The sequence below is a fragment of the Embleya sp. NPDC050493 genome, from assembly GCF_044458105.1.
Taxonomy (GTDB): domain Bacteria; phylum Actinomycetota; class Actinomycetes; order Streptomycetales; family Streptomycetaceae; genus Embleya.
Window position 1 is genome coordinate 275,045 of sequence record NZ_JBITHP010000003.1, and the last position, 115,343, is coordinate 390,387.

The 115,343-nt window shown below is 71.5% G+C and carries 92 protein-coding genes and 1 riboswitch (2 of these 93 running past the window's edge); of the genes, 51 read left to right on the forward strand and 41 right to left on the reverse strand.

The window, feature by feature from the left end; genetic code table 11:
- On the forward strand, positions 1-325 hold the end of the coding sequence (locus ACIBM5_RS08040) for an RNA polymerase subunit sigma-70 (protein ID WP_396005978.1). Its footprint begins 734 nt before the window's first position; only the last 325 of its 1,059 coding nucleotides appear in the window; its start codon lies beyond the left edge, outside the window; its stop codon occupies positions 323-325.
- Between the two features lie 565 nt (positions 326-890).
- Positions 891-1,850 (forward strand): hypothetical protein, encoded by a 960-nt coding sequence (locus tag ACIBM5_RS08045; protein ID WP_396005979.1) that lies wholly within the window; start codon positions 891-893, stop codon positions 1,848-1,850.
- 356 nt (positions 1,851-2,206) lie between these two features.
- On the opposite strand, the gene ACIBM5_RS08050 is transcribed toward ACIBM5_RS08045, so the two are convergent.
- The 7 genes from ACIBM5_RS08050 to ACIBM5_RS08080 all read right to left on the reverse strand — a co-directional run bounded on the left by ACIBM5_RS08050 (position 2,207) and on the right by ACIBM5_RS08080 (position 10,244).
- Complete coding sequence (locus ACIBM5_RS08050) at positions 2,207-3,244, reverse strand: NADP-dependent oxidoreductase (RefSeq protein ID WP_396005980.1); 1,038 nt, start codon at positions 3,242-3,244, stop codon at positions 2,207-2,209.
- Complete coding sequence (locus tag ACIBM5_RS08055) at positions 3,241-4,782, reverse strand: long-chain fatty acid--CoA ligase (RefSeq protein ID WP_396005981.1); 1,542 nt, start codon at positions 4,780-4,782, stop codon at positions 3,241-3,243. The genes ACIBM5_RS08050 and ACIBM5_RS08055 overlap by 4 nt, the downstream gene beginning before the upstream one ends.
- Positions 4,783-4,929: 147 nt before the next feature.
- Positions 4,930-5,382 (reverse strand): MaoC family dehydratase, encoded by a 453-nt coding sequence (locus ACIBM5_RS08060; protein ID WP_391584180.1) that lies wholly within the window; start codon positions 5,380-5,382, stop codon positions 4,930-4,932.
- A 61-nt stretch (positions 5,383-5,443) separates the two neighbouring features.
- Positions 5,444-6,553: an acyl-CoA dehydrogenase family protein gene (locus ACIBM5_RS08065; RefSeq protein WP_396005982.1), complete on the reverse strand. Its 1,110-nt coding sequence runs from the start codon at positions 6,551-6,553 to the stop codon at positions 5,444-5,446.
- Entirely contained in the window at positions 6,550-7,728 is a 1,179-nt protein-coding gene (locus ACIBM5_RS08070) for an acyl-CoA dehydrogenase family protein (RefSeq protein ID WP_396005983.1), read from the reverse strand. The genes ACIBM5_RS08065 and ACIBM5_RS08070 overlap by 4 nt, the downstream gene beginning before the upstream one ends.
- Complete coding sequence (locus ACIBM5_RS08075; protein WP_396005984.1) at positions 7,722-8,507, reverse strand: SDR family oxidoreductase; 786 nt, start codon at positions 8,505-8,507, stop codon at positions 7,722-7,724. Before ACIBM5_RS08075 ends, ACIBM5_RS08070 begins: the two co-directional genes overlap by 7 nt.
- A 558-nt stretch (positions 8,508-9,065) precedes the next feature.
- Positions 9,066-10,244, reverse strand: coding sequence for a PP2C family protein-serine/threonine phosphatase (locus tag ACIBM5_RS08080; RefSeq protein WP_396005985.1), 1,179 nt, complete (start codon positions 10,242-10,244; stop codon positions 9,066-9,068).
- Between the two features lie 480 nt (positions 10,245-10,724).
- Here ACIBM5_RS08080 and ACIBM5_RS08085 point away from each other — a divergent pair, with 480 nt between their 5' ends.
- The 3 genes from ACIBM5_RS08085 (at position 10,725) to ACIBM5_RS08095 (ending at position 13,150) form a co-directional block, all read left to right on the forward strand.
- Positions 10,725-11,621 (forward strand): esterase/lipase family protein, encoded by an 897-nt coding sequence (locus tag ACIBM5_RS08085; RefSeq protein WP_391584175.1) that lies wholly within the window; start codon positions 10,725-10,727, stop codon positions 11,619-11,621.
- Positions 11,622-11,879: 258 nt separating this feature from the next.
- Complete coding sequence (locus tag ACIBM5_RS08090) at positions 11,880-12,788, forward strand: zinc-binding dehydrogenase (protein ID WP_396005986.1); 909 nt, start codon at positions 11,880-11,882, stop codon at positions 12,786-12,788.
- A 47-nt stretch (positions 12,789-12,835) separates the two neighbouring features.
- Positions 12,836-13,150 (forward strand): hypothetical protein, encoded by a 315-nt coding sequence (locus ACIBM5_RS08095; protein WP_396005987.1) that lies wholly within the window; start codon positions 12,836-12,838, stop codon positions 13,148-13,150.
- Positions 13,151-13,436: 286 nt separating this feature from the next.
- On the opposite strand, the gene ACIBM5_RS08100 is transcribed toward ACIBM5_RS08095, so the two are convergent.
- From ACIBM5_RS08100 to ACIBM5_RS08120, 5 genes are all read right to left on the reverse strand, one after another.
- Positions 13,437-14,618 (reverse strand): ROK family protein, encoded by a 1,182-nt coding sequence (locus tag ACIBM5_RS08100; protein ID WP_396005988.1) that lies wholly within the window; start codon positions 14,616-14,618, stop codon positions 13,437-13,439.
- Positions 14,619-14,674: 56 nt separating this feature from the next.
- Complete coding sequence (locus ACIBM5_RS08105) at positions 14,675-15,937, reverse strand: sugar ABC transporter permease (RefSeq protein WP_396005989.1); 1,263 nt, start codon at positions 15,935-15,937, stop codon at positions 14,675-14,677.
- Positions 15,934-16,743, reverse strand: a complete 810-nt coding sequence (locus ACIBM5_RS08110) for an ATP-binding cassette domain-containing protein (protein ID WP_360321792.1) — start codon at positions 16,741-16,743, stop codon at positions 15,934-15,936. Before ACIBM5_RS08110 ends, ACIBM5_RS08105 begins: the two co-directional genes overlap by 4 nt.
- 203 nt (positions 16,744-16,946) lie before the next feature.
- Entirely contained in the window at positions 16,947-18,053 is a 1,107-nt protein-coding gene (locus tag ACIBM5_RS08115; RefSeq protein ID WP_391584169.1) for a sugar ABC transporter substrate-binding protein, read from the reverse strand.
- A gap of 2,738 nt (positions 18,054-20,791) precedes the next feature.
- Positions 20,792-21,139 carry a hypothetical protein gene (locus ACIBM5_RS08120; protein WP_396005990.1) on the reverse strand — a complete coding sequence of 116 codons (348 nt, stop codon included), beginning with the start codon at positions 21,137-21,139 and terminating at the stop codon, positions 20,792-20,794.
- A 153-nt stretch (positions 21,140-21,292) separates the two neighbouring features.
- Here ACIBM5_RS08120 and ACIBM5_RS08125 point away from each other — a divergent pair, with 153 nt between their 5' ends.
- Positions 21,293-21,763 carry a DUF6069 family protein gene (locus ACIBM5_RS08125; RefSeq protein ID WP_396005991.1) on the forward strand — a complete coding sequence of 157 codons (471 nt, stop codon included), beginning with the start codon at positions 21,293-21,295 and terminating at the stop codon, positions 21,761-21,763.
- Positions 21,764-22,188: 425 nt separating this feature from the next.
- Here ACIBM5_RS08125 and ACIBM5_RS08130 read toward each other — a convergent pair whose 3' ends face one another.
- On the reverse strand, positions 22,189-23,094 hold the full coding sequence (locus ACIBM5_RS08130) for an NAD(P)-dependent oxidoreductase (RefSeq protein WP_396005992.1): 906 nt from the start codon (positions 23,092-23,094) through the stop codon (positions 22,189-22,191).
- A 104-nt stretch (positions 23,095-23,198) separates the two neighbouring features.
- On the opposite strand from ACIBM5_RS08130, the gene ACIBM5_RS08135 reads away from it, so the two are divergent.
- From ACIBM5_RS08135 to ACIBM5_RS08145, 3 genes are all read left to right on the forward strand, one after another.
- Positions 23,199-23,591: an ArsR/SmtB family transcription factor gene (locus ACIBM5_RS08135; protein WP_396005993.1), complete on the forward strand. Its 393-nt coding sequence runs from the start codon at positions 23,199-23,201 to the stop codon at positions 23,589-23,591.
- A gap of 710 nt (positions 23,592-24,301) precedes the next feature.
- Positions 24,302-24,853, forward strand: a complete 552-nt coding sequence (locus tag ACIBM5_RS08140) for a GNAT family N-acetyltransferase (RefSeq protein WP_396005994.1) — start codon at positions 24,302-24,304, stop codon at positions 24,851-24,853.
- Between the two features lie 469 nt (positions 24,854-25,322).
- On the forward strand, positions 25,323-25,679 hold the full coding sequence (locus ACIBM5_RS08145; RefSeq protein ID WP_396005995.1) for a hypothetical protein: 357 nt from the start codon (positions 25,323-25,325) through the stop codon (positions 25,677-25,679).
- A 583-nt stretch (positions 25,680-26,262) separates the two neighbouring features.
- On the opposite strand, the gene ACIBM5_RS08150 is transcribed toward ACIBM5_RS08145, so the two are convergent.
- A complete protein-coding gene (locus ACIBM5_RS08150; RefSeq protein WP_396005996.1) occupies positions 26,263-26,664 on the reverse strand; it encodes a RidA family protein in 402 nt (133 codons plus the stop codon).
- A 97-nt stretch (positions 26,665-26,761) separates the two neighbouring features.
- Between ACIBM5_RS08150 and ACIBM5_RS08155 the strand changes: the two genes are divergently transcribed.
- The 3 genes from ACIBM5_RS08155 (at position 26,762) to ACIBM5_RS08165 (ending at position 30,075) form a co-directional block, all read left to right on the forward strand.
- Complete coding sequence (locus ACIBM5_RS08155) at positions 26,762-27,736, forward strand: helix-turn-helix transcriptional regulator (RefSeq protein WP_396005997.1); 975 nt, start codon at positions 26,762-26,764, stop codon at positions 27,734-27,736.
- A 456-nt stretch (positions 27,737-28,192) separates the two neighbouring features.
- Entirely contained in the window at positions 28,193-28,885 is a 693-nt protein-coding gene (locus ACIBM5_RS08160) for an alpha/beta fold hydrolase (RefSeq protein WP_396005998.1), read from the forward strand.
- Positions 28,886-29,346: 461 nt separating this feature from the next.
- Complete coding sequence (locus tag ACIBM5_RS08165; RefSeq protein WP_391584159.1) at positions 29,347-30,075, forward strand: alpha/beta fold hydrolase; 729 nt, start codon at positions 29,347-29,349, stop codon at positions 30,073-30,075.
- Positions 30,076-30,155: 80 nt separating this feature from the next.
- Here ACIBM5_RS08165 and ACIBM5_RS08170 read toward each other — a convergent pair whose 3' ends face one another.
- Positions 30,156-30,644: an SRPBCC family protein gene (locus ACIBM5_RS08170; protein WP_396005999.1), complete on the reverse strand. Its 489-nt coding sequence runs from the start codon at positions 30,642-30,644 to the stop codon at positions 30,156-30,158.
- 205 nt (positions 30,645-30,849) lie between these two features.
- On the reverse strand, positions 30,850-31,596 hold the full coding sequence (locus ACIBM5_RS08175; protein WP_396006000.1) for a GNAT family N-acetyltransferase: 747 nt from the start codon (positions 31,594-31,596) through the stop codon (positions 30,850-30,852).
- Positions 31,597-31,865: 269 nt separating this feature from the next.
- On the opposite strand from ACIBM5_RS08175, the gene ACIBM5_RS08180 reads away from it, so the two are divergent.
- Entirely contained in the window at positions 31,866-33,110 is a 1,245-nt protein-coding gene (locus ACIBM5_RS08180) for an alpha/beta hydrolase family protein (protein WP_396006001.1), read from the forward strand.
- 286 nt (positions 33,111-33,396) lie between these two features.
- Positions 33,397-33,536: riboswitch (TPP riboswitch) on the reverse strand.
- A gap of 371 nt (positions 33,537-33,907) precedes the next feature.
- On the opposite strand, the gene ACIBM5_RS08185 is transcribed toward ACIBM5_RS08180, so the two are convergent.
- On the reverse strand, positions 33,908-35,581 hold the full coding sequence (locus ACIBM5_RS08185) for a cellulose binding domain-containing protein (protein ID WP_396006002.1): 1,674 nt from the start codon (positions 35,579-35,581) through the stop codon (positions 33,908-33,910).
- A 961-nt stretch (positions 35,582-36,542) separates the two neighbouring features.
- On the opposite strand from ACIBM5_RS08185, the gene ACIBM5_RS08190 reads away from it, so the two are divergent.
- From ACIBM5_RS08190 to ACIBM5_RS08205, 4 genes are all read left to right on the forward strand, one after another.
- Positions 36,543-37,448 carry a lytic polysaccharide monooxygenase gene (locus ACIBM5_RS08190; RefSeq protein WP_391584154.1) on the forward strand — a complete coding sequence of 302 codons (906 nt, stop codon included), beginning with the start codon at positions 36,543-36,545 and terminating at the stop codon, positions 37,446-37,448.
- A gap of 377 nt (positions 37,449-37,825) precedes the next feature.
- Positions 37,826-39,925, forward strand: a complete 2,100-nt coding sequence (locus tag ACIBM5_RS08195; RefSeq protein WP_396006003.1) for a glycosyl hydrolase family 18 protein — start codon at positions 37,826-37,828, stop codon at positions 39,923-39,925.
- Positions 39,926-40,496: 571 nt separating this feature from the next.
- Positions 40,497-41,435, forward strand: coding sequence for an AraC family transcriptional regulator (locus tag ACIBM5_RS08200; protein WP_391584152.1), 939 nt, complete (start codon positions 40,497-40,499; stop codon positions 41,433-41,435).
- A gap of 78 nt (positions 41,436-41,513) precedes the next feature.
- Positions 41,514-42,365: a carbohydrate-binding protein gene (locus ACIBM5_RS08205; protein ID WP_396006004.1), complete on the forward strand. Its 852-nt coding sequence runs from the start codon at positions 41,514-41,516 to the stop codon at positions 42,363-42,365.
- A 309-nt stretch (positions 42,366-42,674) separates the two neighbouring features.
- On the opposite strand, the gene ACIBM5_RS08210 is transcribed toward ACIBM5_RS08205, so the two are convergent.
- Positions 42,675-43,256, reverse strand: a complete 582-nt coding sequence (locus tag ACIBM5_RS08210; protein ID WP_396006005.1) for a TetR/AcrR family transcriptional regulator — start codon at positions 43,254-43,256, stop codon at positions 42,675-42,677.
- A gap of 364 nt (positions 43,257-43,620) precedes the next feature.
- Here ACIBM5_RS08210 and ACIBM5_RS08215 point away from each other — a divergent pair, with 364 nt between their 5' ends.
- The 5 genes from ACIBM5_RS08215 to ACIBM5_RS08235 all read left to right on the forward strand — a co-directional run bounded on the left by ACIBM5_RS08215 (position 43,621) and on the right by ACIBM5_RS08235 (position 49,239).
- The gene (locus tag ACIBM5_RS08215) at positions 43,621-44,226 is read left to right on the forward strand and encodes a hypothetical protein (protein ID WP_396006006.1); all 606 of its coding nucleotides are present in this window, start codon (positions 43,621-43,623) and stop codon (positions 44,224-44,226) included.
- A 110-nt stretch (positions 44,227-44,336) separates the two neighbouring features.
- Positions 44,337-45,290: a metal-dependent hydrolase gene (locus tag ACIBM5_RS08220; RefSeq protein ID WP_396006007.1), complete on the forward strand. Its 954-nt coding sequence runs from the start codon at positions 44,337-44,339 to the stop codon at positions 45,288-45,290.
- A 55-nt stretch (positions 45,291-45,345) separates the two neighbouring features.
- Positions 45,346-46,470, forward strand: a complete 1,125-nt coding sequence (locus ACIBM5_RS08225; RefSeq protein ID WP_396006008.1) for a PDR/VanB family oxidoreductase — start codon at positions 45,346-45,348, stop codon at positions 46,468-46,470.
- Positions 46,471-46,558: 88 nt separating this feature from the next.
- Entirely contained in the window at positions 46,559-47,434 is an 876-nt protein-coding gene (locus tag ACIBM5_RS08230; protein ID WP_396006009.1) for a M24 family metallopeptidase, read from the forward strand.
- Positions 47,431-49,239 carry an SDR family oxidoreductase gene (locus tag ACIBM5_RS08235; protein WP_396006010.1) on the forward strand — a complete coding sequence of 603 codons (1,809 nt, stop codon included), beginning with the start codon at positions 47,431-47,433 and terminating at the stop codon, positions 49,237-49,239. Before ACIBM5_RS08230 ends, ACIBM5_RS08235 begins: the two co-directional genes overlap by 4 nt.
- 155 nt (positions 49,240-49,394) lie before the next feature.
- Here ACIBM5_RS08235 and ACIBM5_RS08240 read toward each other — a convergent pair whose 3' ends face one another.
- On the reverse strand, positions 49,395-50,666 hold the full coding sequence (locus ACIBM5_RS08240) for a Cmx/CmrA family chloramphenicol efflux MFS transporter (RefSeq protein WP_396006011.1): 1,272 nt from the start codon (positions 50,664-50,666) through the stop codon (positions 49,395-49,397).
- A 431-nt stretch (positions 50,667-51,097) separates the two neighbouring features.
- Between ACIBM5_RS08240 and argF the strand changes: the two genes are divergently transcribed.
- The 5 genes from argF (at position 51,098) to ACIBM5_RS08265 (ending at position 56,054) form a co-directional block, all read left to right on the forward strand.
- Complete coding sequence (argF, locus tag ACIBM5_RS08245) at positions 51,098-52,081, forward strand: ornithine carbamoyltransferase (protein WP_396006012.1); 984 nt, start codon at positions 51,098-51,100, stop codon at positions 52,079-52,081.
- A 263-nt stretch (positions 52,082-52,344) separates the two neighbouring features.
- Positions 52,345-53,331, forward strand: a complete 987-nt coding sequence (locus ACIBM5_RS08250; protein ID WP_396006013.1) for an ABC transporter ATP-binding protein — start codon at positions 52,345-52,347, stop codon at positions 53,329-53,331.
- Positions 53,331-54,176 carry an ABC transporter permease gene (locus ACIBM5_RS08255; protein ID WP_396006014.1) on the forward strand — a complete coding sequence of 282 codons (846 nt, stop codon included), beginning with the start codon at positions 53,331-53,333 and terminating at the stop codon, positions 54,174-54,176. Before ACIBM5_RS08250 ends, ACIBM5_RS08255 begins: the two co-directional genes overlap by 1 nt.
- Positions 54,173-55,384, forward strand: coding sequence for a sensor histidine kinase (locus tag ACIBM5_RS08260; protein ID WP_396006015.1), 1,212 nt, complete (start codon positions 54,173-54,175; stop codon positions 55,382-55,384). Before ACIBM5_RS08255 ends, ACIBM5_RS08260 begins: the two co-directional genes overlap by 4 nt.
- A gap of 1 nt (position 55,385) precedes the next feature.
- A complete protein-coding gene (locus tag ACIBM5_RS08265) occupies positions 55,386-56,054 on the forward strand; it encodes a response regulator (RefSeq protein WP_396006016.1) in 669 nt (222 codons plus the stop codon).
- 174 nt (positions 56,055-56,228) lie between these two features.
- Here the strand turns inward: ACIBM5_RS08265 and ACIBM5_RS08270 are convergent, their stop codons facing one another.
- Positions 56,229-57,854 (reverse strand): MFS transporter, encoded by a 1,626-nt coding sequence (locus ACIBM5_RS08270; protein ID WP_396006017.1) that lies wholly within the window; start codon positions 57,852-57,854, stop codon positions 56,229-56,231.
- A 583-nt stretch (positions 57,855-58,437) separates the two neighbouring features.
- Between ACIBM5_RS08270 and ACIBM5_RS08275 the strand changes: the two genes are divergently transcribed.
- The gene (locus ACIBM5_RS08275) at positions 58,438-59,130 is read left to right on the forward strand and encodes an RraA family protein (protein ID WP_396006018.1); all 693 of its coding nucleotides are present in this window, start codon (positions 58,438-58,440) and stop codon (positions 59,128-59,130) included.
- A gap of 105 nt (positions 59,131-59,235) precedes the next feature.
- Here the strand turns inward: ACIBM5_RS08275 and ACIBM5_RS08280 are convergent, their stop codons facing one another.
- The 5 genes from ACIBM5_RS08280 to ACIBM5_RS08300 all read right to left on the reverse strand — a co-directional run bounded on the left by ACIBM5_RS08280 (position 59,236) and on the right by ACIBM5_RS08300 (position 62,931).
- Entirely contained in the window at positions 59,236-60,369 is a 1,134-nt protein-coding gene (locus ACIBM5_RS08280; RefSeq protein WP_396006019.1) for a PP2C family protein-serine/threonine phosphatase, read from the reverse strand.
- Positions 60,370-60,573: 204 nt separating this feature from the next.
- Positions 60,574-61,353, reverse strand: coding sequence for a VOC family protein (locus tag ACIBM5_RS08285; protein ID WP_396006020.1), 780 nt, complete (start codon positions 61,351-61,353; stop codon positions 60,574-60,576).
- A 182-nt stretch (positions 61,354-61,535) separates the two neighbouring features.
- Positions 61,536-61,997, reverse strand: a complete 462-nt coding sequence (locus tag ACIBM5_RS08290) for a universal stress protein (protein ID WP_396006021.1) — start codon at positions 61,995-61,997, stop codon at positions 61,536-61,538.
- Positions 61,998-62,039: 42 nt separating this feature from the next.
- Complete coding sequence (locus tag ACIBM5_RS08295; RefSeq protein ID WP_396006022.1) at positions 62,040-62,240, reverse strand: DUF1918 domain-containing protein; 201 nt, start codon at positions 62,238-62,240, stop codon at positions 62,040-62,042.
- A gap of 238 nt (positions 62,241-62,478) precedes the next feature.
- The gene (locus tag ACIBM5_RS08300) at positions 62,479-62,931 is read right to left on the reverse strand and encodes a DUF4267 domain-containing protein (protein ID WP_396006023.1); all 453 of its coding nucleotides are present in this window, start codon (positions 62,929-62,931) and stop codon (positions 62,479-62,481) included.
- A gap of 209 nt (positions 62,932-63,140) precedes the next feature.
- On the opposite strand from ACIBM5_RS08300, the gene ACIBM5_RS08305 reads away from it, so the two are divergent.
- From ACIBM5_RS08305 to ACIBM5_RS08315, 3 genes are all read left to right on the forward strand, one after another.
- On the forward strand, positions 63,141-63,662 hold the full coding sequence (locus ACIBM5_RS08305) for a MarR family winged helix-turn-helix transcriptional regulator (protein WP_396006024.1): 522 nt from the start codon (positions 63,141-63,143) through the stop codon (positions 63,660-63,662).
- 107 nt (positions 63,663-63,769) lie between these two features.
- Complete coding sequence (locus ACIBM5_RS08310) at positions 63,770-64,261, forward strand: hypothetical protein (protein WP_396006025.1); 492 nt, start codon at positions 63,770-63,772, stop codon at positions 64,259-64,261.
- Positions 64,262-64,341: 80 nt separating this feature from the next.
- On the forward strand, positions 64,342-65,208 hold the full coding sequence (locus ACIBM5_RS08315) for an NmrA family NAD(P)-binding protein (protein WP_396006026.1): 867 nt from the start codon (positions 64,342-64,344) through the stop codon (positions 65,206-65,208).
- A 76-nt stretch (positions 65,209-65,284) separates the two neighbouring features.
- On the opposite strand, the gene ACIBM5_RS08320 is transcribed toward ACIBM5_RS08315, so the two are convergent.
- From ACIBM5_RS08320 to ACIBM5_RS08355, 8 genes are all read right to left on the reverse strand, one after another.
- Entirely contained in the window at positions 65,285-66,193 is a 909-nt protein-coding gene (locus tag ACIBM5_RS08320) for a PhzF family phenazine biosynthesis protein (RefSeq protein WP_396006027.1), read from the reverse strand.
- Positions 66,194-66,259: 66 nt separating this feature from the next.
- Positions 66,260-66,454 carry a ferredoxin gene (locus tag ACIBM5_RS08325; RefSeq protein ID WP_391584129.1) on the reverse strand — a complete coding sequence of 65 codons (195 nt, stop codon included), beginning with the start codon at positions 66,452-66,454 and terminating at the stop codon, positions 66,260-66,262.
- Between the two features lie 29 nt (positions 66,455-66,483).
- The gene (locus ACIBM5_RS08330) at positions 66,484-67,374 is read right to left on the reverse strand and encodes a pyridoxamine 5'-phosphate oxidase family protein (protein ID WP_396006028.1); all 891 of its coding nucleotides are present in this window, start codon (positions 67,372-67,374) and stop codon (positions 66,484-66,486) included.
- Between the two features lie 168 nt (positions 67,375-67,542).
- The gene (locus ACIBM5_RS08335; RefSeq protein WP_396006029.1) at positions 67,543-67,998 is read right to left on the reverse strand and encodes a VOC family protein; all 456 of its coding nucleotides are present in this window, start codon (positions 67,996-67,998) and stop codon (positions 67,543-67,545) included.
- A 234-nt stretch (positions 67,999-68,232) separates the two neighbouring features.
- Complete coding sequence (locus ACIBM5_RS08340; protein WP_396006030.1) at positions 68,233-69,015, reverse strand: hypothetical protein; 783 nt, start codon at positions 69,013-69,015, stop codon at positions 68,233-68,235.
- A gap of 171 nt (positions 69,016-69,186) precedes the next feature.
- Positions 69,187-69,705, reverse strand: coding sequence for a GNAT family N-acetyltransferase (locus ACIBM5_RS08345; RefSeq protein ID WP_396006031.1), 519 nt, complete (start codon positions 69,703-69,705; stop codon positions 69,187-69,189).
- An 11-nt stretch (positions 69,706-69,716) separates the two neighbouring features.
- Complete coding sequence (locus ACIBM5_RS08350; protein WP_396006032.1) at positions 69,717-70,340, reverse strand: helix-turn-helix domain-containing protein; 624 nt, start codon at positions 70,338-70,340, stop codon at positions 69,717-69,719.
- A 99-nt stretch (positions 70,341-70,439) separates the two neighbouring features.
- Positions 70,440-71,945, reverse strand: a complete 1,506-nt coding sequence (locus ACIBM5_RS08355) for a YibE/F family protein (protein WP_396006033.1) — start codon at positions 71,943-71,945, stop codon at positions 70,440-70,442.
- 232 nt (positions 71,946-72,177) lie between these two features.
- On the opposite strand from ACIBM5_RS08355, the gene ACIBM5_RS08360 reads away from it, so the two are divergent.
- Together ACIBM5_RS08360 and ACIBM5_RS08365 are read left to right on the forward strand one after the other, a co-directional pair.
- A complete protein-coding gene (locus ACIBM5_RS08360) occupies positions 72,178-72,618 on the forward strand; it encodes an Lrp/AsnC family transcriptional regulator (RefSeq protein WP_391584123.1) in 441 nt (146 codons plus the stop codon).
- A gap of 83 nt (positions 72,619-72,701) precedes the next feature.
- The gene (locus ACIBM5_RS08365) at positions 72,702-73,055 is read left to right on the forward strand and encodes a DUF6204 family protein (protein WP_391584122.1); all 354 of its coding nucleotides are present in this window, start codon (positions 72,702-72,704) and stop codon (positions 73,053-73,055) included.
- Positions 73,056-73,107: 52 nt separating this feature from the next.
- On the opposite strand, the gene ACIBM5_RS08370 is transcribed toward ACIBM5_RS08365, so the two are convergent.
- Positions 73,108-73,680 (reverse strand): 2'-5' RNA ligase family protein, encoded by a 573-nt coding sequence (locus ACIBM5_RS08370; RefSeq protein WP_396006034.1) that lies wholly within the window; start codon positions 73,678-73,680, stop codon positions 73,108-73,110.
- 133 nt (positions 73,681-73,813) lie between these two features.
- Here ACIBM5_RS08370 and ACIBM5_RS08375 point away from each other — a divergent pair, with 133 nt between their 5' ends.
- Complete coding sequence (locus ACIBM5_RS08375; protein WP_396006035.1) at positions 73,814-74,350, forward strand: DoxX family protein; 537 nt, start codon at positions 73,814-73,816, stop codon at positions 74,348-74,350.
- A gap of 195 nt (positions 74,351-74,545) precedes the next feature.
- Complete coding sequence (locus tag ACIBM5_RS08380; RefSeq protein WP_396006037.1) at positions 74,546-75,379, forward strand: hypothetical protein; 834 nt, start codon at positions 74,546-74,548, stop codon at positions 75,377-75,379.
- Positions 75,380-75,550: 171 nt separating this feature from the next.
- Here ACIBM5_RS08380 and ACIBM5_RS08385 read toward each other — a convergent pair whose 3' ends face one another.
- Positions 75,551-77,482: a glycerophosphodiester phosphodiesterase gene (locus ACIBM5_RS08385; RefSeq protein WP_396006038.1), complete on the reverse strand. Its 1,932-nt coding sequence runs from the start codon at positions 77,480-77,482 to the stop codon at positions 75,551-75,553.
- A gap of 669 nt (positions 77,483-78,151) precedes the next feature.
- Here ACIBM5_RS08385 and ACIBM5_RS08390 point away from each other — a divergent pair.
- Positions 78,152-83,173, forward strand: coding sequence for an amino acid adenylation domain-containing protein (locus ACIBM5_RS08390; protein WP_396006039.1), 5,022 nt, complete (start codon positions 78,152-78,154; stop codon positions 83,171-83,173).
- Positions 83,170-88,719, forward strand: a complete 5,550-nt coding sequence (locus ACIBM5_RS08395; protein ID WP_396006040.1) for an amino acid adenylation domain-containing protein — start codon at positions 83,170-83,172, stop codon at positions 88,717-88,719. Before ACIBM5_RS08390 ends, ACIBM5_RS08395 begins: the two co-directional genes overlap by 4 nt.
- Positions 88,720-89,060: 341 nt before the next feature.
- Here the strand turns inward: ACIBM5_RS08395 and ACIBM5_RS08400 are convergent, their stop codons facing one another.
- The gene (locus ACIBM5_RS08400; protein ID WP_396006041.1) at positions 89,061-91,664 is read right to left on the reverse strand and encodes a beta-glucosidase; all 2,604 of its coding nucleotides are present in this window, start codon (positions 91,662-91,664) and stop codon (positions 89,061-89,063) included.
- 61 nt (positions 91,665-91,725) lie between these two features.
- Between ACIBM5_RS08400 and ACIBM5_RS08405 the strand changes: the two genes are divergently transcribed.
- The gene (locus ACIBM5_RS08405; protein WP_391584114.1) at positions 91,726-92,367 is read left to right on the forward strand and encodes a TetR family transcriptional regulator; all 642 of its coding nucleotides are present in this window, start codon (positions 91,726-91,728) and stop codon (positions 92,365-92,367) included.
- A gap of 48 nt (positions 92,368-92,415) precedes the next feature.
- Here ACIBM5_RS08405 and ACIBM5_RS08410 read toward each other — a convergent pair whose 3' ends face one another.
- Positions 92,416-94,740, reverse strand: coding sequence for a hypothetical protein (locus ACIBM5_RS08410; RefSeq protein WP_396006042.1), 2,325 nt, complete (start codon positions 94,738-94,740; stop codon positions 92,416-92,418).
- A gap of 130 nt (positions 94,741-94,870) precedes the next feature.
- Positions 94,871-95,773, reverse strand: coding sequence for an alpha/beta fold hydrolase (locus tag ACIBM5_RS08415; protein ID WP_396006043.1), 903 nt, complete (start codon positions 95,771-95,773; stop codon positions 94,871-94,873).
- Positions 95,774-96,007: 234 nt separating this feature from the next.
- Here ACIBM5_RS08415 and ACIBM5_RS08420 point away from each other — a divergent pair, with 234 nt between their 5' ends.
- The 4 genes from ACIBM5_RS08420 (at position 96,008) to ACIBM5_RS08435 (ending at position 103,803) form a co-directional block, all read left to right on the forward strand.
- Positions 96,008-97,336, forward strand: coding sequence for an ABC transporter substrate-binding protein (locus ACIBM5_RS08420; protein WP_396006044.1), 1,329 nt, complete (start codon positions 96,008-96,010; stop codon positions 97,334-97,336).
- 133 nt (positions 97,337-97,469) lie between these two features.
- Positions 97,470-99,815 (forward strand): ATP-binding protein, encoded by a 2,346-nt coding sequence (locus tag ACIBM5_RS08425; protein ID WP_396006046.1) that lies wholly within the window; start codon positions 97,470-97,472, stop codon positions 99,813-99,815.
- Positions 99,808-102,846, forward strand: coding sequence for an ATP-binding cassette domain-containing protein (locus ACIBM5_RS08430; protein WP_396006047.1), 3,039 nt, complete (start codon positions 99,808-99,810; stop codon positions 102,844-102,846). Before ACIBM5_RS08425 ends, ACIBM5_RS08430 begins: the two co-directional genes overlap by 8 nt.
- 3 nt (positions 102,847-102,849) lie before the next feature.
- On the forward strand, positions 102,850-103,803 hold the full coding sequence (locus ACIBM5_RS08435; RefSeq protein WP_396006048.1) for an alpha/beta hydrolase: 954 nt from the start codon (positions 102,850-102,852) through the stop codon (positions 103,801-103,803).
- A gap of 141 nt (positions 103,804-103,944) precedes the next feature.
- On the opposite strand, the gene ACIBM5_RS08440 is transcribed toward ACIBM5_RS08435, so the two are convergent.
- Positions 103,945-104,148 carry a hypothetical protein gene (locus tag ACIBM5_RS08440; protein ID WP_396006049.1) on the reverse strand — a complete coding sequence of 68 codons (204 nt, stop codon included), beginning with the start codon at positions 104,146-104,148 and terminating at the stop codon, positions 103,945-103,947.
- 189 nt (positions 104,149-104,337) lie between these two features.
- Here ACIBM5_RS08440 and ACIBM5_RS08445 point away from each other — a divergent pair, with 189 nt between their 5' ends.
- Positions 104,338-106,272: a CocE/NonD family hydrolase gene (locus tag ACIBM5_RS08445; RefSeq protein WP_396006050.1), complete on the forward strand. Its 1,935-nt coding sequence runs from the start codon at positions 104,338-104,340 to the stop codon at positions 106,270-106,272.
- A gap of 298 nt (positions 106,273-106,570) precedes the next feature.
- Here ACIBM5_RS08445 and ACIBM5_RS08450 read toward each other — a convergent pair whose 3' ends face one another.
- Positions 106,571-107,356, reverse strand: a complete 786-nt coding sequence (locus tag ACIBM5_RS08450; RefSeq protein ID WP_396006051.1) for a hypothetical protein — start codon at positions 107,354-107,356, stop codon at positions 106,571-106,573.
- 238 nt (positions 107,357-107,594) lie between these two features.
- Complete coding sequence (locus tag ACIBM5_RS08455) at positions 107,595-108,179, reverse strand: ATP-binding protein (RefSeq protein WP_396006052.1); 585 nt, start codon at positions 108,177-108,179, stop codon at positions 107,595-107,597.
- An 84-nt stretch (positions 108,180-108,263) separates the two neighbouring features.
- Here ACIBM5_RS08455 and ACIBM5_RS08460 point away from each other — a divergent pair, with 84 nt between their 5' ends.
- The 8 genes from ACIBM5_RS08460 to ACIBM5_RS08495 form a co-directional block, all read left to right on the forward strand.
- Positions 108,264-109,124 carry a helix-turn-helix domain-containing protein gene (locus ACIBM5_RS08460; protein ID WP_396006053.1) on the forward strand — a complete coding sequence of 287 codons (861 nt, stop codon included), beginning with the start codon at positions 108,264-108,266 and terminating at the stop codon, positions 109,122-109,124.
- Positions 109,121-109,303, forward strand: coding sequence for a DUF397 domain-containing protein (locus tag ACIBM5_RS08465; protein WP_396006054.1), 183 nt, complete (start codon positions 109,121-109,123; stop codon positions 109,301-109,303). Before ACIBM5_RS08460 ends, ACIBM5_RS08465 begins: the two co-directional genes overlap by 4 nt.
- A 200-nt stretch (positions 109,304-109,503) precedes the next feature.
- Complete coding sequence (locus tag ACIBM5_RS08470; RefSeq protein WP_396006055.1) at positions 109,504-109,692, forward strand: DUF397 domain-containing protein; 189 nt, start codon at positions 109,504-109,506, stop codon at positions 109,690-109,692.
- 264 nt (positions 109,693-109,956) lie between these two features.
- Positions 109,957-110,139 (forward strand): DUF397 domain-containing protein, encoded by a 183-nt coding sequence (locus ACIBM5_RS08475; protein ID WP_396006056.1) that lies wholly within the window; start codon positions 109,957-109,959, stop codon positions 110,137-110,139.
- A 332-nt stretch (positions 110,140-110,471) separates the two neighbouring features.
- Positions 110,472-110,609, forward strand: a complete 138-nt coding sequence (locus ACIBM5_RS08480) for a hypothetical protein (RefSeq protein WP_396006057.1) — start codon at positions 110,472-110,474, stop codon at positions 110,607-110,609.
- Positions 110,606-111,793, forward strand: a complete 1,188-nt coding sequence (locus ACIBM5_RS08485) for a methyltransferase domain-containing protein (protein WP_396006058.1) — start codon at positions 110,606-110,608, stop codon at positions 111,791-111,793. The genes ACIBM5_RS08480 and ACIBM5_RS08485 overlap by 4 nt, the downstream gene beginning before the upstream one ends.
- Positions 111,794-112,048: 255 nt before the next feature.
- The gene (locus tag ACIBM5_RS08490; RefSeq protein WP_396006059.1) at positions 112,049-113,209 is read left to right on the forward strand and encodes a methyltransferase domain-containing protein; all 1,161 of its coding nucleotides are present in this window, start codon (positions 112,049-112,051) and stop codon (positions 113,207-113,209) included.
- A gap of 413 nt (positions 113,210-113,622) precedes the next feature.
- On the forward strand, positions 113,623-115,343 hold the 5' end (the start) of the coding sequence (locus ACIBM5_RS08495) for a BTAD domain-containing putative transcriptional regulator (protein WP_396006060.1). The gene runs 1,786 nt beyond the window's last position; 1,721 of the gene's 3,507 nt are visible here — the first part of the coding sequence; it begins with the start codon at positions 113,623-113,625; the stop codon falls past the right edge of the window.

The window sequence follows — 115,343 nt, forward strand, 5'->3', positions numbered from 1 at the left end:
GCTCGCCGCGGACGCGCGCCTCACCATGGCGCCGTTGCCCGCGTGGTTCGACGGGCGCGAGGATGTCGGCCGGTTCTTCGCCGAGCGGGTGTTCGCCGCCGGGTGGCGGCTGAAGCCGTTCCCGGCGAACGGACAGCCCGGGTACGCCTGTTACACCCGCGAGCCGGGTGCCCGCTCGTTTCGGCTCGCCGCGGTCAACGTACTGACCCTCAGGGGCGGCCGGATCGCCGAGATCACCGGTTTCCTCGACCCCGACCTGCACCGGCGCCTGGGCCTGGCGACGCACTGGCCGGAAGACGAGGACGGCTCCGCCGCGCGGAATTGATTCGGCACTCGCGGCGAGGCGGGGGATATCCCACTCGGCCTCGACTCGGCGTGAAGTCGGATGGTGATCGATCCCGCCACGCGGCGCGCCCGAGTCGTACAGCCGGCACCCGCCCACCATCGAATCCGGGAGACGCCGAGGTGCCGCGGCGCCGTCGGCGGGTGCTGTCGGGCCCGGCGTACGGTGTGGCCGGTTTGTCGGTGTGGTCGGTGGGTGTCGCCGGGCCCGGTGCACGGCGTGGTCGGTGTTGTCGGTGGGGCGGGTGCGGGGGCGCAGGGTGCGAGGGGAGGGGGCGGGCATGGCGGTATGCCTTTCCCCCGGGTGTGCCGCGTGTGGGCGTCGATTTCTCCGGCGTGGCGCCGGCCCGGCGGCCGTGCGCCTCGGGGGTGGTGGCGGGCACAATGGTGATATGTCCAACCTTGCGCAGGATGAGATCTCTTGGCTCGTGGCGGGCGATATCGGTGACGTCGCTGACGTCCGCGCCGACGACGGTGCAGCGACGGAGCCGGTGCCGGCGGAGCACCGTGCCGGGCGCGAACTCCCATTGCGGTGGCGGTTGGACTGGGTGACCGGACCCTGGGCGGCGGCCGACCGTTCGGCGGCGCCGGGCGGTGCCTCCTCGCCTGCCGGTGGTGCGGACGCCTGCTCCCCTGCCGGTGGCGCGGATGTCGGTGCCCCGGAGGCCGCGCCGGAGGTCCGCGCGCTGGTTCCCGAGCGGCCCATCGGCGAGCCGCTGATCGGGCACGACGGACGTGTGGACGCGGTGACCACGGCACTGGTCGGCGGCCGTCCGGTCGTGGTCGCGGGTACCGCCGGGTGGGGTGCGACGGTGCGGGTGTTCGATCTCGATGGTGGGCACCAGCTGTGCCGGCCCCTGGTCGGCCGGACCGCCTGGGTGGGCGCGGCACGGGCCGTCGTGGCCGGCCGTCCGGTCGCGGTGACCGGCGACGCGGCCGGCGTACGGGTATGGGATCCGGCCACCGGCCTGCCGGTGGGCGAACCGCTGAGCGCCGCGGTGTGGGCGGTGGCGACGGCCGTGCTGGACGGGCGTCCGGTCGTCGTGGCCGGTGCCGAGTCCGGCCCCGACGCCGGATGCGAGAACGCGGTACGAGTCTTCGACCTGGCCACCGGGGCCGAGTTCGGCGCACCCCTGGCCGGGCACGCGTGCGTGGTCACGGGCGTGGCCACGGCCGTCGTCCGGGGCCGCCCGGTCGCCGTGACCGGCAGCTGGGATGCGGCACGGGTATGGGACCTGACCACGCGCGAGCCGATCGGCGAACCCCTGGCCGAGCACGTGTCGGCCGTGGCCACCGGATTGCTCGACGGCCGGCCGGTCGCGGCGATCGGCGGCTCCACCGGCGCCCCCGACGAGCGCGGCACGGTTCGCGTATGGGACCTGACCACCCGCACCCCAGTCGGCCCCTGCCTGCTCTTCCCGCTGCCCGTACACGCCCTGGCCGTGGCCCCGGGCAACCGCCTGGTGGTCGCCTTCGGCCCCGAACTGGCCACCCTGCACCACACCTGAGCCCCCACCCGTGCGCGTCACGGCCGTGGCCCCGGGTCAGTCGCCCGGTGGCCGCCTTCGGCCACGAGCCGGCCACCTTGCTGAACGGGCCGCGCACGCGACACCGGACCTGCCCTGCCCTGCCCCGCGCGATGCAGGCGGGGCGGGGCGGGTCCGGCGGGTGGCGTCGGGACGGCGGCTACTCGCCTCGCCCTGTCGGCGTGCGTTCGTCCGCGAAGGGGCGGGCGCCCGCCGGCGTGTCGGCCCAGCGGAACGCCGGGGCGCCGGCCGCGCGCCGGAAGGCGGGACCGTCCCGATCGTGCCAACCGATCGCTCGGAGGGGGAGCCGGCGGCCACACTGGTCGATGCCCCGGTGCTCACCGGATCCGCAGCACCAGCTTCCCGGTGTTGGCGCCGGAGAACAACCGCAGCAGCGTCTGCGGAAACGCCGTCACGTCGCCCTCGACCACGTCCTCGCGCGAGCGCAACCGCCCGTCCGCGAGCCACCCGGCCAACTCGGCGCTCGCCTCGGCGTAACGATCGGCGTAGTCGAATACCACCATGCCGGTCATCGAAGCCCGATTCACCAGCAGCGACAGGTAGTTCGCCGGTCCCGGACCCGGTTCGGTGTTGTTGTACTGCGAGATCGCGCCGCAGATCACCACGCGGGCACCCCGAGCCAGCCGGGTCAGCGCGGCGTCCAGGATCTCGCCGCCGACATTGTCGAAGTACACGTGCACGCCGTCCGGGCAGTGTTTGCGCAGCGCGGCCGTGACGTCCTCGTTCTTGTAGTCGACGGCCGCGTCGAAGCCGAACTCCTCGACCAGGAGCCGGCACTTGTCCGGGCCGCCCGCGATGCCGACGGTTCGACAACCCTTGAGCCGGGCGAGTTGCCCGACCACGCTGCCCACCGCGCCGGCCGCGCCGGAGACCAGCACGGTCTGTCCCGGTTGTGGGTCGCCGATGTCGAACAGCCCGAAGTACGCGGTCAGTCCGGTGATCCCGAGCGCGCCCAGATAGGTCGACAACGGCGCCGCGGCCGGATCCACCCGGTGCACACCGGTCCCGTCCGAGTCGGCGTACTCCTGCACGCCGAACGGGCCGTACACGTGCTCGCCGACCGCGAAGTCCGGGTGCCGGGACGCGATCACCCGGCCGATCCCGCCGGCGCGCATCACCTCGCCGATCCGCACCGGCGGGATGTACGAGCGCACGTCGTTCATCCAGCCGCGCATCGCCGGATCGAGCGAGATGTGCGAGACCTCCACCAGCAGTCGGCCGTCCGCCGGTTCGTGCACGGGTTCGTCGACCAGGTCCCAGTCGGTGGGCTTGGGCAGACCGAACGGGCGTGCGGCCAGTCGGATCTGCCGGTTGGTGCGGTCGGCGGGCAGGGTCCCGTCGGCGGGCGTGGTCATACGCAACGCAACTCCTTCTTCATGATCTTGCCGGAGGGGCCCTTGGGCAGTTCGTCCAGTATCCGCACGACACGCGGGTACTTGTACGCGGCCATGCGTTCCCTGCAGAACGCGATGATCTCGTCCGGGTCGGCCGCCTCGCCGGAGCGCAGCGCCACCACCGCGACGACCTCCTCGCCGAGCCGCTCGTCCGGTCTGCCGACCACGGCTGCCTCGGCGATCGCCGGGTGGGTGTACAGCACTTCCTCCACCTCGCGGGGGTAGACGTTGTAGCCGCCCCGGATCACCAGGTCCTTCTTGCGGTCCACCACGAACAGGAAGCCGTCCTCGTCCAGGTAGCCGAGGTCGCCGGTGTGGAACCAGCCGTTGCGGAACGCCTCGGCGGTGGCGTCGGGGGCGTTGCGGTAGCGGGTGATGATGTTGTGCCCGCGCAGCAGGATTTCGCCCACGTGCTCGGCGCCGGGCGGCAGCGGCACGTCGTCCGGGTCCGCGACGCGCAGTTCCACGCCCCAGATCGGCTTGCCCACGGACAACACCCGCCGGTCGTCGGCGCTGCGGTTGAACGTCGCGGTGCTCGCGCTCTCGGAGAGGCCGTAGCCTTCCAGGATCACTATGCCGAACGCCTTCTCGAATTCGCGGATCACCTCGCCGGGCATCGACGCCCCGCCCGAACTGCCCACCCGCAGCCGGGACAGGTCGCGCCCGGTGCGGTCGGCGGCCAGCAGCGCGACGTACATCGTGGGCACGCCCACGATCACGCTCACCCGGTCCCGGACCATCTGGTCGAGCACGCTCTGCGCCTCGAACCGCAGCACCAGGGACACGGTTCCGCCGTAGCGCACGCTCACGTTCAGCACACTGGACAGGCCGTAGACGTGGAACAGCGGCAGCGCGCCGAGCGAGACGTCGCCGGGCAGCACGTCGAACAGGTCGCCCGAGGTGGTGCAGTTCAAGTACAGCTGGAAGTGCGTGAGTTCGGCGCCTTTGGGACGGCCGGTGGTGCCGCTGGTGTACAGCAGGACCGCGGTGTCGTCGCCCGACGTCGGCTCGATGTCGCCGCGGATCAACTCGGCCCGATCCGGCGGGCCTTCCGGCAGCAACAGGGCGAAGGCGAGGGTGCCCTGCGGCACCGGGCCGTCCTCGGCCAGGGTGACCACGTACACCGTCGTGCCGGATACGGCCGCCGCGGCGCCGAGCGCCTCGGCGGCGAACACGTCGAAGGCGATCAGCGTGCGGGCGCCGGAGTCGGCGAGGTGGTACGCGATCTCGGTCGCCTTGAGCAGCGGACTCAGCGGCATCAGCGTGACGCCCGCCTTGAGCGCGCCGAAGTAGGCCACCACGAATTCGGGCACGTTGGGCAGGCATATCGCCAGCACGTCGTCCCGGCCGAGTCCCTTCGCCCGCAGCCCGCGGGCGAACCGGCTGCTGAGGTCGTCGAGTTCGCGATAGGTGATCGACCTGCCCTGATAGATCAGACATGCCGTGTCGGGGGTCGCGAGGCGGGACTCGCGCAGCATGACGGCGAGGTTGAAGCTCACTCGTGATCCTTACCTGTCAAGGTGCCGGAGGCGGCCGGGCGTCGGGGCACGACCGGCCGGGGTGCTCGGGCCTGTCCGCAATCCCGTCTCGCGGTGCTCGGCGGGGATCGAAGACAGGCCCTACGGGACGAGCAGGGAGCCGGGGTGCTACGGGACGAGCAGAGAGAGGGTGTCCGCGACGCATGCGGGCTTGGCGACGCCCTCGATCTCGACGGTGTGCCGCACCGTCAGCCGTACGCCCTGCGCGGTCTCGACCGCGTCGATCAGGACGGCGTGGTTGCGCACCCGGGCGCCGGCCGGGACCGGGGCGGGGAAGCGCACCTTGTCCGAGCCGTAGTTGACCCCCATTCGCACGCCGCGCACGGTGAACAGGTCGGCGGCCAGCGCCGGGATCAGCGACAGGGTCAGATAGCCGTGCGCGATGGTGCCGCCGAACGGCCCGGCCTTGGCCCGCTCGACGTCCACGTGGATCCACTGGTGGTCGCCGGTGGCCCGGGCGAACGTGTCGATCCGTTCCTGATCGACGATCAACCAATCGCTGGTGCCGAGCGGTTCGCCCCGGGCGGCGAACACCTCGGGGATGTTCTCGAAGACGCGCATGGTGCTCCTTCGTGGTGGCGCCGGCGGGATCCGGGGGCGGGTGTGCCGCCCCCGGGCCGGGTCAGGCGGGCAGGTCGACCAGCCGCGCGAGGATCGCGCGGTGCCGGTCGGGAGTGCCGAACGCGAGCGCGTCGGCCTTGGCGCGCTTGAGGTACAGGTGCGGGTGGTGTTCCCAGGTGAAACCGATGCCGCCGTGCAGTTGCACGCATTCCTCCGCGGCGCGCACCGCGATCTCCGAGCAGTGCGCCTGCGCGAGGGCGACCGCGACCGCGGTGTCCGGGTCGTCGGCGGCCACGCAGGCGGCGGCGTGGCGGGCCACCGCCCGGGCCTGGGCGATCGACACCCACAGCGCGGCGAGGCGGTGCTTGGGCCCCTGGAACGAGCCCACCGGACGGCCGAATTGGTGGCGGGTCTTCATGTAGGCGACGGTGCTCTCCAGGCAGTACTCGGCGACGCCGAGCTGCTCGGACGCCAACAGCGCCGCCCCGGTGGCGAGCGCGGTCGCCACCGCCGCCTCGGCCTGCTCGCCGCGGGCCAGCACGGTGCCGATCGCACCGGTGAGCACGAGGTCGGTCAGCGGCCGGGTCAGGTCGAGCGAGACCACCGGGCGTCGGTCGACGGCGTGTTGCCCGGCGTCGACCGCGTAGAGCACGGGCCCGTCCGCGGTGTCGGCGGGCACGACGAGCACGTCGGCGGTGCCGGCGTCCACGACCGAGGTCACCGTGCCGGTCAGCACGTCGCCGTCGGCGCGCACCGGGTACGGCACCAGCACGCCGGGAACGGAGGCGAAGGAGAGTGCCAGGGTCGCGCTGCGCCGGCCGCCGGCCAGATCGGCGAGCAGCGCGCCGGCCCGCACCGTCCGCAAGGCCGCGGTCGCGAGCACCGCGCTGCCCAGGAACGGGGTCGGCGCGACCGCGCGGCCCAACTCCTCCATGACCACGGCCGTTTCGCGCCAGGAGGCGCCGCTGCCGCCGTGGGCGTCGTCGATTGCGAGCCCGGCCGCGCCGATCTGCTCGGTCAGCACGCGCCACAACTTCGGGTCGTACGGCTCGTTCGTCTCGATCCGCGCGAGCAGCCCGGCCAGGGGCACCCGTTCGGTGAGCAGGTTCCGAACGCCGGACCGCAGTTCGCTCTCGTCCTCGGTGTAGAGGAGGTGCTCGGTGACGCTCATCGAGGCAGGTCCTTCCACGCGGCGTCCTTGTCCACCCGAGGCTCCGCGGGCAGGCCCAGGACGCGCTCGGCGATCACGTTGAGCAGGATCTCCGAGGTGCCGCCCTCGATCGAGTTGCCCTTGGCGCGCAGGTAGCGGTAGCCGGGGGAGCGGGTGGTGAAGTCCACCGACGCCGGGCGGCGCATGGTCCATTCGTCGTGCCGCAGGCCCTGTTCGGCCAGCAGGTCCAGTTCCAGACCGGAGATCTCCTGGTTGAGCCGGGCGAACGCGAGCTTGGCCGCCGATCCCTCGGGGCCGGGTTCGCCCGCCGCCGATTGCAGGCGCAGCCGTGCCGAGGTCAGCCGGGCCGCCTCGGCCTCCACCCACAGTCGCATCAGCCGGTCGTGCAGCCCGGCGGTGCGCAGTTCCGGGCGCCTGCGCCAGGTGTCGGCGACGATGCCGATCATGCCGCCCTCGCGCGGCCCGGTGCCGCCGCCGATGGCGACGCGTTCGTTCATCAAGGTGGTGCGGGCCACGCTCCACCCGTCACCGACCGCGCCCAGGCGGTGGGCGTCGGGGATGCGCACGCCGGTGAGGAAGACCTCGTTGAACTCGGCCTCGCCGGTGGCCTGGCGCAGCGGTCGCACCTCGACGCCGGGCGCGCTCATGTCGCAGACGAAGTAGGTCATCCCGCGGTGCTTGGGCAGTTCGGGGTGGGTGCGGGTGACCAGGATGGCCCAGCGCGCCTCGTGCGCCATCGACGTCCAGACCTTCTGGCCGTCCACAACCCACTCGTCTCCGTCGCGCACGGCGCGGGTGCCCAGCGCGGCGAGGTCGGAGCCCGCGCCGGGTTCGCTGAACAACTGGCACCACACCTCCTCACCGGTCCACAACGGCCGCAGCCAGCGCGCGCGTTGCTCCGCGGTGCCGTACGCGAGCACGGTCGGCGCGGCCATGCCCAGCCCGATGCCGATCCGACCCGGGTCGTTGGACGGCGCACCGGCGGCGGCGAACCGCGCGTCCACGGCTGGCTGGAGCGCGCGCGGCGCACCGAGCCCGCCCAGGCCCACCGGGTGGTGCACCCAGGCCAGTCCGGCGTCGAATCGCGCCCGCAGGTAGCCGAGCGCGTCGTCGGTGTCCGGATGGGCCGCGATGAACTCGTCCACCCTGTCGTCGAGTTCGGCCGTGGTCAGCACAGCGGGCCGCCGGCGACGTAGATCACCTGGCCGGACACGAAGCCCGCGCCCTCGCTCGCCAGGAACGCGATGGTGTTCGCGACGTCCTCGGGCCGGCCGACCCGGCGGACCGGGATCTGCTCGGCGGCGGCCTGCTGGAAGGCCTCGAACTCCATGCCGACTCGGGCCGCGGTGGCGGCCGTCATGTCGGTGACGATGAACCCCGGTGCCACCGCGTTCGCGGTCACGCCGAACTTGCCCAGCTCGAACGCCAGCGTCTTGGTGAAGCCCTGCAGGCCGGCCTTGGCCGCCGAGTAGTTCGCCTGGCCGCGGTTGCCCAACGCGGACGAGCTGGAGAGGTTGACGATCCGGCCGTAGCCCGCCGCGGTCATGTGCGCCTGGACCGCGCGGCTCATCAGGAACGCGCCGCGCAGGTGCACGTCGATCACCGTGTCCCAGTCGCCGTCGGACATCTTGAACAGCAGGTTGTCGCGGATCACGCCCGCGTTGTTGACGAGCACGGTCGGCGCACCGAGCGTGTCGGCCACGCGCGCGACGGCGGCGTCGACCTGCTCGCCCACGGTGACGTCCGCGCCGACGGCCAGCGCGCTGCCGCCGGCCGCGACGATGGCGGCCACGGTGTCGGCGCAGGCGGCCTCGTCCAGGTCGAGTACGGCCACGGCCATGCCCTCGGCGGCGAGCCGGCGCGCGGTGGCGGCACCGATGCCGCGGGCGGCGCCGGTCACGATCGCCACGCGCGCCGTGGTCGCGGTCGCGGTCGCGGGAGTGTTCTCGGTCATGGGTGCTGGATCCTCCGGGTCGTCACTGGTCACGAGGTCGGCCTGGCGAATACCGCGGCCCGCCGTCCGAGCCCCGGCGCTCGGGGATGGGACCCGCGCGTCCGGTCGATGAGGTGCCGACCGGTCGGTATGCACGTGCGTCGGAAGCGGCGGAGCGGGATTCGTACTGCGCCTGTCACGGTACCGACCGGTCGGTATCAAGGCTAGACCGCAACACGAACTCGTTCGGGTGGTCGCCGCGAGTACGCCCCGCCGAACCGTCGCGGAACGCCGCGAGACGGCTTCCCGCCGCTGTGGATCGGCTCGGCGATGCCGCACGATGGCCGGGGGCGTGGTCGAGCGGTCGAGCGGGATCGGCTCCGCCATGCCGCGCGGTGGCCGGGGGCGTGGTCGGGCGGACGCCAGGAGTCGTGGTCGAGCGGATCGGTTGCCCGATGCCGCGCGCCGGCCGGGAATGTGGTCGAGCGGACTCCGGAGGTCGTGGTCGAGCGGATCGGTTCCGGGCTGCCGCACGGCGGTCGGGACTCGCCCTTGCTCCCGCCCTCGGCCGAGCCGGCGCTACCCCGGCGACCCGTCGGTCGGGGCCACCGTCTCCCGGGCCAGCACCATCAGCGCCGCATCGTCGGTGAGCCGGCCGCCGCCGTGCGTCAACAACGCACGTTGCAGCCGGCCCAGCAGATCGATCGCGGACAGGCCCGGCTCGACGTGCCGGGCGACCCACTCGCGCAGCGGAAAGAACCGACCCTGGGCGTCCCGGGCCTCGGTGGTGCCGTCCGTGTACAGCAGCAGCAACTCGTCCGGCGCCATCCGGAACCGGTAGGCGGGCGACCGCTCCGCGGCGGAGAGCAACCCGGCCAGCCCGAGCGGCAACTCGGGCGGCACATCGATCCAGCGCACACCGGACGGCCCGATCAGGGCCGGCGCCTCGTGGCCGTGGTTGACCAGCTCGACCAGGTCGTCCGGGCCGAACCGGGCGATCAGCGCGGTGGCGAACCAGTCCGTGTCCGGCTCGCCGAGCAGCACCTGGTTGCGGCCGAACCGCTCCAGGGCCTCGCCCATGCGATCCCCGACCCGACGCAGGTCCGGCTCGGTGAACGCGGCCTCGCCGAAGGTGCCGACCAGCGCCGCACTCGCGCCCACCGCGGTCAGCCCCTTGCCCTGCACGTCGGCGATGAACGCGCGCGTCCCGTACGGCGTGGCCACCACGTCGTACACGTCCCCGCCCACCTCCGCGTCGCGTTCGGCCGCCAGATAGCTGCGGGTGACCCGAACCCCGCCCACCACCGGCGGCGCCGGCGGCAACAGCGCGCGCTGCACGTGTTCGACCACGTTGCCCAGGCGCGACACCCGCTCCTGCAATCGGGTCCGCAGCAGGACCGTGGCCACCGCGATCGCGCCGCCGAGCACCACCACCACGAACCCGGCCCAGTCGTGCCGGTAGCCGGTCGGCGCCAGCCACGGATCCAGGAGCAGGAACGTCCACGTCGCGAGCACCGCGTAGACCGCCGTCGCGCGCACCGTGGTCAGGCTCGACGCGGACATCGGCACCAGACACAACATCGTGTCGGTCCGGAACTCGTCGGGTGTGCCGAAGTCGACCGCCACGATCACGACATACAGCAGGGCCGGCAACAGCGGGATCAACCGCCGCATCGGCCGGCCGCCACCCGCGTCGACCGCCGGGGTCTCGCTCATCGGGAAGGCACCGTCCTGGTTCACCCGCAGTGGGCCGGTCATCGGTCATCGGTCCTCCCCGCCCTTTCCCGATCCGGTCCGCATCCAGCTACGCCACACGGTTGATCGGCCGCGCGGGCGGTTCGACGGGCGGCTCGACCCGCGTCGGGGTGGGGCCGGGTCGGGGTGGGGCCGGGTCGGTGGCGGCGAGCACCGGCGTCCGGCCGGCCGGACGGGGCGGATCCGGACGACAACGGGGCCCGTCCGCCCGATCCCGAAACGTCGTCCGGCCGATCCCAAGCATCGTCCGCCCGATCGCGAAACGTCGTCCGCCCGATCCCGAAGCGTCGTGAATGGCACGGTCGAGCCCAACCGCGACGTCTCGTTGTAACCCGCACGGACCGCCGATAACCTCGCGCCCCCGCACCGCCACGAAGCTCCCGCGATCACTTGGAGGCGCAGATGCTCGGCTCCGAACGCGTGACAGGATCCCTCCCCGAGCCGCCCCGCCGCGCCCGCACCCGAGCGCGCACCCGATGGGGCATGTTGGGTCTGGCCGTGACCATGGCACTGACCTGGGCACTGCCCACCCCGGCCGCGGCGGCGGCCCGGCTGCCGGTCCCGTACAGCTTCGCCGCCGGCATCACCGCGCAACTCCTGACGCCGAACAGCTCGCCGCCCGGTGCCAACGACTTCGACTGCCGGCCGAGCAGCGCGCATCCGCGCCCGGTGGTGCTGTTGCACGGGACGCTCGGCAACATGACGGACAGCTGGCAGGCACTGTCCCCGCTGCTCAAGAACAACGGCTACTGCGTCTTCGCGTTGAACTACGGCGGCGAACCCGGCGGGCTGTTCCAGGGCTACGGTGACATACCCACCAGCGCGGCCCAACTGGGCGCCTTCGTCGATCGAGTCCGCGCGGCCACCGGCGTGGACCGGGTGGACCTGGTCGGACACTCACAGGGCGGTGGCGCGCTGCCGCGGTACTACCTCCAAGTGCTCGGCGGCGCGGCCAAGGTGCACGACCTGGTCGGTCTGGCCCCCGGCAGTCACGGCGCGTCCCTGGAGGGCATCCTGAACCTGCTCGACGCCTTCCCCGGCGGCCGGGACGCCTTCGAGCACCTGTGCCCGGCCTGCGCCCAGCAGGACATCGACTCACCGTTCATGCGGGCGCTCAACGCCCTCCCGGACACCGTGCCGGGCGTGCGCTACACGATGATCGCCAGCCGCTACGACGAGGTGATCGTGCCCTACACGCTCGGCTTCCTGACCGGCCCGGACGTGCGCAACGTCACCGTCCAGGACCACTGCGGCCTGGACTTCTCCGACCACCTGGCGATCATCTACGACCGGGTCGCCCTGAACGAGGTGCTCCGCGCGCTCGACCCCGGCCGCACCGACCGAGTCTGCGCACTGTCCCTGCCGGTGCTCGGCGGCTGACCCTCGATTACCCCGGTACTCCCGTATTTCGTTGCTCGGCGGCTGACCCTCGATTACCCCGGTACTCCCGTATTCCGTTGCTCGGGGGCTGACCCTCGATTACCCCGGTACTCCCGTATTCCGTATCCCGTTCCCCGTACTTCCGGTTGCACCGTCCCGCCGCGCCGCCGCACACGTTCGGCGGCGCGGCGGAATGCGTTCGCCCTCGCGGGAGTTGCGGTTCCCCGGAAGCCGAACTCGAACCTGGGGGTAACCCTGATGCGCGCTCTCGTCGTCGACCACGCCGTACCCGGTCGACTCAGGATCGACACCGTGCCCGATCCGGTTCCCGAACCCGATCAGGTCCTGGTGCGGATCGCCGCGATCTCGCTGAACTTCGGCGAGTTGCCCAGGGTCGACGGCGACACCCCGAACGGCACGATTCCCGGCTGGGACGCGGCGGGCGTGGTCGAGCGGCCGGCCGCCTCCGGACGCGGCCCGCGGGTGGGCGAACGGGTGGTCACCTTCGACTGGCGCGGCGGCTGGGCCGAACTGCGCGCCGTAGACGTGAACGAACTGGCCGTCCTGCCCGACGAGGTCACCTTCGAACAGGCCGCGACGCTCCCGGTCGCGGCGGTCACCGCGCTGCGGGCGCTGCGCCGGGCCGAGGTCGTGCCGGGCACCCGGGTCGGGGTCACCGGCGCGGCGGGCGGGGTGGGCACGTTCGCGGTGCAACTCGCCCACCTCGCAGGCGCGCACGTGAGCGCGTTCGTCGGCAGCCCGGAGCGCGGCGAGGGCCTGTCCGGCTACGGCGCGGACCGGGTGCTCACCGACCCGGCCGAGGCGGACGCGCCGCTGGACGTCGTCCTGGACAACGTCGGCGGCCCACTCCTGACCGACCTGCTGGGTCGGCTCGCACCGGGCGGACGGGTGATCGCGATCGGCGCCGCGTCCGGCGAGCGGGCGGACTTCTCCTCGTACAGCCTGATCGGACCCGAGACCTCGATCATCGGCTTCAAGCGCGGCGGCGACTCGGCGGCGGATCTGGCGTACGTGGCCCGCCTGGTCGCGGACGGACTGCTGCACGCGCCCGTCGACTGGCAGGCCGACTGGACCAGGGTCGACGAGGCCATCACCCTCCTGCTCGGCCGCCGGATCCGGGGCAAGGCGGTCCTGACTGTGAGCTGAAGTCCTGGGCGGGCTAGGGGAGTTCGATGCCGGGGCTTCGGTGGGTGATGGCTGGTTCGGTCGGGACCGGTAGTTTCGGATCCCTGGAACTGGACCTGGACCTGGACCCGGTCCTGGCCCTGGCCCCGGTCCTGGCCCTGGCCCCGGTCCTGGCCCTGGCCCCGGTCCTGGACCTGGACCCGGTCCTGGCCCTGGCCCCGGTCCTGGACCTGGCCCCGCTCCTGGCCTTGGACCCGGTCCTGGCCCCGGCCCCGGACCCGACCCCGGACCTCGGCCGGGTGGCGCCCAGGTCGGCCGTGTCCTCGATGGCGCCCGGCCGGGCGTATCGCGGGCGCGCCGCGAGCGGGTGCTGCGCCCGCTGACGTAGGCGGGCGCGCGGGGGCCGCGCGGAGCCGGGCGCGTGGGGCCGCGCGGAGCCGGGCTGGGATCTCGCGGGCGGCGCCTCGTGGTTGCCCGCCTCGGAGTCGGGCGCCCGGCCGCCGCCCGGCATCGCAGCCGCCGGCCCGGTTGCCGGGCGCCTGTCCGACCGACCGCCGGTCGGGCCGCGTTCGTGGCCCGTGGGCTCGTTGCCCCGTGGGCTCGTTGCCTCTTGCCTCGTTGCGCCGTTGCCCCGTCGGTCCGTCGGGCCCGGCTTCGCTTCGGGGGCCGTCAGGCCGTTGTTTCCGATCCCGGTTCCAGTGGGTTGTCCAGCAGGCGGGCGAAGGCCAACTCGGCGGCGCCGTACAGCGGGGCGTCGTCGCCGAGCGCGGCCGTGCGCAGCTTGAGGTGTTCGCGGGTGACCGCCAGCGAGGTCCGGTTGAGCCGACTGCGCACCTGCGCCGCGGTGGCCAGGTACACCTCGCGCAGCGTCCCGCCGAACACCACCATCTGCGGATTGAGGATGTTGACCAGATTGGCCACGCCGAGCCCGAGCCAGTCGCCGACCCGGCGCAGCCCCTCCTCCGCGTCCTGATCACCGCGGGCCGCCGAGTCGGCCAGCCCGCCGATCGCGTGCTTGGCGGTACCGCGGGTGAGCGCGAACTCGCCGATCTCGGTCTCCCAGCACCCGCGCGACCCGCACCGACACGGCCGGCCGTCCGGGTTGACCACCATGTGCCCGACCTCGCCCGCGTATCCGTCGCCGCCGGTCACCGGCCGACCGGCGGACAGGATGCCGCCGCCGATGCACACGTCGCCGTGCAGGTAGATCACGTCGTCACAGCCCACCGCCGCACCCCGGGTGTGCTCGGCGACCACGCCCAGGTCGGCGTCGTTGCCGACCATGACCACCGTGCCGATCGCCGTCGACAGCCGCTCGCCCAGCGGCTCGTCGCGCCAATCCGGGGTGTGCCCCTCGGGAATCGTGCCGTCCGAACCGCGCACCATCGCACACACCGCGACCCCGGCACCCACACACACGCCGTCGCGCGGCGCACTCAGCCGCATCTGCGCGACGAACCCGCCGAGCGCCTCGGCCACCTCCTTGGGCGAGAACCCGCTTCCCGGACGCTGTATTTCCCGGCGATCCAGGATCACCCCACCGAGCCCGACCCGGGCCGCGACCACCCGGTCCACGCCGATCGTGAACGCGTACACGTACACCCGCTGCGACTGCGCCCGCACCACGAGCGAGGGCCGGCCGCGCCCACCGCCGGAGGTGTCCCGCGGGGCCTCCTCCACGACCAGGCCCGCCGCCGCCAAGTCGGCGGTGAGCGCGCCGATGGTGCTGCGGTTGAGCCCCATGCCCGCGGTCAACTGGGCGCGTGAGGTGGGGCCGAGCACGTGCACGTGGCGAAGCAGCGCCCCCAGGTTCTGCCTGCGGATGTCCTCCTGGGTGGGCGCTGCGCGCATCGGGCTGCGGACCCTGCCTTTCTCATCCGTGGCGTCGATCGAGGGGGAGGGCGGCGTCACCGCAGCCCGGCGGCTTCGGCCCGCCGCCGTGACAGGGCGTCGACCCCGGCGGCGAGGAGCAGCACGACGCCGGTCACAACGTACTTGACGCCGGCGCTGTACCCCATGAGCCCCATGCCGTTGTCGATCACCGCGACCACGGCGCCGCCCAGCACGGCGTCCAACACCCGGCCCTTGCCGCCGAACAGGCTGGTGCCACCGATCACCGCGGCGCCCACGGCGTACAACAGCACGTTGCTGCCACCGGTGTTGGAGTCCACCGAGTTGGCCCGCGAGGCGGCGATGATGCCGCCGATGGCGGCCATCGTGGAACAGATCACGAACGCCGAGATCCGCACCCGGTCAACGTTGATCCCGGCCCGCCGGGCGGCCTCGCGGTTGCCGCCGACCGCGTACAGGCTCAGCCCGTACGGCGTGCGGCGCAGCACGAACGTGCCGATCAGGAGCAGCACCACCAGAACCGGTACCACGATCGGCACGCCGCGCAGCGAGGAGATCACCACGTTGCGGCTGCGCTCCTGGTTGAGCACGTACACCGCGACGCCGACCAGGACCGCCAGCGCGCCCACCCGGATTCCGGTGATCGCGATCGGTTCGGCGCTCAGCCCGCGGCGCATGCGGTTGCGATTGCGGCGCAGTTGCAGCGCCGCGTAGCCGCCCACCGTGGCGGCGGCCAGCAGCCAGCCGACGATCGGCGCGAGGTTGCGGTTGGAGATCGCCAGGATGGTGGAGTCGCGCACCGGCACGTTGGTGCCGCCCTTGACCAGGAGCAGCGATACGCCCTGGAAGGCCAGGAACGCGCCCAGCGTGACCACGAAGGAGGGGATGCCGACCTTGGCCACCAGTACGCCGAGCACCAGGCCGATCACCGCGCCGACGACCAGGGCGGCGAGTACGCCCGCATACCAGGGCCAGCCGTGTTCGGTCAGCAGCACGGCGAGCACGGCGGCACACACGCCGCTGGCGAAGCCCGCGGACAGGTCGATCTCGCCGAGTACCAGAACGAAGATCAATCCCATCGCGATCACGGTGACCGCGGCGCCCTGGGTGAACAGGTTGGCGAAGTTGCCCGCGCTCAGGAACCGCGGACGCATGATCGCGAAGACCGTGCACAGCACCACCAGACCGAGCACGGCGGGCATCGCGCCGGTGTCGCCGCCGCGCAGGCGCGCGACGTAGTCCTTGATGTGCGTGACCACCGGCGACTCCGGCGTATCGGAGTCGCTCTTGTCGGCGAGAGGCAGGACGCTGCTCGTCATCGGTTGACTCCGTTTCGACCCGCGCCGGGACCGAGTGCCTCGGTCTGCCCCGACGTGATGAGTTCGACGATCTGGGAATGGGTGATCTCGCTGGTGCTGACCTGCGCGGCGGTGCGGCCCAGGTAGAGCACCGCGATCCGGTCGGCGACCGCGAACACGTCGTTCATGTTGTGCGAGATGAGGACGACGGCCAGCCCGTTGTCGGCCAGGCGGCGCACCAGTTCGAGCACCTGAGCGGTCTGCGAGACGCCCAGCGCGGCGGTGGGTTCGTCCAGGACGACGACCTTGCTGTTCCACAGCACGGCCTTGGCGATCGCCACGGTCTGGCGCTGGCCGCCGGAGAGGCTGGAGACGCGCTGGCGGATCGAGGAGACGGTGCGTACGGACAGGCCGGCCAGGGTCTCCTCGGCGATCTGTTCCATGCTGTCCTCGTCCAGCACCCAGCCGCGCCGGCGCTCGCGGCCGAGGAACATGTTCTGCACGATGTCGAGGTTGTCGCACAGGGCGAGGTCCTGGTAGACGATCTCGACGCCCAGATCGGACGCGTCGCGGGGGCTGTTGACGGTGACCGGCGCACCGTCGAAGAAGTACTCGCCGGAGTCGGCGGTGTGGATGCCGCCGATGCACTTGACCAGGGTCGACTTGCCTGCGCCGTTGTCGCCGACGAGCGCGGTCACCTGGCCCTCGTACACGGACAGGTCCACGTCGCGCAGGACGTGTACGGCACCGAAGCTCTTGTTGATGCCACGCAGTTCGAGCACGGGATCGGACGCGGGCGGCGGGGCGGGGGTGGGGGACAGGGCCACTGTGCGGGCTCCTCGCGTGGGGTGGCGGCAGGGTACGCGCCGGCCGGAACCGACGCTCGTGGGTGTCGAGCGTCGGCTCCGGCGCAACTGCGCGGTCCGGGTGGCTGGTTCCGGGTGGGTGGTTACGGAAGGCCGGTTCCGGGAGGCCTGTTCAGGGAGGCCGGTTCCGGAAGTTCGGTTTCGGCAGGCCGGTTCTCGGGTGGCTAGTTGATGCCGAACTCGGTGCACTTGGCGGCGTAGGCGCCGGTGCACAGGGTGTCCTTGGTGACGTAGCCATCGGTGACCACGTCCTTGACGTTCTCCTTGTAGATGGCCACGGGCTCCAGCAGCACGGAGGGCACGTCGCGCTTGCCCTCGGGATCGCGGACGGTGGCGGGCACGGCCGGCTTCTGGCCCTTGGCGAGCGCGACGGCCAGCCCGGAGACCGCGTCGGCCTCCTTCTTGATCGCCTTGTAGACGGTCATGCACTGGTCGCCGACCAGGATGTTCTGCAGCGCGGTGGTCTCCGCGTCCTGCCCGGTGACCGGGACCTTACCGTTGAGCTTCTGCTTCTTCAGGATCGAGATCGCGGCGTTGCCCAGGCCGTCGTTGGCCGCCACGACGCCGGATATGTTCGGCGACTGGGTGAGCATCTGCTCGAACATGTTGGCGCCCTCGGTGTTGTTCCAGTCCGGGACGGCCTGGTCCGGGCCCTTGACGTACTCGCCCGAGTCGAACTTCGGCTTGAGCACCGCGTCGTAGCCCTGCTTGAGCAGCGTCGCGTTGTTGTCGGTGGCCGAGCCGTTGAGCATCGCGACGGTGGGCTTCTGCGCGTTCGCGGCGGACAGGCACTTCTCGAGGCCCTGCCCCATCAGGGTGCCGACCTTCACGTTGTCGAAGCTGACGTAGTACTGCGCGCTGCCGCCGAGGGTCAGCCGGTCGTAGTCGATGGTCGCGACACCCTGGGACTTGGCCTTGTCCAGAACGGCCTTTCCGGTGCCGCTGTCCAGGTTGACGATGATCAGGACGGTCGCGCCGTTGGTGATCATCTGGTCGGCCAGCGTCTGGAACTGGGACTTGTCCCCCTGCGCGTTCTGGATGTCGTAGTCGACACCGGCGGCCTTGAACGCGTCGGTGAGGTACTTGCGGTCGTTGGTCTCCCACCGGCCCGACGTCTTGCTGTCGGGCAGGATCACGCCGATCTTCGCCTTCTTGCCACCGCCGTTGGTGGAGCCGGACGATCCGGTGCCGGAATCGTCCGAGCAGGCGGAGAGGGTGCCGGCGGCCAGTACGGCGCAGGCGGAGACGGACACGAGGAACCTCTTGCGCATGGTGGATCCCTTCGGGCACGCGCCGGTGGAGCCGGCGGGGGACGTGGAGACGTGCAGACGTCGTCGTCGTGGGGGTGGTGCGGCGTCGGGGGCGGCGGGGTGTGGCGTTGGGGTGTGGCGGTTGGGGTGTGGCTGGGCTGTGCGGGGTGCGGGGTGCGGGGTGCGGCGTGCGGCACGGGGTGCGGGGTGCGCGGGCGGGGCGGGGGTGCGGACAGGGGGATCTGCAACAAGTGAAGGCGGTGTCGCCTTAAATGTTGTGGGCGACAACGTAATAGCCCGAGAGGGTGTCCGCCAGACCCCGGAAGCCCTGAGAAATGCCGGCTTCGGTAACGGTTGGGAAACGCAGGTGAACCAAAAACCGGTTGTTAGCCATGAAGATCTTCAAGAATCAACACCAAGCGGCCAAGGTGGCGCCGAACGGCTTCGGATCGCGAACCCGGGTGGGTGGGGTGGGGTTGCAGATTAAGTTCCGAGCCGCAACTTAGGTGGTTCGCGGGAGGGTTGGGGTGAGCCGGGCGGACGGCATGGGCGTCGGCGGCAACCTTTTCGCACGCGGGCGGCTTGCTCGGGCGGTGGCGTTCGTGCCGCGGTGTTCGCGTTCGAGAGCACCACTCTCGTTTCGGCCGGGCGCTCTTGCCTCAACCCTGCGCTCCGGCCGTGAGCGGCGGGTGCTCGTGTCTCGGAGCGGTGCTCTCGCTCTGGTGGAGACGTCTTGCTTCGGGTGCGCGGACGCGGGCGCGGACGCAGACGCGGGGGCGGGCAGGGCGCGGACGGGCCACGGTCGTGTCCCGGTCCAGTGGTATTCGTGGTCGTGGTCGTGGTCGTGGCCGTGGTCGTGGTCGTGGTTTCGGTCTCGTGCTCTGGTTTTGGCCAGGTGTTCGCATCGTGGAGCAGTGCTCTCGTTACGGTGGAGGCGCCCGTTGCCCTGATGCCTGCGTCGGGCCAGTGTCCGCGTTTCGGAGCAGTGCTCTCGTTTCAGGGCAGTGCTCTCGCTTCGGCCAGGGGGTCTCGCCTCGGTCTCGCGGTTCCCGCCTTTGGGCAGGCGCTCGCGTCCCGGAGCGGCGCTCTCGTTTCGGCCGCGTGCTCTCGTCCCGAGGCTCCTGCCCTGGCATTGGCCTGGCGCTCACGTTTCGGAGCGGTGCTCTCGTGTTGTAGAGGGTCGCCTCGCTCCTCGCGCGGATGACCTTGGCGAGGCTCGCGTCCCGCGAGCGGTGCTCTCGTTTGCGTCAAGGGCCTTGTTTCGCCCTCGCTCAGGCGTTGGCCGGGTGTTCGCGTCGTGGAGCGGTGCTCTCGTTTCGGCCGCTTGCTCCCATCCCGGAGTTGCGCTCTGGCTTTGGTCTGATGCTCACGCTTCGGAGCGGTGCTCTCGTTTCGTTGAGGGTCGCCTCACTCCTCGCGCGGATGACCTTGGCGAGGTGCTCGCGTCCCGCGATCGGTGTTCTCGTATCCGTCGAGGGCCTTGTTTCGCCCTCGTTCAGGCGTTGGCCGGGTGTTCCTTCGTGGAGCGGTGCTCTCGTTTCGGGCGCATGCTCTTGTCCCGGAGCTGTGTCCTGGCTTTGGTCTGGTGCTCACGCTTCGGAGCGGTGCTCCCGTTTCGTTGAGGGTCGCTTCGCTCTCGCGTGGATGACCTTGGCGAGGTACTCGCGACCCGGGGAGCGGTGCTTTCGCTCTTATCGAGGGCCTTGTTTCGCCCTCGTGTTCAGACGTTGCCCCGGGGTGTCGCTTCGTGGAGCGGTGCTCTCGTTTCGGCCGCTTGCTCTCGTCCCGGAGTTGTGCTCTGGCTCTGGTCTGCTGCTCGCGCTTCGGAGCGGTGCTCTCGTTTCGTTGAGGGTCGCCTCGCTCCTCGCGCGGATGGCCATGGCGAGGTGCTCGCGTCCCGCGAGCGGTGCTCCCGTTTCCCTTGAGGGCCTTGTTTCCCTCGTGCAGGCGTTGGCCGGGTGTTCGCGTCTCGGAGCGGTGCTCTCGTTTCGGCCGCGTGCTCTTGTCCCGGAGGCGTGTCCTGGCTTTGGTCTGGTGCTCACGCTTCGGAGCGGTGCTCTCGTTTCGTAGAGGGTCGCCTCGCCCCTCACGTGGCTGGCCATGGCGAGGCGCCTCGCGGCCCAGAGCGGTGCTCTCGTTCTCATTCGGGGCTCGTTTCGCCCTTGTGTCCCGGCCTGGTCGGGCACGCCGCGCTTTCGGAGCAGTGCTCTCGTTTCGGTCGGGCGGTCTCGTCTCAAGGCTCGTGCTTTGGCCTTGGGCCGAGGCACTCGCGTCCTGGAGCGGTGCTCTCGTTCGGCGCCCGAGTGGTAGCCCAGGGTCGCCGTGGGCGACCTGGGCGATCACGACAGCAGCGCGGTCGAGCGCTCCTGTCCCGGTGCTGTGTTCTGGTGTTGGTTGGGTGCTCACGCTTTGGAGCGGTGCTCTCGTTTCGGTGGGAGTTCTTTCGCCCTAGCGTGGTTTGGCTTTGGCGAGGTGCTCGCGTTCCAGAGCGGTGCTCTCGTTCTGGCTGAGCGGTCTCGGCTTGCGCCCGTGTTCTGGCTTTGGGCAGGTGCTCGCGTTCCGGAGCAGGTGCTCGCGTTCCGGAGCGGTGCTCGCGTTCCAGGTGGGTGCTCTTGGCCGTTGATTCCGTGTCTTCACCGTTGGGGTGGGGTCGAGGAACGTGGTCCCGACCGTTGGCGCGTCGACGTCGATCCATTGCCGTCTGCCGAACGCCTCGACCCAGTTCCGCCGAAGATCTGTGGCGGGTCCCCGAGGGGTGGTCAGCGCGGTGGGCGGCGGCGAAGGAGGCGGGGGAAGAGGCGGGGGCGGGGCGGCCGGCGGTTGTGACTCCGGCGGTCCGGGGCGCTCGGATGGGCCGGTTCGTCGTGATGCGGACGCCACGGGTCGTCGGGGGATCGCATCGGCACCTTGCGCTGCGCCTGGACCTGGATCTCGATGTGGGCGTCGTTCGCGGTGCCGTGCAGTGCCTCGTCGTAGGACGCCATGGCCGCGCGGATGGCCGCGCCGGCGACACCTCGACGGCGCACATGGGCGGCCATCCACGCACAACAGCCCAGTGTCGTGGCGAGGCAACCGGCGACCAGCAGGAATCCCAGGAATCCACCCATGGCGTCGAGACTACGTGCGTCGGCGTCCCGCCTGCGGTGCCGCCGCCGGTGGTGAAGTCGATCGGTATGGATGTCGGCGGTGATGTCGAGAGGCGGGGTTCGGCTCCGACCGTCGGGCAACGGGAACCGCCCGAATGTCAAAGGAGAACACCGATGGACACCACGATGCACTCGACCTCGGCCGATCGTATGGCTGCCGCTTGGGAATCGCGGGCGGTGTGGATGGTGAGTGTGGCTGCGGGGGTGGCCGCCGCGATCGGAACGGAGGTGTACGGGTTGCTCGCACGGGGCCTCGGCGTGCCGATGCGGGCCGGCAACATCGGGGCGGAGACAGCGGACCCGATCACCGTCGGGATGTTCGCGATGGGCACGGCCGTGAGCCTGTCCATCGGGACGGTACTGGCCGTACTCGTCGCCCGTTTCGCGGCCCGCCCGGCGCGGACGTACCTGGTGGCCACGGTTGTGTTGACCGCGCTGTCCATGGCCGGCCCGCTGTTGGCCGGCGACACGCCCGCCTCGACCAAGGCGATGTTGTGTGGTGCGCACCTGGTGGCCGCGGCGATCGTCGTTCCGGTGGTGACGCGCAGGCTCGCGAGCGCCCCGGGGCGTGGTGCTCGCGGCTGACCGCGCCGGGGAGGGGCGGCCATGGTGCCGGTGGCGACGGACGAGATGGCGGGGGCGAGATGGCGGGGAGGCGATGGCGTCGGTCGGATCGGGATCGTCGGCGAGTGCGCGGATCCCGATTCGGAGGGCCGTCGTCGATGCGAAAGTGCTTTGCGGGCACCGGGAACCGGAGGGGCTTTCCGGGGCCGCTACGCCGCGGGCGGGCCGGTCGTGACAGTCGGATCCTTCGTGACGCTCGTGGCCCGGCAGCGATGTGCTTTGCGGGCGACGGGAGTTCGGTACCCATGGCCGGGGACGGCCCGCCGCGGCGCGCCCCGCACCGCCCCGCGCCCCGCTACGCCCCGCCTGGTTGGCTGGGCGGGTGTTTGTGTGTGTCGTGCGTTGTGCGCGGATTCGTGGTCGAACTTGCTTTGGTGTGTGGGCGGTTACTTGTCGAAGCCGGCGAAGTAGCCGGCCGCCATGTCCTTGTCGCCGTGGCCCTGTGCGGAGGCGCGGCGGAAGCGCTCTGCGCCGGCGGCGACGACGTCCATGTGGATGCCCGCGTGGTCGGCGGCCTGAAGCACCAGTCGGGCGTCCTTCTCCGCGTTGTCCACCGAGAAGCTGGTGGTGTAGTCGTCGGAGAGGATGGCGGCGGACTTGAGTTGGAAGTACGCGTTGTCCATCGGGCCGCCGCCGACCACTTCGAGGAACAGTTGCGGGTCCACGTCCAGCCCCTTGGCGAGGGCCAGGGCCTCGCCGACACCGTGGGTCAGCGCCAGGACCCAGGTGTTGAGGACGAGCTTGAGGCGGGTGGCCGCGCCGGAGGTTCCGTCCTCGCCGACCCACAGGGTGCGCCGACCGATCGTGTCGAACAGCGGCTGGACGACCTCGCGGCTCGCCGGCGCGCCCGCCGCCAGTACGACCAACTGTCCCTGTTCGGCGGGCCCTCGGGTGCCCTGCACCGGGGCGTCCACGAGAAGCAACTCGTGTTCGCGGGCGAACGCGGACAGTTCGTCCAGGGCGTCGACGCCGACCGTGCTGATCTGTACCCATACCGCGCCGGCGCGCAGCCCCGGCACCGCGGCCCGCATCGCGTCCAGTACCCGAGGGCCGTCGTTGAGCACGGTGACCACGATGTCCGCACCGGAGACCGCGTCGGCCGGTGTGTCGGCTGCGGTCACGCCGTCGGCGGTCAGGGCGGCGGCCTTGGCGGGCGTCCGGTTCCAGGCCCGCACCGTGAAGTCGTTCCGGGACAGGTTGCGGGCGATGGCGGCGCCGATGATGCCGGTGCCCAGCACGGCGACGGTGGGGCGCACCGGGTTCGGCTGGGCGGTGGGCGGGGTGTTCGTCATGGTGCACTCTCCGTCGAGTGGTTCGAAAATCTTCGTACCCAGGTACCGTAGACACCCACGGCATGCGCCGGCAACCGTGGATCGAGGGAAGGAGCGGATGCGGGATGCCCGTCCAGATGCACCACCCGTCGCTCGACGAGGTGTCGCTGAGCGCGGTCTTCGCCGCGCTGTCCGACGACCACCGGCGCGGCGTGGTCGTCGCGCTGGCCGCGGACCCGACCCGCGAGCAGCCGTGTTCGATGTTCCCGGTGCCCGGCACCAAGTCCACGCGCTCATACCACTGGAAGGTGCTGCGCGAGGCGGGCCTGATCATCCAACGCAACACCGGCACCGGCATGATGCTGCGCCTTCGCGAACCCGAGTTCGAACAACGCTTCCCCGGCTTCCTCGCCAACCTCCTTCACCTTGAGGCCCGTCCACGATCCCGCGCGGACGGCACGAACGAGAACGAGAAGGGGAGCGAGGACGAGAACGAGGACGGCCTGCCCGACCGCTGATGCGTGAGGCGCCCGCGGGCTGAGGTCCGATGCCCTACTCGACTCTCCGCCTCCCCGATTCGACCCTCGCTTACACGACTGCGGCGCCGCCGGCTCACCATGCCCACGCCACGCCGGCGGCCGGCGCCCGCCCCGGTACGTCTCTCCGTACTCACCCCACCACGCACTGCGCAATTCACCCTCTACGCTCCACGCTCGATGCCACGCGTCCCGCGCCGACCCCCGCCGGCGCCTGGCGCCGCCCCTTCCGAACCCCACGCCGTCCGTCCTCTCTGCACCCCACCCACGCGCACCCGGTCCCGGCTCCCTGCACCACCCGTCATGCACGCCGCCGCCCCGTCGTTGCCCCGCCACCCCCCGCCCCGTCCCACCCACCAGGTGCCGAGCCCTGCCCAGGTCCCGACTCCGGCCTGCCGGCTTGGTTGGTGGGTGATCAGCGGGTGGTGTCGCGGACGAGGACGGGTTCGGTACCCATCCGGCATCGAGCAGCGAGCAGCGAGCAGCGCCGGCGCGGATCGGTCGGAGGTGAGTGAGGCCGTCGCGAGATGGGCTCGGTGTAGACATCGTGCGGCCGGGAAATGGGTCTCGGCGTAGGCATCGCGGCGTCCGTGGTGCCCTTCACGTGTCACGGCCCGACCGGGACGACGGTCGTGTTCGTCGAGGTCGTAAAGCGGTGGACAACCTTCCGGTACTGGGCGAGCATCTCCGCGGTGAGCACCGAACTTCTCTCCTCCCCCAAGCGCGTCCGCTTCGTCGAGCTCGGCGCCAAGGCGCTGCGGGCGCTCGCCGACGGTGACCTCGCCGGCGGCAGCGCCGAGGCCGGGGTCGCCCTCGACGAACATTTCGTCTGCGACCGGGCCCGCTGGATCTTCGGTTATCGCGCCGACCAGCTCGCGAAGGACCCGTCTGCCGCGCCCTGGATCACGCGGGCCGCGGTGTCCGAGCCGGACGGGGTCGTCGTGGGCGATGCCGGGTTCCACGGGCCGCCGGACGAGGCCGGCGTGGTCGAGGTCGGCTACACCGTGGTACCGGGGTACCGCCGCCAGGGCTATGCCCGCGCCATGCTGGCGGCGCTGCTCGACAGGGCCGCCGCCGAACCCGGTGTCACGACCGTGCGGGCCACGATCGGCGCCGACAACAGCGCATCCCTGGCCACCATCGCAGGCTTCGGCTTCACGCGCGTCGGCGAGAAGGGGAACGAGCGCGACGGAGTCGCGTTCGTCTTCGAGGTCCCGGCAGACGCGAATCGTCCAGCGGAGTAGCCAAGGAGTCATGTAGCCGAGGGGGCCGAGCAGTTGAGGAGTCGAGCAGTTGAGGAGTCGAGTGGCTGAGGTGTCGAGTGGCTGAGGAAACCGATATCCGAGGAGTCGAGTAGCCGAGGAGCCAGGGAACCCGAGGAGCCAGGGAACCGGTGAGCCAAGGAAGCCGGGGAGCCGAAAAGCTCTCCCGCCTCAGCGGACATGGTGATCGTCCCGGTCGGGCCGCGACGGGCGAAGGGCCGCTCGGGTGGGGTGAGTTGTGAATGCACTCAAGGCCGCTGCAGCCTCTTGGATTCCCGCACGGGATGCTTCGGTGACCCCGTGTGGGCGAAGAGGAGAGGGCGCGAGGACGATCACGACGATTCTGTGACTGGTCGAGATGGTTGTCACTTGGTCGAGATATCTGTCACCGGCGCCAGTTCGACAGCCTGCCATCTGTGATCCGGCTACCCGACCACACCATCATGCTGAGATGGCCCAAGACAAAGTGTTCTTCCTCGCTCCCGACGACGAGACTGCCGCTGCGACGCACCCGACCGGACCCGGACGGGCCTTCGAGGCCGTGACCTGCCGATTCATTGAGCCGGACAGTGCCATAGCCGAGTGGGACATGTACTTCTCGGAGCCCTCCGCGAACCTCCCGGCGCCCGAACTCCTCCACGGGTGGTGGCCGGAGTGGGTCACCGGCCCCTCCAACGACGGCGTCGAGGTGTTCGCTCTGCCGCAACGGTTGATCAGGGCGTTGGCCGACGCCGACTCCACCATGTTGGCGGAACTGGCGGATCGCTGGCGGCTGCGAGACTCAGGGCGGCTGATGGGGACGATATGACCGACGATGATCTGCCGGCGGTCCTGCGTGGAGTCGCCCGGCTCGCGGCGGCTGCGGTGGGCACGGGTGGTGGCGTCTACAGCTGGAGCTTCTGACCGTCCGGTGGAACCTCTTCGGGCAGTGAAATCGCCGTCTGCTGGGCCGGCAGGCCGGCTGACGGGTCGGAGCAGGTGACAACAAGACCGACGACCATCGAGTGACGAGTAGCGTGACCACCGAGCCGCTGAAGCCGAGGTCAGCCGCTGAACTGGTGACGTCTGTCTCGACCGGTCACAGATTCGCACCCGCTCGACACCCCAATACCGCGCGCGACGACCCGAGTTCGGCGGAATCCGTCGACGCATCGTTCGGCGGAAGCCCTCGACGTCGCCCGGAGGCGGAATCCCTCGACGTCGCCCAGTGGTGGAAGGCAATGCCCCGTAGGCGAGCGGCGTGCGCTCGCCTACGAGGCGGTCCCTCACCGGGGCGACGTGTGGTCCGGATCGGCGTATCCGATCGGCCGTTCACCTTGCTACGCCACCACCCGGCCGCCGAACCACCACCCGTGTCGGGGCGGGACAGCCCGGGTGCGGGCGGCGGCGAGTCAGGGTCGGGCGGCGAGGGCCTCGACCTCGAACAGCACGTCGGGCGTGGCCAGGCTCGCGACGCCGATGAGGGTTTGCGTGGGCGGTTTCGTGCCCCAGCCCTCCTGTACGGCCCCGGCGATCGGCCCCAGCTTGCTGACGTCGTGGTTCACCACATACGTCCTGAGCTGGACGACGTGACCGAGGTCGAGCCCATGGGCGGCGAGAGCGGTGCCGATGTTGCGGAACGTCTGCTTCACCTGCTCGGCGAAGTCGGTCGAGACGACCGCACCATCCGGGCCCGATCCGTACTGACCCGCGACAAGCACCAGTTCGGTACCTGCGGGGACGGTAGCGGTGTGGCTGTAACCGAACGGGACCGGGTCGTGCAGACCGTCCGGGTTGACGATGGCGTGTGCCATGTGGATCACCTCTCGTGTGCGATGGGGCTTTGTCGCGCTGGTAAGCCTCGCAACGAATCACGACATCCTGTGTCGTGTATTCCCGTAGAGTTTTCGGATGCGCGCCGATCGGTTGGTATCGCTGGTACTGCTGCTGCGGCAGCACGGTCGGCTGTCCGCGGCCGAGCTGGCCCGTGAGTTGGAGGTATCCACCCGCACCGTGCTGCGCGACGTGGAGGCGCTGTCCGCAGCCGGTGTTCCGGTCTACGCCGAACGCGGTCGGCACGGTGGTTTTGTTTTGCTGCCCGGTTTCCGGACCGAACTCACCGGACTGAACCACGACGAGGCACTTGCCCTGCTGGTCGCCGGATCGCGGCGCGGCGCGCAGGCATTCGGACTCGGTACGGCGCTCGCTTCGGCCATGCGCAAGGTGGTCGACGCGCTACCCGAGAGCTATCGGGCCACCGCGGCCGGCGCGGCTCAGCGACTGCTCATCGACCCGGAGATCGACCTCCTCGCGCGTCGGCCGGTTGTCGAGGAGGTGCCCGACGCCATAGTGGCCGAGGTCCGGCGCGCGGTGTTCGCCGGACACAAGCTGCGCATTCGCTATGCCGCTGTGGACCAGGCCCCGAAGTGGCGCACGGTGGACCCGATCGGCCTGGTGACCGTACGCGACCAGGGATACTTGCTGGCCACCCGATCCGGCGCGGACCGCACCTACCGGCTGTCCCGGGTCTTGGCCGCCGAGGAACTCGCCGTACCGGCACAGCGACCGGACCGGGTCGATCTGGACCGGGCCTGGCAGGAACGCAGCACGCGGTTTCGGACCGGCGGCGACCAAGTCACCGTGCTGGTACGGGTGGACCCGGCGCGGCGGCAGGACCTGGTGGGCACCGCGCTGGCCATCCGCACCGAAGAAGCCGACGCGGACGGGCGGTTGCGGCTGGAGGTGACCTTCCAAGACCCGAGACACGCCGAATGGGCGCTGTGGCATCTCGCCACGAGCGCGGAGGCCCTGGCCCCGGAGTGGTTGCGCGACTCCCTGCGCAACCGCGCCGCTGCGATGGCCACTTGCTACGGAGAGTCCCCCTGACATGCCTTCTGCCGAACCTCGCGCCCACGGCGGTCCTCGGGACCGGGACGCCGGATGCATCGACCGATTCAACCGATTCAACCGATTCGATCGGTTCGATCGGGCGGTGCTCCACATCGCCGCCCGCCGGAAGGGCAACCCGAACGACCGGGCCGCTTCGGCGCTGCCTGTCCCCGGAAAGCGGTTACACCTGATGAGACATCCGGCGGCCCACCGGGGGCCGTGGGAGCCCCAGTGACCCCGCGCGTGGTACCGCGCGGCCCCGCGTGACCCCGCGCGGCCCCGCGTCGGGTTGCGTGTTCGGGGTGAGCCGGCCTTCGGGGTTTGGTGAGTGGGGTCTCTGGTCTCCGGTGGATGGCGGGGGTAGCATCACAGAGACAGGTGCTTAATCGTGTCAGCAGAACACGCGACAGAACAGACAACAACCAGACGGATCGTGATTGAAGGGTGGCTTCCGTGAAGCTTCATGTGCACGAGCGTGGGGTCGGGGACAAGGTTGCGGTGCTTGTCCATGGGGGGATGTCGGACCACGGGACGTGGCACGCGCTGACGGACGTGTTGGTCGAGCGTGGCTATCGGGTGTACGCGCCGGACCTGCGTGGGCACGGGCTGAGCGAACGTGCCGAGTACAGCCCGGAGTCGATGGCCGACGACCTCGTGGAGAACCTGCCGGTCGGTGCCGATGTGGCGATCGGGCATTCGCTCGGTGCGCTCGCGTTGTCGCTTGCGGTCGAGCGGTTGCGGCCGGCGAAGGCGGTGTACTCGGACCCCGGATTCCGGATGGGTGCGGTGCCCGCCGGTGCCTTCGAGGGGATGCGGGCGATGGTGGCCAATGCCTCCCTGGAGAGCATTCGTGCGATGAATCCGCGATGGTCCGCGGCGGATGTACAGGCCGAGCTCGACGGCTTCCGGAGGTTCGACCAGGGCCTCCTGGCCCGGCTGGGCGACTTCGACCAGGACTACGTTCCGGCCTCGCCCGTGGTGCCGAGTCTGGTCCAGTCAGCGGCGGACAGCTTCATCATGACGCCCGCGCTGAACGAGGAACTGCGCGGGAACGGCTTCGAGGTACGGGTGGTGGACAACGTCGGCCACTGCATCCACCGCGACGACTTCGACGCGTTCCTGAAGTCTCTCGACGGCTGGATCTGACGCACCGTCGGTTCTGATCCCTCACCGCCCCTCGCCGCCCCTCGCCGACCCCTGCCGCCCCCCGCTGTCCCCTGCCGTCCCTCGCACTACCTTGTCGTCCCTCGCACTCCCTTGCCGTCTCTCGTTGTCCCCTGCGGGAGGGACGCCGTGGAACCGGAGTAGCCCGTCGCCCGATGCGCTGCGTGTCGGAGCGGATTGCCGTGCGGTACGCCGCGGCCTCTCGGAGCACCTTCCCGCGCGGTACGCCGCCGTTTCGGGGCACCCTCCCGCGCGGTACGCCCCCTGCTGGATCGTCCCGAGCAGGCGCGGCGCGCTGCGCTCCGAGCGGGCGGGAGGCGCCCAGAGGCATGTACAGCGTCGCGCGAGCAGCCGTAGCGCGCGGGATTCGGAACCGTGTCGGTCCATTCGGCCCGGAGCGAACGGCGTTCCGTCGATGTCCGTCGCACGGATATGGTCCGAATATGGGTGAATCGAGTGGTGCATCGAGCACGGTCGAGATCGACGGGGTCCGCCTGGCGTACGACGTGTGGGGTGTGCCGCAGGCCCCGCCCCTGGTGCTGCTGCACGCACTTGGCGAGGGCGCCGCGCACTGGGCGCGGATAGCCGAGTCGCTGGCCGAGGAGTGGCGGGTGTACGCGGTCGATCTGCGTGGGCACGGGCGCAGCGATTGGCCCGGCGACTACTCCGTCGAACTGATGCGGGACGACCTGGTCGGCTTCCTCGACGCACTCGGCCTCGATCGGGTCGACCTGATCGGGCACTCGCTGGGTGGCATGGTGGCGTACGTGTTCGCGCAGGAACATCCGGATCGGGTGGGCCGGTTGGTGCTCGAGGACGTCTCCGTCCCGTTGCCGCGCGACCCGAACCCGCCGACCAGGCCCGAGGGCGAACTCGGCTTCGACTGGGACATGGTCGTGGCACTGCGCAAGCAGGTCGACACCCCCGATCCCGTGTGGTGGGAGCGTCTGGCCCGGATCACCGCCCCCACCCTCGTCGTTGCCGGCGGCTCGGCGAGCCATATTCCGCAGGACCGCGTCACCGAATGGACCCGCCGCCTTCCCGACGCCCGGGTGGTCACCATCCCGGCCGGCCACCTGATCCACGCCGCCGAGCCCCAAGCCTTCACCGAGGTGACCCGGGCCTTCCTGCGCACACCCGCCGGCCCCACCCGCCACCACTCTCCACGCTGATCGGCACGCCGGGGCGCAGGCGACGGGCGGGCGTGGCGATGCCGGTACTTGCCGCGAAGGCGCGTTGCGATCTCGGCTTGTTACGCGCCGAAGCGTAGGGTTTCGCCGGTTTCCAGCACCGTCTTGAGGTTGGACAGGATCATCGGCCAGCCCTCGCGGATGCTCTTGAGCATTTCGGAATCCGGTGCGAAGCCGTCGTGCAGGACACGCAGCGCGACCACCTCGCCCAGCGGCACCAGGTCGAAGGAGACCCGCGAGATCGGCTCACGGCGGTGTTCGGCGAGTTCTTCCGAGCTCCAGCCGAACATCTCGCCGATCTCGGGCTCGTAGTTGTGCCACGTGTAGGCCAGTCGACGCGGCGGTTCGGCCGCCAGGACCACCTGACCGGCGTCCCGTGGCGCCGTCCGCGGTGACATCGACCAGCGGACCGGCGAGCCGACCTGCCAATCCGATTCCGGTCCCCAGCCGTCGAAGTAGCGGGTGATCTCGGTCCGTTCGGTCAGCGCGCGCCACAACTCCTCGGGGGTGGTGCGGATGTAGGTGACATAGGTGAACTGCGTGTCGGACACAGGGTTTCTCCCAAGAGGGGCGGCATGGGACGCGGGCGCGACCGATGCCCGGGATCGCCTTCGTTTCACTATCCGCCGGCTCGGCCCGACAGTCCGGCACCGCGCGCACGCCACGCCGAAGGTCCGCACGGAACCACGGCGGACGTGGTCCGATCGGCCGATCGCACAACCGTCGGCAGGATGGGACCCGTTCCGCCGCATACCCCTACGGCCAATCGGAACGATCCGTACCCGGTACCGGGCCCGGGGAGACCTCCTCCGCTTCCTTCCCCATCGGGTCGAGCGCCGGTGCCGAGGCCGAGGCCGGTCCCGCCGCCGGTGCTGATGCCGATGCCGATGTCGGTGCGGCCCCCGGCGCCGGCCCGGGCTTCGCCACCCGTTCCGGCATGCGTTCCGGCACCGGTTCCGGCACCAGTTCCAGGGCCATCGACACCGAGTCCACGTAGCGGCCGTCGAGCAGGAACTCGCCCCGGGCGATGCCCTCGACGATGTATCCGCCCTTCTCGTACAGCCGCCAGGCGTGCGAGTTGGTCCCCAGTACGTGCAGCGTGATCCGGCGTGCGTTGCGGCGGACGGCCTCGGCGCGGGCGGCGGACAGCAGCAGGGTGCCGATGCCGCGGCCCTGGTGGTCGGGATCCACCGCGAAGCCGTTGATGTATTGGACATGCCCGCTGGCGGCCATCCGCGATGGGCGTATTTTGACGAAGCCGCGTACCTCCGACCCCTCGTGCGCCACCAGCACGTTCGCCGGCGGGGTGTCGGGGTCGAAGAACGGGCGCGCCGGCGGCTGGGGTGGTGTCGGGGTGACCTGCGGACTCCAGGTGTCGCGGTCGATCCTGGCCAGCGCGGGTTCGTCCGCCGGTACGGCGACGCGTATCCCGATGTCGGTGCCGGTGCCGGTGCCGGGCCGGTGCCGGGATGCGTCGTCGGTGTCCCGGGTGTCTCGATGCATGCGCCCAGGGTGATCGGCGTGCGCTCGCCCCGGCAAGGCCTTTCTCGGGTCCGGACCACGTGGCGCCCGCGAATCGCCCCGCCTCCGCCCCGGCCCGGCCCCGCCCCGGCCCCGCACCGCCCGCCGAGGAAGCCGGGCCCGTCCCCCCGCCGGCCCCGGATCCATCGGCCACGAGGGGGCCGTATGCCTCCGGGGAGGTATGCCGAGCCCGGGGCGCGGTGCGACCGATGGCCGATGTGCGGCACCGGACGCGGAGCCAGGATCGGGACATGACCCGATCCTCCCCGACCTCGAAGGTCGCGCTGTCCGCGTTCGTTCTCGCCCTCGCCCTCGTATCGGGCCTGCCGACCGCCGTGGCACCCCCTGCCGCCGCGGCTTCCGCCCCCGCAGCCTCCATCGACTTCATTCCGGCCGAGGCCGACGCCCCAACGCCCGCCGGCCGGACCTCGCTGCCTCACCCCACCGGCTCGTTCGCCGTCGGTCGGGAGTCCCTGCATCTCGTCGACCGGGCCCGACGGGACCCGTGGGTTCCGGAGGCCGGAGCACGCGAGCTGATGGTCGGCATGTACTACCCCGCCCAGCCCGGCAGCGGCACGGGTACGCCCGCGCCGTATGCCACCGTCGAGGAGGCCCGCCTGCTGCTCGCGGACCGGGGGTTGGGCGACCTCTTCCCCGCCGAGACGCTCGCCGCCACCGGAACCGACGTCAAGGTCGGTGCCCGACCCGCGCGTGGCCGGTTTCCGCTCGTGCTGCTGTCCCCGGGATTCGGCGTCTCCGCGTACACGCTCACCGGTCTGGCCGAGGAACTCGCAAGCCGCGGCTACGTGGTGGCCGCCGTCGACCACGCGTACGAGTCGGTGGGAACCGCCTTTCCGGGCGGCCGGATGCTCACCTGTGTCGCGTGCGAAAAGGTCCGGACCGAGGAGGACCTGGCCGCGGTCACCGCGGGGCGGGCCGAGGACGCGTCCTTCGTGCTGGATCGGCTCACCGGATCGCGGCCGACCTGGCGGCACGCCGTGGCCCTGATCGATCGGAGCCGAATCGCCATGGCCGGCCACTCGATCGGCGGCGCGAGCGCTGCGGCGGCGATGGCGGCCGACCCCCGAATCCGGGCGGGCGTCGACATCGACGGTGCGTTCCACTCCGCGGTGCCCGAAACCGGCCTGCGCGGACGCCCGTTCATGATGCTCGGCACCGACGACGACACCCACCGGCCGGGAGGCGCGGATCGCAGTTGGGACGAGGCGTGGGGTCGTCTCGACGGCTGGAAAAGGTGGTTGACGGTGGTCGGCGCAAATCACTACAGCTTCACCGACGTCCCGGTCTTCCTCGACCAACTCGGCCTACCCGGGGGCGGGTTGCCGGCCACGCTCACGGGACGCCGCGGATTGCACCTGACCCGCGCCTACGTCGGAGCGTTCCTCGACCTCCACCTGAAATGCATCCCTCAGCCCCTGCTGACCGGTGTGACACCGGCCAACCCGGAGGTCAGGTTCAACAATCCGGTTCGGTGACCGCCGCGGCCCTACTGCGTACCGACAGTGATCACAGCGGAAGCGAGCGAGGCGAGCAGGGAAAACAAGGCGAGCAGGGAAAGCAAGGCGAGCAACGCAGGCAGGCAGGGCAGCAACGCAGGCAAGCAGGGTAAGCCACGGAGGCCTGCAAACGGAGGAAGCCTGCAAACGGAGGCAGGCGATGGAGGCCTGCAAACGAAGACAGACACACGACAACAGACATACCGAGACACACAAAAGCGCGCCCGTCAGCCCCGGTAACCAAGCCGACGTACGACGCGCATCAAGACCTACGAGGTGGGCTCCCTGCGCCGGCATTGTCCGGATCAGGTGCTAGGGGTCGCGTTCCGGTCCGACCTCGACCTTCACGCCTCTCAGCCCGACCGCCCGACCTTGGCTTGAGCCGAAGCTCCCTTCTCCAAGACCAACCACCGGTAGTCGAACTCCCTCGCTCGCCCCGTAGGCCACTAACCACCATACTCCGGTGCAAAAGCCCCGGCAAGGGTCGGCATGGTAGGTGGCAAGGGTCGGCATGGTAGGTGAAAGGCGGTTGGCGTCCCGAGGCTGGTGGGCTTCGGGACGCCAATTGTGGTCAGTGGGCCGCGTGATGGCTGCGTACGAGTTCGGGCAGCGGGGCGGGCCCTGCCGTCCACGAGGGTGGCCCGGCGGCGTCGCGTGGCCGCCGCCGGGCTCGGGAGGCACCGGCCGAAAGGGGGTCGACCGATGCCGGCAGGTGGGTTCAGCCGGTGCTTCTCAGTGGTTCGGTGGTTGCCTCGGCCGTTGCCTCGGCACCTCGCTCAACCCGTGAAGTTCTTGAAGAGATTGGTGAATTCGTACGGGGCCTGGCTGATGCTGCTGCACGTCGGTGAGACGCCGCCGCCCGGGCAGGAGCCGTTGTCCCGGCCCACCGACCAGAACGCCAGCCGGCCGATGTGGTTGGTGTTCGCCCACGTGACCAGCTTGCTCGCGTCCGACTGGACGAAGATCTTGCCGTTGTAGTTGCGGCCGATCATCGGGGTCACCGCGAGCATGCTCTTGAGTTCGGCGTCCGACTTGGCGGGCCAGATCTCCTTCATCTGACGCAGCGTCGATTCGGCGGCGGTGATCACCGCGTCACCCCACACCGGGCGCGAGGTGCCGAACTCCATCGCCATCGGATTGACGATGTCGACCCGCACGCCGTTGTCCCGGGCGTTCTTGAGCAGGTCCACACCCAGGGACGGGGTCAGCCCGTAGTCGTCGCCCTGCACCATCAGGGTGAAGCTGACGGTGGTGGCGGGTCGGTCCCGTTGCACCTTGGCCAACGCCTTGTTCATGGTGTCGATCGGGATGGACGCCTCGATGTCGATGTCGAGGTGTTTGACGCCGAGGGTGTCGATCACCTTGGTGTACGCGCCGGCGAGTGCGGTGACACTGCCGCAGGACGCCTCCAGGTACGGGCCCGCCGCGCCGCCGAAGGCGACCACGACATCACCGCCCTGGGCGCGAAGTGCGTTGATCTGGTTGACGATGCGCGGTTCGTCGAGCGCGATCGTACCGCCCCACTTGGGGTCGCAGCCGCTGTTGCTGCCCAGGACGAAGGCTAGTGTGAACAACTTCTGGCCGGTGGCCGCGGCGACATCGGTCAGGGTCGGGGTGGGTGCGGTGATGTCGATGTACGGGACGCTACGCACCGATCCCGGCGGGGGATTGCCGCCGCCGGTCGTGGTGGTGGCGATCAGTTCCGGAGTGAACGGGGACACGTTGCCCGCCGGGTCTTTCGCGCGCACCTTGACCGGGTAGCCGGTGCCGGGGGTGAGTCCGGACAGTGTCACGCTCGGGCCCGCACTGGTCGCGGAGGGTACGCCGTTCACGTAGACGTCGTAGCCCGCGACCCGGTCGTCGTCCGTGGACGCCGTCCAGGACAGGGTCAGCGCGGTCGGGCCGGCGTTGGCCACGCGCAGGTCGGTGGGCGCGCTGGGCGCGGTCGTGTCGGGGCCGGCCGGTCCGACACACGGGTTGCCGTTGAGCTTGCAGTTGCCGGGAGTTCCGGCACCTGCGCCGAGGAAGCCGAAGGTGGCCGAGGCGCCGGGGGCGAGGGTGCCGTTGTACTCGCGGTTGGTGAAGACGTAGTGGCCGCCGCTCGATCCGGTCTGTAGGGCATCCCAGTACGAGCCGACGGTGGTTTTGGCGGGCAGGTCGAACTCGACCCGCCATGCGGTGAGCGTGGTGGTGCCCTGGTTGCGGATCGTGTACTGACCGGTGAAGCCGGAACCCCAGTCGGACGCCTTGGCGAACGTCGCCTCGGGGGTCGCGGCGTGCGCGGAGCCGGCGGGCAGGACGACCAGTGCGAGCGGTGCGATGACGGTCGCGGCCAGGACGCGGGCGAGTGCGCGCAGCGGCCGACGGGTGGGTCGGGGCGCGGCGCTTGGGGAGGAACGGCGGTCGGGGGGAGGCGAGTTGCGGCGAAGTGCAGGGAACGCAGAGATCATCGAGCCGGCTCCTGGACACGTCTGGGACACGAGTCGGGGGACGAGAGTGGTGCTGGAATGCCGTGCGCACGCCGCCGGTTGGCGTGCACCACCGCTCGCGGCCGGGCGGTGGGGCAGTCGGTGCGGGGGTGCCCGGTGCCGGTGCCGGCGGCGTCGGGCGGTGGGGCGCTTGGGGCTCGGGTGGTTCTCGGTGGCGTTGGTTCGGCGGTGCTCAGTGGTTCTCGGTGGCGTTTGATCCGGCGGTGCTCAGTGGCTCTCGGTGGCGTTGGTTCGGCAGGGTTCGGGTGGTTCTCGGTGGCGCCCATCTTCCGGTGTTCGGGGTGGGTCACGTCGGCGCCGATTTTCCTGGCGCCGATCTTCGAATCGCCGGACGATCGCCGTCCGCATCGCGCCGACGAGCGTCCTTGCACGGACAATGGTCTATACCAACTGTGTTCCCGTCCATAGTGTGCGAGCACTTTTCGGGGTCGCCCGGCAAGTATTGGCAAGGCGGCCTCCGATCGCGGAAAATTTTTCCGCGCCACAATGACGACACAACTGACGGCCAGTCAGAAACAGAGTCGCGCAGGCCATCCCGACTTTTCGGCGTCGTTCGCGACGCGTCGGTTGGGGAGTAATGACGGTCCAACCGCGCGATGCAATCGGAAAGACCGGCTCCGCGCTCTTGCGCGACCGGACGAGCGCGGCGACTCTGAGTACCGCCGCAGCCATTGGTCTATACCTGTCCCCCCGGACCGCAGGCGGCGGTACCCGTACGCCGGAACACCCGGATCCGTCGCGGCCATCGCGGATCCCCGTCCCACCCGTGCCGACTCACCCCAGCCGTGCCGACTCACCCCGTCCGCGCCGACCGTCCCATCCGCGCCGATCCGCCCCATCCGGAGGCTCCCCGTACGGGGAGCTGCCGCACGAGGCCCCCGCACGTCCCCGATATCGGCAATTCCCTTACCCGGAGGGCTTCATGAAGTCTCGCCGCAAGGTCGCGGCGTTCGCCGCGGCCTGCTGTCTGACGCCCCTGACGATCGCCGCGCTCGCCACCGGAACGGCGCAGGCGCACGGCACCTTGAGCAATCCGCTCAGCCGCACCGGCACGTGTCGCGCCGAGAATCCGGAGAACCCCACGTCCGCCGCGTGCAAGGCGGCTGTCGCGATCGGCGGCACGCAGCCCGTGTACGACTGGAACGAGGTCAACCTCGCAGACGTTGCCGGCCGGCATCGTCAAGTGATCCCGGACGGCAAGTTGTGCAGTGCCGGGCGGGACAAGTACAAGGGCTTCGACCAGGCGCGCGCCGACTGGCCGGCGACCGCGGTCTCCGCGGGCAGCACCTTCAACTTCCTGTTCCGGGCCACCTCGCCGCACCGCGGCACGTTCGAGTTCTACGTGACCCGGGACGGATACGACCCCACGGTACCGCTGAAGTGGTCGGATCTGGAGCCCACGCCGTTCCTGACCCAGACCGACCCGCCGTTGGACAACGGGTCGTTCGTGATGAACGGGCGGATGCCCGCCGGCAAGACCGGTCGGCACCTGATCTACGTCGTCTACCAACGCACCGACAGCCCCGAGGCGTTCTACTCGTGCTCGGACGTGGTCTTCGGCGCCGCCGCCGCGCCCGCCGCCGCGCGGGTGAACCCGGCCACCGCGCCGCTGGCACACGAGACCGGCGCGCCGTACATCGAACCCGCCGGGCGCAACCACGAGACCATCAACGAGGCGCCGGCCGCGGCAGCCGTACCGGACACCGGCCCCGCCGGCGTCCCGCGCGCGGCGACCATCGGCGCGGCGGGCGCGGGTGCGCTGATCATCCTCGGCGGCGGCGCCGTGATGTCGACCAACCGGCGCCGAGAGGCCCGTGCCCGGCGCTGATCACGCGCCCGGCACCCCATAGATGCCACCTCCGGTCCGGACGAAGCCGACGGGCCCGACCAACCCGACGACCGCCGCCGGGCCGGAGGTGGGCCATTCCCAGCCAGACCGCTCCGCCGCTTTCCCTCTCACCGCTTCCCCTCTCACCGCCTCATCGTCTCGCCGCCTCGCCGCCTTACCGCAGTTCCAAGGCGCGGCCCGAGTCGCCGCGAAGCGGCGGGCACACACCCCGTCCCGCACACCCGTCCCGCACCCCCGTCCCGCACCCCCGTCCCGCACCCCCGTCCCGCACCCCCGTCCCGCACCCCCGTCCCGCACCCCCGTCCCGCACCCCCGTCCCGCACCGCCTTCCCGTCCCACCGAATGCGGGAGTACCCATGCGACGACCAAATCCGCTCCGTACCCTGGCGACCGTGCTGACCACCGCGGCCGCGTCGTTGGGGCTCGTGTTGTCCGCCGGCGGCGCGGCGCAGGCCGCCCCGCAGGCCGCCCCGCAGGCCACGCTCACGCAGGCCGCGGCCACTCCGATGCCGGCCCACGTGTTCGCGCCGTACTTCGAGGCGTGGACCGGAGAGAGCCCGGCGACGTTGTCCGCGCAGTCCGGCGCGAAGTACCTGACCATGGCCTTCATCCAGACCCCGAGCAAGGGGTCCTGCACGCCGTACTGGTCCGGGGACACCGGGATGCCGATCTCCCAGTCCACGTTCGGGGCGGACATCGCCACGATCCGTGCGGCCGGCGGCGATGTGATCCCGTCGTTCGGCGGCTATACCGCGGACAACACCGGTACCGAGATCGCGGACAGCTGCACCAACGTCAACTCGATCGCCGCCGCGATCCAGAACGTCGTCTCGACCTACGACGTCAGCCGGATCGACCTCGACATCGAGGACAACTCGCTCACCAACCCGGCCGGTATCGACCGCCGCAACAAGGCGATCAAGCAGGTACAGGCATGGGCGGCGAGCACCGGCCGGCCACTGCAGATCCAGTACACGCTGCCGACCACGACGCAGGGCCTGGCCCAGAGCGGCCTGGCCGTGCTGCAGAACGCGGTCTCCAACGGGACCAGGGTCGACGTGGTCAACATCATGACGTTCGACTACTACGACAACCAGCCGCACCAGATGGCCAACGACACCAAGACGGCCGCGACCGGCCTGAAGAACCAGCTCGCGCAGCTGTATCCGAACAAGACCCAGGCCGAACTGTGGGCCATGGTCGGGGTCACCGAGATGCCCGGCGTGGACGACTTCGGTCCGGCCGAGACGTTCACCACCGCCGACGCGGTCACCGTCTACAACTGGGCCAAGACGCAAGGCATCGGCACCCTGTCGATGTGGGCCCTCCAGCGCGACAACGGCTCCTGCCCGGGCGGCGGGGCGGCCGACAACTGCTCCGGAATCCCGCAGGACACCTGGTACTTCACGCACACCTTCGCGCCGTTCACCAGCGGTGGAGGACCGGTCACCAACGACTTCTCACTCGCGTTGAACCCCGGGTCCGGGTCCGTTGCCAAGGGCGCCGCCACCTCGGCGACGATCAACACCGCCGTCACGGCGGGTACCGCGCAGAACGTCGCATTGACGGTGACCGGTGCGCCCGGCGGGGTGGCCGCCACGGTCAGCCCGACGTCGGTGACCGCGGGCGGATCGGCGACCCTGAACATCGCCGCCTCCGCGTCCGCGACACCGGGCACCTACCCACTGACCATTACCGGTACCGGCCCGTCCGCCACGCACACCGCGACCTACACGCTCACCGTCACCTCCGGACCGGTCACCGACGACTTCTCCATCCAGGTCGTTCCGGCGTCGGGCACCATCGCCCAGGGCGGCAGCGCGTCGGCGCAGGTCGGCACCGCCGTCACCGCGGGCGCGACCCAGAACGTCGTCTTGACGGTGACCGGTGCGCCCAACGGGGTGGCCGCCACGGTCAGCCCGACCTCGGTGAACGCGGGCGCGTCGGCGACGCTCACCGTCAGCGCCTCCGCGACCGCCACGCCCGGCACGTACACGCTCACCGTCGCCGGCGTCGGTCCGTCGGCGTCGCACAGCGCGGTGTACAACCTCACCGTGACCGGCGGGCCCGGTGGCGGCCTGCTCAACGCCGACCTGGAGAGCGGCGCACTGAGCCCGTGGACCTGCCAGCCGGGCGGTGCGGTGGTCACCTCCGTCGCGCACGGCGGCACCCACGCCATCGAGGCCGCGGTCGGCGCGGCGCAGACCGGCGAATGCCGGCAGACCCTGCAACTGGCTCCGAACTCCTCCCACACGCTCACCGGTTGGGTCCGCGGCAACTACGCCTACCTGGGCGTCAGCGGCGGCGCCACCGCGAGCACGTGGGCCTCGCCCGGGGCCGCGTGGACCAAGCTGACCATCCCGTTCACGGTAGGCGCCTCCGGCTCGGTGACGGTCTACCTGCACGGCTGGTACGCGCAAGGCTCGGTCTTCGGGGACGACTTCGCGATCAGCTGAGACCGGGCGGCCGGGGCGGGCCGCGCGGATCCCACCGGATCCCACCGGATCCACGCCGCCCGCCCCGAATGCTCCGCCGATCGCCCAGGAACGCCGGACGTCGGCTCGTGACCCCACCGCGAGCCGGCGGCCGGTTGCCCACGTGCGCACGCCGTGCCGCCCGCCGCGGAGCGAACCGATCGGCCTTCGTCACCACCGCCCGCCGGTCGGTTGCCGGCGGGCGCCAAGCCGTGCGCAGCCGACGCCTCGCTGAGCCGCGAACTCGGCCGCGAGGTAACGGTTGCCGAGCCGAAGCAGCCGCCGTGGGCGCGGGAGACGGGGGAGCCACGGTGGCCGGACGGGCTGCGCCTGTCGGGCTGCGGGGGCGGAGTTCGGGTGTACGGAGCACCTTGGTTTGCCAGTTCGTGACGGAGTGTGCGAAGTCGCCGACGGCGGGTATCGAACGGTTTAGCGTGACCGCTGATCGAGCGCCGGCCGCATCGTCCGAGAACCGCCAGGGGGCCGACATGGCACGGGATTTCCGCAGGAACAGCAGGCCGGGCAGGCCCGACGGACCAGTCGGGAGGGGCCGATGAGCTCACCCACCCAGCTTCGACCGGCGGTCCCGCTGCATCGATTGGACGTCCCCGCGCCGAGCATTCTGCCGTTCGCGATCGGGTCGTTCGACACGATCGGACCGATGTCCCGGGCCGACTTCCCCCATCGGCACACCTTCTACGAGATCGTCTTCGTGACCGGTGGGCGCGGTACGCACGTGGTCGATCTGGCGCCGAGAACGGTCAATCCGCCGCACCTGTTCTTCGTCGTGCCGGGCCAGGTGCACTTCTGGCACCGCATGCAGGGACTGACCGGCTGGGTCGTCCTGTTCAACGACGACTTCCTGTTCACCCACCCCGAGGACCGGGACACGATCCGCGAACTGGCCGGGTATCCGCGGCTGCGGCCCACTCCGGACGCGGCGCCGGGACTGGCCGGGGTGGTGGCGGAGATGCGCCGCGAATACGCCGAGCAGGGCGAGGGGTTCATTCCGATCCTGCAGGCATACCTGCATGTGCTGATCCTGCGTGCGGCCCGACTCGCGGCCCAGGACGGCCCGGACGCCGAGCCGGAACCGGACCCGGGTCCCACCGCCGTCATCGCGCAGCGCTTCGCCCGGCTCCTGGACGGGCCGGTGGACCTGGATCCCCTGGAGCGTACGGTCGGTGCGTACGCCGCCCAACTGGGCGTCTCGGTGGGTCATCTCAACCACGCGGTGAAGAGCGCCACCGGCCGTACGCCCGGCCAGATCATCCGCCAGACCCAGGTGGTCGAGGCCAAACGGCTGCTCGCGGGCAGTGATCTGACGGTGCGTCAGGTGGCTGATCGGGTGGGTTTCGCGGACCCCGCGTACTTCTGCCGGTTCTTCCGCCGGGAGACCGGAAGCACCCCCGGCGAGTACCGCCGGGAGATCAACGCGAAGCACCACGAGAGCCTTGCTTTGTCCATCGACGCGCCCGATCGCCGCGCATAGGTTCAGACCAATCGCGAGTGGGCCGGATCGATTCGCCTCGACCCGGCCCACCCGTCCCCTCGCCGAGAAGAGGTCGCTGTGGACACCGACAACACCGATCAGGACGAGCCCGTCCGGCGCGGCATCACCCGCAAGAGCCTGCTCAAGGCGGCCCTGGTGGCCGCACCTCTACCGCTGCTCATCGGCGGTGTGCCCGCGTTGGCCCGGGCGCAGCGCGACCAGGGTCACACCCTGGAACCGACGCCGTTCTGCCACGACGGCGACGAGCCGACGATCGACCAGACCGAGGGCCCGTACTTCAAGCCCAACTCGCCCGAGCGCTCGGTGCTCACCGGCGCGGGCACGCTGCTCACCGTGTCGGGGTACGTGTTCGGTCGTCAGTGTCAGCCGCTGGCCAACGTGCTGCTCGACTTCTGGCAGGCGGACACCAACGGCAACTACGACAACGTCGGATACACCTTCCGGGGCCACCAGTACACCAACGCCCAGGGCGCCTACAAGCTCACCACGGTCGTGCCCGGCCTGTACCCGGGCCGCACCCGGCACCTGCACATGAAGGTCCAGGCGCCCAACCGCGGCATCCTCACCACGCAGACGTACTTCCCGGGTGAACCGCGCAACAACACCGACACCATCTTCGACCCCCGGCTGCTGATGACGGTTCGCACCGTGGGCAACGGCAAGGAGGCGTCCTTCGACTTCGTGCTGAACGTCAACGGCGTACCGCCGACGACCACGCCGCCGACGAGCAACCCGCCGACGAGCGAGCCTCCCACCAATCCGCCGGGCGGCACCTGGCGTGCCGGCACCAACTACGCGGCCGGGGCCACGGCGAGCTACGGCGGCCAGAACTACCGCTGCCTGCAGGGCCACACGGCACAACCGGGCTGGGAGCCGCCCAACGTGCCGGCTCTGTGGCAGCGGGTCTGATCGACCAACCTCGGGGGGAGGCGAGTCGATCACGGGCCCCGGCGGCGCCACCCGCCGGGGCCCGACGCATGCACACGGCCGGCCACCGGCGCCGGCCGATCCCGGGGTGCCGGCGGCGGATGCGGCCACGGCCCGGCATGCCGAGCGGGGTCGCCGGAGAGACGGCCGTTGCATGCCGAATCTCCGGTCGGCCTGGGCCCGTACGCGGCCACGTTCGCGCGTTCCCGCGTTCCCGTGTTCCCGCGTTCCCCCGGTGCCCGTGTTCCGGTGCCGGCTGTTGCGTGCGCGTTCGCCGATTCGGCGCCCCGGCTATTCCGGGTGTGCGCCGGCGCGATGCAGGGCCAGGGCTGCTTCGGGGGGTTGCCAGGCCGGGTCCAGGCGGGCGATGGTGACGAATGTGTCCAGGAGCAGCATCACCAGCAGGTGGTGCACCTCCTCGCGCCCCAGTTCCCGGCGGACGAGCCAGTCCAGGGTGACCCCCTCGACGCAGTACAGCCAACCGACCAGCGCGGCACGGGCGATCGGCGACAGGTCGGCGCGGCCGTAGGCGCCTTCGGCGAGTGAGGTGAGCATCTCCTCGCGGACGCGTTCGCGGATGGTGAGCACGTCGGTGTCGAAGCCGACCCCGCCGCTGACCACCGTGCGGTAGGCGGCCTGGTTGCCCTGCGCGAAGCGCAGATAGCCGTCGAGCACGTTGCGCAGCCGGTCGGCGGCCGGTTGGTCCGCGTCGCTGCGGGCCCGGGCGACCAGGTCGGCGACCGAGTCCTCGATCACCGCGAGGTAGAAACCGCGCTTGTTCCGGAAGTAGTAGTAGAGCAGGCCCTTGGCGACGTTCGCCCGGGCAGCGATCTCGTCCACGGACAACGCGTCGTAGGACGTGTCGGCGAACAATTGTCGTCCGATGGTTACGAGTTCGGCTCGGCGCGCCTGCGAGCGTTCGGACTCGGGCGGGGTCCGGCGGCCCTCCCGGCGGGATCGTTGACTTTGATTCAAATCGACGCCTAGTCTCGGTCGCGGCAAGGTACGTGCACGGTTGGCAGCAACGTGGCGGGGGCATCGCGCCCCGCGTGCCACGTCCACGGCAAGAGTACCGGCGCAGCCCTCGGGCGGATCGGGGATCTCCATCCCGGTCGCCCGCTTCGAGACGAGACGCCTGCATCGTGGTGCCTTGTGCTCCACGGCACCCGCATCGTCGTCGGTCTCGCTCCACGGCATCTCCATCAGCGCGACCGATTCCGACGAGGACGGACTCGACATGGATTTTGGATCGTGGCCGGACCGGGCCTCGCCTTCCGCTTTCCTGGCGGCGGCGCTTCCGATATTGATCGCGGTATCCGTACTCGGCGGCCCGAGCGCCGAGCGGGCGCGCGCCGAGCGAGCCGGCGCCGAACAAGCCCGCACCGAGCGGGTCCGCGCCACGTCGGCGGGGGCGGTGGCCGCTGCGCCGGCGCCGGGTGCGCGGGCCAACGCGAAGCCCGTGGAGATCACCGCGAGCGTGTTCGCGCCGAACGGCTTCGCGCTGGCGGGGGTGACCACCATCGACACCGCCGCCGGTCCGCGCAAGGTGCTGGTCCTGACCATGAACTCGGCGCACCTGAAGAACTATTCCTTCACCACCGCGGACGCCGCCGGCAATGTGCGGTTGACCACCCGCAGTCTGGATCTGGTGGGCAACGTGCGGATCTACCTGACCCGGCTGCACGGCTGCATCGAGGGCCTGCTCTGCCTCGACTTCGCCCCCGATGCGCTGCCGCTGCCGCCGATCATCCCGCCGTTCGTGTTCATGACCGACGTGCGTGCCCAACAGGCCTTCGTACACGCGGACAAGCTGACCACCGACATCGTGCTCAAGCCGTTCTGACCGCCGTTCCGGCAGAGCGGACGCGGGAGACGAACGATCGGAGTATTGACTTTTATTCAACACTCCCTACTGTGGGGTAACAAGAGTCCTTCCGATGAAGGAGCACCGCCATGTCCTCGGCTCCCCCCGCCGCAGCGGTCCCCCGGATCGTTCGGCGCTCGACCCGAACTCCTGTCAACGGCCCGGCAGTTCGTGCCGCCGAGCACCGCGACTTGGCGCTCGACCCGCGCGACGTGCGATTCGACTGGTCGCGCCTGCCGATGTACTGGGTGCCGGGGGAGCCGATGGCCACGCACACCATGAACGTGTTGCACCTGCTGCTGCCCGAGGGCGAGCGCTGGTTCGTGCGCACGTTCCAGGAGGCGTTGCCGCTGATCACCGACGAGCGGCTGCGCGAGGACGTGATCGGCTTCATCGGCCAGGAGTCCGTGCACGCCGAGGCCCACCAGGGCGTGGTGGACCTGCTGCTCGCCAAGGGCCTGGACCCGGCGCCCTTCGTGCGCCAGGTCGAGTGGCTCTTCCGTCGTGTGCTCGGCGCCCGGGCCGAACTCTCCGGCGCGGCCGGCCGCGAGCACCTGATCGAGCGGGTCGCGATCATCGCCGCGATCGAGCACTTCACCGCGTTCCTGGGCGACTGGGTGCTCAACGCACCCGGCCTGGACCGGGCCGAGGTGGATCCGGTGATGCTGGACCTGCTGCGCTGGCACGGCGCCGAGGAGGTGGAACACCGCAGCGTCGCCTACGACCTGCTCGTGCACCTGGACCCCGGCTACCTGCGCCGGATGCGCACGATGGCGGTCACCGGGCCGGTGCTGACCTGGCTGTGGGTGCGCGGGGTGCGCTTCCTGATGCTCGCCGACCCCGAGGCGACGGACCGGAGCAAGCCGACCTGGCGGGCGTACGTACAGGCGTCGCGGCGCGGTCTGTTGCCCGGGCCGACCGGAGCCGTCCGGTCCGCCGCGCGCTACGTCAAGCCGCGCTACCACCCCACCCAGGAGGGTTCCACGAGCCAGGCCGTCGCATACCTGGCCCGTTCGCCCGCTGCCCGAGCCGCGGCCCGGTGAGCCCACCACCGGCCGCCGCCATCCGCACCGGACGCCGAGGATGCCGAGGATGCCCATGAGCCCGTCCACGCCGCCGACTTCCGCGATATCGCCGACCACCGCGCCGCCGGATCTGTACGGCCGCGAGCGCAGCGACCGGATGATGCGCGCGCTGACCGTGCTCGGCCGGCTGCACACCGAGGCGGTGGCCCATCGGGGACGACGTCGAGCCCGCTCCGCCGGGCCGCTCGACCCCACCCCCGGGCCGCTCGAACTCGTGGTCCGCGAACGGGTCGTCGAGGCCGAGGACGTGCTCTCGCTGCGGTTGAGCGCACCGGCCGGCGGCCGACTGCCCGGCTGGCAACCCGGTGCCCACCTGCTCCTGGAACTGCCCTCCGGACGCCGCCGACACTACTCGCTGTGCGGCGACCCGCAGGACCGCTACACCTACCGGATCGCGGTCCGCCGACTGGCCGCGGGCGGCGGCGGATCGGTGGAGATGCACGACGCCCTGCCGGTCGGCGCGACGTTGCGCACGGCGGGACCGCGCAACGCCTTCCCGTTCGCCGCCGAACCGGCCGTGCTGTTCCTGGCCGGCGGCATCGGCATCACCCCGATTCTGCCGATGGTGCGCCAGGCCGCCCGATCCGGCCTGGACTGGCGGCTGATCCACCTCGGGCGCACCCGCGCGTCGCTGCCGTTCGGCCTCGAACTCGACGAACTGGGCGGTTCGGAAGGTCGGTTCGAGGTGCGCGCGGACGACGAGGAAGGGCCGCCCGATGGCGCCGAGCTGCTCGGGCGAGCACCTGCCGGGGCCGCGGTGTACTGCTGCGGACCCACGCCGATGTTGGCCGGGATCCGGGCGGCGATCGACGCGAGTCCGGCCGACGGGCTGCACTTCGAGCGGTTCGCGCCGGCGCCCGTGCTCGACGGGCACGCCTTCGAACTGCGGTTGGGCCGCAGCGGGATCGACCTTTCGGTGCCCGCCGATCGATCCGCCCTCGACGTGCTGCGCGAAGCCCGGCCGGATACCGCCTACTCGTGCCGGCAGGGGTTCTGCGGGGTGTGCCGGGTCCGGGTGTCGGCCGGTGCCGTCGAGCATCGTGATCTGCGCCTGACCGACCACGAGCGGGCGGCGGGGGCGATGTTGGTGTGCGTGTCGCGGGCCGCGGCGGGCGAGCGGCTCGTGCTGGATCTCTGACCGGCCGGGCGCGGCCGCGAACGGCCGCCGCCCACCCACTCGGCGTCGTCCGACTCGGCGTCAACCAATCTTCACGAAGGCGGAGTTGATGAGCACACGGCTACAGGTTCCGGCGGTGCGGCCGCCCCGGGGGATCCCGGTATTCGCCTTCGACGAGGTGGACCTGGATCGTTTCCGCGACGTGCAACGGTTGGCGTACCGGTGCGCCGAACGCGTCGCAGCCTGGATCGAACCGGGCGTGACGGAGCGTCAGGCCGCCGCACGACTGCGCCGGGAACTGGTGGCGGAGGGTGTCCAGGACTTCTTCCACATCCCGTTCGCGTGGTTCGGCGACCGCACCGCGTTCCGCAAATTCCGCACCCCGCTCCAGTTCTTCGCCACCGGCCGGGTACTCACCGAGGGCATGCCGTACGTGCTGGACTGCGCGCCGATCGTGGACGGGTACACCGCCGACATCGGCTACGCCGGCAAGGTCGGCGAGAACGCGGTGTGGGATCGCCTCGTCGGCGACCTCGGCGCCTACCGCGACCTGATCCTGCGCGAGGTCAAGGCGCGCAGACCGCTCGACGAGGTGTACCGCACGGTGGACGAGCTGATCGTCGAACACGGCTACGACAACCGACATCGGGTCTACCCCGGCCGGGTGATCGGCCATCGGGTCACCCGGGTGACGCTGCGCGGGCCGGTCGGGGTGAATGTCCTGGGCTTCGGCGTGCGCACGCTGCGCACCCTGGGTCGGGAGCTGATCGGTGCGCGACTGCACGGGCGTTCGCCGCTGTGGGCGGACGGCCGAGCCTCGCGGCACGCGCCGACGCCGGGGTTGTGGGCGGTCGAGCCGCATATCGCCCTGCGCGGAGTGGGCGCCAAATTCGAGGAGTTGCTGGTGGTCACCGACGACGACGCGTACTGGCTGGACGACGACGTGCCGCATGTGCGCCGCGCGCGTGCGGCGGCCGGCCGATGACGGCGCCGGCCGCGATGCCCGCCAAGCGCGTCGTGGACGTGGTCGAGGGGCTGCCCACCCGTACGGTGGTCTCCGGCGGGGTCTCCCTCGCGGTGTACGAACAGGGCCCGGAAGGGGGTCCGTTGGTGCTGCTGGTGCACGGCTATCCGGACACCCATCACGTGTGGGACGAGGTGGCCGCGGACCTGGAGCGCGATCATCGGGTGGTTCGCTACGACGTCCGCGGCGCGGGGGCTTCGGGCGCGCCCGGGAACCGGTACGGCTACCGGCTCGAACAGCTGGCCGCCGACCTGTTCGCGGTGTTGGCCGCGGTCGCCCCGGATCGGGCCGCACACGTGCTGGCCCACGACTGGGGCTCGATCCAGGCCTGGGAGGCGGTCACCGACCGGGCCGGTCCGCGCCGCATCGCCTCGTACACCTCGATCTCCGGACCGTGCCTGGACCACGTCGGACACTGGGCCCGCAGCCGGTTCGCCCGGCCCACCCCCCGACACGTGCGTCAACTCGCGGCGCAGTCCGTGCGCTCGTGGTACATCACCGCGTTCCACCTGCCGGTGCTGGCGCCGGCGGCCTGGAAGCTGGGCCTGGCCGCGAACTGGGGCCGGGTGCTGGCGCGGGCGGAGGGGATCCGGCCGCGCGCCGGCCATCCGCGGCCCACCCTCGGCGACGACGCGGTGCGCGGAATCGCGCTCTACCGGGCCAACATGCTGCCCCGGATGTTGCTGCCGGGCCGACGCGAAACCACCGTGCCGGTACAACTGATCACCCTCACCGGCGACCGCTACGTCGGCGCGGCGCTGTCCGAGGGCCTGGAGCGCTGGGTACCCCGACTCTGGCGGCGATCCATCGCCGCCGGCCACTGGTCCGCCCTGCTGGAGAAGGGACCGACCGTGGCCGGGATGACCCGCGAGTTCGTCGAGCACATCGAGCACGGCACCACGACACCGGCCCTGGACCTGGCTCGGCAACCCGAACGCCCGCTCGACAAGGGCCCGTTCGTGGGCCGGCTGGCGCTGATCACCGGCGCGGGCGGCGGGATCGGGCGAGCCACCGCGGTCGCGTTCGCCGAGCAGGGCGCGGACCTGGTGCTGTGCGACGTGAACCTCACCGCCGTCGAGCGCACGGCCGAACTGGCCCGACTGTACGGGCGAACGGCGCACGCGTATCGCATGGACGTGGCCGACGGCGCGGCCATGGACGCCTTCGCGGCGGAGGTCGCCCAGGCCCACGGTGTCCCGGACATCGTGGTCAACAACGCGGGCGTCGGCCACTCGGGCACGTTCCTGGCCACGACCGCCGCCGAGTGGAAGCGGGTACTGGACGTCAACCTGTGGGGGGTGATCCACGGCTGCCGCGCGTTCGGCACGTTGATGGCCGAGCGTGGCACCGGCGGTCACATCGTCAACCTGGCCTCGGCGGCGGCCTACACGCCGTCCAAACAACTGGCCGCCTATGCGACGAGCAAGGCCGCGGTGGCGATGTTGTCCGACTGCCTGCGCGCCGAACTCGCCGGGTCCGGCGTCCGGGTGAGCACGATCTGTCCGGGCATCGTGAACACCGGCATCACCCGCACCACCACCTTCTCCGACACGGACGACACCGAGCAGAACGCCCGCCGCGAGCGCTTCTCCCGACTCTACGCAAGGCGCAACTACCCCCCGGAAAAGGTCGCCGACCACATCGTCGACGCCATCCGCCGACACCGCCCGGTGGTCCCGGTCACGCCCGAGGCGAAGCTGGGCCGACTGCTCAGCCGCCTGTCTCCCGCAACCATGCGAGCCCTGGCCCGGATCGGGACGGGCTGACCTGTGCCGCCTCCGCCGGCTCGACGCGAACCTTGCGCCGTCCGACGGTTGCGTGCGGGAGCGGCGGCGGTGGCCGGGGACGACCACCGCCGCCGGAGCCCGAGAGGCCCGGGTACTGCTTCTGCTTCGGGGCGTTCGGGTGGTGGGGTCGGGGGTCAGGTGCGCTGGTGTGCCCCGGGAAGCTCGGGCGCCGCCGAAGCATGGGTGGTTCGGCTGTCGGGCAGCAGGGTCGTGGCCAAGGCCGCGAACATCAGGGCTGTGCTCACCCATAGGGGCGCGCGGTAGCCGAGGCCGGCGTCGATGGCCAGGCCGCCGAACCAGGGGCCGAGGGCGGCGCCTACGTTGAAGGCGGCTGTGGCGGCCGCGCCGGCCAGTGCGGAGGTGGGCGGGGCGAGGCGAAGTACTCGGGCGATCAGGGCCGTTCCGGTGCCGAACGCCAGCATTCCCTGGATCGGGACGAGCACGAGCAGGACGGCCGGGCGGTCGGCGGTCAGGGCGAGTGCGGCCCATCCCGTGGCCAGGGCCGCCGATCCGACGGTGATCAGTGTGTTCGGGCGGGCGTCGACGATCCGGCCCGCGATGGTGACGCCGACGAACGAGCCCACCCCGAACAGCGCGAGGGTGAGCGGGACCCAGCCGTCATCGAGGCCGCCGACCTCGGTGACGATGGGTTCGAGGTAGGCGAAGGAACCGAAGGTGGCGCCTTGCACGAGGGCGCTCAGCAGCAGCGTGCGCAGCAGGGACGGCGTGGCGAGGGACCGCAGTTCCCGACCCGCGCTCATGCCGCCGGTCACTCCGCCCGTGCCGTCGTGGCCGGTCGCGTTGCCCGCCCGGTCCGACCCGGTCGCCGCGCCCGTGCCGCCCGCCTCGGTCGACTCGGTTGCCCGGTTCGGCACCGTCCGGGCGATCGCGAAGACGGCCGGCAGCGACACCAGGGCCACCGCCCAGAACGCCGCCCGCCATCCCCACCAACCGCCGAGCACGGCACCCGCAGGCACACCCACCACGCACGCGAGGGTGACGCCACCGACCACCACGGAGGTGGCCCGGGCCCGTCGTTCGGGCCCGACCAGGTCGATCGCGGTGACCAGGGCGACCGCCCAGAACCCGGCGTTGGCCAGGGCGCCGAGCACGCGGGTGACCAGCAGGATCGGGTAGTTCGGGGTGAGTGCGCCGACCACATGCACGGCGACGAACACACCCAGGAAGAACAACAGCGCCCGCCGACGCGGCCGGTTCCGGCTCAGCAGCGCCATCGCGGGCGCGCCGATCACCATCCCGATCGCGAACGCAGAGGTCAGCAACCCGGCGGTGGGGACGGACACATGCAGGTCGGCGGCGATGTCCGAGAGCAGGCCGGACAACATGAACTCCGAAGTGCCCTGGGCGAAGACCGCGAGCCCGAGCACGTAGACAGCAAATGGCATGACGAAACCCCATGGACGTGCGATGGATCCGGGATGGATCCGACTGGGCAGGGGTGGGCCGCACACACAGGTTCCGCGCAACACGCCGGGAAGCCACCCAGGATGCCGGAACGAAGGGGCGCAGGCCCACGCTTCGCGATTCCGGTGCTGCCGGTGGCCAGGCCGAGCCCGAACACGCCCCTGACCTGATCAGGCCGGGCGGCTCGCTTTCATCGGCTCGTCAACGAGAGATCGGCCACCGCAACACCGGCGGCCGCCGTCTGTCCGATTCGGGGCTGGACACGCCCGAAAACCTACCAGCCACCCCCACCACCCCTCCACCCGTTTCCGCACCGGTAAATCCGTACCGCTCCTCGATCTCGATACTGCATGATGATACCGATCGCAGAATATTCATGCACCATCGCCGAGCTTCGAATCGAGGTCGACCCATGGGGTATTCCACCCTCAGAGGCCGCAGCCTGCTCTCCCTGCGCGACGTTTCCCCCGACGAGATCATCGAGTTGCTCGACCGGGCCGCGGACACCAAGAAGCGGGCCGCGCACGGCGAACGTGTTCCGGTCCTGGCCGGTCGCAACATCGCGCTGATCTTCCTCAAACCCTCGTGTCGTACGCGGGTCTCGTTCGTCGTCGCCGCGACGCAGTCCGGCGCGCATCCGGAGATCTTCGGCCGCGAGGACATCCGGTTCGGTGTCAAGGAGTCCGTCCGGGACATCGCCCGGGTGTTCGGCCGGGTCTTCGACGGGGTGATGTTCCGTGGTTTCGAGCATGCGACGATCGCGGAGTTCGCCCGCTACGCGGGCGTGCCGGTGTGGAACGGTCTGTGCGACGAATACCACCCCACCCAGATCCTCGCCGACCTGCTCACCCTCCGGGAGAACTTCGGCCGGCTGGAGGGCCTGCCCGTGACGTACGTCGGCGACGGTCGCAACAACGTGGCCTGCACGCTGGCCATCGCCGCCGCCAAACTCGGTCTCGACCTGCGCATCCTGACTCCCGAGCCGTTGCAGCCGGCGCTCGAGAGCATCGCCGAACTGTCGGCCGGCGCCGAGTCGCCGCATGCCTCGATCACCGTCACCGCGTCCCCGCATCGGGCTCTGGCCGACTCGGCCGCGGTCTACGGCGACGTCTGGGTCTCCATGGGCGAGGAGGAGCAAACCCGGCAACGCATCGACCTGCTGCGCGACTTGAAGGTCACTCCGGAGTCGATGGCGGCGACCGGTCGAGCGGACACCATCTACCTGCACTGCCTCCCGGCCTTTCACGACCTCGACACCGAGACGGCGCGCACCCACCCGGACATCCTCGAAGTGCACGACGACGTCTTCGAGGGCCCCCGAAGCCGCGTCTTCGACCAATCCGAGAACCGCATGCACACCGCCAAGGCCCTGATGCAGCTCACCATCGCGGGCTGACCGAAAGGCGAACCGGGCGCGGGTGTCGGAGCCCCGGTCGAGTGGTGTGGGGTTCGGTGGTGTCGGGGGTGGGTGGTTGGGGGCGTGTCATCCCAGCGACGTATGCGCTCACCCGCAGGGCGCATGGGTGTCGGGGTGAGGTTCGGCCGTGCGGCGATCGTCGGGGCTCGGGTTGCCGGCTAGCGTTGAGGGCAGATCGGGCGTTCGCCCGACGGCCCTTCGTTCGGAGGCGCCGAAGCACCGGAGCCACGGAGACGGCAGCGATGATCAAAGCCGACGCACTCACCAAGCGTTACGGGTCCAAGACCGCCGTCGACCGGCTGACCTTCACCGTCCGTCCCGGCATCGTCACCGGCTTTCTGGGCCCCAACGGCGCGGGCAAGTCGACCACCATGCGGATGATCCTGGGCCTGGACCACCCCAGCTCGGGCACGGTCACCGTCAACGGCCGTCGCTACGCCGACCACCCGGCCCCGTTGCACGAGGTCGGCGCGCTGTTGGAGGCGAAGGCGGTGCACACCGGGCGCTCCGCGTACAACCACCTGTTGTCCATGGCCGCCACCACCGGAATCCGCACCCGGCGGGTGCGCGAGGTGATCGAGATGGTCGGCCTGGACGAGGTGGCCCGCAAGCGGGTCGGCGGCTTCTCGCTGGGCATGGGCCAGCGGTTGGGCATCGCCACCGCGCTGCTGGGCGACCCGGCCACGCTGGTGCTGGACGAGCCGGTGAACGGGCTCGACCCGGAGGGTGTCCTGTGGATCCGGACACTGCTCAAGTCGCTCGCCGCCGAGGGCCGCACGGTCTTCCTGTCCTCGCACCTGATGAGCGAGATGGCGCTGACCGCGGAGCACCTGATCGTGGTCGGTCGGGGTCGGCTGATCGCCGACACCTCGGTCGCGGACTTCATCCACGGCGCCGCGCCCGACCAGGTCCGGGTGCGCACACCGGACGCCGATCGGCTGCGCGCGCTGCTGTTCGGCCCCGAGGTGCGGGTCACCGGCTCCGAGGTGCGGGTCACCGGCCACGAGCGCGACGTCCTGGAGGTCACCGGCGTGTCCAGCGACGACATCGGCCGACTCGCGTCGGCCCACGGCATCACCCTGTTCGAACTGGTCCCGCAGCAGGCTTCGCTGGAGGAGGCGTTCATGGAATCGACCCGCGACGCGGTCGAGTACCGAGTATCCGAGGACGAGACGGGACCGGTGCGGGCGGCCCGTGCCGACCGCCGGCGAAACGGGAAGGTCGCCTGATGTCGACCGGTACCGTCGCCACCGGCACCACCGGCCCCCGGTTCACCTCCCGGGCCGCCGACCGCGGCCGGGTCACCTTCGTCCGGGTGCTCCACGCCGAGTGGATCAAGCTGCGCAGCCTGCGCTCGACCTTCTGGGTGCTGGTCACCGCGGTTTTCCTGGTGATCTCGCTGGGTCTGCTGGTGTGCGTGGGCACGGTCAGCCGCTGGCCGGACATGAGCGCTGGCGAGCGGGCCCGGTTCTCCGCGCCGAACGCGAGCCTGACCGGGCTCTACCTGGCCCAACTGGCCATCGGTGTGCTCGGTGTCCTGGTGGTCAGCGGCGAGTACGCCACCGGCTCGATCCGGGCCACCATGGCGGCGGTGCCGCACCGGCTGCCGGTGTTGTGGGCCAAGACCGCGGTGTTCGGGGCGGTCACCTTCGCTCTGATGCTCGGCACCTGCCTGGTCGCGTTCCTGAGCGGGCAGGCGGTGTTGGCCAAGGAGCACATCGACGTCTCGCTCGGCGATCCGGGCGTGCCGCGCGTGGTCGTGGGCGTCGCGGTCTACCTCGCCCTCACCGGTGTCCTGGCGATCGGCATCGGCGCGATCGTGCGGCACGCCGCCGGCGGCATCGCGATCGTGTTCGGGCTGCTGCTGGTACTGCCCGAGGTGGTCCGCGCGCTGCCGTCCGACTGGCAGGACCGCATCACCAAGTACCTGCCCAGCGAAGCCGGTCAGGCGCTCAGCCGATGGCATCCCGGCGAGGGCGCACTGTCCCCGGGAGCCGGCATCACGGTGTTCGTGCTGTACGCCGCGGTGACGCTCGCGGTGGCGGCGGTGTTGCTCCGGAAGCGTGACGCGTGAACACGCTGCTTCGACGGTACGGCGGCGAGCACGGGCTCGCCGCCGTACCGGCACGTGTGGTGGCCTTCACCCGCAGCCATGCGATCTGGGCCGACACCACCCTCGCGGTGGCCGTGCTGCTGCTGTTCGAGGTCGGAAACCTGCTGCGGTCGTCCGGCTGGGTGGTGATCGGGGCGGCGTTGACGCTGCCGCTCGCGCTGCGCCGCCGGGCCCCGGTCGCGGTGTTCGCGGTGATCGCCGTCGTGGCCCTGGGCCAATGGGTGATCGACGCGCGGACCGGCGCGGACGCGAGCCTGCTGATCGCGCTGTACACCGTGGCCGCGAATTGCGACCGGCGTCGGACGGTGTACGCGCTCGCCGTGGTCGAGACGGGCATCGTGCTGGCCGTCGTGCGCTGGACCGTCGACGGGTACCGGTTCGGCGCCTTCGTCGGACTCAGCGCGATGGCCCTGACCGCGGCGGTGCTCGGCGCCAACCTGCGCACCCGGCGGCGCTACCTGGTCGCCCTGGAGGAACGTGCCCAACGCCTGGAACGCGACCAGGAACAGCAGGCCGAGCTCGCGGTGGCGGCCGAACGCTCGCGGATCGCCCGGGAGATGCACGACATCGTCACGCACAACCTGTCGGTGATGGTGGCTCTCGCGGATGCCGCCTCGATGACGGTGCACACCAAGCCGGAACGCTCCGCCGCGGCGATGGAGCAGGTTTCCGGTACCGGTCGGCAGGCACTCACCGAGATGCGCCGCTTCCTGGGTGTGCTGCACGAGGACGAACCCGACGCCGCCCGGCACCCACAGCCGGACCTGGCCCGCCTCGGCGCGCTCGCCGAGCAGGTGCGCGCGGCGGGCCTGCCGACCACGCTCACCGTGCAGGGCGATACCCGCAACGTGCCGCCCGGTGCGCAGTTGGCCGTGTACCGGCTCGCCCAGGAGGCGCTGACCAACACCCTCAAGCACACCCAGCCCGGTGCGAACGCACGGATCCGGGTCTCCAGTTCGGCCGATCGACTGGAACTGAGCGTGATCGACGACGGCCGCCCGCGCCCGAGCGGCATCGGCGAGCGGGACGAACCACGCGGTGGACGAGGACTCGCCGGCATGCGGGAGCGGGCCGCCGTCTACGGTGGCGATGTGGAGGCCGGGCCGCTGCCCGGGGGCGGCTGGCGAGTGTCGGCGCTGTTGCACCTGACCGATCCGGGAGGATCCTGACGTGGCCATCGAGGTATTGGTGGTGGACGACCAGCCGTTGTTGCGCATGGCGTTCACGATGGTCCTGGACGCCCAGGACGACATGACCCTCGCCGGCGAGGCCGACTGCGGCGAGGAGGCGGTCCGGCTGGCCGAGCGGTTGCGCCCGGACGTGGTGTTGATGGACGTACGGATGCCCGGCATGGACGGCATCGAGGCGACCCGGCTGATCAGCGAGCGCTGCCCGGAGACCAAGGTGCTCATCCTGACCACGTTCGACCTGGACGAGTACGCCTTCGCCGGGCTGCGCGCGGGCGCCTCCGGATTCCTGCTCAAGAACGCGCTGCCCGCCGAACTCCTGGGCGCGATCCGCTCGGTGGCGGCGGGTGATGCGGTGGTCGCGCCACGGATCACCCGCCGGCTGTTGGAGACCTTCGCGCACCGCCTGCCGCACCACGACGTCACACCCGGCGCGGAGGACCCGCGGCTCGCCCAGTTGACCGAGCGCGAACGCGGCGTGCTGATCGAGGTCGCACGCGGTCTGTCCAACGCGGAGATCGCCGCGCGCCTGCACCTGTCGGACGCCACGATCAAGACGCATGTGAGCCGGGTGCTGGCCAAACTCGGCGTCCGCGACCGGGTGCAGGCGGTCGTGGTCGCATACGAGAGCCGCCTGGTGCAGCCGTTGTGAGCCCCCGGCGCCGGGGGGGGGGGGGGGGGGGGGCCCCCCCCCCCCCCGCCCGGGGCGCGGCGGGGGCCCCCCCCGGGCCCCCGCCGGGGCGGCCCCCCCCCCCCCCCCCCCGCCACCGGCGGATCCCACGCCGCCGGGCCCGACCCCGGACCCGGTCGGGCTCGGCGGCCCGGTTCAGTGCAGCGTGCCGCCGGTGGCCGGGGTGCGGCCCGCCTTCATCACCGCGGCCAGCACCACGCACACCACGCCGGCGGCGGCCACCGCCCAGAATCCGATCGTCCAGCCGTCGTCGGTGTACACCTGCGGGATGTCGAACGTCTGCGCGGGCGCCCCGGGTTGGGCGACGGTGGAGACCTGGTAGGTGTGCGCGGACAGGATCGCGGTCAGGATCGCCGTACCCACCGCGCTGCCGAACGACTGGGTCAGCGCCAGCATGCTCGCGCCGATGCCCTGCTGCTCCTGCGGCACCGCCTCGATCACCAGGTTGTTGGCGCAGGCGTAGTACACGCCGAACGCGAGCCCGTAGACGATGCCGATGATCAGCAGCACGCCCCACGAGCCGTGGAACATCGCGTACAGCGCCATCGACAGCGTCATCACCGCCAGACACGCGATGTACGGGCGACGCAGCCCCACCCTGGTGGCCCACTGGCCGGCCGCCGGTCCGGTGAGCATGCCCGGGATGGACTGCCACGTGGTGAGGTGCACGGCCAGCGCCATCAGGCTGAAGCCGAGTGCGTAGCCGATGTCGCCCTGGAAGATCAGCCCTTGGCGCATCGTGTCCACCGGGATGCCGGCCTTGGCGGCGAAGCCGGCGATGGTGCCCTCCTTGACCACCTTCTCGTCGATCTGGGCCATGTAGGACACGGCGTAGAACTGCACGCCGATGATCATGTTGGCGAACAGGCCGATGGCCAGCACGATGGACACCCGGGGCGCGCGCAGCAGTTTCGGATCCATGATCGGGTCGGCGGCGCGGTGCTCCCAGACGTAGAAGGCGATCAGCAGGGCGATGCCGAGGACCAGGTAGATCCAGGCGGTGAACCGGCCCCAGCCCCACTGTTGCCCGTTGCTGATGTAGATCAGGGCGAGGGCGACGCCCGCGCCGATCAGTACCGAGCCGAGCCAGTCCAGCCGCTGACGCGTCCTCAGTTTCGACTCGGGGACCACGAGCCAGAAGATCGGGATCAGCACGAGCATGTAGATCATCAGGAACCAGAACAGCGACCTCCAGCTCCAGTGGTCGGTCAGCCAACCGCTGAGCAGCGGTGCGGTCAGGGCGGACACGCCGAATCCGGTGGCGATCACGCCGATTGCCATCGGCACCATCCGGCGTGGCATCAGGTCGCGGATCAGTCCGGCGGCCACCGCCGCCATCGCGAACGCGACCGCCTGGAGGCCGCGGCCGACCAGGAACATCGCCCACGAGTGGGTGAGCGCACACAGGATCGAGCCGGCCAGGAACGAGACGCTGCACGCGAGCAGGATCAGCTTCTTGCCGTACAGGTCGGCGAGTTTGCCGATGATCGGCGTGGTGGCGCCGCCGACCAGGCCGAGGATGATGATCATCCAGCCGATGTTGTTGCCGGCCGACGGGAAATCCAGGCCGATCTTTTGTACGGCGGTGCCGATCATCGTGTACTGGAGCGGTACCACCTCGGAGAAGAGCACGATCACGCCGAGCACCGAGAAGATCCGGAGCTTGGACGCGCCTTCGAGTCGGCCCGGGTCGGCGCCGTCGGTGGGTGCGGACCGGGGCGGCTGTTCCGGTGGCGGGGTGCTGTCGATGGTCTCGGTCACGCGATTACCTCCCGAACACGGCGTCGCCCGACGGCGGCGCGCTCGGTGATGGCCGGTGCGGCCTGGCGGATGGCGTACGGCATACGGATCGGAACCGGATGCTCCGCTTCCGAGTCGTTCACGTCGAGGCCGACCGGCGACTGTTCCCCGGCCGACTCGACACGTGCTGACCTGCATCTACGGCAACCAACGGGTCCACCGGAAGGCGCGCCGGGCCCGAGCCCGAGGCCGGGCGAACCCCGGTGGATCAGGCTCCGGTTCGGCGCCTGGTGCACCTTGGCACGAACCGGCCCAGCTGTGAAGCCATCATGACCAACATGGTCACGATGGCTTCGACTCCCACCCGAACGACTACACACGGTGACCCGAACCGGTACTTTTCCGACCCCGGGACGCCGCCCCGGACGCGCCCGGACGCGGGTGAATCCCCCTGGCGCCGTGCTCCGTTGCGGTGGGATCGCCGGAACCGGTCCGATACCGGCGGGCGTCGACGGGTGGAATCGGGCGCGGTTAGCATCGCAGGGCTGTCTCGATGCATCCGCGCGTGCGTCCTGTGGGGCGACGCCGAGCCACGGAGAACGCCATGTTGAAGACCTTCGCCGAACTCTCCACGCCGTTGGTGGCGGATGCGTGTGTGCGACACGGTGTGCCGCTTCGGGTCGCGCCGCCGGGGATCGGCGCCGTGCTGCCCGGGCAGCGCATCGCCGGTCGGGTGTTGCCGGTTCGGCACTACGGCAGCGTGGACGTGTTCCTGGAGGCGTTCGGTGCGGCCGAGCCGGACGACGTGTTGGTGATCGACAACGGCGGCCGTACCGACGAGGCGTGCATCGGCGACCTGGCCGTCCTGGAGGCCGAGGCGGCGGGGGTGGCGGCGCTGGTGGTGTGGGGGCTGCACCGCGACACACCGGAACTGGTGGAGATCGGCCTGCCGGTGTTCAGCTACGGCAGCTACCCGCCCGGCCCGACGCGGTTGGACGAGCGCGAGCCCGAGGCGCTGACCACCGCCCGGTTCGGGCCGCACCTGCTGAGCACCGACGACCTGGTCTTCGGCGACGCGGACGGCGTGTTGTTCCTGGCCGCCGATCGGGCCGACGAGGTGCTCGCGACGGCCCACCGCATCCGCGACACCGAGCGTGAGCAGGCCCGCCGGATCCGGGCCGGCGAGACGCTGCGCCGACAGACCACCTTCGACGACTACCTGGCCCGCCGCGCGACCGACCCGACGTACACGTTCCGCCGCCACCTGCGCAGCACGGGCGGCGCGATCGAGGAGTAGCCCGCCGGCGGCCGAACGGCGTTGCCGAGCACGCCGACCGGGCCGCCGACCGGCCCCGGCACAGCCGACCGCCGACCGCGCGTCGACCGACCCGCCGTGCCGGGGTCAGGGCGCGGGAGGGTGGTCCGGCGGCTCGGGGGCGCGCGCGAGCGCCAGGACCAGGGCGTCGTCGGCGAGCCGCAGCAGGCCGACGTGCCGCAGCAGATCGTCGCCCAACCGTTCCACCGCCAGGACCGGATCGGCGACGGTCGGACGCGCCTCGCAGAACAGTGCCCGGATCCGGTCGACCAGCGGATAGTGCCGGCCGGCCACGTCCCGCGCGTCCGCGAACCCGTCGGTCATCAACAGCAGCAGATCGCCCTCGTGAAACGGCACCACCCAGGGGCGCGGCGGCGCCGGATCCAGGTCGCCCAGACCCAACGGCACGCCGGGATCGGGAGGTTCGAGCACGTGCACGGCGCCGTCCGCCCGGATCGCCACCGGCTCCTCGTGCCCGCGATGGGTGAAGGCCACGTGTTCGGGGCGGACTTCGACCAGGAGCGCGGTGACGAATCGGTCCGCGGGCGCGTTCCGGCTCACGCTGGTGTCGATGCGGTGCGCCACGGTGCTCAGTTCGGGTTCGTCGTAGGCGGCCTCGCGAAACGCGCCGATCGTGATCGCGGCCGTGCGGACCGCGCCCAGGCCCTTGCCGAGCACGTCGCCGATGATCAGCCGCACCCCGAACGGCGTGTCCAGCGCGATGTAGAGATCACCGCCGAGTTCGGCCTCCTCGGCCACCGCGAAGTAGCGCACCGCCAGGCGCAGGCCGCCCAGTTTGTCGCTCGGCGGCAGCAGGATCGCCCGCTGCGCGGCGACGGCCACCTCGGAGACGGCGACCAGGGCCCGTTCGCGCCGGATGCGGGCGGCGGACAGGTACATGGCCAGCGCGGTCGCCATGACGTACATCCAGGTACTGACCTGGAAGAGGTCGTCGTACGCGGGGCCCAGGTAGCCGTCCCGCGAGGCCAGCCAGTAGCGCAGCGGCAGCGAGATGCCGCCGATGACGAGGATCGCCGGGGGCGGTGCGGTGGCGGCGGCCAGGGTCGGCGCCAGGAGGAGGAACGGGTAGTAGACCGCCGAGGATCCGGTCGCCAGATCCACTGCCGTGACGACGACGAGGATGCCCACGGGCAGCCCGACCTGCCGGATCAGCGACCGGGTCGCCGCCCCGACCCCACGCTGCGGTGCCAGGTTGCTCATTGTTGCGTCCATGATCGTGGGGAAGGCGGCGACGCGTCGGTTCGCGGCACCCGCCGAACAGGTGAAGCCGCCCGAACACCCGCCGGGGCGGTGCGGAGCCGCCGGCCCCCGGGTACCGATCGCCGTGTCCGGGGTCGCCCCTCGGCGCGACGTGCGTCGTCCGGGCGGAACGACCGGGCCGCGGGGGTGTTCGTCGGTGGGCGACTACCCGGGCTGGGGTGCGCTCCGGATGATCGCGAAGGGGGCGCCGAAGGGGTCGGCCAACCAGCCGAGGCGGCCGACCTCCGGGACGTCGGCGGCGGGCATGAGCACCGAGCCGCCGTGGCCCTGGGCCCGCTGCACGACGTCGTCGGGGTCGGCAACCTCGAAGTACGCGATCCAGTGCGGATCCTGGCCGTTCGGGTCCGGCACGATGCCGCCGAAGGATGCTTCCTGGGGGTCGCCCTCGGCCGTGGACAACACGGTGTAGGTCATCCCGGGCATCTGGAACTCCTGCGAACGCCAGCCGAACAGCCCGCCGTAGAAGGTGAGCGCCGTGTCCAGTTCCACGCCGTGCAGCTCGACCCAGGCCAGTGAGGTGGGCTCGCCCAGCAGCTCCGAGCCCCGGAAGGTACCGGGCTGCCAGACGGCGAAATCGGCGCCGGCCGGGTCGGTCAGCGGGGACATCCGACCCATCTCCATGACATCGAACGGCTCCACCCGAACCGTGCCGCCGCTCTTCTTGACGGCCGCGGCGGTCGCGTCGGCGTCGGGGGTCTCGAAGTACACCGTCCAGGCGGACGAGGCGCCCTCCTCGGTGAGCGGACCGAGCCCGGCGATGGTCTTGCCCTCCTGCTGGAAGAGCCCGTAACCGCCGGCGTCGGGCCCGGCGGATTGGAAGTCCCATTCGAAGACGGCACGGTAGAACTCGGCCGCCGCGGCGGTGTCGGGGCTGCCGAGGTCCAGCCAGTTCGGCGAACCCTTCACAAAGTCGGTGCTGAGCACGTCGCTCCTTCGCCGGGTCGATTCAGACCCGAATGACATGAGTCGTTGTGACTTGTCCAGTCTGACTCCGGGAACCGGCGCCGGGCCGGCAAGCGCGCGGCGCCGGCCCGGGGTGTCGCCGTTCCTGCGCCGTACGGGTGACCCGCTCGCTCAAAGCGGTGCCAGGCTCCCGGGCGTCGCGCTCAGGGGATGACGGTGACCGGCCAACGGGCCGAGCGGACCAGGCGGATCGCGAGCGAGCCGATCAGCCGGTGGCCGAAGCGTTCGGAGGCGCCGACCACGACCGCGTCGGCGCGCACCTCGTCGGCCACCTCGGCGATCTCGTGCGCGACGTCGCCGCGCGCCTCGACGAAGCGGTGTCGTACCCGCAACTCGTCGGCCCGGCGGCCGATGTAGTCCGCGATGTCGCGCACCGCGTCCTCGTGCGCCTGCTCCATCACCTCGGCGCCCTCGGGCGTGGTGGCGGCGAGCCCGAGGGGAGCGCGGACGTACACCACGACCAACTCCGCGCCGCCGCGCCGGGCCTGGCCCAGGGCGTAGTCGGCGGCGCGGAGCGAGGTCCGGGAGCCGTCGACGCCGACCAGTACGGCCCGTGGCCCGTCCGTACCGAGTTCGAACGTCGGCGGCGGGGCGGGGCTGGTCACGAGGGCTCCTCGGGAAGTACGGCGGGTCGCTCGATCGACGGCCTAGTCGGAGTCGGCGCCCTTGCGGTGCTCGACCACCGAGTCCGGGCCCGGCGACATGATCGATTCGTGTCCGTCGGCGGCGCGTACCCGATACGGCGGAGTGCCGTCGGGGCCGAGGACCTCGATGATCTCCACGAAGTGGTCCTGTCGGCCGACGACTCGGCCGTGGATGAGAAGGCGATCGCCCTTGGTGGCGTGCATGCGGCCTGGCTCCTCTGGGTGGATGGCGTGCAACGAGACCCCGAGCATTCGAATGGTAACAGGATGATCACTTTGGGTGAGTGGGGTGAGCGAGGGTGAGCGAGGGTGAGGGGGCTGGAGTTCGGGCCGACTCGGTGGCCGGCGGGCGCAGGCCGTCCGCCCCCGCCGCCGGAAGGGGGGCGGCGGGGGCGGCCGGCCGGGGCGTGTGCCGGGCCGAGCGGGCCCGGGAGGGAGGAGGTCAGTGTGCCGCCGGGGCGGGGACGCGGCTCGGGGTGGCGGAGGCGGTCGTGACTGTGGTCGCCGGGGCCGCGGGGCGCTCGCGGAGCAGCAGGGCGGCGGCCAGGGCGACCAGGACGGCGGTGAGGCCGTGGATGCCGAGCGCCTTGGCGGCCGAGCCCTCGTTGCTCAGCACGATCACCATGTCGCCGGCAGGGATGAAGGACATGGCGAGCAGCGCCCAGCCCAGCGCTCGCCGGTGGCCGGTCAGCAGGAGCGCGAAGAGGATCAGCCCGCTGCCCAGATCCCGTACGCCCTTGACCGCCAGGAACGCGGTGCCCTCGTGTTCCGGCCAACTCGGCAGGCCGAACCCGGACGCGGTCGACTGCGGGGCGACCAGGTAGGCGATGCCGATGTACATGATGAACAGGCCGCCGAGTGCGGCCAGAGTGGTGGTGAGGTTCCTGATGTTCATGGTGGTCTCTTCCGTGAGGCGATGGTCCGGTCGGGCGGTTCGTGAGCGAACCGTCGGTCCGGGAGGCGGTCTTCGTCGTCCTGGAAGAACTCTCGCCGGGGAGTCCTGGAAGTCTCATGGAAGCGACTTGGAGCCCGGTCCGCTCCGGCCCGGCGGGTTGACCGGGGAAGTGATTAGGGACCATACTAAATGTTGTGGAACATGAACCGATGCCTGAGGACACCCCCACGCTCGACCAGGCGGCGTACCAGATCCGGCGCTACGGGCTCGATGTCGACCCGCAGGCCGTATTGGTCGCGGTGCGTCTGATGGCGGCCGGGGCGCGGCTCGGCCAGGCGGTCGAGGTGCACTTCTCCCGGTTCGGTCTGTCCGCCGGGCGCTACCGGCTGCTGGCCGCGTTGGAGGATGCCGACGGGGAGATGTCCCCTTCGGGGCTGGCGGACGTCCTCGGGGTGTCCCGGGCCACCGTGACGGGACTGATCGGCGGTTTGGAGCGCGAGGGCCTGGTGCTTCGCCGTCCCTCCGCCGAGGACGGCCGCTCGGCCGTGGTGGTGCTGACCGCCCGGGGGGCGCGCCGGATGCGCGAGTTGGCCCCGGAGCACTTCGGTCGATTGCAGGAGATGGTGGGCGCGCTCGATCCCGAGGAGCGCGCCGTCTTCCTGGACCTGCTCGGTCGGCTCGTCCGTGGCATCCCGGCGTTGACGCGCGAGCGTTCGGCGCCCGAGGAGTAGTTCCGCACGATCCGTTTCGGTCGCCGCCCCCTCGGCGGCACGTCGCGTCCGCGCGAGGTGTCGCCGGGGCGGCATTCGCTCGACCATATAATTAGGGAGCTAACTACATGGCAGAAATGGAGGCCGGAAACCGCATGGGACAAGGTCGTTCGTCCGCCGGGGGCTCCGGCCCACCGGCGTTCACGCTGTGGCGGGAGGTGCTCGTGGCGTACCTGGCTCCCGCACTCATGGCCGGCGCCGGCGGAGTGGCCTCCGGGCAACCGGATCTGGTCGTCGCGGCCTGCACCTCGATCGCGGGCACCTCGGCGATCGTGGCCGCGCTGGTCGGCGGCCGGCTGCGCCGGGCCGGTGCTCGGCGCACCTGGCTGACCTCGACGCCGCGCGTGGTCCCGACCCTGGTCCTGGCGACCGTGGTCACCGCACTGGCGGCCCTGATCGGCTGGTTCGTCGCCGGCCAGGTCCCCGAGAGCATCATCCCGCACCACGGCCCGTGGCCCGCCCGCCTCCGCCTGGACCTGCCGCTCTCGGCGGCCCTGGCCACCACCATCGTCACGTGGCGCTGGCGCGGGGCGATGCGGGGGCGACGACCGGCCGCATAGGCCGTCATGGCCACACAGTCCGGATCGGCCGAGTGGCCGGATCCGGCCCCAGCACCACTCACCGGAAAGACAGGACCCACATGATCGTCGTCATGGGCGCCACCGGCGCCACCGGAAGTGCCCTCCTGCACCGCCTCGTCACCCTGGGCATACCGAGCCGGGCGCTCGGCCGCGACCCCGAACGGTTGCGGGCCGGCCTGGACGACGCGTCGCGTCGCCTGGTCGACGTCCGGGCCGCCGACGCGGACGACCCGTCGTCGCTGCACGCCGCCTTCCACGGCGCGCACCAACTGTTCCTCACGATGGCCAACAGCCCCGCGCAGCAAGAACAGGAGCGCTGCGCCATCCGGGTGGCCGCAGCCGTCGGCATCGAGCACATCGTCAAACTCTCCGCCCCGGCCGCCACGGCGGATTCCCCGGTCGCGATCTCTCGATGGCACCACGCCATCGAGGAGACGCTCCGTCAGAGCGGTGTGCCGCACACGGTGCTGCGCCCGTACGCGTTCATGCAGAAGTTGTCGACGCTCGCGCCGATGGTCGCGGCGCAGAGCATCGTGCACGGGACGATGGGGGACGCGGCCTGCAACTACGTCGACTGTCGCGACATCGGCGACGTGGCCGCCGAGGTGCTGATCCGACCGGAACTCCGCGGGCGTACGTACACGCTCACCGGGAGCCGCACCTTCAGCCACCCGCAACTGGTCGAGCTGCTGGGGCGCCTCCTCGGCCGGCCGATCCGCTACGTCGACCTGTCGCCCGAGGCCATGCGGCACAACCTGATCGAACGCGGCGGCCTGCCGGACTGGCTCGCGGCCCACGTGGTGGAGATCCGACAACTGGCGGTGAACCGGCCGGAGGAGCCCACCGACACGGTCGCGCGCCTGCTCGGCAGGCCGCCCCGCACCGTGGCGGCCTACCTCGACGAGAACATCGGGCTCTTTCGCTGAGCGGGGTGTGTCGGGGTGCGGGACACCGCAACCGCACCGGCTGCGCGCGTGCTCGACCCGACCTCGCCCGGCTCGCTCATGCGGGCCGGCTCGGTGGCAGGGTGTGCAGGGTTCCGACGCCCACCATCGAGACCGTGCCGTCGACGGTGACCCGCTCCACGTGCTCGGGAGAGCCGTGTGCGGTGATCCGCAGGATGCTGGGACGACCGACGAACCGGCCCTGGGCGAGACCGAGTTCCACTCCGTCGCGGGTTCGACCATGGCGCAGCAGGTAGGCCGCGACGCACCCGGCCGCACTGCCGGTGGCCACGTCCTCCAGCAGGCCGTCGTTGTTCCAGTGCCGGCCCTCCGGTGCGTGCGCGTCCAGCACGTAGGCGAACTGGGCGCCGAGGGTGGCGAGGAGGGCCTCGAAGTCCGGATGTGCGATCCGAGCCCGGCCGAGCGGGCCGGTGCCGTCGACCGGGACGATCAGGTAGCGCAGGCCCGTGGAGACCACTTCCACCGGCAGCGTCGGGTCCAAGTCGGCCTCGTCCAGGCCCAGGGCCTTGGCGATCTCCGCCCGCCGGGCCCGGGCCGGTGCGGGGGTCCACTCCGGCCGGCCCTGGTCCAGCAGGGCGGACACGCGGCCGTCGGCATCGGCCCGGGTGCTCACCAGGACGGTCCGCTCCGGCAGGGCGATCGTCCAGTGGCGCTCCTCGCCGACGGCGGCGCCCGACCCGGCGTGCAGGACGGCGGCCGCGCCGAGGACCGGGTGCCCGGCGAACGCGAGTTCCTCGAACAGGTCGAACACCCGGGCCCGCACCGCGCCGCCGCCGGCCGAGGTGGTGACGAAGATCGTCTCGAAGTGCCGCAGCTCCTGGGTGATCCGGAGCATCCGCGCGGCGTCCAGGGTCGGCGGATCGACGAAGACCGCGAGGCTGTTGCCGGTGTAGGGGCGGTCGGCGAAGACGTCGACGTGGTGGTAGTCGATGGCGGTCGAAGGCATACCACCGAGCGTATGGGCACCCCGGGGCAAAGGGAATCTCGAAATGTCGAGGTCCGACAGGATCGGTTATGCGGAAGGATCGATCGTGATCGCGCGGACCGGGCACATCGAGGCGGCGGTGCGCACGTGTGCGGCGTACGCGTCCGAGGGGTTCGCGTCGTGGACCAGGTAGTCGTCCTCGTCGAAGGAGAAGACGTCGGGCGCGGCGAAGACACACTGGCCGTGGCTCTGGCACAGGTTCATGTCCACGGTGATGTGCATAAGGCAACTCCCTTGGCAGCCGAGGTGTTTCAGGAGACGGGCGGGTTGAAGCGGGAGTAGTTCGGCGCACTCCAGCGCAGGGGGACGGCATCGGCGATCTCCACCACGCCGGTGACGGTGAACTCGACCAGGCGCTGGGCGCCCGGCACCCGGGCGATCTCGTCCGCGTCCCAGAGGGTGCGCGCCGCGCCGGTCAGGTGCAGGGACGAGCCGGTGTCCCAGCCGGGCACCAACAACCCGGCGGCAGGATGCAGTTCGAGGTTGCCCAGGGTGAGGAACATGGCGTTGCCGACGTAGTCCGGCCAGCGCATCACGCTCGGGGACAACACCTGGACGAAGCCCGGATTGCCTCCCCGGTGCGATGCGTCGGTGTTGCCCGACTCGTCCGAACTGGCCACGAAGAACGTGTCGGTGGCCCGCAGGGTTCGCTGTTGCGCCGGTGTCAGCGCGGTACCCCGGCTGACGTGCCGGGTGCCTCCCGGTGCCGGGGCGGACCCCGAGTCGGAGAGGAAGCGGAATTCGCGTTTCTGGATGTACTTGGGGCAGTTGGAGATCACCTGGTCGAGGTCGACGCGCAGGCCGCCGGTCGTCGGCGTGGAGCGGCCGTTGATCCGCATCCTGCGTCGCGAGGTCGGCTCGATGGCGATCATGCCGACCGTGGCCGGTCCGGCGAGGACTTCGGCGAGCGGGTCCTCGGCGAGCGGCAGTGCGTCGACGAGGAGGGTACGCGGGTCGGGGACCCGCAGGAAGCCGGGGTCGCCGACCAGTTGCGAGGACCAGATCCGGCCGGCGGCGTCGGTGCCGCCGACGATGATCATGGGTTGCTCGGTGAGGAATGCCGCGGCAACCGGTGGGATGGACTCCCCGATGCCGCCGAGTGCGAACGACGCCTGACGAGTCAGGTCGGCACGGTCCTGCACCGCGCGTTCTCCGCGGTGATATCGGGTTGCCACGGCATTCCCTCCGAAGGTGGTCGTGCGGGTCACGCCGACGGGGCCGGCGCCTCGCGGGTGTGGGTCGGGTTCGGAATCACGGGTCGGGAGCGTGCGGGGAACGGGATGTCGACCCGGGTCCCCGCAGGACGGGGCTTAGAAGAAGCCGCAGGTCGGGGCACCGGCGGTGGGCGCGTCCGCGGGGTCGGCACCGGAGGGGGCGTAGATCTCCAGGCGGATGCCGTCGGGGTCGGTGAAGAAGATCCCGCCGGAGGTCCCGTGCTCGCCGTGCGGCACCACCCCCTCGTAGCCGAAGCGCGCGTCGAGCCCACGCAGGACCTGCTCGGCGGCCTTGACCTCGTCGATGGTCTCCACCTGGAAGGACAGGTGGTGCAGGCCCGGGCGGTCGACCGGGAACTCGCCCTCGCTCTGCTGCCACAGGGTGACCAGGAGCCTGCCGTCCCGGCCGAGGAAGACGAACCGGCGGTTCGCCTCGTTGCCCTCGGCCACCACCTCGAATCCGAATACGGCCCGGTAGAAGGCCGCGGAGCGGTCCGGATCGGTCACGTTCAGTCCGACGTGGCCGGTCTGAAGTGTCTTGAGGTTGCTCATCGTTGCTCCTGGGTGCCGGGTGCTGGGCCTGATGATCGAAACGGTGGTGGTACACGCGGCGTGGGCACATGCCGGTGGCTCGCAAGCCGGTGCGCCCCTCGCTTGATCTAATGATTGCACACTTGGTCAGCCATTAGAAAATGGGTGTCGTCCGCATGCGTGATCCGGGCCCGGAAACGGCTCCGCCCCGGACGGCGGGGCCGTCCGGGGCGGGCTGTTCGTCGTCGGGTGAGCTCAGCGGCCCAGCTGGGTGTAGGTCTTGAACGTGTACAGGCCGTCCAGGGTCACCGAGTTCGAGCCGGCGGGCGAGGGCAGTGCGTTGCGGTGGTCGAGGACGGTGCCGAGCGGGCCGCAGTTCGTGGCGGCGGGGATCGCGACGGTGTTGTCCCACAACGTGCCCTTGAGGACGGGCGGGTCCTTGGACACCCATTCGTTGGGACCCTTGCGCATCATGGTCAGCCGGATCGGGTGCTCTTCGGTGCCGATCGAACACCCCTTCGGCAGCAGGGGACCGCTCAGCGCGAGGGTCACATCGAGGCCGCCGGCGGCGGTGCCGTGGGAGAGGAAATCGAACCAACCGCCGTACCTGGTCTCGACGTTCACCCCCAACACGGGTGCCCGCTCGGGCAGTCCCGGGACGCCGAGCAGGCCGCCGGTCGCCGGGCTCGGCGTGGCGTGCATCGCGCCGAACACCTGTCCGGTCGAGCCGTCGGGCAGTGGACCCTCGGCATGGGTGATGGTCATCGGGCGGAGCGGGACGGTGAGTCCGCCGAGTCGCATCTCACCGGTGGCGACGTGCACTTCGCAGCGCCATCTGTCCGGGTCCGCGTCGGCCGGCAGCGCGGGGCAGTCGGTGAAGTCGAAGTCGGGCAGTGGTGCGGCGGCCGGGGCCGAGGCGGTGCGGGCTGCCGGCGGACCGTCCGCCAGGGCCGGTGCGGTGCACAGTCCCACGGCGCCGAGCGCGAGGCCGGCGCATGCGGCGGCCCTGGCCAACTTGCGGTTTCTGCTGCGGTCCACGGTGATCGTCCCTTGCCTTGGGTGGATGACTGACTCCCCCCGAAGGTAGGGAAGTTCACCCGCGGGCAGTATCCGGCGACCCCCAGGCCCGGCGCTGGTGCAGGCCCCCGCCCCGATGTGGTGCCTGCCGGCGCGGCGAGCAGGGCGGGCAGGGGTGGATCGGTGCGTGGATCAGGCCAGTTGCTTGTAGTAGAAGCTGCAATCCCGCAGCGCGCCGGCCGGGTCGGCCGCGTAGTGCGGGACCACTCCGTAGCGGGTCCAGCCGGCCACGCGGTAGAGGTGGTCCGCCGTACTCTCGGTCTCGGTGTCGAGCAGCAGAAGAGTGGCGCCCGCTCGGGCGGCGGCGCGTTCGGCGGTCGTGAGCAGGGCCCGGCCCAGGCCGCGACCGCGTGCGTCGCGGTGCACCATGAGCTTGACCACCTCGGCGCGGTGCCGGCCGTTGGGCTTGCGCTCCAGGGCCAGACTCACGGTGCCGGCGACGCCGTCCGCGCCGCGGGCGATCCACACGTGCAGGCTGCCGTCGGCGACGGCCGACTCCCGTTCGTGCCACCACCGCGCCGCCTCGGTCGCGTCGAACGGCGCCACGAAGCCGAGCGAGGAGCCGTCGGCCACGACCTCCGCGAGGAGGCCGGCCAGGCCCGGCACGCTGTTTCGGAAGTCTTCGGCGGTCAGCCGGGTGATGGTGTGCATCGAGGTCTCCATTACGGCAGCACGATCAGCAGGGCGTAGCGGACCGGATCCGGGCCGGGGCAGCGCAGGCGCGAGCGGCCCCACAGCCGAAGGCGCAGACAGTCCCCGGCGCGCACCTCGTGCACGCGACCGTCCGCGGTCATCTCCAGCACGCCCTCCAGCACCCAGATGTGCTGCTCCAGCCCCGGCACGGGCGGCCCGTCGTAGGAGATGTCCGCACCGGCCCGCAGGACACCCTCGACCACCTCGCCGCGCAGTCCCGGGTGCGGCGGCGACACCGAGCGCCGGGTGAAGCCCGAGGCGCGGTCCACCCACACCTCCTGCCGGTCGGCCCGTACCAACTGCGAGGGCTCCGACTCCACTTCGGCGAGCAACTGCGACATCGTCCGTCCGTACACCGCGCACAGCCGGCCGAGCAGGGCCGCCGTCGGGCTGATCTCGCCGCGCTCCAACCGGGACAGCGTGGATCGACTCACATCCGCGCGGTGTGCCAACTCGTCCAACGACCACCCGTGCTCCGCCCGAAGTCCGGCCAGCCGTCCGGCCAACCGAGCCTCCACCTCCTCGGGTGTGCCGCCGCCGGGCGCCGCCTCGGCGTGGGCGCCCGGGCCTCTCGGATCAGAGGTGTTTCTCATATCAGGGAGGATATCCCGAATACGAGACACGGGGGAAGGGGGCGCAGCGGAGTGCCCGGGCTCACCCCGTGCCCCGCGCTCTCCCGCCCGGATGCGCGGTCAGCGCCCTCGGTGTCGGCCCCGGGCCGCGGGCACCGAAGCCGGGGCGGGCCTGCCCCGCGCGGGCTTGCCGTGGTCGGCCGCGGCCAGGATCGCCGCCAGGCCGGTGGTCACCGGGACCGAGGCGACCAGGCCGATGCTGCCCACCAGGGTGCGGGCGATCTCCTCGGCGACGATCTCGCTGGTGGCCACGTCCAGGACGTCCCGACGGGCGATGGAGAACAGCAACATCAGCGGCAACGCCGCGCCCGCGTAGGCCAGGACGAGGGTGTTGACCGTGGACGCGATGTGGTCGCGGCCGATCCGGATGCCGGCCCGGTAGAGCCGACGGGCCGTCATGGTCGGGTCGGCCTGCTTGAGTTCCCACACCGCCGAGGTCTGGGTGACGGTCACGTCGTCGAGCACGCCCAGCGATCCGATGATGAACCCGGCCAACAGCAGGCCGTGCAACTCGATGTCCGGATACAGCGCGTGGACCAGGCCGGTCTCGTCGGAGGTGTTGCCGGTCAGGTGCGCCCACCCGATGAACAGCGACCCGAGCACGCCGATCAGGGACAACGACACGAGCGTGCCGACCACCGCGACCGAGGTGCGTGCGGACGGGCCGTGGCACAGGTACAGCGCCACGAACATGATCGCGCTGCCGCCCACGACCGCGACCAGGAGCGGATCGGAACCCTGCAGGATGGCGGGCAGGATGAAGAACGACAACACCGCGAAGCTGATCGCGAGCGCGATCAGCGCGGTCAGTCCGCGCAGTCGACCCACCACGATCACCGCGACCGCGAACAGGCCCGCGAGCAGCAACATCGGCGGGCCGCGCCGGACGTCGATCACCGAATACCGCAGGTCCTCCGGGGCGCCGGGGGAGTACGCGAGCACGACTCCCTGGCCGACCGAGAATCGGCGCAGTTCACCGGGCCGGACCAACTGCGAGATCCGCCGGCCCTTGTCCGCGCCGGAGGTGACCTCGATCGTGGCCCGGTGGCACTCGGCGGGCGCCGCCGAGGAGCCCGGTGCGCCGGGTGCGCCGGAGGCGCCGAGCGAGGGCGGCGGCCAGGGGATACCGCCGGGGTGGTCGGGCGGGGCGGTGCTGCCGGGTTGCCCGTCCGCACCGGAGGTTCCGTTGCCGCCGGGTGGGCCGCCGGCGTCGGCCGGGCCGCCGAAGACCTCGGCGTCCGCCTGCGCGCAGGGCAACTCCTCGACCCGGGTGACCCGTCCGTCCCGGGTCTCCTGGTCGAAGCCGACTCCGGTACGCGGGTGCGCCGGGGTGCCGCCCGGCCACAGCACCACCAGGCCCACCACCACGGCCGCCGCGAACGGGATCAGGACCGCGGCCACCAGGCGCCGCAGCCGGGCCGACGCGGGCGACGGCGGCCCGTGCGCGTGGCCGTGACCGGGTACGTGGCCGCCATGGCCGGCCGCGTGGTGTGCGTGGCCCGGCGCGGGATCGGATGTACCGGGGACCTCGTCCGTAGCGCCCTGATCCGCCCGTGTCCTGCCCATGGCCCAGCCCCTCCCGATCCGGTCGACGCGTTCCGGCGGACCTCGGCGGAAGCGTATCGGGCCGAGACCCCCGCCCCGCAGGCGCTCACGGGGATCGGCGCGCGCCGGAGGCTCGCGGCACCCGCGCAAGCAACTTGCGGTGGATCACCCTCGGGGCGCAAGATTCTTGCCTGCCGGTCCGGTTCATGGTCCGGCGTTTTGCGTGGCAGCGCCGAAGAGTGGAGCGTCGAGCATGGCCGAGATCGACAGCATCGACCACACGATCCTGCGCATGCTGCGCGAGGACGGACGGCGGACCTTCTCCGAGATGGCGGGCCAGATCGGCCTGTCCGTCGCGGCGGTCAAACGCCGGGTGGACCGCATGCGCGAGGAGGGCGTGATCACCGGCTTCACCGTCCAGATCGACCACGCCAAACTGGGCTGGGGCGTCGAGGCGTTCACCGAACTGCGCTACCCGGGCAGCATGCCGGTCGGCGAGATCGTGCGCACCGCATCGGACACGCCCGAGGTACAGGCGGTCTACACGATCGCGGGCGACCCCGACGCGCTGATCCACGTCCGCGTCCGCGACATCACCCATCTGCAACAGGTGATCGACCACCTCCGTCGCAACGGCAACGTCACCGGCACCAAAACCCTCATGGTCCTGGGCTCCTGGACCAAGGAGAGCTGACCCGCCGGCCCGCGCCTTCGCCGCCGCCCCGGCACGACGTCGCGGCCGGCAAATTCGGTTGAGGCGGAGCCTAGGGTTTGCGTATGAGTGAACGTACCTTTCGGATCACCGTCCGGGGCGCCTTCGACGGCCTGAGTGACGAGCAGCGGGCGGCGTTGGCGGCCGAGGCGGCCGAGCACGACGTCCTGCGGGCCGCCTTCACGGCGGAGGGGCACCTGACCTACGACGTGGCCGCGCGGCCCTTCTTCACCTTTCGTTTCCTGGACTCCGGGGAGGCGGAGGAGGACATCGTGCCGGCGACCGCCCGGGCGGTCGCCGGAGCCGAGGCGTGGCTGACCGAGCGGGGCTATGGCTACAAGAACCTCAAGGCCCAGGCCGAGGACCTCTCCCAGGCGGCCCTGTCCAAGCGCCAACGGCGGGCTCGCGCGGCCGGCTAGGGTCCGTCCTCATCCCGCGTCGTGGTGCTCGGCGCGGGATCGAAGACAGACCCTAGGGTCGGCCCCCGCCGGTCGCGTCGTTCGCGGTGCGCGGCGCGAAGGCGAACGAGTCCCGCACGGCCCAGTCGCCGTCGTCGTCGCTGACCACCAGGTCGAGTCGGTCGACCCGGGTGGGCAGCGGCAGACGGCTCGTCACCTCCTGCGCCAGGGCCCGCAGTTCGTCGGGGCCCTGGCCCAGCGCGACGGTCAGGTGCGGACCGACGTCGTCGGCGTCGTCCAGATACGCGCCCCCGTAGGGGAGGTAGTCCGGCCAGCGGCCGGTCACCGCCTCGATCAGGCGCAGCACCGGCTCGGCCGGATCGGGTGCCAGCCACAACCCCCGATGGAATTGGCCGACCCGGTTGAAGACCAGGTCCAGCGCGGGCTGCGCGGCGGCGATGTCGGCGAGCGCCGCGAGGTCCGCGGGGCCGATGTCCCCGGGCGGGAGCCACGGGTAGAGCACGGTGACGTGCGCGGGGATCCCGTCGGCGGTGCGCGGGTCGTAGCGTTCGCGCCAGGGCTCGACGACCTGTTCGACGTCGGGGACCAGCAATACCAGGGCACTCGCCGCGTTCCGTTCGGCCATTCCCGCAGTGTACGGTCCGTCACCGGGTATACCGGCCGATCGTCGGAACGCCGCCGGAGTGTTTCGACCGCCGGGGCGGGGCGAGGTGTTCGGGTGGGTTCGAGGCACCCGTTCCGGGGGCACTCGTCCGGGCATGGCTGTGTTGAGAACCTTCGCGCGTCCCATGCTCGCCTCGATCTACGTGCTCCAGGGCTACGACGCCGTGGTGCGTCCGGACCGGGTGGTGCCGGCCGCGGAACCCGTGGTGCGCCGCATCGCCGGATGGGTGCCGGTGGTGCCGGCCGACATTCGCACGGCGGTACGGCTGAACGGCGGCGTGCAGTTGGTCGCCGGCACGCTGCTCGCGCTCGGCCGGGTGCCGCGTCTGTCCGCGCTCGCGCTCGCGGTCACGCTGGTGCCGACCACGCTCGCCGGGCATCGGTTCTGGGGGGCCGAGACCGAGCAGGAACGTGCCGGGCAGCGCATTCACTTCCTCAAGAACGTGTCGATGTTCGGCGGTCTGCTGATCGCGGCCGCGGACACCGGCGGCAAACCCTCGCTCGCCTGGCGCACCCGCCACGGGGCACACGCGCTGCGCCACGACTCGACCCTGGCGCGCCGAACCGCCGAGGCGACCACTGCCTCGACCGGTGCGGCCCACCGGCTTGCCGATCTGGTGCCCGGCCACTGACCCGGGGCGCCCGCGCCCCCGGCGGGTCGGCGGCGCACCGTGCGGATGCCTCCGCGGCGTCGCCGGGAACCGATACCGGCCGGCGACCATCGAAGCGGCGTGACTTCGACGGATGACGGGGACGTCCCCGAAACACAAGGCGCCAGGAACGACGGGGGCGTGCCCGCAGCGGAACGCGCCGGCGATGACGGGGACGTGCCTGCGACCGCACGCGCCATCGAGCCGGTCCTGCCGGGTCGGGCAGGCGAAGCAGGTGACCCGGGCCGGCGCCGCCGGGCCGTGATCCGGGCCGTGCTCGCCGCCGGGACGCCGGTTGTGCTCGCCGCGGCGGTGCTGTGTGCCTGGCAGCCGTGGACCGACGACGTGGACCGAGCGCACGCGGGGTCGACCCTGGCTCCGGCGAGCCGGGCCTATCCGGTGCTTCCCGACCCCTTCGGCGACCGCTACGACGCCGGGCTGTCCTCCCGGCTGATCCGACAGCGGCAGGCGTTCCGGCAGAGCGTGGCCGATGTGCTGCAACGACACCTGCCGCCGGGAGCGGCGGTGGCCGTCAGCGAACTCTCGTTCGGCGACTACCGGGTCACCGTCGAGGGCAAGGAGTACCGGGTCGTGTTGTACATCGACCCGAGCCGGACGGGCGGACGACCGCCGGAGGGAGCGGTCCCGATGGCCGGCGAACTCGGCCCCCGTCTCGGCGCGGACACGTACGACCCCGGATGCAAGCCTCCGGCCGCCCGACCCGCCGGTTCCGGCTGCGTCGACGGGGCGCTGCCCGACGGCGAGTTCGCCGCCGTCCACTTTCCCGAACGGACCGACCTCCCGGTCGCCGACCCGGGAAGGGGCGGCCCGTCCTCGTCCTTCCGGTACCGGAACGGCACGGTCGCCCTCGGGATCCTCGCGCACGAGCCGTCCCGCACGGTCGCTCCGATCACCGGCGAGCAGTGGCTCGGGCTGGTGACCGACCCGTCCTTCGTCGAACTCGTCGACTACTGGCGCGCGCATCCCGCGCTGAAGGGTCACGGCTGGTAGGGGCGGGCCGAGACGGGGCGCCCGGTTGCCGAGCAGCCCCGTCTCGTCCTGTCCCTGTCCCTGCGCCTGGCCCTGCCCGTCGTGCTCGACCGGCACCGGTACGACGCGGGCGGTCCCGGAGTCCGCGCCTCGCGGCCTCGCGGCCTCGCGGCGCCGGTGCCGGTGCCGGTGTCAGAGCAGGGCGCGGGCGTCGCCGGCGATCAACCGGGCGCGATCCGCCGGGATGGTGCGCCCGGCCTGGTTGTCCGCCCACCGGGCGAGCGCGTCGTACTGGTCGTGGGCGAGCATGGTGGTGAGCGTGGCGATCGCGTTGCGGTCCGCGGCGGAGGTCAGGATCAGGTGCGCCAGGCCGGTCCTGGACGCGGTGAGCGTGAAGCCGGCCTCGACCGCCGTGCTGCCGCCCGGACCCTTGGCCTCGGCGCGCAGCGTGTGGGAGCCGAGCGGCAGCGTGCCGGAGTCGATCGGCACACCGGGCGGCAACTCCCGTCCGTCCAGGGTGAGTCGGACCGTCTCGGCGCCTGTGGTGTGCAGCGCGGGCACCGGGTTGCTCGCGCGCTCCACCCGGGCGCCGGGCGCGGGCGCGAGTACCTTGACCGTCGGTGCGGCGGGCGACACGGGCGGGCCGATCTGTCGCCACGCGGCGATCCAGCCGGCCAGTTCGGCGGGGCGGTTGGTGATGAACGCGTCCACGCCGCCCGCGTCCAGGGTCTTCCAGCCGGCCGCGTCGTCCACCGTCCACGCCATCACGGCGACGCCGGCCCGATGCAGGTCGGCGACCAGACCGGGGCGGGTGGCCAGGGCGGCGGCCGAGGGGTTGTAGGCCCTGAGGTCGAGCTGCCGGGCGAGGGCGACCGGGTCCGCGTCCAGCGTGCTGCGGAGCAGGCCGAGCGGAAGGTCGGGCGCCACCTCGTGGGTGAACACGAGCGCGTCGACCTCGAAGCTCTGGACGAAGACCCGTCCGCTCATCCCGGTGTCGCGGATGTCCTTGACGATCCGGGCGACCTCGTCCCTGGTGTGCCTGCCCTTGATCTCCAGGAGCAGGTTTCCGCCGCGCGTGCGCAGGTCGTCGAGTTGGGCGCGCAACGTCGGCACCCGGGCCCCGGCGTGCAGCGGGGAGAACCACGAACCGGCGTCCAGGCCCGCGAGTTGAGCGGCCGTCAGGTCGCGGATGCGGCCCTTGCCGTCGGTGGTCCGGTCGACCGTGTCGTCGTGCAGGATGTGCGGGATGCCGTCCCTGCTGGGCTGGACGTCGTTCTCGATCCAGTCGGTGCCGGCCCGGCGGGCGGTCTCGTCCGAGACGAGCGTGTTCTCCGGCGCGGCCGAGGAGGCACCGCGGTGTGCGATCACCGTCGGCGGGGCTCCGGGCGCGCGCAGGTAGGCGTTCGCCTCCGGGTCCAGGCGGGTGATCCGGACGTCGTCGAAGGAGACCCGCGCACCGTTGACGAGCAGCGCCTGCGCGCCGTCGGTGGACCGCTGGAGCCGGGTGGTGCGCAGCGCCTCGCGGCCGTCCACCAGCAGGCGGGCCCGGCTGCCGTGCACCTCGACCGCGACCCGCACGTCCCGACCGGTCCCGGCGGCGGTGGGCGCCGAGCCGGTGTCGGTCACGTTCCAGGTACCGGCGGTCGTGCGCTGGGCGAACTCAAGGCCGTTGGCCGCGGTGGTACCCGTACGCATGGTTGCGATCGACCACGGGGTCGTTCCGGCGGCGGGCACGTCCAGGCCGAAGGCGGTCCAGCGGGCGCTGTCGGTGGCACTCTCGAAGCGGACCACCGCCTCGAAGCGGAAGTCCGCCAGGTGCCGGCCGAAGGTGATCCGGCTCTGTTGGCCGGAGTTCGCCGAGGTGCCGACCAGTCGGCCGTTCTGCACCTGCCAATCGCCCTCGACGGCCCGCCACCCCTCGGGTAGTGCGGAACCGGCGAAGTCCTCCGACACCACCACGTCGCCGGCGGTCGGTGCGGCGGCGGGTTCGGCGGCCGCGAGTGAGACGTCGATCAGACCGGCGCCGGCGCCGATGCCGAGAGTTGCGACCAGGGCGCCGGCCCGGAGTCGGGAGCGATGCCGCCGAGGCAGCCGGAACGGGGACGAAGACGTTCGCGAGAACATGGTCGAAACGGTAGGAAGCGCGAACGAACCCCCGAACACACGAGGGCGAAGCTCTGCTCAACGGTTGCATACGGGCGAGCGTCGCCGGACGGATCGCCGCGTGCGAGCATCGCCGAGAGCGTTTCCCCAACCGCGCCCGTTGCCGCACCCCGTCGCGGTACGGGAGGCGCCGGGCGGGGGAGGGTCGCCGGGGGCGGAGCATCCGCGCGGCGGAGAGCGCGTATTCGGCTCCGGGATCCGGCGCGCACCAAGCGCGGTGCAAGGCCGGGGCGGTACTTCTTGAGCACCGTGACGACGGGCCGACGGGCCGACGCACACTTCGACGGAGCGGTCGACCGCCGACCGGCCCGAGGTTCGACGGACCGGCCGCCGGACCGACGGACCCCGCCCGAGTGATCGGCGCAGCACCACCCGGCGATCGACCGCCGAGCCACCGAGCACACCCGGCCGCGCCCACGCGGTGTCGCGGCCGGTCCGCCGCAACCGTTCGGGTGCCTCGGAGTCGCCGGCACGCCGACCACGCCCGGCCGCGACGGCGGCTTTCAGCCAACCCGAAGTAGTGAGGGGCAGATGCTAGGCACAGTCAACGCTTTCCTCCACGATCTCTCCGGGAGCACATCGTCTGCGCCGCCGACCACGAATCGGCACCAGGACACCTCAGGAGAGTCGATGAGTCCAACCGCTTTCCCAGCACTGGATCCGGCCGCATCCCTGGCCGCTCTGGTCGATACCCGGATCGAGCACTCGCCCGGCTCGATTGCCTTGATCGCCGGCGAACACCGGCTCTCCTACCAGGAGTTGGGGGAGCACGCCGACCTGGTCGGGGCGCGCCTGGCGGCGGCCGGGGTGCGGCACGGCGATCTGGTCGGCGTCTGCCTGCCGCGTACCCCTCACCTGCTCGCGACGCTGATCGCCGTGCTGCGTGCGGGTGCCGCGTACGTCCCGCTGGATCCGGAGTACCCACGTGAGCGCCTGGAGTGGGTGATCGGCGACGCACAGGCTCCCGTCGTGGTCACCGACCGCTCGCACGAGCACCTGCTCGCCGGCGCCACGGCCGGCCTCGTGTACGTCGACGCCGAGCCGCCCGCGGACCTGCGGCCGGCCCGTGCGCACACCGGCCCGGACGATCTCGCCTACGTGCTGTACACCTCCGGCTCCACCGGCCGGCCCAAGGGTGTGCGGGTGCCTCACCGGGGCGTCACCGCGATGCTGCGCTGGGCGGCCGACACCTACCGGCCGGACCAGGCCCGGGGGGTGCTGTTCGCCACCTCCGTGTGCTTCGACATCTCGGTCTTCGAGATGTTCTTCCCGCTCGCCGTCGGTGGCACGGTGATCCTGGTGGAGAACGTGCTCGCGCTCGCGGACGCGCCCGCCCGGGACGAGGTCACCCTGATCAACACCGTGCCCAGTGCGATGGCCGCGCTGTTACGCGGGCCCGGACTGCCGCGCGCGGTGCGCACGATCAACCTGGTGGGCGAGGCGCTCTCGCGTCGGGTCGCGGATCAGGTGTACGCGTGTCCGCAGATCGAGCGGTTGTACAACCTGTACGGGCCGACCGAGGACACCGTGTACTCCACCTGGGCAGTGGTGGATCGCACCGACCGGGCCGAGCCGCTGATCGGTATACCGCTGCCCGGCACCACCGTGCACGTGCACGACGAACACGGCGAGCTCGCCGCGCCCGGCGAAGTCGGCGAGCTCTACCTCGCGGGCGAGGGCCTCGCACAGGGCTATCACGGGCGCCCCGACCTGACCGCCGAGCGGTTCGTCACGGTGGCGGGGGAGCGCCGGTACCGCACCGGCGACCTGGTCCGCCGCCGGCCCGACGGCGCGCTGGAGTATCACGGGCGCGTGGACCACCAGGTCAAGCTGCGCGGGTTCCGGATCGAACTGGGCGAGATCGAGGCGGTGTTGACCGGCCACCCGGGCGTGCAGGCCGCCGCCGTGGTGCTGCGCGAGGATGCGGCGGGACCCTATCTGGCGGCGTTCGTGCAGTGCGCCGACCGGATTCCCGAACCCACTGCGGCCGAGCTGCGCGCGCACTGCCTGACCAGGGTTCCGACCTACATGGTGCCCGACGCGGTGACCGTGCTGCCCGACCTGCCGCTCACCCTCAACGGCAAGATCGACCGCAACGCGCTGCCCGCCGCGGCCCGATCCCGGATTCGGGACGTCGAGTTCGTCGCGCCGCGGACGCCGACCGAGACCCGGATCACCGAAATCTTCCGCGACGTGCTCGACGCGTCCCGGATCGGCGTGCACGACCCGTTCCTGGATTCGGGCGGCAACTCGCTGCTCGCCGTGGGGCTGCTCGCCCGGATCGAGCGGGCCTGCGGGGTGCGGATCACGCTCGACGCGTTCTTCGCCGGCCCCACGCCGGCCGCCGTGGCCGAGCGGGTGGAGCGGGCGGAGGATTCCACCGCCGCCCCGATGGTCGAACCACCGCACCGCACCCTGAACGGGCCCGCGCTGGTGGGCACCGTGCAACGCGAGTACGCGATGCACGAACTGGTCATGTCGGGCAGCGGGTTGTACAACGTGCCGCTGCGGATCCGGGCCACCGGCGCCCTGGACGTGGCCGCGCTGGGCCGGGCGCTGGGCGAGGTGGTGCGCCGACACGAGGTGTTGCGCACGGCGCTGTTGCACCGGACCGGCGAATGGGCGGCCGAGATCCGCCCGCCCTACCCCGTCGAGGTGCCGGTGCTCGACCTGCCCGGCGCGGACGGCGACGAGGACGCGCACGAGGAACGCCTGGATGCCGTGCTGCGCGCCGAGGCGATGCGGCCGCTGGACCGGGCCGAGGGCCGACTGCTGCGCGCCCTGGTGGTGCGGGTCCGCCCGGACCGGCACGAACTGCTGCTCACCGTGCACCACATCGCGATGGACGGCTGGTCGATCGGCCTGCTGCTGCGCGACCTGGCCTGCGCCTACCAGGGGCTGCCACTGGCCGAACCGGCCCTGCAATACCGCGACGTGGCCGAATGGGAGCGGCGCTACGCGGACGCCCAACACGAGGAGGCGCAGCGCTGGGCCGGTCGGCTCAAGAGCCTGGGAGGCGAGCAGCACCTGCCCGGCGACCGCGACCACCCCGACCCGTTCGACCCGAGCGGAGCCCGCCTGGCCCGTCGCCTGGATCCCGAACTCCTGCGCGCCGCCGAGGAATGGGCGGCGGGCGAAGGTGCCAGCCTGTACATGACCCTGCTCGCCGCGCTCGGCACGCTCGTGCACCGCGTCACCGGCCGCACCGATCAGGCGGTGCTGACCCCGTTCGCGGTCCGCCCGGTGCCCGAACTGGAGGACGTGGTCGGCCCGTTGCTCAACACCGTGCCGCTGCGCTTTCGGATCGAGGGCACCGACACGTTCCGTGAGGTGGTGCACCGGCTGCGGCCGGTGGTGTTCGACGCGCTCGATCACTGCGCACTGCCCTACCTGGAGCAGCTGCGCCTCGCGGGCGTGACCGGCGCGGAATCCTCGACCCCGGTGTCGCAGACGTTGCTCGCGGTCCAGAACCACCCGGGCGCCTCGGTCGAACTTCCGGGACTGAAACTGGAGTTCCTGAACGAGGTGTGCAACGGCGGGGCCAAGACCGACCTGTCGATGTTCCTCGAGTTCCCGGCCTCCGGACCGTTGTTGTCCGTGGAGTACCGCACCGGACGCTACGACCGGGCCTCGATCGAGACGATCATCGACCATCTGATGGCCGTATTGGCCGAGGTGCTGGCCGCGCCGGACCGAGCGATCGGTGAAACGATCATGCTCGATCCGGCCGAACGCGAACGCCTGATGCAGGCGGACAACCCGGCCCCGACCGCGCGGCCCGACCTGGGCCTGGCCGATCTGGTCGCGGCGCAGATCGCCCGCACCCCGCACCGGATCGCCGTCTCGGCCGACTCCGGCACGCTCACCTACGCCGAACTCGACGCGATCGCACACCGATTGGCCCGTGCCTTGCGCGCCCGCGGCGCCGAACGCGGCACCCTCGTGGCGATCGCGATGCCGCGCTCCCACCTGCTGCCCGCAGCCCTGCTGGGCGTACTGCGCACCGGCGCCGCGTACCTGCCCATCGACACCGAGCAACCCATCGCCCGCAACCGGGCGCTGCTCGACGACGCCAAGGTCACCCTGATCGTCGGCGAGCGGGCGCACGCGGCCGACACCCCGCTCCTGGCCGATCCCGGCTACGAAGTGGTCCTGGTGGACGGCCCGGAGGTCGCCGCCTCCTCCTCGGCGGCGCTGCCCGGACGGGCCGAGAGCGAGGATCCGGCCTACCTGATCCACACCTCCGGCTCCACCGGCCGGCCCAAGGCGGTGGTCGTACCGCACCGGGCGATCGTCAACTTCCTGCTCTCGATGGCCGACCGGCCCGGACTCGGCCCCGCCGACACGATGGCCGCCGTCACCACGCTCACGTTCGACATCGCCGCGCTGGAACTGTGGTTGCCGCTGGTGGTCGGCGCCCGGGTCGAGATCGCCTCCCGGGAGACCGCCGGCGACGGCCGCAGGCTCGCCGAGTGGCTCGCCCGCCGCGAGGTGACGGTGTGCCAGGCCACCCCGGCCACCTGGCGCATGCTGCTCGACGCGAACTGGCCGGGCCGGCCCGACCTGGTGGCGCTCTGCGGCGGCGAGGCACTGACCGGAGACCTGGCCGGCGCCCTGCTCGACCGCTGTGCGCGGGTATGGAACATGTACGGCCCCACCGAGACCACCGTCTGGTCCACCGTCCTGCGGGTGGACCGCACGCATGCCGCGCGACGCGTGGTCCCGCTCGGCACGCCGATCGCCAATACCCGGGTGTACGTGCTGGATGCGGCCGGACGGCCCGCGCCGATCAACGCGCCCGGCGAGTTGTGCATCGCCGGCGCCGGGGTCGCGCTGGGCTACCTGGGCCGGGCCGAACAGACCGCCGAGCGCTTCGTCCGCGACCCGCTGGGCCCGCCCGGCGCGCTGATGTACCGCACCGGCGACCTCGCCTGCCGCCGACGCGACGGCACGCTCGAATACCACGGCCGCGCCGACCACCAGGTCAAGCTGCGCGGCTTCCGGATCGAACTCGGCGAGATCGAGGCCGGATTGACCGCACTCCCGGGCGTCACCGGCGCGGTCGCGCGACTGTGGCAGGGACCGGCCGGGCCGACCCTGGTCGGCTACGTCGTGACCGAGGCCACCTTCGACGCCGCGGACCTGAGCGCCGCGCTCGCCGAACGGTTGCCCCGGCACCTGGTTCCGGGCGTACTGGTCCCGCTCGACGCGCTGCCGTTGACCCCGGCGGGCAAGATCGATCGGGCCGCCCTGCCCGAACCCCGACCCGGCGGCAGCGGCGCCCCGCCCGAGGGCGACTGCGAGGAGATCCTGGCCGAGATCTGGCAGGAACTGCTCGGCCCGCACCGGATCGGCCGCGACGACGGATTCCTCGCGCTGGGCGGCAATTCACTGCTCGCGCTGCGCCTGATGGCCGTCGTGAGCGAACGCTTCGAGATCGACTTCCCGCTGCGCGTGGTCTTCGAGGCGCCGACGCTGGCCGCGATGGCCCGGCGGATCGAGGACATCCTGCTCGGTGAACTCGACGAGCCCGCCGGCTTCGACGGGCTCGGTGTCCCCGCGGGGCCCGCCGCCTTCGGCGTCCCGAGCCCGTCGAGCAACCACGCCGGGCACGCCACCGCCGACACCTCGACCGACCTGGACGCGGGATGACCGACTCCGAGGAGATCCTGACCACCCGCCCCGAGCCCGACCCGGAGCAGGCCCGCCGCGAGCTGCTCCGCCGCCGACTGGCCCGGGCCCGCGTGGCGACACCCCGCACCGACCTGATGCCCAGGCCCGCGGACGTGCCCGCGCCGCTGTCCGCGGCGCAGCGCCGGATGTGGTTCCTCGCCCAGTACGAACCCGACGGCGCCGCCTACAACATGCCGCTCGTGCTGCGCCTCACCGGACGGCCGGACGAGGGCGCGCTGGTGGCCGCGCTGACCGACGTGGTCGCCCGGCACGAGGTGCTGCGCACGGTGTATCCCAGCGTGGACGGGCACGTGCTGCCGACCGTGCACGACATCGAGCAGTTCCGGGTGTCCGTGCTCGACCGGCCCGAGCCGGAGGTGGCCGGGCTGCTCGCCGCCGAGGCCCGCCGTCCGTTCGACCTCGCCGGCGAACTGCCGATCCGGGTGACGCTGTTGCGTTCGGCCGAGCGGTACGTGCTGAGCGTGGTGCTGCACCACATCGCGGCCGACGCGTGGTCGGTGGGCGTGCTGTTCCGGGAGCTGACCGCCGCGTACACCGCGCGATGCGCCGGCCATCCGCCCGAACTCCCCCCGCTGCCGGTGCAGTACGCGGACTTCGCGTACCGGCAGCAGACCACGCTCGCGGCCGAACTCGACCGGCAGACGGCCTGGTGGCTGGCCCGGCTGCGAGGCGCGTCGGGCACGGTGACCGTGCCGGAGGACCGCCCGCGCCCGGCCGTCGCGGACACCCGCGGCGAGCGGATCCAGGTCGCCTTCGGGGCGGAGCGCTCGCGGGGGATCCGGGCCCTGGCCGAACGCACCGGCGGCACCACGTACATGGTGCTGCTGACCGCGCTGCAGATCGTGCTGGGCCGGTACAACGGGACCACGGACGTCACGGTGGGCAGTCCGGTCGCCGGGCGCACGCACAGCAGCACGGACGCCCTACTCGGCTGCTTCGTGAACACGTTGGCGATGCGTACCGACCTGTCCGGCGAGCCGACCGTGCGGGAGTTGCTGGGCCGGGTGCGAGAGCACACCCTGGCCGCGTTCGCGCGGCAGGAACTCCCCTTCGACCGGCTGATCGACGCCCTCGGTCCGGACCGGGAACTCGCCTACACGCCGCTGTTCCAGGTCCTGTTGAACGTGCACAACCAGGCACCCGCCCGTCCCGTGCTGCCGGGCGTCGAGGTCGAGTGGTGCGACACGCACACCGGCGCCGCCAAGTTCGACCTGGCGGTCGCCGTGCTGGACACCGGACCCGGCGATCAGCTGGTCGCCGACCTGGTCTGGCGCAGCGTGCTCTACGACGAGGCGACCATCCGGCGGGTGTTCGGGCACCTGACCACCGTGTTGGACGCGATGATCGCCGATCCGGACCGGCCGGTGGACGACCTGCCGCTGCTGACGGCCGTCGAGGAACGCCGACTCGCCGGGTGGAACGACACCGCTCGGGAATGGGACACCGAGGGCACGCTGCATGCCCTGGTCGAGGAGCAGGCTCGGCGCACTCCGGACGCACCCGCCGTGCGCGGCGCCGACGGGGAGCTGAGCTACGCGGAACTCGACGCGCGGGCGCAGGCGTTGGCGGATCGGCTGCGCGGCGAGGGAGTCGCCCCGGATCGGGTCGTCGGGCTGTTCGTGGAGCGTTCGAGCGCGCTGATCGTGGGCATGCTCGGCATCCTCAAGGCCGGCGGTGCCTATCTGCCGCTGGATCCGGTGTATCCGGACGAGAGGGTGCGGGCGTTGCTGGGCGCGGCCGATGCGGTCGCCGTGGTCACGACCGGGGACCTACGGGGGCGGGTGGCCGGTTCGGTGCCGATCGTGCCGGTCGAGGCGGGGCCCGCGGGGCCGGAGGGCGATGGGCCGGGGGTCGCGGACCGCGAGGCGTCCGGCCCGATCGGCTCGGCCACGCCGCCCACCCCGGCCGATCCGTCCGCGCCGGGTGACCCAGCCGCCCCAGCCGCCCCAGCCGGCTCGGTCGCGGAGGCGGGGCCCGGGAACCTCTGCTACGTGTTGTTCACGTCCGGCTCCACCGGCACGCCCAAGGCGGTAGCCGTCGAGCACCGCAACTACCGCAACTACCTGGCCGGTCTGCGCGAGCGGGTGGGCCCGGGGCGGGCGGCCGACGGGCGGCCCCGGAACTGGGCGCTGGTCTCCACGTTCGCCGCCGACCTGGGCACCACCAATGTGTTCGGCGCGCTCACCGGCGGTGGTTGCCTGCACCTGTTGACCCGGGACCAGGCCACCGATCCGGACGCGTTCGCCCGGTATCTGAGCGCCCATCGCATCGATGCGATGAAGCTGGTGCCCAGCCACCTGGAGGGGCTGGCCGCGCTCGGCGATCGGCTCGCCGAGGTGCTTCCGCGCGAGCTGCTGATCTGCGCGGGCGAACCGCTGCGCGCCGATCTGGTGAACCGGATCCGGGCGGCCCGGCCGGAGTTGACCCTGCACAACCACTACGGCCCGACCGAGACCACCGTCTCGATGCTCGGCGCGCCGGTGACCGGCGTGCCGGCCGGGGCGTCGAGTGCCCCGCTGGGACTGCCGTTCGGCAACGTGGGCGCGCACGTGGTGGACGGGTGCGGTCGCGTGTTGCCGGTGGGCGTGCCGGGGGAGTTGTACGTGACCGGGGCCGGGCTGGCCCGCGGCTATCTGGGTCGGCGGGAGACGACCGCGGAGCGCTTCGTCGAGTGGGCCGGTCGGCGCGCGTATCGCACCGGGGATCTGGTCCGGCGTCGTCCGGACGGCCTGATCGAATTCCTCGGCCGGACCGATCACCAGGTCAAGATCCGCGGCTTCCGGGTCGAGATCGGCGAGGTCGAGGCCGAACTGGCCGGGCAGCCGGGGGTTCGCGAGGCGATCGTGGTGGCCCGCGGCGAGGGTGCCGCGCGCAAACTGGTCGGCTACGTGGTCGCCGACCCGAACGCCGCGGTGGACGGCGCCGCGATCCGGGCCGCCACCCGGACCCGGCTGCCCGACTACATGGTGCCCTCGGCGGTGCTCGTGCTGGACGCACTGCCGCTGACCGACGCGGGCAAGGTGGACCGGGCGGCGCTGCCTACGCCCGAGCTCGCACCGGTCGAGACCGGCCACGTCGAGCCCGACACCGCGACCGAGGAGGTGGTGGCCGCGGCGTTCGCCGAGGTGTTGGGTACGACCGGGGTCGGTGCGGCGGACGACTTCTTCGCGCTGGGCGGCGACAGTTTCTCCGCCGTCCGCGCGGTCCGCACGATCGGCCGCGGGCTGTCCATCATCGACCTGTTCCAACGGCCCACCGTGCGCGAACTCGCCGCCCTGCTCGACGAACGTGCCGGCGACCCGGACCCGGCCGAGCGCCCGCGCACGCTGCTGCACCGCCTCACCAGGGATGCCGGGCCGACCACGCTGACCCTGGTCTGTGTGCCCTACGGCGGCGGCAGTCCGATCACCTTCCAACCGCTGGCCGACGCCCTGCCACCCGAACACGGCTTGTACGCCGTGGAGTTGCCCGGTCACGATCCCAGCCGGCCCGAGGACGAGCCGGAGTCGCTGGAACTGCTCGCCGATCGGCTGACCGCGCAGATCACCGAGCGGATCAGCGGTCCGATCCTGCTCTACGGGCACTGCCTGGGCGGTGCGCTGGCGACCGCGCTGGCCGGGCGGTTGGAGGCGGCCGGCGCCGAACTGCGCGGCGTCGCGCTGGGCGGGACCTTCCCGGCCGCACGGCTGCCGGGCCGGTTCGCCGAGTGGATGGCCAGGCGGTTGCCCGGCGACCGGCTGCTCTCCGACCGTGCCTACCTCGACTACCTGCGCGCGATGGGCGGCTTCACCGACGTCTACGACGAGGCCGAACAGCGGTTCCTGATCCGGGCGCTGCGGCACGACGTGCGCCAGGCCGAGGACTTCTACACGCGCGCCTACGGTGACGAGCGGCCCGCGCCGGTGGCCGCGCCGATCCTGTGCGTGGTGGGCGAAAAGGACCGGGCGACGCTGCTGTACGAGGAACGCTACGCCGAATGGGAGCACTTCGGCCCGCGGGTCGAGCTGGCGGTGATCCCGCGCGCCGGGCACTACTTCCTCAAGCATCAGGCCGGCGAACTGGCCCGGGTGTTGAGCCGTTGGTCGGCGGGTCCGACACCGGCGGCCGAGCGGCCGAGCGCGCGACCGGCCTCGGCGCGGCCGAACCTGGCCACCTTCGCGAAGGTGGCGGGCGGGCAGTTCGTGTCGATGATCGGCACCGCGCTGTCCACGTTCGCGCTCGGGGTGTGGGTCTATCTCCGGACCGGCTCGGCCTTCGATTTCGCGATGATCTCGGTCGCGGCGGTGCTGCCCGCGGTGTTGTTGTTGCCGATTGCGGGTGCGGTCGCGGACCGGGTGGACCGGCGGCGGATCATGATCGCCACCGATACCGTGGCCGCCGCCGCGATGTTGTCGCTGGGTGTGCTGTTGTGGACCGACCACCTGCACCTGTGGCATGTGTACGTGGTGGCGTGCGTCGGTTCGATCTGCAACGCCTTCCAACGGCCCGCCTACATCGCGGCGATCGCCCAGCTGGTGCCCAAACGCTATCTGGGCCAGGCCAACGGGCTGGCCCAACTGGGCACCGGATCCGGTGACATGCTCGCCGCGCTGGCCGGCGGCGTGCTGGTGGCGGCGGTCGGATTGCACGGCGTGGTGTTGTTCGACATGGCCACGTTCCTGATCGGGGTGACCGTACTGCTGCGAGTACGTTTCCCGGACACCCTGTTCGAGAAGCGCGAGGAGCCGCTGCTGCGCGAAGTGGTCACCGGTTGGCGGTACATCGTGCGCCGGCGCGGCCTGGTGGCGATGGTGGTCTTCTTCGTGGTGTTCAACTACCTCTTCGCGGTGGCCACCGTGCTGGTCACCCCGATGGTGCTGGCCGACGGCTCGGCGGTGACGCTGGGCGTGGTCACCGCGTTCGGCGGGGTCGGTGCGGTGCTGGGCGCGCTGGTGATGGCGCTGTGGGGTGGGACCGCGCGGCGGGCCACCGGCATGATCGGCTTCACCTCGGTGGTCGGCCTGGCCGCGGTGTTCGCGGGCAGTCGGCCCGAACCGGTGTTCGTCGCGCTCGGGTTGTTCGTGTTGTGGGCGGCGCTGATGATCCTGAACTCGCACTGGATGGCCCTGATCCAGACCAAGGTCGGGATGGAGTTGCAGGGGCGGGTGTTGGCCACCAATCAGATGTTGGCGATGTCGATGATGCCGCTGGGCTTCGTGACCGCCGGACCGCTCGCGGACCGGGTGTTCGAGCCGCTGCTGCGCCCCGACGGCGCACTCGCCGGTTCGGTGGGCGTGGTGCTGGGCACCGGACCCGGGCGCGGCACCGGCCTGTTGTTGGTCCTGGTCGGTCTGGTACTGGGCGTCTGGGGCCTGGTGGGGTTGTCGTATCGGCCGCTGAGCCGGATGGAGGACGCGCTGCCGGACGCGATCCCGGACGTGGAGATCGGTGACAAGGACACGATCCAGGCGCAGGCCGACCGGCGGTTGACCCGCGCGGGTGAGGTGGGCGGGCCGGCGACCTGATCGGGGGCACACGCACGGTGCGGACGCGGCGTTCGGTGCCGCGCCCGCACCGCGCGCGGCCGACCGGCCCGGGATGGACCGGCCGACCGCGAGCGGCGCCCCGCGCCGGGCCCGCGAGCGGTGACGACCGGTTCGGGGACCGACAGGCCGAGCGGGACGCGCACGTGCGCAAGCCCGACTTCCTCGACACCGAACGATCCCCGGACGTCCTGTTCGCGAGCCTCGACGCGTGGTGGGACCGACATCGCCGAGCGGGACGCGCCCGTGCGCGCTCCCGGCCTCCTCGACGGCGAACGGCCCCCGGACGTCCTGTTCGCGAGCCTCGACGCGGTCCGCGAGGTTCAGGGCCGCGGACCCGGGTCCACCTCCAGGGTCGCCGTCAGCGGCAGGTCGGCGCTGGAGGCGCCCACGCGCAGTGTGTAGCGACCCGGTTCGGTCTCGCGGCAGCCGGCCTCCGCGGACCAGTGCTCGAAGGCGCGGGCCGGGATCGGCAGGTCGACGGTGACCTCGGCGCCGGCGGGTGCGCTCGCCCACGTGTAGCCGGCCAGCCACAACGCGGGCCGCTCCACGGTGCCCTCGGCGCGGCTCAGGTACGCCTGGAGCAGCTGCCGGCCCGCCCGCGGGCCGGTGTTGCGCATCGTCACCGTGGCCACGAAGTCGGCGCCGGAGGCGGCCGTTTCGATCCCGACGTGCTCCCACGTGGTCCACCCCAGGCCGTGGCCGAACGGATAGGCCGGCGTCGCGCCCGCCCGGGCCCAGCCGCGATAGCCGATGTGGATGCCCTCGGCGTAGTCGAGCCGGCCCGCGATCGGCGTGGTGGACAACACCGCCGGATCGTCCTCGCGTTCGGGCCAGGTCATCGGCAACCGGCCGCCCGGCTCGCTGCGCCCGAGCAGGACGTCCGCCAGCGCCGCGCCGAACTCCTGGCCGGGGAACCACGCGACCAGGATCGCCGCGACGTCCGCCCGCCACGGCAGCAGCACGGGGGAGCCGCTGTTGACCACCACCACCGTGTTCGGGTTGACCGCCGCGACCCGGCGGACCAACTCGTCCTGCCGGCCGGGCAGGCGCAGGTGCGAGCGGTCGCGGCCCTCGCTGTCGCTCTCCTCGGTGCTGCCCACCACGACCACGGCGACGTCGGCGTCGGCGGCGACCGCGACGGCGTGCGCGAGGTCCGCGTCCTCGTGCACCGGCGGCGGATCCACGCCGAGCACGAACCCGGTCCCGGGACGCTCCGCGGCGAACTCGTGGCGCAGGTGCAGCTCGACCTCCCGACCGGCGGTCAGCTCCAGCACGGCCCAGCGCTCGGGCGGGGTGAGGATGCCGCCGAGCGGATCCTCGGTCACCAGGTCGTCGTCCACGAGCGGGACACCGTCGGCGAGCAGCCGGAAGAGGCCCACGCCGGCCACCCCGATCCGATGCGGCCCGTCCGCGCGGACCCGGAGCACGCCGACCGCCTCGATCGCCACGGCCCGCGCCACGATCGGATCGTCGAGCCACAACAGCCGTCCGCCGCCCCGGAGTTCCTCGTGCAGCAACTCGCCGCCCGGGCCGATGAAGCGCACCCACAGGCCGGGTTCACCGGATTTGGGGTCGTGCACGTCGGCGCCGGTGACCGCGGGCAGCCGGTGCCGGATCCGCGCGCCGACGGCATGGGTGACCGCCACGTCGGGCCCCAGCGCCGCGCGCAGCCCGGCCAGCGGGCTGATCGCGTACGGCGGGACGACCGTCGCGCTGCCGCCGCCCTGGATGCGCGGGGTGTCGGCATTGGGACCGAGCACCGCGACCCGGCGGAGCGTGTCCGGTGCCAGCGGCAGTGCCGTCCCGGTGTCGCGCAGCAGCACCATGCCCGCCGCGGCCGACTCGCGCAGCAGCGCGGCGGGGTCCGGCACCGGTCGCGCGGGCGCGGGCGGTGGTGCGATCGCGGGGAGCGCGCCGACGCGGGCCGCGAGCAGCAATAGCCGGCGTACCTTGCGCTCCACCGCCTCCTCCGCGACCAGGTCCGCGCGTACCGCGGCCACCAGCGCGGCGCCCCACGGCCGGTCCGGCCCCGGACCCGGCATCGCCAGGTCCAGTTCGGCGCGCCCGGCGCCCTCGGTGGAGCGGGTCGCGAACCAGTCCGAGACGACCAGCCCGTCGAAGCCCCACTCGTTGCGCAACGGCGTCTCCAGCAGCGGACTTTCGGTCATGGTGATGCCGTTCACGCTGTTGTACGCGGCCATCAGCGCCCAGACCCCGCCCGCGCGCACGATCTCCTCGAACGGTGCGAGGTGGATCTCGCGCAGCGTGCGCTCGCACATCCGTACGTCGACCGAGTAGCGCTCGGTCTCCGAGTCGTTGGCGGTGAAGTGCTTGACGGTGGCCGCCACGCCGCCGGCCTGGATGCCGCGCACCAGCGCCGCGCCGATCCGACCGGACAGGAGCGGTTCCTCCGAGTAACACTCGAAGTGGCGGCCGGCGTACGGGCTGCGCTGGAGGTTGACGGTCGGGCCGAGTACGACGTCCACGTGTTTGCGGCGCGCTTCGATCGCGAGCAGACCGCCGAGCCGCTCGACGAGTTCCTCGTCCCAGGACGCGGCGAGCGCGGTCGGGCAGGGCAGCGACGCGGACGGCTCGCGCTCGTCGAAGCGCTCGCCCCGCACGCCCGCCGGGCCGTCGCACAGCACCATCTCGCGCAGCCCGATGGCGGGTTCGGCGGCGGTTCGCCAGAATCCCGACCCGGTGAGCAGGCGGACCCTGGCTTCGAGATCGAGGCGGGCCAGGGCCGCGTCGACGAGTTCACGGGTGCGGGCGTCCGGTGCCCTCGGGCTGTACACGGGAGTGGGTGTGGGCGTCGGGACGAGCGTGGGCGTAGGGGTGGTTTCCGGCGGCTCGAAGGCGCCGGACGGCTCTTCGGCCGAGGACGGGGGAAGGGTGCGGTCATCATGACCGTTGGCCTGCGACACGCGGGGCAGACTACATTCAATACATTCCAGGTGGAATGCTTTCACGAGGGGAGCCGGACGGATGTCGGATCGCACGGGGGCACGGGGCCCGTACGCGCGAGGTGTCGCGCGGCGGCAGGAGATCGTGCACGCGGCGCTGGAGGTGTTCGCCACGCGCGGGTACGACGCGGTCTCGCTGCGCGAGATCGCCGCCCAGGTGGGCCTGTCGCATACCGGCCTGCGGCACCACTTCGCGTCGAAGGAGGACCTGCTCACCGCGGTACTGCGCTACAAGGACGAACTGACCCTGACCCCGGACGAGCCGGTGGACGTCTCCGGCATTGCCTGGGTGCGGGCCAGCCGGGACGTGGTCGCGCTCAACGCCCGGCAACCGCTGCTGATCCGGCTGTTCGCGACGTTGTCCGTACAGGCCACCGATCCCGCGCATCCGGCCCACGCGTATTTCGTCGAGCGCTACCGGATCGCCCGCGAGATCGCCGCCGGGCACCTCGCGCAGGCCCGGGACGACGGCGACATCGCCGCCGACGTGGACGCCGAGCACTGCGCCGAGCTGATGCTGGCCGCGATGGACGGCCTCCAGGTGCAGTGGCTGCTCGAACCCGACCGGGTGGACATGGTGGCCGCCTACGGACAGTTCCTGGACCGCTTCCTGGCCGTGCTCGCCGTCCCGCTGCCCGAGGGCGGCGGAACGGCGAAGCGGTGACCGGGAGACGGGCCCCCGTCGGTGCGGCGGGCAGGAGGTGCGTCCCGGTCAGTGCGTCCCGTCGGAGGTGAGCCCCCGCCGGTCGGTTCGGCGGATGTCGTGTCGACCGGCGGGGTAGGACCGGCCGGCGTGCACGAACGGCACCGGGCTGTGCACGCTCAGCAGCGTCGGCGTTACCGCCACCTCGATCGGGCCCGCCGGGCAGGGCACCGCGCCCGAGGCCCGGGTCAGGTCGCCGAGCGCGGGTTCGATCCGGGCCACCGCGAAGCCCGGTTCGGCCGGCTCGACGCCGAGCACGCGCGTCATCAGATCGCGGGTGGGCGTGGCGGACCAGCCGTGGCTGATCGTGCCGCCGTACCAGGTCTCGCTCCACGAGGTGTCGCTGCGCGCGAGCAGCGCCGCCCAGTCCAGGCACAGGCCGGCGATCAGGTCGGCCCGGCCCGCCCGGGCCAGCGCGTCGTGCACCACGTAGCGGAAGAACGGCTGGGCGCGCACCACTTGGCGATCGGTGTCCCACCACGGCTCGGGCGGCCCGGCCCGCAGGTGTGCGCCGCCGACCTCGGTGTCCGAGCCCGGTTCGGCGGGCCCGTCCGGGGCGCTGAACGCGGCGTGTACGAGGTCCTTCTCGGTGGTGAGCACCTCCACCAACCGCTCGATCCGCTCGGCCGGCACCAGACCGCCCACGATTGCCGCCGCCTGGCCGTGCTGGGACGCCATCGGGCGGCGCTCGCCGTCCGCGATCGAGTCGGCGTAGCGCTCCCGTTCCGGATCCCACAGGCGTTCGAAGCCTGCGGCGAGCCGGGCATGCACGGCACGCGCCCACTGCGCCCGGCCCTGATCGCCGAGCCAGTCCGCCAGTTCGGCGAATTCCAGCAGCGCCCGGCCCCACAGGCCGCACAACGCCGCCGAGATGCCCTCGGTGTGCACGGCCGACCAGTCGATGATCACCCAGCCGAACACGTCGGTGGGCACGCCGGTGTCGTCCAGGAACGGCACGAACCAGCGCAGCACCCGCTCGGCCACCGGCAGCAGTTCGGCGATCTCCTCCCGATCGCCGACGTAGCGGTACAGGTTCCACACCGAGTGCACCCAGTGCAGCGCCCAGTCCGGGATGACCGTGAAGTCGGCCCACTCGGCGTCCCCGGCCACCGCCATCGGCAACATCCCGTCCGAGCGCGGTGACGCGGCCAGCCGGGGATGCCAACGAGCCAGTCGCCAGTCGGAGTTGGTGGTCAGGTCGACCATCTGGTGCACCACGGCGTCGCCGGTCCAGGCCCGCTGCTCGCGGGTGGGGCAGTCGACGTAGGCATCCGCCGAGCACAGCGTCACGGTGCGGCGGCCGACTCGCCAGATGTGTTCCAGCCGCGGATCCGAGCAGGCGAACCAGGCGTCGCCGGCGACCGGATAGGTGCGTTCGCGGACCGCCACGCGGTGCACGGTGACGCCGTCCGGGGCCTCGACGAGGACGCCGCGCAGGCCGTAGGAGTCGAACGATTCCAGTACGCGGCGGGTGCCGTCGGCGGTCACCGCCAGGCTCGCGTCGTGCTCGCTGGGCGCGGGCCGGCCGCTCGGGTCCACGAACTCGGCGGTCTGCACCACGATTTCGGCACCGGCCGGGCCGTCGGCGTCGACGACCAGGGTGCCGGAGAGCACCTGCTCCGCGGTGTACGCGCCGGCCGGGCCCGGGGTCAGGACGGTCTCGCGCGGTTGTGGCCAGGTGATCGGCCGGCCGCCGAACGGGCCGCCCGGGTAGCTGGGCGGCTCGGGCCGACCCGGCTCGCCGGTGGTCATCGCGCGCCGCAGTACGGCCGCCGGCCAACCGGGATCGTGGTCGGGGCGTTGCCAATCGGCGGGCAGCGTACGGGCGTCGAGCAACTCGCGACCGCGTCCGGAGACGGTGCCTCCGCCGGGGGTCGCGGTCCACCCGTCCAGGACGCGGGCCTGCCAGCGCTCGTCGGTGACGAACCACGCGTCCGGACCGAGCCGGGCCTCCAGCACGAACGCGCCGTGCACCAGGTCGTTGCCGAACGGCGACGGCGGCAACCACCACGGTGTCGGCCCGTCGTGGATCCAGGCGAGCGCGGTCACCAAGTTGGCGCCCGGACGCAGATGGGCGGCCAGATCGAGATCGTCGTACGGTCGGATGCGCGGATTCGCGCGCACCGGCCCACGCGCCACCTCGACCCCGTTCACCGCCAGGACATACCCGGACAGCGCAACCACGCGCGTGGGCACCCGCTCGGGTACCCGGTCCAGCTCCAGAACGGCCCGCAACGCGACGGCGTGCCGCCCCTGTGGCCGCCCACCCTCCGGCTCGGCCCAGATCCACCGGGCCCGCCACCGCCCGGGCGGAAAGTCGGTACTGACGATCACGCGATCGTCCTTTCGTGTCGGAAAAACGGGGAAACGGGGGCCGGCCCGCGAACGGCCTTCGGGGGCGAACGGTCCTCGGGCGAACGATCCGCGGCCGAGCGAGGTGCGGGTGGGCGAAGCGGCCGTGCCGCTACCGGGCCAGGTGCTCCCGGACCGCGGCCAACCAGGCGTCCGGGCGCTCCGTTTGCGGACTGTGCTTGGCTCCCGCGACGACGCGAAGCTCCGCCCCCCGGATGCCTGCGGCGAACTGTTCCGCCGCGCCGCGAAGCCGGCGGTCGTGTTCGCCGACGACGACGGTGACCGGGCAGGAGAGTTCGGACAGCCGGCCGGTCAGCGACGGATACGCGCCCAACGCCCGAGCGCAGCCCACGAAGGCGGCCGGGTCCATCCCGGTGATCGCGCGGGTCTGCCGCTCGCGGCGGGCCAGGTCCTCGGGCGTGGCGTCGGCCGGTGTACGGGTGAACGGCTTGAGCACGGTCAGCAGCGGGGCCAGGCCGAACCGGCCCACCACCGCGTTCATGCCCGCGCCGAGCACCCGCAGCAGCGGCGTCGAGGTGGGTTCGGCGGCGGTGTCCATCAGCACGAGCGAGCGCACCCGGTCCGGGTGGGCGAGCGTGTAGCGCAGCGCCAGGACGCCGCCCATCGAGTGGCCGAGCAGATCGAACGGCTCGGGCAGCATGCGCTCGACGAACCCCTCCAGATCGGCGGAGAGGTGATCGAAGGTGTAGGCGGATCGGTCGGCGAACTTGGTGCTGTCACCGTGCCCGCGATGGTCGTACGCGAGCACCCGTCGATCCCGCGCCAGCAGCGGCGCGACACCGTCCCAGTCGGCCAGGCTGCCGGCGAATCCGTGCAGCAGGAGCAGCGGGGCCGCGCTCGGGTCGGGCTCGGTCGAGGGCAGGTCGCAGTAGCGCAGATCCGCCGCGGAAAAGGGTGGTCGAGGGGGGTCGGAATGGTGCGATTCGGCCTCGCCGGGTGTACCGCCGGCGAGGAGTCGGGATGATGCCGTCCACGAAAGCCTTCCATCTGGCATGTATTCGATGTTAGCGTCCCGCCGACGTGATGTGACACACAAATCCCCCCGGATTCGTCGGAGCCAGGGCCTCCGGCCGCCATGCCCACCACGGATCCGCCCTCGCACGACGGCACTCCCGGCGCCGCCCACCACGATCGGGCCGACCCCGTGCTCGTCGACTCCACCGCCGTCCCACTTCCGAACCACCCGTGATCCACTGCTTCCCCTTCGAAGGACAGGTGAGGGATTGTGTTGCTCCGAGGAGATGGACCCGCTCCGGCGCGACGTATCGCAGTAGGCGTCCTGCTCGCCGCCTTCGGCCTGACCGCTTCGGTCGGCTGTTCGGTCGAGAAGAAATCGGACGACAAGAAGCCCGCCGGCCCGGCAGCCGCCCCGAGCGGCCCGGCGCGAGGCGTTACCGACACCACCGTCAGGCTCGGCGTCGCCGCCACCGATCCGGCCCAGCTCAAGGCGTTCGGTGTGCCGAGCGAGGGCCCGGCGAGCAAGGACCTGTACACCGCCTGGGTCGCCGCGCAGAACAAGCGCGGCGGCGTCCAGGGCCGCACCATCGAACTCGCCTTCCGCCCGTTCCTGCCCACCGGCCCGGCCGAGGCGCAGGCCGCGTGCGTGGAACTGAGCGAGGACAAGAAGGTCTTCCTGGCCATCGGCATCCTCACCGGGGACACCCCGCTGTGCTTCACCGAGACGCACGGCACGCCGTACCTCGGCCAGTGGGGCCAGTCCGCCGAACGCGATCGCCGCTCCAAGGCACCCTTCGTCGCCCTGGAGATGGCCGACGACCGCCAGCGCGCGGCCGCGGTCAAGGCGCTGCTCGACCAGAAGCTGCTCCAGGGCAAGAAGGTTGCGCTCTACTGGGAGGCCCAGGACGCCGCCGTCACCAGGAACACCGTCAAACCGCTCCTGGACGCGGCCGGTGTCGACGTGGTCGCGCAGACCCCGCTGGACGACTACGGCACCGACCAGGCCGCCGGTGACCAGGCGTTGGACACCCTGGTCCAGAAGATGCGCTCGTCGGGCGCCGACACGATCCTCAACACGTCCAACTTCTCCAACCTGATGATCGCGCTGCAACGTGCGAACTGGCTGCCCGAGCAGGTGTACGCGACCTCGGCGCAGGCACTGAGCCCGGCCGTGGTCAAGACCACCGGGATCAAGCCGGCGACGATGCAGCGGGTGACGGTGGCCGCGCCGTACATCCCGACCAAGGCGGAACTGCTCGCCGATCCGGCGGTGACGACGTGCGTGGACGAGTACAACGCGGGCGGCGGCGAGCGCTTCGACGCGGCGGCGGCGAGCCGGGAGAGTCTGAGCGCGGTGGCCAACTCGTGCGCCGCGTTCCGGCTGTTCGTCCAGGCCGCGGACGCCGCCGGCCGCGATCTGACCGCCGCGTCCTGGCAGCGCGGCGCCGAATCGTTGACCAAGCTCGCACTGCCCGGCATGCCGCTCGCCTCGCTCGCCCCCGGCAAGCACAGTGCGGGCGACGCGGTGGGCGTGTACCGCTGGGACCCGGCTCAGAACCAGATGCTCCCGGCGGGACCACCGATCTCCGCCACGAAGTGACGACTCTCCGCCACGGCGTGACGACGTGACGAGGGCCGAGGCACGAGGCGCCGAATCACGGGCCGGACGTGGCGGCAACCACCCGCACGGCACGAAGTGACGGCACGCGAACCACGAGAAAGGCCGATCACATATGGACGGCGGCACCGCCGCACCCCAGCGCGACGACACCGCGGGCGAGCCGGGCAACCTGGCGGACCTCGCCGGTGCGGTCCTGGACGAATCACCTCGGGCCGGCGGCCGGAAGTCGCCGCCGGCCCCGCAGAGCCCCGCCGCCGCCGACACCGCCGTCCCCGGCGTCGGCGGCGGTCCCGGCCCGGCCGGCGGGAAGCCGACCATCGAGCAAACGACCCTGCGGCAAGGGCTGCGCCGGGGCGGCACGTCGGTGTTCACGGTGCTGCTGATCCTGACCGCGCTCGACGAACTCGAAGGCGCCGCGCTCGCGGTGCTCGCCCCCGACATCCGGGACAGCCTGGGCGTGGGCAACGGCACCATCGTCTTCCTCGGCGTCGCCGCGGGAGCGTTCACCGTGCTCGGCGCGGTGCCGATGGGCTGGATCGCGGACCGCTTCCGGCGCGGTCCGGTGATCGGCATATCCACCGCGTTCTTTGCCCTGATGGTGTTCCTGTCCGGCTTCGCGACGAACGCTTTCATGTTCTTCTGGACCCGGTTCGGCGCGGGCGTGGCCAAGTCCAACAGCGGTCCCGTGCAGGGATCGTTGTTGGCCGACACCTACCCGATCGGGATCCGGGGCCGACTCGGTGCCTCGATCGGCGTGTCCGGTCGGCTGTGCGCGGTGCTCAGCCCGCTGGTGGTCGGCGGCATCGCCGCGGCGGTCGGCGGGCCCGACGGCTGGCGATGGGCGTACTACCTGCTCGGCCTGCCGGTCGTGATCTTCGCCGCGTTCGCGTTCTTCCTGCCCGAACCCCCGCGTGGGCAATGGGAGAAGACCGAAGTGCTCGGCGAGGTGATCGAGGACGAGAACCCGCCGCCGATCTCGATCGAGGCGGCGTTCGCCCGGCTGGGGCGGATCCGCACCCTCAAGACGGTCATCCTGGCCTTTGCGGCGATGGGCTTCGGCCTGTTCACCACACCCGTGCTGGGGAACCTGTTCCTGGAACAGGAGTACGGCCTGGACGCGTTCGACCGGGGCCTGGTCGGCACCGCCGGCGGCATCGGCGGACTGCTCGTACTGCCGTTCATCGGCCGCTACTACGACCGCCGCTTCCGCGAGGACCCGGCGCAGGCGCTGCGCCTGATCGGGTTGTTGATCGTGCCCTCGGCGCTGTTCGCGCCGCTGCAGTACTTCTCGCCCAACCCGGTGCTCTACACCGTCTTCGGCGTGCCGCAGATCGTACTGCTGTCCTGCGCGTTCGCGCTGATGGGCCCGCTGATGCAGACGATCGTGCCCTATCGGCTGCGCGGCCTGGGCACCGCGATGGCGTCCATCTACGTGTTCTTCATCGGTGCCACCGGCGGCGGGTTGGTCTCCGCGCCGCTGATCGACAGCTTCGGCCCGCGCACCGCGGTGCTGATCACCCTGGTTCCGGCGACGGTGATCGGCGGTCTGTTGATCATGCGCGGCGCCGGGTACGTGCGCGACGATCTCGCGCTGATCGTGGCCGAACTGCACGAGGAACACGAGGAACACGAACGCCGGCAGGCCGAACCCGATCGCATCCCGGTGCTTCAGCTCAACCATGTGGACTTCTCCTACGGCCAGGTCCAGGTCCTGTTCGACGTCGGCTTCGAGGTTCGGCGCGGCGAGGTGCTGGCCCTGCTCGGTACCAACGGCGCCGGCAAATCGACCATCCTGCGGGCGATCGCCGGTCTGGCCACTCCCGAACGCGGGGTGATCCGACTGGGGGGCCGTACGGTCACCTTCGTCGCGCCGGAGCAGCGGATCCGGCTGGGCATCGTGTCCCTGGCAGGCGGCGCGGGCGTGTTCCCCGGGATGAGCGTGCGGGAGAACCTGGAGATGGGCGCGTACATCCACCGCGGCGATCCCGAACAGGTGCGGACCCGGATCGAGCGGTCGCTCGCGCTGTTCCCGCAACTGGTCGAGCGGGCCGACGAGCCGGCCTCGGCGCTGTCCGGTGGGCAACAACAGATGTTGGCGCTGGCCATGGCGCTGCTGCACAACCCCGAGGTGCTGTTGATCGACGAACTCTCGCTCGGCCTGGCGCCGGCGATGGTGGCCGAACTGCTCGCGGTGATCGAACGGTTGAAGGCCGAGGGCCTCGCGATGATCGTGGTGGAACAGTCGCTGAACGTGGCGATGTCGATCGCCGATCGAGCGATCTTCCTGGAGAAGGGCCGGATCAGGTTCGAGGGGGCGGCGGCGGATCTGGCCGAACGCGACTTCGTTCGGGCGGTGTTCCTGGGTGGTGATGCGGGGATGGCGGACCCGGGCGGGGATGACGCGGGTGACGCGGACGGGGCGGACGAGGCCGCCGGAAAGGGCGCCGACCATGGCTGACCTGATGACTCGCCAGATCGCCTTCGACGGGCTGGTCAACGGCCTCGCGATCGGTCTGATCGCACTGGGTATCGTGCTGGTGTACCGCGCCGGCCGGGTGATCAACTTCGCGGTCGGCAACCTCGGTGTGATCGGTGCGGCGCTGCTGCCGCTCGCGGTGATCAACTACGGCGTGCCGTTCTGGGTCGCCCTGATCGGCGCCCTGCTGGTCGGTACGCTCGCCGGCACCATCGTCGAATTGGCGGTGATCCGCCGGTTGTTCCACGCGGCGCGGGTGACCGTACTGATCGCCACCATCGGCGTCGCGCAGGCCTGCGTGGCGGCGGTGCGGGCGCTGCCCGACGTGGACGGCGCGGTTCGTGCGAGCTACCCGGTGGCGATCACCTCGCAGTGGGAGATCGCCGGAGTCCGGGTGACCGGCGCCCAGGTCTGTGTCCTGGTCGTGGTCCCGGTCGTGGCCGGCGCGCTGACCTGGTTCCTCGGCCGGACCACCCAGGGCCGCGCGGTCACCGCGTCCGCCGAGAACCCCAACCTGGCCCGTACGGTCGGGATCAGCCCCAAGATCGTGTCCACCGTGGTCTGGACCCTGGCCGGTCTGCTCTCGACCCTCGCGATGATCCTGATCGCGGGCCAGTCCGGCCGGGTCGCCGCCACCGCCGACCTGGGTCCCAACACCATGGTCCGGGCGATGGCAGCCGCGGTCGTCGCGGGCCTGACCTCGTTTCGCTGGTCGATGCTGGCCGGTGTCCTGATCGGCGTACTCCAGGCGGCCGTTCGATTCAACTTCGTCGAACAGACCGGTCTGGTCGACTTCCTGCTGCTGTGCGCGGTGGTCACCGCGGTATGGGTGCGCGCCCGGCGCGACGCCCGCACCGACGGTCGCGGCGACGTACGCGCGTTCGCCACCGGACCGCGTCCGGCCCCGATCCCGGAACGGCTGCGCGGCATCTGGTGGATCCGGCACCTGAACCGGCTCGCCCTGGTCGTACCGCTCCTGGTCGCCGTACTGCTGCCGCTCGTGGTCACCCAGGCCTCCCGGCACCTGCTCTACGGCACGATCCTGGCCTTCGCGATCTGCGCCTGCTCGCTCACCGTGCTCACCGGGTGGGCGGGGCAACTCTCGCTCGGGCAGATGGCGTTCGCCGGTCTGGGTGCGCTCACCACGGCAGCGCTCACCCGAGGTGTCTCGATCGACATCGGCGGGGACCGCACGATCGCCTTCCAGGCCCTGCCGTTCGCGCTCTCCGCGCTGCTCGCCGCGCTGGTGACGGCCGCGCTGGCGGCGATCGTCGGCGCCGGCGCACTGCGGGTGGACGGCATGCTGCTCGCCGTCAGCACCTTCGCACTCGGCGTCGCCGCGGCCGGCTACCTCTACCGGCGGCCGTTCCTCACCGACGGCAACGCGTCCTCGGTGCCGCTGCCCAGAGGCGACCTGCTCGGCCTCGACCTGTCCGACGAACGCACCTACTACTACGTGCTGTTGGCCGTCCTGATCGTGATCCTGGCGCTGATCGCCCGGTTGCGCGCGCACGGCACCGGACGGCGCACCATCGCGGTGCGCGACAACCCGGAGGCGGCTGCCGCCTGCACCGTCGCGCCGCTGCGCACCAAGGTCACCGCATTCGCGCTGTCCGGGGCGATCGCCGGCCTCGGCGGCGCGCTGCTCGCGGGCAGCGTGCAGAGTGTGCCGCTCACCGAACGCTTCTTCCAGGTCTCGGATTCATTGACCCTGGTGGCCATCGTGGTGATCGGCGGCCTCGGGTCCACCGTCGGCCCGGTGATCGGATCGGTGTGGGTGGTCGGACTGCCCGCGTTCTTCCCCGGCAACTCGCTCGTGCCGATCTTCGCCTCCAGCATCGGACTGCTGGTATTGCTCCTGTACTTCCCGGGCGGACTGACCCAGATCGCGAACGCGGCACGTGCGGCGCTGCTGCGCTGGGCCGACGGGCGGTTGCCGGCGGAAACCGGGCCGCCGACGCCTGCGCCGAAACCGGAACGCCCCCTGCGAGTTCGCGAGCGGACCGAGACGCCCGCGGCCTCGACCGATGCCCCGGTACTGGTCACCCGCGAGGTGTCGGTGCGCTACGGCGGCAACACCGCGGTGGATTCGGTGTCGATCGAGCTGCGTCCCGGCGAGATCCTCGGCCTGATCGGCACCAACGGCGCGGGCAAGTCCACACTGCTCAACGCGATCGGCGGATTTGCACCGGCGACCGGAACGGTCGAGCTGCTCGGCCGGGACGTCTCGCGCCTGGCCCCCGCCCGGCGGGCCGCGCTCGGCCTCGGCCGGACCTTCCAGGCGGCCCGGCTGTTCCCGGAACTCACGGTGCGGGAGACGGTATTGGTCGCACTGGAAGCGCGCCGCCGCTCCGGGTTGTTGTCCACCGCACTGCTCCTGCCCGCCGCCACTCGCGCGGAACGACACCGACGGACCGAGGCGGCCGATCTGATCGACCTCGTCGGTCTGGGCCGCTACGCGGACACACCGGTGGCGCAACTGTCCACCGGCACCAGGCGGATCGTCGAACTGGCCAACCTGATCGCGCTGGACGCGCGGGTGTTGTGCCTGGACGAGCCGACCGCGGGCGTTGCGCAACGCGAGACCGAGGCCCTGGGTCCGCTGCTGCTGCGACTGCGCCGGGAACTGGACGCCGCGATGATCGTGATCGAGCACGACATGCCGTTCATGATGTCGATCAGCGACCGGCTGTACTGCCTGGCCGCCGGACGGGTGATCAGCGAGGGTACGCCGGAACAGGTGCGCACCGACCCGGCCGTGATCGCCGGCTACCTCGGCACCGACACCCGCGCGATCGACCGGTCGGGGGCGGCGACGGCGGGGGGCGGTACCGCGGTCTCCCGTGCGGCCGGGGCCGACCCCGACGGTGATCGCGACCCCCATGGTGCTCGCGACCCCGACGGTGCTCGCGACCCCGACCGTGATCGCGACTCCGATCCCGGCCCCGGAGCCAAGTCCGAGCCAATCCCCGCCCTGTCGCACCCCGTGCCCGACCCCGTGATGGAGAACTGACCCATGCCCCTGGACCCGCCGATTCAGCGCATCATCGACCTGCTGGCCGCCCACCGCGACACGAACGAGCCACCGGGGACCCTGGAGGAGCGGCGCAAGCTCGCGAACGCGACCATGCGGCTGGCCTTCACCGGCCGGCCCGACGACGTGACCGCCACCGACCACCGGGTGCCGGTCGCGGACGGCGAGATCACCGTCCGGATCCTGCGACCGGCCGGACTTCCCGCCGTCGCCCCGATGTTCTACTTCATCCACGGCGGCGGCTGGTTCCAGGGCGACCTGGACACCGCCGAGGTCGAACTCGGACCGATCACCTCGCTGGTGCCCTGCGCGGTGGCCCTGGTCGACTACCGGCTCGCACCCGAACACCCCTATCCCGTACCGCTGGAGGACTGCGTCGCGGGCTACGCCTGGCTGCACGCCAACCATGCCGAACTCGGCCTGGACCCCGAGCGCATCGCGGTCGGCGGGTGCAGCGCCGGCGGCAACCTGGCCGCCGCGCTGTGCCTGGTCGCCCGGGATCTCGAACTGCCGATGCCGTGTGCCCAGTTGCTCGACGTACCATGCCTGGACCTGACCGAGATGGACACCGATGCCGACCCCGAGGCGATCCTCGACTTCGGTGGTCTGACCCCCGAGGCGTGCAACGAATTCTTCGACCTCTACCTGGCCGGCGTCACCGACCCGCGCGACCCCCGGGTCTCGCCGCTGTACGAACCCGACCTGAGCGGCCTGCCGCCGGCCGTGATCACGGTCGCCGAATACGATCCGATCCGCGACCAGGGCGAACGCTACCTGACCCGGCTGCACGAAGCGGGTGTTCCGGGCGCGGCATTCCGGGTGCTGGCCCACCTGCACGGCGGTTGGGTCATTCCCGGCACCATCACGCACGCCCTCGTCGGCGACCTTCGCGCGGCCTCCGTGCGCAGGGCGCTCACCGGGACACTCGCGCCCTGACCGTGGCGCTGGTCCGCCGGCCGTAGTGCGTGCCCCGACCGCGGCGCACGTCCGCCGGCCGGAGACCCCGGCCCGCCCCTGATCGGGGCGCCGGCCCGCCGACCCACCCCTCGAACCGTCGTTGTCGAACGTCGCCTGGCCCTACCGCAGTTCGTTCTCCGGGAGACCGGAGCGCTCGGCGGCGCGGCCCACCCGACGCCCGAGACCGACGCGGCCGCCGGCCGGCTCCCGGGCCGTGCCGCCACGCGGCCATCCCGGCACGCCCACCTCGCGGTCGTGCCCGCCCTGCGCCGTCGGGCCCACCCGGACCCGACGCGACCCGATGACCGACCCCATCCATCCCACGACCCATCCCGCCCATCCCATGACCCATCCCGCCTATCCCACCTATCCCGCTCATCCCGCCCAACGCAGTTCGCGCCACCGTCCCCTTGCATTGCGTGATCCTTGGAGGTCAGGGTGTCCGTCCACAGACCCGTCCACATCCCCCCGCAACGAACAGCGGCACGCAGAGCGGCCCGCCGACGTGTCGGCGTGGCCCTCGCCTCGACCCTCGCCCTGCTCGCCACGCTGTTCGGCGCGGTACCGGCGAGCTCGACGCCCGCCGCCGCGACGCCGCTCGTGCAGGGCAGCGTCGCGCAGTACGGCATCGCCAAGCAGCAGAACCTGCCGGTCACGATGTCCGACGGCACGGTCCTGCGAGTAGACGTCTACACACCGGCAGTCGCCGGCACCACCACGCCCGCAGCCGGCCCGTTCCCGGTGCTGCTGATCCAGACCCCGTACGGCAAGGGCTCCACCGAGGCCGAGCTGTCCTGGTTCGTGCAGCGCGGCTACATCGCGATCGCCGCGGACGTGCGCGGCACCGGAACCTCCAACGGCTCCTGGTCGCCGTGGGCGCCCAAGGAGGGCCAGGACGGCGCCGAACTCGTCGCCTGGGCCGCCCAGGTGCCGCACTCCGACGGCAAGGTCGGCCTCAACGGCGGCTCCTACGCCGGCATCAACCAGATCATGACCGCCGCGTCCGTCGGCCCGAACTCGCCGGTCAAGGCGATCTTCCCGCTGGTGGCCGGCAACGACCTGTACCGCGAACTGGCCACCATGGGCGGGATCCCGGACGCCGAGTTCATGTCCTTTTGGCTGACCTACACCGGCATCTCGCACATGACCGCACCGCTGGCCGAGGCACTGCGCCAGGGCTCGACGCAGAACATCCTGGACACCCTGACCCTGGAGCTGCAACACCTCGGCGGCGTCGCCTCGGCCAACCTGCCGATCCTGACCGGCCTGCTCGGCGGCGGTGAACAGGCGTACGACGGCACGTTCTGGCAGCAGCGCCGTCCCGCGGACATGCTCGCGGGCGTGGTCGCCAACGGCGTACCCGCGTTCCTGGTCGGCGGCTGGTACGACCTGTTCCAGCGCGGCGCGTTGATGAACTACGCCGGTCTGCAGAACGCGTGGGCGGGCCGTCCGGTCGGCGCGCCGATGATCGCCGGCCAGCCGGTCACCGACCGCTACCAACTCCTGATGGGCCCGTGGTACCACGACCCGCGCCAGGACCCGACCCTGGATCTGCCGGCCCTGCAACTGCGCTGGTACGACAGGTGGTTGAAGGGCATCGACACCGGCATCACCGGCAGCGCGAACCCGAACCCGCTGCACGTCAAGGAACTGGGCGGCAACCGCTGGCTGGACACCCGCAACTACCCGTTCACCGGCGCCGATCCCACCCGCCTGTACCTGGACCGGGGTCGCACCGGCAGCGCTCCGGCCTCCGCGAACGACGGCCTGCTCACCCCGACCGCGCCGGCCGGCAACGGCAGCGAGTGGATCAGCTGGACCACCAACAACAGCCCGTGCACCCGCTCGACCGCACAATGGCTCGGCGGCTTCATCAAGGACCCCGCCTGCACGGACAGCAACACGGCGCGGGAAACCGGTTCGAGCTCGCTCGTCTACACGACCGCCCCGCTGACCGAGACCAAGGTGCTCGCCGGCCCGATCGGCGCCACCCTGTACGCGCAATCCAACACCCCCGAGACGCACTGGGTGGTCACCGTCACCGACGTGGCCCCCGACGGCTCCTCCGTCCCGCTCAGCTCCGGTGCCCTGGCCGGCTCCCACCGCGCCCTGGACCCGGCCCGCACCTGGTACGCCCCGGACGGCACCACCCTGATGCCGTACCACCCGTCCACCCAGACCACCACGACATCCGTACAACCGAACCAGATCACCCGCTACGACATCGAGGTCTTCCCGACCTTCGCTTCGATCGCCGCGGGTCACCGAATCCGGGTGAACATCACCACGGCCGACACCCCGCACCTGGCCGCGACCCTGACCCAGACCCCGGGCCTCCTGGCCGGCATCTGGCAGGTGAAGTCGGGCCCGGCGAACCCGTCCTCGGTAACGATCCCGCTGGCCGCACCCACGGCCTTCGGCACCCCGTGTACGAGCGTCTGCCCCTGATCGGGTAACCACTGCCACGTAGTTCGTGTGCGGGCGCCCGGCCGGGGACGTGCATCCTCGGCCGGGCGCCCGCCGTTGCCGTCGCTGTTGCGCCGGGGCGGGTCCGTCATGTCGACGGTGTCGGCGTCGGTGAGGACGGGTCCTCCTGGTGCTCCGTAGCGCGACAACGGCCTTGTCGATGCCGGGCGTCTGCGGCCGTGGGTTGCCTGGGTTGCCTGGGTTGCCTGGGTTGCCCGGGCGGCGTGGCGGTTGCGGGTGATGGAGCCCGAGACGGGATGGGGTCCACCAGTTCGACGGGTCAGTTCCTACGGCTCAGGCGACGGGCGACTCCGTCCGGCAGGCTCCGTCCCAACGCGGCAGCCGCCACGCGGAGGTCCCGCCAAGTCGGCCGGTGCTCCGCGGTGTCGCGACCGCAAGGGCAGCGGTGGGCGGCGCGGGCGTTGAACGCGCCGACCACGCCGATCCACCAGTTCGACATCGCTTGCTCGTACATGTCGGGCAGGAGCGCCGTGTCCCGGGGCGTCAGATGGGCGAGGTAGACGCCGAGGTTCGTGCCGAACCCCACGAGGGGCGGGTATTCCGGCACGCGGGTGTGCCACACGCCCTTGTCCGTGACGACGATGCCGTCCGGGCCGGCAGTGGCGACGCCGAGGGTCAACGGCGGTGTCTTGATGCGACCGACCGGCGCGTCGATCGATACGCCGTGCTCGTCGACCGAGGGCGGCTCGTAGGCTGGGAAGACCGCGGGCAGCCCGGTCGTGGGGTGAGTCAGCACCAGCGGGCCGGTGGTGTGGCCGCCGATCAGCGATGTGTGCAGCGCTGCATCCAGCTCGCCCATGGTCAGGGGAACCGTATCCAGCCAGGCCCGGCGGTGCGATTCGTGGTCGAACGAGCGTGGGAAACGCGTCCCCGGCACCTCCCATTCGAAGATGGCTTGGTCCAGGTTCGAACTGGGCAGCAACCTCGACTCCGCGAGACGCAGGCCCGGCAGGAACATCCGGGCGACGTCCCCGGCGTTGGTGAGCGCGACCCCCTCGGCGGGAGACAGGCGATGAATGCCGACGGTGGAAGGCTCGCTGGACACGAAGACTCCGAAGATCGATGCGGACGAGGGGAACACGGATCACTTGCGGTTGCGGTTGGGCGCCGCAGGGGCGGGCTACGGCGCCGGTAGCACGGGGTCGGCTGCATGACACGGGACCGGGGCCGGCGCGCGTGTGATGGAGGCGATACCGGCGGTCTCATCGGGTCGGGCCGCGACCGTTTCCACGTCGTTGAGGTGAGGTCCGGTCAGGACAGGCGCAGTCGCTCGTTCGGGGTACTCATGCTGCTGCCAGGACCACCGTGAACGTCTGGAATCCCGGCGTGCGTTCCTCACACGAGAACTCTCGGGACAGCTCTCGCACCATTGCCAGTCCGCGTCCACTCTCTGCGTGCGGATCGGACACTGCCGCTTCGGGCAAGTCGAACCTGGGCTGGGGAACGACGACTTCCAGAACGAACTCGTTCGCCTGCTTCCGCCAATGGACCCTCACCAGAACCTGCCCGCCAGGGGTGAGTCGAGCATGCGTGTACGCGTTGGTCAGGAGCTCGACCATGACGAGAACGAGTACGTCACCGGCTATCTGCCACTGATGGCAGGCCGCCAGCACGCACTTGCGAGCCCGCCTCACCGGGCGGTCCTCGCCGGGCATCAGGCTCAGGAAGCAGGGCTTCCGCACACAGCCGGCGGAGCGGTCGAGACAGACGGAAGCGTCGGAAGGCACAACTGTCCCCTTGAGGTTGGGGCGGTCCGGTTCAAACGATCCTGTTGCACAGAGAAGTTTCAAGATCACTAACGGTGAGGATCTCAATGGCTCGATTCTGCGGTGCTCATGTGCACTTTGCAAGCTGGTCGAAGTAATCATTCTTGTTTCATAGGGTCAGTGCATACTGGCGCGACCCTGCAACACTGCTCGCCGACACCTCACCGACCGAGGGAGCCCGGACCGATGGCCACCGACCCGTTCCCGTCCGTTCGACGTCGCCGCCTTGGGGCGGAGCTACGGCGTCTGCGCGAGGCAAAGGACCTGACCTGTCAGGATGTTGCCGAAGCGCTGGATAGCCACTACTCGAAGATCAGTCGAGTGGAGATGGGTAAGAGCAGCATCCGTCGGCCGGACCTTCGAGCGATGCTCGACCTGTACGGCTTGGACGATGAGAAGCGGCGTGAGGCGTTGGAGAGGCTGGCCGCCGAGAGCAGGACACGTGGTTGGTGGCAGAAATACGGCGACACCATCCCACCCGCCTACGCGGACTTCATCAGCATGGAAGCGGCTTCCGCCAAGATCCAGTCGTTTGCGCTGGCTCTCGTTCCGGGGCTGCTGCAAGTACCCGAATACTCCAGGGAGATCATCCTGGCTGGGTTGCAAGTGCCCTCGCCTGTCGAGGTCCAGCAACTGGTCGACGTCAGAGTGGCGCGGCAGGCACGTCTCACCGAAGGTGAGCCGGTCGAGTTGCAGGCGATCATCTGCGAGAGCGTGCTTCGCCAGAACATCGGCGGCCCCGCCGTCATGCGGAAGCAACTCGAGTACCTGCTTGAGGCGTCCGAACTGCCAAACGTCACGTTGTTGGTGCTCGGTGACGGTGCCGGAGCACACCCCGGGCTTCACGGGTCGTTCGTGGTTCTCTCGTTCCACGAGGAGAGCGACTTGGATGTCGTCCTTGTTGAAAACCTGACCAGTAGTCTCTATTTCGAGAACCGCGAAGAGATCGCACGGTATCGATGGGCGTTCGAACGCAACCTTGCTGCTGCCAACTCGCCGGTTCACTCTGCTCAGATGATCCAGTCTGCGATAAGGAACCTGGAATGAACCTGAACATCCGCGAGGACACGGTCCGCAAGTCGTCGCACAGCGGAGCCCAGAACGACTGCGTCGAGGCCGGCTCGGGGCGGACATGCGTTGGTGTCCGCGACACCAAGCACCGCGTCGGCGGCTTCGTCGTCGTTCCTGACGCTGCTTGGCAGGACTTCCTGAACACGCACCGCTGATCCGACCCGCAAAAGCAGAGGGCGCCCCGGACCGTAGGGGCGTCCTCATCTGCATCGACGCGTCGGAGCCAACTGGTGCGAGTACTGCTCGATCGTGTATCCGGACGTAGTCGGCGAGAGCGTACTGCGGGACAATGAACGCGATATCCAACTCGCGCTATGAGTCTTCGAGGGACCGGACCGAAACCGGAGGGGATTGCGTGAGCCAGAGCGAGTACCCAGGTGCGCCGTGGCGCAAGTCAACGTACTCCGGCGAGGGCAACGGGTGTGTCACTGTTGCGCCGCTCGACGTGACCATCGGCGTCAGGGACAGCAAGCTCAGCGACAGCCCGGTACAGGAGTTTTCGTCCCGCGCATGGACCCAGTTCCTGCTCGACGGCATTCGCTGAGGTAGATCCGCCACAAGAATGATCAACGGAGAGGACGGCCCGGCGTAGAGGGGCCGGATGCCGGGAAACCGGCCGCCGATCGCTTCGGGTTGACCGTCGTCGTCGACGCCGACGGCACGGTGGAACAGCGTCCCTGGTACGAGTCACCCGACCGCGAACTGGCGCCCCGGCACCGAAATACCCGGTGATGCCTTGTTCCGGACCACTGCGTGAAGCCCGGGACCGGGCGCGCCGACGAGGCCCACACGAAGAGAGTGAACCTTGATGGCAGGCGACACCGAACTGCACTGGCGTAAGGCCAAGGCCAGCGAGGGAACGAACAACTGCGTCGACAGCGCAACTCGCGACGGACAGGCTTACGTTCGGGACGCCAAAGACCGGGCGCGGGGCATGCTCGCGTTTGGTTCGGCATCGTGGGAAGCCATGGCGGCCGCGCTCCAGGGGTAAGTCGGCTGCTGGTAAGTCCCTGAGGTGAGAAAGAGGACGTCCCCCTCGGACTGTGGGGGCGTCCTTATCTGCATCGACGCGTCGGAGCCAACTGATTCCGTAACTGTCCGAACCCGGGGCCGGGATGGTGGATCCGTGAGGTCGGCGAACCTATGGAGTTGGTGACGATGGGTCACTTATTCATGACTGATAGTGATTGACGAGCTGCGCATGTCGCCCGTACGGTGAGAGAGAAGATCTCCGCCCGAATCGGGCCATATCCGCGAGGACTACCGACCGACGCGGCGTGCGCTTCGTTGTGGGTTGGGGTGGGGTGTACAGGGAGGGAAGCGATGGGAGACCACAGCGGCGGTCCGGCGCCGATCGGCCCGCAGAACCCCGACCCCCGGCCCAAGCCGGGGGGACCCAACGACCATCCGGACGGTTCCACGCCCGCCGGCCCCGGCACGCATCGCAAGGACGGCAAGTGACCACCGGGATCGCCCGTCTTCTCGCGGACGCGGGTGCTCTTCCGCCCGGCTGGCAAAGCGCGTTCGACACCGTCCGTCGCGCCGACTTCCTGCCCGCCCGATTCTGGGCTTGGTGCAACGAGAGCGGATACACGCCCCTCATCGACCGCAACGCCACCGGCGAGTGGGGACGCCAAGCTTGGGACCGAGCCGCCGACGAGGACTTGGTGCTTGTCACCCAGTGGGATGACGGCGACCACACCGGCGACGTGCGTGGCGACAATCCCACCTCCTCCGCCTCCGCGCCCGCCGCGGTCGCCCGCATGCTCGACGCTCTCGACATCCACGGCGGCGAGGCCGTCCTGGAAGTGGGTACGGGCACCGGATACACCGCAGCTCTCCTGGCCGCGCGCGGTTGCCGCGTCACCACGATCGAGGTGGACGCCGAACTCGCCGAACGGGCCCGTAAGAACCTCGCCCGGGCCGGATACCGCGGCGTCGTCGTCCTCACCGGCGACGGCGCCCTCGGCCACCCCGGCGGCGGACCGTACGACCGTATTCACGTCACCGCCGGCGTGCGCCACACCCCAGGGGCCTGGCTCGAACAGACCCGGCCCGGGGGGCTCATCGTCATGCCCTGGGGGACCTACTACGCCGGCCCCGACTGGACCACGGTTCTGACCGTCCACGGCGCCCACTACGCGAGCGGTCCCTTCACCGACCCCTTGGCGTTCATGAAGTTGCGGGCCCAGCGCGCCCGTTGGCCGCGAACCTCGTTCCCGCCCGGGTGGATGGATACCGCACGCGTGTCCGAGCCGGACATCGACATCGCCGACATCACCGGAGGGCTGTACGACCCCGTCGAGTTCGTCATCGGACTTCATGTGCCGCAGTGCGTCCCGCAACGCGTCGACCACCCCGAGAGCGTCAACCTGTGGCTGTACGGAGCCGATACGGGCGATGGCGAATCCATCGCCGTGGCCGCGTTCGGTGACGGCTACAACCCCCAGGCGCTCCAGGCCGGGCCCCGAGACCTGTGGGGCGAGGTGCAGACGGCCTACCACCGCTGGGCGGATGCCGGGAAACCCGCCGCCGATCGCTTCGGGTTGACCGTCGTCGTCGACGCCGACGGCACGGTGGAACAGCGTCCCTGGTACGAGGCACCCGACCGCGAACTGCCGCCCCGGCTCCGAAATACCCGGTGATGCCTTGTTCCGGACCACTGCGTGGAGACCGGGACCGGGCGCGCCGACGAGGCCCACACAGGATGCTCAAAGCACACCCACCACGGCGGCTCCGAGTCGGGGACGTCGTCACCGAGGGAGGAACGGCATGGGAAACCACGGTGGCCCACCGGCAGACGATGAGCGACCCGTCAGCCCCAAGGATCGGAAGCCCTCGAACCCCACTCCCGACAGCCCTCCGGCTCCCGGTGGCGGCGATCGTCGTAAGGACGACAAGTGACGGCGCCGATCGCCGAACTCCTCACCCTGGCCGGGACCATGCCGCCCGGCTGGAATCAGGCGTTCGCCACCGTCACGCGCGCCGACTTCGTCCCCGCCCGCATCTGGCCCTTCCGTGACGGCGGCTACGAACGAGCCATCGACCGCGACCTCGACCCGGACGCCTGGCTTGCCGCCGTCGAGGAGGACATCCCGCTCGTGACGCAGTGGGACGACGGCGCCTACACCGGCGACGAACCCGGTGAACTCGCCACCTCGTCCTCGTCCGCGCCCACCGTCGTTGCCCTCGAACTCGCCGTGCTCGACCTGGCCGACGGCATGCGCGTACTCGAGATCGGTACCGGGACGGGCTGGACGGCCGCGCTTCTGGCCGCGCGCGGCGCCCACGTCACCACCATCGAAGTCGACCCCGTGCTCGCCGCCCGGGCCCGGGACGCGATCGACCGCACCCGATACGCCGCGAACATCACCGTCATCACCGGCGATGGTGCACTCGGTCACCCCCCGCATGCCCCGTACGATCGCGTCCACGTCACCGCAGGGGTCCGCAACATCCCTGCCGCGTGGATCGACCAGGCCACGCCCGGCGCCACCCTCGTGATGCCCTGGGGCACCGACTACAACCCCCACGACCAAGTCGTCCCCTTGACCGTCACCGGCAACCAGGCACGCGGTCGCTTCCGGGGCGGGCTGTCCTTCATGAAATTGCGCGCCCAGCGCGCCGAGTACCCGAACGTCCACTGGCCCGGCACGTGGAAACGCACCGCCCGCGCATCCACTCCCGCCCTGACGATCGCCGACGTCGCCGGTGCCACGCACCGGGCTGCGGAGTTCGTCATCGGCCTCATGGTTCCCGACTGCATGCCCGACATCCGGGACGACGGCCGGATGTACCTCTACGGATGGGACGACGCCGGCGAACCCTCCCTTGCCGAGGCGGTATTCCCAGAGGACGGCATCCCCGTCGTCCACCAGAGCGGAACCCGCGACCTGTGGAGCGAGGTCGAGGCGGCCCACGCCTGGTGGACCGCTGTCGGCCGACCGGAGGCAGACCGATTCGGGCTGACCGTCACCGTGGCCGACGGCACGGTGGAACAGCGCCCGTGGTACGAGGCACCCGACCGCGAACTGCCGCCCCGACAACGACATACCCGGTGACGCCTGGTGCCGGGCCACTACTCGGCGGATAGGTGGGTGGGTAACGCGCCTCGGTGGATGCCGGGGCTCGGGGCCGGACGGTCGCACAGGTTCCCCGGGATGCCCGCGTGGCCCGACCGCGGCGTGGTCGGCGAAGGAGGACCGTAGGGACGGCCGGGCCGCCAGGGCCGGTTCCGCCGGGTAGGCGGAGAATCGTGGGGCCCGTCCGTGGCCGCGACGTCAGGGGCCGTTTCGCCGACCCTCGACGCGATACGACCGGACGAACCGGCACCCCCGCCCTGCGATCGCACGATCCGCGATGCTCTGATCACATATCGTCGCCGCGATGGTTCGTCGTGGCCCGTGGACCGCCGTTCCCGGCCCACGCGCCCTCCGCCCAGCGGCCCGGATCGGGGTTCTGCGATCCTGGCCGGATGCAGGTTGGGTTGCTTGGCGGGGTGCGGGCTCGGGGCGCGGACGGTGTGCCGATCGAGGTCGGTGGGGTGCGGTTGCGCATGTTGCTGGCCCGGTTGGCGTTGGACGCGGGTCGGGTCGTGTCGGTGGACGCGCTGGTGGACGGGCTGTGGGGGGCGGAGCCGCTCGCGGATGCCGGGAACGCGGTGCAGACGTTGGTGTCGCGGTTGCGCAAGGTGTTGCGGCCGGCCGGCGTGTCGGTGGACCTGGTCGGCGGCGGCTATCGGCTCGCCATCCGGGCCGAGGACGTGGACGCGCATCGGTTCGAGGAGCTGGCCGCGCACGGGCGCCGCGAGTTGGCCGCGGACCGGCCGGACGAGGCGGCCTCGGCCCTTGTCGAGGCCCTCGCGTTGTGGCGGGGGCCGGCGCTGGCGGACCTGGCGGAGGCGCCGTTCGCGCGGGCGGTCGCGGCGCGGTTGGACGGGTTGCGGGTGGACGCGGCCGAGGACCGCTTCGAGGCGGAGCTGCGGTTGGGCCGGCATGCAGAGGTGCTGGCCGACCTGGAGGCGGCCTGCGCGGCGCACCCGTTGCGCGAACGGACCGCGGCGATGCGGATGCGTGCGCTGTACGCGGTGGGCCGACAGGCGGATGCACTGGCCGGGTACGAGGACATCCGGGGTCGGTTGGCCGGGGAGTTGGGCGTGGACCCGTCGGCCGAGCTGCGGGAGACCCATCTCGCGGTCCTGCGCGGCGAATTGCACCGGCCCGCGGCACGCTCCGAGCCGGCCGCGGCTCCGCCGCTTCCGGCCCGATTGACCGGCTTCTTCGGCCGGGACGACGAACTGCGGCTGCTCGCCGAGCTGATGGCCGGGTCCCGATTGGTGACGCTGGTCGGCTCCGGGGGCGCGGGCAAGACCCGGCTGTCCGTGGAGGGGGTGACCCGGCATCAGGCGTACCGGCGCGGGCGGGTGTGGTTCGTGCCGTTGGCCGGTGTGGGCACGCCCGACGGGGTGGCCGACGCGGTGTTGTCCGCGCTCGGCTCGTGGGATCTGCGCTCCTCGGACGGTCGGCCGCGCCGGACCGGCACCGCGCTGGAGCGGATCGCCGAACTGCTCGACGTCGGTGCGGCGGTGCTGATCCTGGACAACTGCGAGCACCTGGTCGAAGCGGCGGCGGAGCTGACGTACCGGCTCCTGGACCGGTTGCCGCAGTTGACCGTCGTCGCCACCAGCCGAGAGCCGCTGGGCATCACCGGCGAGGCGTTGTGCCGGGTGGGCCCGTTGCCGGTGCCGACCCTGGTCGGCGACTCGGCCGCGGACCTTGCGGCGGCGGCGGACGCGGCGTCGGTGCGGCTGTTCCTGGATCGGGCCGGCGCGGTGCGGCCGGGGTTCGTGCTCGATGCCGGCACGCTCGGCCCCGTGGTGGAGATCTGCCGACGGCTGGACGGCATGCCGCTCGCCCTGGAATTGGCCGCCGCGCGGCTGCGCGCGATGAGCGTCGAGCAGATCGCTCGGCGACTGGACGACAGGTTCCGCCTGCTCGCCTCGGGCAGCCGGGCCGAGCCGCCGCGTCGGCGCACGTTGCATGCGGTGGTCGAGTGGAGCTGGGATCTGCTGGCCGAGCCGGAACAACTGCTCGCCCGGCGACTGTCGGTGTTCCCGGGCGGCGCGACGGTGGCCGCGCTGGAGGCGGTGTGTGCCGACGAACTGCTGCCCGTGGACGATGTGTTCTACGTCCTCGG

Coding starts and splice junctions, on each gene's coding strand:
- ACIBM5_RS08050 (WP_396005980.1), bottom strand. CDS start 3,244: ATGACCACGCCCGCCGACGGGACCCTGCCCGCCGACCGCACCAACCGG.
- ACIBM5_RS08060 (WP_391584180.1), bottom strand. CDS start 5,382: ATGCGCGTCTTCGAGAACATCCCCGAGGTGTTCGCCGCCCGGGGCGAA.
- ACIBM5_RS08065 (WP_396005982.1), bottom strand. CDS start 6,553: ATGAGCGTCACCGAGCACCTCCTCTACACCGAGGACGAGAGCGAACTG.
- ACIBM5_RS08075 (WP_396005984.1), bottom strand. CDS start 8,507: ATGACCGAGAACACTCCCGCGACCGCGACCGCGACCACGGCGCGCGTG.
- ACIBM5_RS08080 (WP_396005985.1), bottom strand. CDS start 10,244: ATGACCGGCCCACTGCGGGTGAACCAGGACGGTGCCTTCCCGATGAGC.
- ACIBM5_RS08085 (WP_391584175.1), top strand. CDS start 10,725: ATGTTGGGTCTGGCCGTGACCATGGCACTGACCTGGGCACTGCCCACC.
- ACIBM5_RS08090 (WP_396005986.1), top strand. CDS start 11,880: ATGCGCGCTCTCGTCGTCGACCACGCCGTACCCGGTCGACTCAGGATC.
- ACIBM5_RS08095 (WP_396005987.1), top strand. CDS start 12,836: ATGGCTGGTTCGGTCGGGACCGGTAGTTTCGGATCCCTGGAACTGGAC.
- ACIBM5_RS08100 (WP_396005988.1), bottom strand. CDS start 14,618: ATGCGCGCAGCGCCCACCCAGGAGGACATCCGCAGGCAGAACCTGGGG.
- ACIBM5_RS08105 (WP_396005989.1), bottom strand. CDS start 15,937: ATGACGAGCAGCGTCCTGCCTCTCGCCGACAAGAGCGACTCCGATACG.
- ACIBM5_RS08115 (WP_391584169.1), bottom strand. CDS start 18,053: ATGCGCAAGAGGTTCCTCGTGTCCGTCTCCGCCTGCGCCGTACTGGCC.
- ACIBM5_RS08120 (WP_396005990.1), bottom strand. CDS start 21,139: ATGGGTGGATTCCTGGGATTCCTGCTGGTCGCCGGTTGCCTCGCCACG.
- ACIBM5_RS08125 (WP_396005991.1), top strand. CDS start 21,293: ATGGACACCACGATGCACTCGACCTCGGCCGATCGTATGGCTGCCGCT.
- ACIBM5_RS08130 (WP_396005992.1), bottom strand. CDS start 23,094: ATGACGAACACCCCGCCCACCGCCCAGCCGAACCCGGTGCGCCCCACC.
- ACIBM5_RS08135 (WP_396005993.1), top strand. CDS start 23,199: ATGCCCGTCCAGATGCACCACCCGTCGCTCGACGAGGTGTCGCTGAGC.
- ACIBM5_RS08145 (WP_396005995.1), top strand. CDS start 25,323: ATGGCCCAAGACAAAGTGTTCTTCCTCGCTCCCGACGACGAGACTGCC.
- ACIBM5_RS08150 (WP_396005996.1), bottom strand. CDS start 26,664: ATGGCACACGCCATCGTCAACCCGGACGGTCTGCACGACCCGGTCCCG.
- ACIBM5_RS08155 (WP_396005997.1), top strand. CDS start 26,762: ATGCGCGCCGATCGGTTGGTATCGCTGGTACTGCTGCTGCGGCAGCAC.
- ACIBM5_RS08165 (WP_391584159.1), top strand. CDS start 29,347: ATGGGTGAATCGAGTGGTGCATCGAGCACGGTCGAGATCGACGGGGTC.
- ACIBM5_RS08175 (WP_396006000.1), bottom strand. CDS start 31,596: ATGCATCGAGACACCCGGGACACCGACGACGCATCCCGGCACCGGCCC.
- ACIBM5_RS08180 (WP_396006001.1), top strand. CDS start 31,866: ATGACCCGATCCTCCCCGACCTCGAAGGTCGCGCTGTCCGCGTTCGTT.
- ACIBM5_RS08185 (WP_396006002.1), bottom strand. CDS start 35,581: ATGATCTCTGCGTTCCCTGCACTTCGCCGCAACTCGCCTCCCCCCGAC.
- ACIBM5_RS08190 (WP_391584154.1), top strand. CDS start 36,543: ATGAAGTCTCGCCGCAAGGTCGCGGCGTTCGCCGCGGCCTGCTGTCTG.
- ACIBM5_RS08195 (WP_396006003.1), top strand. CDS start 37,826: ATGCGACGACCAAATCCGCTCCGTACCCTGGCGACCGTGCTGACCACC.
- ACIBM5_RS08200 (WP_391584152.1), top strand. CDS start 40,497: ATGAGCTCACCCACCCAGCTTCGACCGGCGGTCCCGCTGCATCGATTG.
- ACIBM5_RS08215 (WP_396006006.1), top strand. CDS start 43,621: ATGGATTTTGGATCGTGGCCGGACCGGGCCTCGCCTTCCGCTTTCCTG.
- ACIBM5_RS08220 (WP_396006007.1), top strand. CDS start 44,337: ATGTCCTCGGCTCCCCCCGCCGCAGCGGTCCCCCGGATCGTTCGGCGC.
- ACIBM5_RS08225 (WP_396006008.1), top strand. CDS start 45,346: ATGAGCCCGTCCACGCCGCCGACTTCCGCGATATCGCCGACCACCGCG.
- ACIBM5_RS08230 (WP_396006009.1), top strand. CDS start 46,559: ATGAGCACACGGCTACAGGTTCCGGCGGTGCGGCCGCCCCGGGGGATC.
- ACIBM5_RS08235 (WP_396006010.1), top strand. CDS start 47,431: ATGACGGCGCCGGCCGCGATGCCCGCCAAGCGCGTCGTGGACGTGGTC.
- ACIBM5_RS08240 (WP_396006011.1), bottom strand. CDS start 50,666: ATGCCATTTGCTGTCTACGTGCTCGGGCTCGCGGTCTTCGCCCAGGGC.
- argF (WP_396006012.1), top strand. CDS start 51,098: ATGGGGTATTCCACCCTCAGAGGCCGCAGCCTGCTCTCCCTGCGCGAC.
- ACIBM5_RS08250 (WP_396006013.1), top strand. CDS start 52,345: ATGATCAAAGCCGACGCACTCACCAAGCGTTACGGGTCCAAGACCGCC.
- ACIBM5_RS08255 (WP_396006014.1), top strand. CDS start 53,331: ATGTCGACCGGTACCGTCGCCACCGGCACCACCGGCCCCCGGTTCACC.
- ACIBM5_RS08275 (WP_396006018.1), top strand. CDS start 58,438: ATGTTGAAGACCTTCGCCGAACTCTCCACGCCGTTGGTGGCGGATGCG.
- ACIBM5_RS08280 (WP_396006019.1), bottom strand. CDS start 60,369: ATGAGCAACCTGGCACCGCAGCGTGGGGTCGGGGCGGCGACCCGGTCG.
- ACIBM5_RS08295 (WP_396006022.1), bottom strand. CDS start 62,240: ATGCACGCCACCAAGGGCGATCGCCTTCTCATCCACGGCCGAGTCGTC.
- ACIBM5_RS08300 (WP_396006023.1), bottom strand. CDS start 62,931: ATGAACATCAGGAACCTCACCACCACTCTGGCCGCACTCGGCGGCCTG.
- ACIBM5_RS08305 (WP_396006024.1), top strand. CDS start 63,141: ATGCCTGAGGACACCCCCACGCTCGACCAGGCGGCGTACCAGATCCGG.
- ACIBM5_RS08310 (WP_396006025.1), top strand. CDS start 63,770: ATGGCAGAAATGGAGGCCGGAAACCGCATGGGACAAGGTCGTTCGTCC.
- ACIBM5_RS08315 (WP_396006026.1), top strand. CDS start 64,342: ATGATCGTCGTCATGGGCGCCACCGGCGCCACCGGAAGTGCCCTCCTG.
- ACIBM5_RS08320 (WP_396006027.1), bottom strand. CDS start 66,193: ATGCCTTCGACCGCCATCGACTACCACCACGTCGACGTCTTCGCCGAC.
- ACIBM5_RS08325 (WP_391584129.1), bottom strand. CDS start 66,454: ATGCACATCACCGTGGACATGAACCTGTGCCAGAGCCACGGCCAGTGT.
- ACIBM5_RS08335 (WP_396006029.1), bottom strand. CDS start 67,998: ATGAGCAACCTCAAGACACTTCAGACCGGCCACGTCGGACTGAACGTG.
- ACIBM5_RS08345 (WP_396006031.1), bottom strand. CDS start 69,705: ATGCACACCATCACCCGGCTGACCGCCGAAGACTTCCGAAACAGCGTG.
- ACIBM5_RS08350 (WP_396006032.1), bottom strand. CDS start 70,340: ATGAGAAACACCTCTGATCCGAGAGGCCCGGGCGCCCACGCCGAGGCG.
- ACIBM5_RS08355 (WP_396006033.1), bottom strand. CDS start 71,945: ATGGGCAGGACACGGGCGGATCAGGGCGCTACGGACGAGGTCCCCGGT.
- ACIBM5_RS08360 (WP_391584123.1), top strand. CDS start 72,178: ATGGCCGAGATCGACAGCATCGACCACACGATCCTGCGCATGCTGCGC.
- ACIBM5_RS08365 (WP_391584122.1), top strand. CDS start 72,702: ATGAGTGAACGTACCTTTCGGATCACCGTCCGGGGCGCCTTCGACGGC.
- ACIBM5_RS08370 (WP_396006034.1), bottom strand. CDS start 73,680: ATGGCCGAACGGAACGCGGCGAGTGCCCTGGTATTGCTGGTCCCCGAC.
- ACIBM5_RS08375 (WP_396006035.1), top strand. CDS start 73,814: ATGGCTGTGTTGAGAACCTTCGCGCGTCCCATGCTCGCCTCGATCTAC.
- ACIBM5_RS08385 (WP_396006038.1), bottom strand. CDS start 77,482: ATGTTCTCGCGAACGTCTTCGTCCCCGTTCCGGCTGCCTCGGCGGCAT.
- ACIBM5_RS08390 (WP_396006039.1), top strand. CDS start 78,152: ATGAGTCCAACCGCTTTCCCAGCACTGGATCCGGCCGCATCCCTGGCC.
- ACIBM5_RS08395 (WP_396006040.1), top strand. CDS start 83,170: ATGACCGACTCCGAGGAGATCCTGACCACCCGCCCCGAGCCCGACCCG.
- ACIBM5_RS08405 (WP_391584114.1), top strand. CDS start 91,726: ATGTCGGATCGCACGGGGGCACGGGGCCCGTACGCGCGAGGTGTCGCG.
- ACIBM5_RS08415 (WP_396006043.1), bottom strand. CDS start 95,773: ATGCCAGATGGAAGGCTTTCGTGGACGGCATCATCCCGACTCCTCGCC.
- ACIBM5_RS08425 (WP_396006046.1), top strand. CDS start 97,470: ATGGACGGCGGCACCGCCGCACCCCAGCGCGACGACACCGCGGGCGAG.
- ACIBM5_RS08430 (WP_396006047.1), top strand. CDS start 99,808: ATGGCTGACCTGATGACTCGCCAGATCGCCTTCGACGGGCTGGTCAAC.
- ACIBM5_RS08435 (WP_396006048.1), top strand. CDS start 102,850: ATGCCCCTGGACCCGCCGATTCAGCGCATCATCGACCTGCTGGCCGCC.
- ACIBM5_RS08455 (WP_396006052.1), bottom strand. CDS start 108,179: ATGATTACTTCGACCAGCTTGCAAAGTGCACATGAGCACCGCAGAATC.
- ACIBM5_RS08460 (WP_396006053.1), top strand. CDS start 108,264: ATGGCCACCGACCCGTTCCCGTCCGTTCGACGTCGCCGCCTTGGGGCG.
- ACIBM5_RS08465 (WP_396006054.1), top strand. CDS start 109,121: ATGAACCTGAACATCCGCGAGGACACGGTCCGCAAGTCGTCGCACAGC.
- ACIBM5_RS08475 (WP_396006056.1), top strand. CDS start 109,957: ATGGCAGGCGACACCGAACTGCACTGGCGTAAGGCCAAGGCCAGCGAG.
- ACIBM5_RS08480 (WP_396006057.1), top strand. CDS start 110,472: ATGGGAGACCACAGCGGCGGTCCGGCGCCGATCGGCCCGCAGAACCCC.